Genomic DNA, 115,343 nt, shown 5'->3' with positions numbered 1-115,343 from the left:
GGAGAAGATATCTTCGATACCGCTTGGAAAAGTGCTCAATACATGGATGGCAAATATTATGGCGTGCCCACATCAGCCCAAACCTTTGCTTTGTTTATCCGTAAAGATTGGCGTGAAAAGCTCGGTTTAGCACAACCGAAAAGCTGGGAAGACATCAGCACCTTGGCGAAAGCGATGACCTTTAATGACCCTGATGGCAATGGCAAAAATGACACTTATGGCTTTATTTTGCCCGCCTCGACCACACGTGGTTATGCCAGCTGGTTTATCAGCTCCTATCTCTGGCAAGCCGGTGGTGACTTTATTCGCCCCGCCGGTGAAGGCAAATTCAAAGCGTCATTGGAAGAACCCGCAGCCACTGAAACGCTGAGCTTTATGCGCGGCATGGTGTGTGACAAAACAGTTCAACCGGGGGCGATTAATGCCACCACGGCAGATGCCATCCCATCATTCCGTTCCGGTCAAAGCGGCATGTTCTTCTCCGGCCCTTATCACATTGCCTTGTTTGATAAAGATCCCGGCAAAGAGGCATTTGAAGTGATCCCACCACCGGCGGGGCCAAAAGGGCAGGCAACACTGGCCGAAGGCACCACCGTGTTTATGATGAAAAGTAGCCAGAAAAAAGCCGCTGCACAGCAATTCATCGAATTCATGATTTCACCAGAAGGGCAACAAATCGGCATGGGCATGGGCAGTAACAATATGCCCGTCGTGCGTTTATCGATTAACAAACAGGTCGATACCAAAGCCGTCTATAACGATCCTCGCTGGGCAATGTTTGCTGATTTATACGCCGAGCATGGCCGCTATATCCCTCAAGTGCCTAACTGGACGCCAATTCGTCAGGTCACTGCTGAAGGTTTCAACCGTATCTTAGCCAACTGTGACAGTGATATTCCTGCTGAATTAAAAGTGGTGAATCAGAAAGTAAATGATGAGTTGGCCAAACAGAATGTCTTAGGGCAGTGAGTAAATCATGATAACGCTAACCCCCCGACTGAAACGTAATCTGGTTCCGTGGCTGTTTCTGGCCCCGGCACTGGTCATCTTCACCTGGTTTAAATTCATCCCGATGCTGCAAGGCTTAGTGATGAGTTTTTACAAGGTTAACTTTAACCAGCCAAATGAGTGGGTCGGGTTTGATAACTTCTCCCGTGCCATGGGTGATGAAGCACTGCATTCTGCGGTTTTCAACACCCTGCTCTATGTGGTGGTCACCATGGTGGTGGCCGCTTTTATCGCCTTCTTTTTAGCCATGCTATTAGAAGGACCAGCGCGGCATTTGCGTTTTATCCGAACGGCCATCTTCTTGCCCGCCGTCACCAGTGCCGCGATCGTCGCCGAAATGTGGCGGATTCTGTTTAACCCAACCAGTAACGGCGTGGTGAACCACATTTTGTCGTGGTTCAGTATTGAAGCGCAGGGTTTTCTGGCGGATACCGACCAAGCGCTGTGGACGGTGATGCTGCTGCATATCTGGAAAGCCGTGCCTTACAACATGGTGATCTTTATTGCAGGGCTGGTTGGGATTAGTCGCGACTTATATGACGCCTCTAACGTGGACGGAGCTAACTGGTGGAATCGCCTGCGTTACGTCACCTTGCCGGGAATGATCCCCGCGCTGTCAGTGGTGCTGATGCTGTCGTTTATCCGTGGTTTCCGCGTCTTCGCGGAAGTCTATGCCACCACGGGCGGCGGCCCATCGAATGCGACAGAAATGATCATGACTCATATCTACAAACTGGGCTTTGAGCAGTTTGACTATGGCTATGCATCAGCAGTGTCCTTCCTGCTATTCACCTTCACGGTGGTGCTGACGATTTGTCATCTCACCTTGAAAAAACGCATCGCCCAATACTAACCCGATCCGGAGACTGGCAATGAAAAGTAAAAGTTGGAACAGTATCGGCCGCTGGATCATTTATGGCCTGTTACTCGTCGTTTTTGTCGGCCCGTACTGGGGCATTATCGCCACCGCATTCAGTGGCGCACCGGTCAAACCAGGGGAATTGTTGGCTTGGCCAAATCAATTCTCATGGGAGAACTTCATCTTTGCGTGGATGGATATCGGTGTTTGGCAATACCTGCTGAACTCCATCATCGTGGTGTTCTTTGGCACCGTTTTACAAGTCTCGGTCAGCGCATTAGCGGCTTATGCACTGGCGCGTAAAAAGTTTGTTGGCGTCTCGCTGACCAGCTTGGTCATTCTCTCGACCATGATGCTGCCGGAAGAAGTGATCGCCATCCCGCTGTATATGATCATCAACTGGCAACTGCCGGTGATCGACGCCTCGCTGTACAACAGCTATCTGGGCATGATCTTGCCTGTCGTGGGCTGGGCCTTCTCGATCTTTGTCCTGACCGAGTTTATGGCCGCTATCCCTAAAGAGCTGGAGGAAGCGGCGCGGATTGATGGTGCCAGCGAATGGCAAATCTTCTTCCACGTCATTTTGCCTTTGGTCAAACCGGCGTTGGGTACGGTGGTCACCTTCGGCTTCATCATGATTTGGGATCAATACCTGTTGCCGCTGATCGTGGTGAATCAGGACAGCTTAAATACCATTCCGGTGATCCTCGGCACATTGCGTACCGATGAGAGCATCACACCAAACATCTTTATTGCCATCACTCTGCTGGCGATGTTGCCGAGCATCATCGTGTATCTGGGTCTGCAAAAACATTTCAATCGCGGGATCATGTCTGGCGCGGTTAAAGGCTAGGGAGAAATAAAATGGGATCGGTTGTACTTAAAAACGTCTGTAAATCTTACGGTGACACCCATGTGATCCGCGATGTCTCGCTGGAAATTCCTGACGGTGAGTTCTGCGTGTTAGTTGGCCCCAGTGGCTGCGGGAAATCGACCTTACTGCGCATGATTGCAGGGTTGGAGGAGATCTCTGGCGGCACCGTCGGTATCAATAATAAAGATGTGACGGATGTTGAACCCAAGATGCGTGACATTGCCATGGTGTTCCAAAGTTATGCCCTTTATCCGCAGATGACTGTGCGCGAAAACATGGGCTTTGCGTTGAAAATGGCCAAAATGTCCAAAGCCGACATTAACAAAAAAGTGGAGTCCACCGCTGAGTTATTAGGCTTACAAGCACTACTGGAACGCTTACCGAAAGATTTATCTGGTGGTCAGCGCCAGCGCGTGGCAATGGGGCGCGCGATTGTGCGCAGCCCACAGGTGTTCTTGTTCGATGAGCCATTATCGAATCTGGATGCCAAATTGCGTACGCAAGTGCGGGGCGAGATCCGCGAATTGCATCAGCGGCTAAAAACCACGTCAGTGTATGTCACCCATGATCAGATTGAAGCCATGACCATGGGGCAAATGATCGTCGTGCTACGCGAAGGGCGTATTGAGCAAGTCGGGTCGCCACTCGATCTCTACGATCGTCCAGCGAATCTGTTTGTGGCGGGCTTTATCGGCTCGCCAGAAATCAATCAATTGAAAGGCACGGTAAAGCAACAAGGCGAAGAGTTCTTGTTGCAACTGGAAGACGGTTCTTTGCTGACCCTGCCGGCGGGGTTGCAAGTCACTGACGGGCAAAATGTGGTGTATGCCATTCGTCCTGAACAGGTGAATGTCGTGGATGCCACCCACAGTGCTAGCGCACTGAAAGCGACTATTACGGCGATTGAAAATACTGGCTCGGATATGCAGCTATTTTGCAGTACGGGTGGTGGCCGTTTTACGTCGGTATTTAAACAGCGCTTGGCGGTGAATGAAGGCGAAACGGTTTATCTGCAACCTAAGCTTGCCGGTATTCATATTTTTGATGCCGCCACTGGCGTGCGGGTGGCCAGCCAAGCCGCATAAGGAAGCCATGCCCATGACGCCAATAAAAACGTCCGCGACACCCATGAAACTGTACACGCTCGATGTTGATTGCCTGATCAAGGCGAAAGCGGTCTTACAGCAGCCATTCTCACCCCTACAACCGGCATTGCGCCGGTTATTAAGTGAAGCAGATGCCCTGCGCGATCAACCGCCAGAGAGTGTGACTCACAAAACATTGCTGCCTGTCAGCGGTGACATTCACGATTACTACAGTTTTGGTACCTATTGGTGGCCAAATCCGCGTAAGCCTAACGGATTACCCTATGTGCGCCGCGATGGGCATACCAATCCACAAAGCCAAAATGACGATACAGATACCCAGCGAATTGTGCGGATGTGCGATCGTTGCCTGACCCTTGGGTTAGCCTACTATTTTACCGGTAATAGCCGTTATGCTCAGGTGGCAGCGGAACAGATTCGCTGCTGGTTTTTAGATGCTAAAACGCGCATGAATCCGCACCTGAATTATGGTCAGGCCATCCCCGGTATTGTGTCGGGGCGTGGGACGGGGTTAATCGATACACGGCTGATGTGGATGGTGATTGATACGATCGGGTTGATCCTACCGGCCAAACTGCTCGATACCGAAGACACGGCGGTATTACAACAATGGTTCCGCGACTTCAACCACTGGATGTTTCACAGCGAAGTGGGCCATTCTGAATATGTTTGGCATAACAACCACGGCACTTGGTATGACGTTCAACGTGCGGTTAACGCCATGTTTTACGGCGATCGCGGGTTGGTTTCGACCATTATTCAGCAAGGCATTACCCAGCGGTTAGCGGCGCAGATTGCACAAGACGGCAAGCAGTGGATGGAGCTGGAGCGTACAGTGCCATTCCACTATTCACTCTTCAATCTGGAGGCGCACCTGCTGCTGTGCCGTTACGGCGAGCATGTCGAAATTGATCGCTGGGAACGGGTACAAGATGGGCGCAATGTGCAGCAAGGCATTGATTATTTGCTGCCATTCATTGCCGAACCCGAACTGTGGCCTTACCGTGATTTACGCGGTATCGACTATGACAGCGCACTGCGATTGTTATTACAAGCGGCTCGGGGTTATCCGGACGATGCCAAACGCTATCAGGCTGTACTCGCGACTTTCCCAACAGACACCCTGACATCGCGTGATCGTCTGCTGTGGCAAAGTTGATCGTGGCAAAGTTAATCACAGCAAAGTGAATGCAAGCAAAGTTAATGTACACTCAAGGCAATTTTCAAGCTGAAGGTGTCGTGAACCATGAGTGCCGTGAACTCTCCTGATGACCTGTCGATGATTATTCGCTTCTTACGCCAGCAGCATGTGCTAACACTGTGTGCTGGCAGCGGTATCGATATGTGGTGCGCCAACTGCTTTTACGCGTTTGATGATAAGCAGATGGCGCTTTACCTGATGACCGAAAAGCACACACGTCATGCTGAGTTGATGCAAATAAACCCGCAAATTGTCGGGACGATTGCCAATCAGCCGCGCATGGTGGCCCTTATCAAAGGCATCCAGTATCGCGGTGAAATTGTCCTGCTCAGCGGCGATGCCGAACAAGCTGCCCGTCAACGTTACTGCCGCCGCTTTCCAATTGCGAAAGTGAGTGCCGCCCCGATTTGGCAACTCAATCTCCTCGAAATCAAAATGACCAATAACACCCTCGGTTTTGGCAAAAAACACCATTGGTGTGCTCCTTAATCTCGACCTTTCACTCGAATGAGTTAAGGTATAGTGTTTCTGATATGTACTATTCATAACAATTGATTACATGATTGCTTCCTGCGTTGGGGGGCATTAGCGTTTTTATCGGGAGGTCAGATGGCGAAGGTATTATTACTGGGCGCAAGTGGCCTGGTGGGCGGTGAATTACTGCGCCTGCTACGTTTGGACGCGAGGGTAACATCCATCATTGCACCGACCCGTCAGCCCTTGCCCAGCATGAATAAACTGATAAATCCGCAGGGCGAGAAGATTGGCGAATTACTGAAAACGCTGGATGAACCGGTTGATTTAGTTTTCTGTTGTCTCGGCACGACCCGCAAGCAAGCTGGCAGTCAGGCGGCATTTCGTCAGGTGGATTATCGGCTGGTGCTGGCAACCGGTGAAACCGGTCTGCGTTTAGGTGCACGGCATTTTCTACTGGTCAGCGCGATAGGCGCAAACCCTCGCTCATGGCTGTTCTACAATCGTACCAAAGGTGAAGCCGAGCGAGATTTACAGACGCAAGGCTGGCCGCAATTGACCTTCGCTCGTCCCTCAATGTTAGCCGGTCAACGCACGACACCACGGTTAATGGAGAGCCTCAGTGCGCCTTTGTTTGCCCTGTTGCCAGATAAGTGGCGGTTGATTAAAGGCAAAGATGTGGCGCAAGCCATGTTGGATCAGGCGTTTGCGCCGTTGGGGGAGGGGGTGTTTGTGTTGTCGTCCGCAGCTATGCAGGTTCCCCGTCGTCTTTGACGTCGCAGGGTTGTTAGCTGTACTCACTCACCCGAATCACTGACTTGAGTCAGCTCATCGGGATTCGTTCGTTTGCTGCCTACCTTCGACGCCAATGCCTTAGGGGAATCTAGGTATTCGAGGGGGGTGCTTACCTGAAACGCCACTGCCTTAGGGGAATCCACATATTCCTTGACGTGCAAAGGGCCGCCTACCTGCAACGTCAATCTCTTGGGGTGAGCTATTGGAGTGTGATGGTTTGGTTGTCATGGGCGGCGGTGATGCCGGTGGGGAGGCTGTTGTCCAGTAGCCAGCAATCGAGCTGGTGGCTGATATGTGTTAACAGCATCGCTTCTGGTTTTAATAAATCACCGATAGCCAATGCCATGGTCACGTCATTATGATTGCGTGGCGGGGGCATTTGCGGTGGATGGCTACAATCTATCACCACTAAATCGATATTTTTGCTGGCGAGAAACAGGGCGCTGTCTGCCGGTAGCCCGACAGTATCGGTGAGGTAAGCGATGGTTCGATTGTGGCTTTGCAGCAAATAACCAAAGGTGATCTTTGAGTGATTCAATGGCACGGGGGTTACTTGCAGATTGCCGAACTTAATCGGATGAAACTCCCGTAATGGCGGTTGAAAGGCCAGTATTCCTGGGTGCTTAAACAGATCGTCGCAACCGTCTGGGTCCGGTGGCCCATAGACTGGGATCGAATTTCCACATCCCCAACGTAAAGGAAATAGCCCCTGAACATGATCCATGTGGTAATGTGTAAGCAAAAAACGCTGAATTTCCCCCGCAGCAAACAGCTGATCCAACGTCGGCAAGCCCGCATCAATGAGTGTCGTTTCCCCCTGATATCGCAACATGGCACTGCATGATTTTCGCCTCAATGCAGGTTGTGCTCTGGCATGGCGACAAACAACGCAATCACAACCAAATACCGGCACCTGCTGAGCACAGCCTGTTCCTAACAAGGTGAGTTCCATTTTTACCCCTTAATATCGCGGTCTACCGTGGAATTCATGGCCAATAATCGCTGCAATTGCGCTAGCGTGTGGTGCAGTGCGCCATCGTTGCACAGTTGCAAGCAGTCAACCGGCAACTGCTGTTGATAGTGCTGTGCCCGATGTAAGCGCTCACTGATTTGTTCACTATTTTCGCGGCCACGCTGTTGTAATCGTTGGGCCAAAATAGCCGGTGAAACCGTCAGGCACACGGGCAGTAATTGGCCGTGATAGCGCAGCTCGGCCATAGGCAAGTAAGCTCTGGAGCCATTGACTATCACATCCAAACCGTATTGCAGCCAAAGATCAATCTCAATGCCTACCCCGTAGTACTGCTGATGGGCTTGCCAGTGCAGGGCGAATAAACCTTGTGCTGCCCGTTGCAGAAACTCTTGCTCACTCAGTGCGATATGATTTTCGGCGCCGGCATGGGCCTCGCGGGTGATGTAGCGATGAGCCACGATAATATGCGCCGGTTTTGCCGCCCGCAGTGCTGACAGCAGGCAATCTTTCCCCGCACCGGACGCGCCCATCAGATAAATTAAGCGTGCCATCAGAACACCTGTATTCCCTGACGCCAAACGTTTTGCACGTAGATGTGTTGATTCTTCGGCCCCTCATGGGTGCGAGCCAGAACCAAATCAGCGCGTTTGCCCTCAGCAATGACGCCTCGATCCGTCAGTCCCAAAGCGTTAGCGGGATTGCGGGTCACCAGATTAATGGCTTGCGACAAACTAAAGCCGTTGCTTTCATCCTGTGCGATGCGAAATGCAGCATCGAGTAGGCTGGCTGGATAATAATCAGAGGACAAAATATCCAAGACGCCCAGTGAGGCTAAGTGGTGTGCGGCGACATTACCGGAATGAGAACCGCCACGGACGATATTGGGTGCGCCCATTAAAACCTGCAAACCTTGCTGGTGAGAGGCGCTGGCGGCGACCTCGGTAGTGGGGAATTCGGCGATGACGCTACCCAGTGCTTGGGACTCAGCGACATGCTCGGCGGTAGCATCATCGTGGCTGGCAAGTGGAATACCCAACTGGCGACATTGTGCCGCAATAGCGTTGCGGTTTGGCGTGGACCATTTTGCCGATAGCGTGATTTGCTCTTCCTCGAAAGCGGCCATTTGTTGATCGTTAAGGTGATATTTGCCCTGATAATATTCGCGATACTTTTCTCGAGAGGCAAATTGCCGCTGGCCCGGTGAATGGTCCATTACTGAAACCAATGACAATTCAGGCTGCAACATCAATTTTTCAAACAAAGGTAGCGTGCTGTCGTGGGGCAACTCACAGCGTAAATGAAGCCGATGCTCAGCGCGGTTTAACCCCGCCCGCTGGCTATCCACCACGGCATTGATCATTTTTTGTAGATTATCCAGCCGATGGCCGCCATCACGCACGTCACCCACGGCGACGGCATCCAGTACGGTGGTGATCCCGCAAGCAATCATCAGTGCATCATGGCTGCTCATAGCGGAATGCGCGGGCCAATCGACATTGGGTCGTGGCGTGAAAAATTTGTCCAGATTGTCGGTATGCAGCTCGATCAACCCCGGTAGCAACCAACCATTTTGTCCATCTATTGCCGCCGAAAGTTGAGTCGGGCGATCACTGTAGCTTTGGATCACGCCATTTTTGATTTCCAGTGATCCTTTGACCACCTGATCTTCAAGAATAAGATTGATGTTGCTGAGGATCATGCTGAGGTCTCCGTGCTGGCAGTGGTGGGGGCCGGTGTCATCACCAGTATGCGATCGCTAACATGGTTGCGTACATTTTCATCGTGAAAGATCCCGACGATGGCCGCGCCTCGCTGCTTGGCTTCATCAATCAGGCTCACTACCGCCGCGCTGTTGGTGCTATCGAGTGAGGCTGTTGGCTCATCCAGCAGCAAAATAGGGTAATCGACGATAAAACCACGGGCGATATTGACCCGCTGTTGCTCACCGCCGGAAAAAGTTGAAGGTGCCAGATCCCATAACCGCGGTGGGACGTTGAGGCGCGTCAGCAGATCCTGCGCCCGTTGTTGGCATACCTCGCGTTCCACCCCTAACTCAAGCAGGGGTTGCATGACCACATTCAAGGCACTGATCCGTGGGATCACGCGCAAAAATTGACTGACCCAACCGACGGTGTGGCGACGCACCGCCATGATTTGTCGCGCGGGTGCGGTCACCATATCCAGCCATTCGCCTTGATGTTTGACCCAGATATGGCCGCTGTCAGGCAAATAATTGGCATAGAGAGAGCGTAGCAGAGTGGATTTACCGCTGCCGGAATGACCGTGTAGCACCACGCATTCACCGCCACTGACCTGAAGAGAGGTTTGATGTAGCACCGGCAAACGTATTCCGTGTTGGTGGTGTAACACGAAGGTTTTACTGAGATTTTCAACGTTGAGTTTTAGGGCGTTCATGGTGATTTCTCGTGTTGGGTCAGTTTTGCAGTACCGATGAAACGAGTAACTGGGTATAGGGGTGGTGAGGGTCGTCCAGTACTCGGTCAGTGAGGCCGCTTTCGATGACTTGGCCTTCTTTCATCACTAATAGACGGTTTGCCAGTAAGCGGGCGACGCCGAGGTCATGGGTGACAATCACCACGGCGAGTTGCATTTCCACCACCAGATTACGGAGCAAATCCAGTAACCGCGCTTGAACGGAAACGTCTAGCCCGCCAGTGGGTTCGTCCATAAAGACCAGCTTCGGGTGAGTCACGAGATTACGGGCGATTTGTAGCCTCTGCTGCATGCCACCGGAAAAGGTGGTGGGGAGGTCATCCAAACGAGACAGCGGGATTTCGACATCCTCTAGCCAGCGGCCGGCTTGTTGACGTATCTCGCCATAATGGCGTTGACCCACCGCCATTAACCGCTCGCCGATGTTGCCACCCGCCGACACTTGTGGTCGCAAACCGTCCATCGGGTGTTGATGCACGACGCCCCATTCGGTCCGCAATAAACGGCGGCGCTGGCTCTCTGCCATCTGATATAAATCAACGGATTGCTGCGCATCTGGGCGGTAGATGATCTGCCCTTGCTGCGGGGCCAGTCGCGCTGAAATGGATTTCAACAACGTGGTTTTCCCCGAGCCGGATTCACCGACAATCCCTAACACCTCACCCGGATACAGCTGGAAAGAAACGTCGCTGAACCCTTTGTTGGGGGCGTATAAATGGGTGAGATTCTCCACGGATAACAGTGGATGGACAGCGGGTGATGAAAGTGAATGTGCAGAAATCATCGGGTGTTTTCCTCGTGCTTCAGGTCATCTTGTGCGGCTATCTGCGCCAACTGCTGCTGGCAAAAATCGGTATCCGAGCAAACAAACATCCGGCTGCCCTGATCGTCTATCACGACTTCATCGAGATAACTGTGACGCGATCCGCACAGCTCGCAGGGGTGATCCCACTGCTGCACCGTAAACGGATGATCGTCGAAATCCAGACTTTCCACTTTGGTAAAGGGCGGCAAGGCATATAAGCGCTTCTCGCGGCCAGCACCAAACAGTTGCAGGGCGGGCATCATATGCATTTTGGGATTATCAAATTTCGGGATGGGCGAGGGGTCCATCACGTAGCGATCATTCACCTTCACCGGATAAGCATAGGTGGTGGCGATATGGCCGTAACGGGCGATATCTTCGTACAATTTCACCTGCATCACGCCGTACTCTTCCAATGCATGCATTTTGCGCGTCTCGGTTTCCCGTGGCTCGATAAAGCGTAATGGCTCAGGGATCGGCACTTGGTAGATCAGGATCTGATCTTCCGTCAATGGCGTTTCCGGAATGCGATGACGGGTCTGGATCAGCGTCGCGTCGATGGTTTTCTCTGTGGTCGCCACACCGCTCACCCGCTGAAAGAAGCGCCGGATCGAGACGGCATTGGTGGTGTCATCGGCCCCTTGATCAATCACTTTCAGCACGTCGAAGCGGCCAATCAAACAGGCGGTTAGCTGAATACCGCCAGTGCCCCAGCCATAAGGCATTGGCATTTCTCGCCCGCCGAAGGGCACCTGATAACCGGGGATCGCCACGGCTTTGAGCAACGCACGGCGTAAAGTGCGCTTGGTTTGCTCATCCAGATAACCCAGATTGTAACCGGTGAGAACCTCAGTCATGGTGCGGCTCCTGTGTTGGTAATGGTGACGATGAGGCAGACAAATACTCATGGCGCAGGCGTTTCAATAATGCCAATTCAGCTTGAAAATCGACGTAATGGGGCAGTTTGAGATGAGAGACAAAACCAGCGGCTTCAACGTTATCCGCATGCGCGAGCACGAACTCTTCATCTTGTGCGGGGCTGGTGACGTTTTCGTCGTATTCCCGACTTTGTAGGGCGCGATCCATCAGCGCCATCGACATCGCTTTGCGCTCGCCACGGCCAAAGACCAACCCGTAGCCACGGGTAAAGTGCGGCGGTTCATCGGCGGGATCGACAAAACCATTCACCATTTCGCACTCGGTCAGCAGGATTTCGCCGATGTCGATCGCAAATCCCAGCTCTTCTGGCACGATGGAGATAGTCAGGTCACCGGTGCGAATTTCAGCGGCAAAGGGGTGGGTACGACCATAACCACGTTGAGTGGAATAGCCCAGCGCCAGTAGAAAACCTTCGTCACCACGCACCAATTGTTGCAGTCGTGCCGAACGGTTGCAGGGGTAAACCGGTGGATGGCGGGTAATATCTTCTGGCGCAGTGCCATCATCTTGTTCAGTGTGCGCTAACTGTTCTTGAGCCAGTAAATCAAATACATGAGCGCAATGACTATGGGTTACATCATCGGATAATGCCGCGCGGCTATCAGGTGCGGTGGGGGCATCACCCGAGGCCAAAAGCGTAAAATCCAGTAGCCGATGGGTGTAATCATAGGTAGGGCCGAGGACTTGTCCCCCCGGCAAATCTTTGTAAATGGCTGAAATTCGCCGTTCGAGTCGCATGTGGTCAGTCGCCAGTGGCTGGCTAACCGCTAGACGGGGCAAAGTGGTGCGATAGGCCCGTAGCAAGAAAATGGCTTCCACCAAATCACCGCTGGCCTGCTTAATCGCCAGTGCAGCCAATTCGCGATCGTAAATACCCCCTTCGGTCATCACCCGATCAACGGCTAGCCCTAGCTGTTGTTCGATTTGTTCACAATCGATTGCGGGGATCTGTGTATTACCACGGCGCTGGTATTCCAGCAATTGATGGGCGGCTGCAATGGCTTTTTCGCCCCCTTTGACTGCAACGTACATCAGCACACCTCCACATGGGTGGTTCGTGGGATTGCCATCAGGTTTTCACCACAGGTCAACAGGAAATCAAGACCCGCCGGAAAGGCCACAGGGCGGTTAAGTAGATAATCGAGCACGGCGGCGGGCAGTTGCGGCGCGATGGTGCGGCTGTGTTCTATCCCTGGCCCGCGTAGGCGTAACGGCACGCCGTGGTGCAGGCTATCGGTTTGAATCATTACCGTAGCGGAGTGCTCTGGCGAGAGTTCATCCCCAGTTGGGCAGGTCGCCAACTGTTCTACTGTGACCGTTTCCCCAAACAGCGCAAAACTGGCAGTGGCGCTGCTGGTGGCCAGTGGTGCGCCAGTATGAAAACGCAGATTCTGTTGCAGGATGTCACTGTCACGATGGGTTGATATCTCTACATCGCTCGGTGACGCTAGGTAGATTGAGGCGTCCAGATAAAGCGGCGTATCTTGATCCGCCAGCGTCAATAGGATGCTGGTGGTGGCTGGATTCAGTGGCTGCCAGCCGGTGACCGCAGGCAGTGAAACCAGCACGCCAGGCTCACTTAATGCCTTCAGAATGCGGCGAAAACTGTGCTGAGCATCGTCCACTGGCTGGTCAAAATGGGTCAATAATCGCATTAGTCCTCTCCCCGCACTAAGGTGAAGAAATCCACTTTGCTGGTCGCGATGGCGCGGGCGCGTTGTTGTCGCCGTTCTTGCTGCGCCGCCGCCAGTGGGTGAATCACCGTGCTCAGCAGCAATTCGTTTAATCCGGCTGGTTTGCCTTGGGCAGTGGCTGGATGTCTATTGAGGGTCGACAGTTGCAGCAAAGCATCCAGCAGTGCGCAAAGTTCAGCATGCGCTTTGTTGCGCCCTGCAATGTAGCTGTAGCCGTAAATATCAGCACTGTCATTGAGCTTGATGACGGCGCGGGTGATGGTCATATCCCCGAGGATAAAACGGCGGCCAGTCCCCCCCATTCTGGCTTGCAGTTGGTTCAAGCCAATCTCTGGCGCGCGTATGACTTGATACGCGGGTGACAGATTTAAGGGCTGCCAGTGGGCGAGGAGTTCCGCGGGTTGGCTGTGTGCTAATACTGACATCCAGCCTTGCCGAGTGGTGGTGGTGCTGTCCATTCAGTGCTCCATCGTCAGTTCAATCATGTCCGCACGGGTCAGGCTGACGGAGTATTCCGCGACCTGCTGACTGCTCACGCAGATATTTAACGTCCGTACACACAGCAGCGGTGCGTGGGTAGCAATTTCCAGCAAGCGGCTCTCTTTGGCTTGAGCACGACGCGCGCTGATACGGGTTTGGCTACGGCTCAACGGCTGTTGTAGATGCTGGATGATGAATTGATGCAGTGAACCGGTATTGAATTGTTGCAAGGCAGGCCACCAACTCAAGTCCGGTAGGTAGTGATCGATAACACAGACCGGCACGCCATTGACCCGCCGCAAAGTCCGTAAATGAATGACTTGAGCGCCTTCCTCCAGTGAGAGTGCTTTGGCGACATGCTCTACGCAGGGGCGTAAGACAGCTAGTAAGCGCTCACTGGTGGGGTCACTGCCTTGGTCCAGTAAGTTTTGGCTAAAGCGGGCGTTGGCATGAAGTGGGTAGTCATAGGGGCGCATCAACACCAGAATGCCGATCCCTTGGCGGCGTTGTAGCCAACCACGTTCAACTAACTCGTCAACGGCACGGCGCAAGGTATGGCGGTTAACCTGATAACGGTCAGCCAATTGTTGCTCCGGTGGCAGGTAATCGCCGCAGCGATATTGACCGCGCAGCTCTTGTTCTAACTGCGCCGCAATTTGTTGATAGCGGGTGGGATAACTGGTCGGTGGTCTAGATAGGTGCATGGCAGATATTCCCTCTCTCAGTATCATTCTCCCTGACTGCCGGATATATCGAAGCAATGGTCAGTGTCAAACGGGCAGTCAGAAGTGTGATGGTCATAGCGATTACCGGTAAGTGATCTCACCGCTATGCTGGCGCGTAATCATGACAGTAGGGTTAAGCGGAGATGGCGGTAAGGTGAACTTTTGTCTGTGTCAGAAGGGTTTTTGATGCGAAAAAGTACGTTACTTAGACGAAAAAGTTTTATCACGTTATCAATCTGATACATCTTCATTCAATAAATTTTCATTTATAACAAAAAATAAACATTATGGAAACTTGAGTGAAACATAAGTGTCTCTTATAGTTAATTTACGCCACTGTGGCGGTCACGATGGGGGTTTCTACTATGTGCCCTAATAATTTCAGCCAACTGAGCAAAGTGACTTTGGCTATTTTGCTCGCGTTTTCTCTTACTGCCTGTAGTGGTAGCGGCGGTGGATCCATCAATGCAGCAAAGAGTAATCCAGGTCAAACAGCCGGTGGTGCGGGGACGGACGACGGTTCCGGTGGTGGTACAGGTGGCGGTACTGGCGGTGGCACAGGTGGCGGTACTGGCGGTGGCACAGGTGGCGGCACGGGCGGTGGTACAGGTGGCGGCACAGGTGGTGGAACGACAGCCAATAATTCGGCGGTTGGGAATGTGGTTACTGGCGTAGGCACCGCAGTGAATGGTGTCGGTAATACGGTCAGCGATGTGGTCAGTCAAACCCCTATTGGTAGCTTGCCTGTAGTGGGTACGGGTCTGGTCACCGTGGTCGATAGCACCGGTAATGCGGTCAGTGAGGTTGGGACCGGATTACAGGGCGGTTTAGGCCAATTGGGAAATAATCCTAATGCTTTAGGCACTACTGCGGCCAGTGTACCGAAAGCTGTCGCGGATGTTGGCACGGGTGTTTCAGGTTTAGGTGGCACAGTTTCAGGTATTGGGACCAATACCCCATTGGCGGGTGTCACTGGTACGGCAGGTGGGTTAGTCGATAAGACCGGTGGGGCCGTTAGCGCCATTGGCAATGGGTTGGCGCAAGACCTGCAAACAGGCACAACCAGTAAGTTAACGACCGCGGCGACGGGGGTCGTGACACCGGTGGTGGGCCAAGTACAAGACATTACTCAATCCGTGGGGGCAACCACCGGTATTGGGGCGCCAGTGAATAATTTAGTGAGTGCGGTGGGTAGCACCGTTGCCACCACAGGCACGCAACTGGGGACAAGTGCACCGGCATTAGCGGGTGTGGGCCAAGTGCTGCAAGGCACAGGACAGGCGGTGGCGAGCACGGGTGGCTTGGTGGCGGCACCGACCAGCACTGGGGGTTCTAATGGCTTATTGGCTGGGGTCACTAATACCGTCGGTGGTGTAACGGGTGGGGTGACGGCAGGCGTGTCTGCTAACGCCAATGCGAATGCCAGTACCGGCGGAGGTTTAGTGGGCGGTTTAGGGGGAATATTAAAACCCCAATCCCACTGAATCCTCGCCAGAGATATTCCCCCGTTTTTTATCGGGGGAATATCTGACTTAAAGATAATAAGAGATAGCTGACAAAGTGCCGATTGCACAGAAGACAAGCAGATCGTAAAGACGCCGTAAAATCATCCCTGATGGCTCGAGCCGCGCCATCCTTGGCGTGGACGCTTTACTCTTCTGCCTGTCCTCACCGTTCTTGGTCGAGACATCGGTGTTTGTCAGCAGTCTGATAAAAACAGATTTTTATAAAAATAATTATGTGAGCGCAGAAGGAAACATTCTATGAATAATAGAGCGTGGCTATTATTGTTTTTGGGATGGCAATACAGTGCATGGGCAAATACCGTGCCCATGCTCATTGACCAAAATAACCCCTCCCGAATTTCCCGTGATATTACTAAACCGCAACCGACGAGAACCGCGCCGCCTGTACTTCAAAAAACACCAACACCAGGCCCTAAATTGACCCTCGATACGTTAATTGATGTGCGGCATATTCAATTTATTGGCGGCACTCGTTATGACATTAAGCTGCTAAGCGAGCCATTTAACGGTTATATTGGTAAAAAAGTCCCGTTAAAAAGTTTGCTGGTGGCGACTCAATCTATTACTCAGCGTTATCAGCAAGACGGCTATGTTCTTTCTTATGCTTATTTACCCTCAGATAACTTCGCCGATGGCACATTAAAAATAGGTTTAGTCGAAGGCTATATCGCCAATACCCGCATCCAAAGTGATAATGCGATGATTGGCCGTTGGCTGACCAAACTGGCTCAGCACATCATGGCCGAGAAGCCGCTGACGAAGGATACTTTCGAGCGCTACAATATTTTGATGAGCCGCACACCTGATACGAAAGTGATCGCCACCGCGAAAAATCCGGACAATATATATGGTGCAACATTATTGGATGTAAAAGCGGACCATCCCCGGAATTGGAATGTCACTACCGCGTTAGATAGCCGCAAAGGCGTATACAGTGGGGTGCTGAATGCGACATTAAGTGGTTTTACGCCCTACGCGGAACAATTGGGTATCGCGACATTATTACCACTCAATAATAAAAATCGAGACCAATATTTGGGTTTAAACTACCAGCAATATTTAGGCAGCAATGGGCTGCTGCTGCAAACCCGCGGCAGTTATTATAAGCAGAGCCCGAAAGATTATACGGATCTCATCACTTTCTATCCGCAAGATATTACGTTAGCGGGTCGCACCGAGCAGACACAATATACTGGCGGCGTCGTATTAAGCTACCCACTGGAATTAACTCGTCAGCGCCAATGGACCCTTAGCGGTGGACTCGATTATCTAGAGAAAAGTTATAGCCTCAAACAGCGTGCGCGATTAAATAGCCAAAATAATCGATTGGTCGATCTGGAAGAGCAAAATCAGCGCATGCGTTATCCTGCAGCAGAATTCGCTCTGGCGGGCTATCGTGAATATACCCAAGCCTATTGGAGTACCCGTGCGAGTGTCCGCCAAGGCATTAACGGGGCGCTTGCCTCCAGTTCGGTGCCTTGGGGCGATCTGGGCTTCACACGGTGGAAAATCACGGGCGACGGGGCCTATTTAATGGCCGAGAAATGGCGGTTAAGTGCGGCGGCAGAAGGTGATTGGTCTGATAATGACTTACCAGAAGCGGAGCATGTCACCTTCGGTGGGTTGCGGTTTGGTCGCGGTTATCCAGACAGTGAAGCCACGGGGGATTATGGTTACGGTGGTCAAATCGAAATGCGTTATATGCATAATCGGAAAAATGGTGTTTGGCTAAAATCAATCCAGCCTTATGTGGTACTGGATACGGCCCACACTTGGTATAACTCGCCGATTTTCCCTGCCAAGAAGTTGGCTTCATATGCGGTTGGGGTCACCTTTGGTGACAACAAACATTATTCACTTTCACTGGAAGGGGCAAGGCCGATTGGTGACCTGCCCAGTGATAGTAGCCGTCGGGATTGGCGGTTTAATGCGACGTTAACCTATAACTTCGCGAACTGATCAAGGTGGCCTAGCGCAGGTGATGAATCACTTGATTGCCGCTGCCGCGCCAGATAAGGGAGGGATCTTTCAGGTCTTGCACAAATTTGCCATCCACTAGCACATTAATTAAATCAACCACTTGTTGTTGCTCATCCGTCAGTTCAGCGAGGGTATAGCCGGTCCAGACCCAGATATCTTTGTTATCGCACTCGTGTCGCACCCGTTTGACCAGTTGCAAAATAGCGGACAAATTTTGTGGATGCAGCGGATCGCCACCCGAAAGAGACAGCCCCTGCCGTGAGATACGGGTATCGTTCAGGTCCGCGATGATCTGATCTTCCATTTCTCGGGTAAAGGGTTTGCCCGAGTTAAGCCGCCAAGTGCTTTTGTTATAGCAGCCAACGCATTCGTGCACGCAACCTGAGACAAACAGTGTGCAACGAGTGCCGGGGCCGTTGATGACGTCGACTGGATAGTATTGATGAAAGTTGATAGCGAGTGCCCCCCTCGTACTTGGCGTTGCAGGTGAGTTAACCGCCCGCAACGCCAATGACTTTGGGTCATAGAGTGAACTGTTTACTGTGCTGGGGCTCAGCCCAGTTGCCCGTTTGCCAAATGTTTCACACGGCGCTTCACTTCTTCCTGCTTGCCGGCATTGAATGGGCGTGCATCTGGGCTCCCCAGATAACCACACACTCGGCGGGTGACTGACACTTTCGACGGTTCATGATTACCGCATTTCGGGCAGGTAAAGCCTTTGCTGGTGCATGAGAATTCGCCGGTATAACCGCATTCGTAGCACTCATCAATCGGCGTGTTGGTGCCGTAATAAGGGACGCGGTTGTAGCTATAGTCCCAAACATCCTCCAACGCGCGCAGGTTATGCTGCAAGTTAGGGTATTCGCCGTAACAGATAAAGCCCCCGTTCGCCAAAGGGGGATAAGGTGCTTCGAAGTCCAACTTGTCGTAAGGATTAACTTTCTTTTCGACATCCAGATGGAAGCTGTTGGTGTAATAACCTTTGTCTGTCACGCCTTCTACAACACCAAATTCGGCGGTATCAAGGCGGCAGAAGCGGTCACACAGGTTTTCACTTGGTGTGCTGTACAGGCTAAAGGCATAGCCGGTTTCTTCTTTCCACGCATCGGTGGCTTGCCGCATGCGCTCAACAATGGCGACGGCTTTTTCACGCAAGGCTTCATCATCAAAGACATGAGTTTTATCGCCAAACAACGCGTTCACGGTTTCATGTATACCGATAAAGCCCAGTGAGATGGAGGCACGGCCATTTTTAAAGATTTCAGAGACATTATCGTCTGCCTGTAAGCGGACACCGCAAGCACCTTCCATATACAAAATAGGTGCCACCCGTGCTTTGACGCCATCTAAACGAGCAATTCGGGTCATCAGGGCTTTCTTGGCTAACAGCAAACGCTCATCCAGTAATTGCCAGAATTTAGCTTCATTACCCTTGGCTTCTAGCGCGATGCGCGGCAGGTTAAGGCTGATCACTCCAAGATTATTACGGCCGTCATGGATCTGTTCACCTGCTTCTTCATATACCCCCAAGAAACTGCGGCAACCCATCGGCGTTTTAAAGGAACCGGTCACCTTGACCACTTGATCATAATTGAGAATATCGGGGTACATCCGCTTGGTGGCGCACTCGAGAGCGAGTTGTTTGATATCGTAATTAGGGTCGCTGAACTTGTGATTCAAGCCATCGCGAATCGCAAACACCAGTTTTGGGAAGACTGCGGTTTTACGGTTTTTACCCAAGCCTGCAATGCGGTTACGCAAAATGGCTTGCTGGATCATACGCGATTGCCAGGTGGTGCCTAACCCGAAACCGAAGGTGACAAATGGAGTCTGTCCATTCGCGGTATGCAACGTATTCACTTCATATTCCAGTGATTGGAATGCGTCGTAACACTCTTTCTCGGTGCGCGACATGGCATAGCCAGCAGCATCAGGGATCTGCCATTCCTGAGCGATAGCTTTATGCTTATTAAAACTTTCAGTGACGAAGGGCGCGAGAATTTCATCAATGCGATTGATCGTCGTCCCACCATAAATATGGCTCGCGACCTGCGCAATGATTTGTGCTGTGACAGCAGTCGCCGTCGAGATGGATTTTGGCGGTTCTATCTCCGCATTACCCATTTTGAAGCCTTGGGTCAGCATGCCGTTGAGGTCAATCAACATACAGTTGAACATGGGGAAGAAGGGCGCGTAATCGAGGTCGTGATAATGGATTTCACCACGTTCGTGGGCCAGTACCACATCGCGTGGCAAGATATGCTGTTTGGCATAATGTTTGGCGACGATACCGGCTAGCAGGTCGCGCTGGGTGGGGATGACTTTACTGTCTTTGTTGGCATTTTCGTTCAGCAGCGCTTTGTTGCTTTGCTCTACCAAACCCCGAATTTCTTGGTTCAGGCGACCGCGCAGTTCCCGCGAGATATCCCTGTCATGGCGATACTCGATATAAGCTCGGGCTAACTGTTTGTATTGACCGGCCATCAGCTGGTTTTCGACCGCATTTTGGATATCGCGGATATCAACCTTCGGCTGGTTCTCCATCGTCTGAGCGACCACACGGGCAACAGTTGCACAATAATCTGCATCGACAACGTTAACAGCTAAAGCTGCGCGTTCGACGGCTTCCTTGATCCGCACCTCATCAAAAGGTACCTGACAACCGTCCCGTTTAATCACTACTGTTTTCACAATGTCGCTCCTGTATCCTGCCGCGTAGGGTTATCCACAAGACGATCCGCAGCACATCAGGGCTGCGGGGGGGTGTGGATGATTTTGTGGATAACTACTACATATAGGTGTCTTTGTTCCTATAAGCACTATATATAGGTGTGGGCAAACAAAATTGACGTAGAGCAAAGAATTCGGTGTTAAGCGTGTTTGCTGCGCAGTCGCTCATTGGATGGAGGATTTCTTGTACATGAGTGCGTGTACAAATTTAGTATAAATTTGATATTTATTTGAGCTGATGATAGCGTGCTTGAAGCATGAGCAGTCATCAACGGAGAAATTACTATGACCACGACAATGTCACAAAAAGCCGCAAGAGAAGGGCTTGGATCACCTGATCTTTTTGATGGCGGGGTTTTTGTGACAAAAAATGGTGTCGCCGAGCTGTTTGTCCAGCCAGCCGCAGAAAGGGAAGCCGAAATCAGGGAGCGTAATCTTGAGCGCCAATCAAATGCCCTTTTGAAGCTCACCATGTTGGCCAAGCAGGATATTAAAAATCAGCAGGGTATGACGCCCGAAGAAACGCTAAGGAAACTGCGTGAAGCACGCAAGTAAGATTGAGGTTAGGAATGCCCCAAATCATCATAGCACCAGCAGCAGAATGGACTCTTAAAGATATCGAATCCTTTAAAAGTGGGACGATGGGACCGGTTAAAGCCGCAGCATTCGTCGATAATTTATTGATATCGTCAATCACGGCGATCAGTGAAGATCCGACCCGCTATCGTTTTAACTCAATATTGTCAGATAGCGGGGTCCAGTTTCGTGAACGGCTGGACCCTGATAGTGAGTATCGCGTTATCTATGACTATGACGGCCAAACTGTGGAAATACTGGTTTTTATCAGTATGAAACAAGATTTGGAACGGACTCTTTACCGATACCTGATGTTTCGGTAGCGCTCAACATTCCGTGTTGTAGGTCGCAGTTGTGAAGTGAGAAGTTGAAAGAATGCCCCTTGGTTTATCTCCCTTACACTGAGGGGGCATTGAAAAAGCTTAAGCCACAAAGTGTTACCCCATAAAGTGCGCCGCTTGCGCCAAATCCTGCCGTGCAAACTCCCTCACTATCTTGCCACTTTCCATCATTGCGGCGCGCTCAGACATATGGGCCACAACATCACTGTCATGGCTGACCAACAAATAGGTCATGCCGTGTTCGCGTTTTAAATGATTGAGTAAATTGAGGATCTCTGCCTGAACAGACATATCTAATGCCGAGGTGGGTTCATCGAGTAACAACAGTTTGGGCCGTAAAAGTAAGGCGCGGGCGATGGCAATGCGTTGGCGTTGACCACCGGAGAATTGATGGGGATAGCGCTGCGCCGCAGAAGCAGGGAGGCCCACTTGCGCGAGAGCCTGATCAATTCGCTGCTGGATATTGCGCTCACCGTGAATCTTTAACGGCTCACCCAGTGTGCGCTGAATATTATGCTGTGGATGTAAAGAGGCATAGGGGTCTTGAAATACCATCTGCACATCTTTGCGCAGTTGACCGGTGAAACGTTGCCCTGCTTGCAACGGCTTGCCCAGCAAGCTAATTTCACCTTGCCACTCCCGCTGCAAACCGGCTAGTGTCCGCAATACGGTGGATTTACCACAGCCAGATGCGCCAATCAGGCTGAACGTTTCGCCTTCTTCAACCGCAAAGCTGACCGACTCAACCGCCGTTTTGACTTGATTCTTCAGGGCAAAACTGACCCGCAGATTATTGACTTCAATCAGTGCCACGGGTACCTCCAGAAAAATCTACGCTGCGATCCAATACCGGCAAGTCAGTGCCGTAAGTGGTGGCATTGGGGCGACAAGCCCACAAGGTATGGGTATAAGGATGGGTCGAGTGCGGCAATTCAGCGGCCAGCCCTTGATCCACCAGTTTGCCTTGATACATCACCAATACGCGGTGGCAATGCTCCGACACTAATGGCAGGTCATGGCTAATCAGCAGCAAACTCATCTTACGCTGCTCGGTTTGTTCGACGATCAACTCAAGGATTTGGTTACGCAATTTGGCATCCAAAGCTGAGGTAGGTTCATCAGCAATTAAGACGCGCGGATTATTGACTAATGCGATGGCTAACATTGCTCGTTGCCCCATCCCCCCCGACAACTGGCCGGGATATTGATGGTAAGCACTCTCATTTAATCCCACCGAGGCCAATGCATTTAAGACTCGCTCATGTGTGTCAGCGCTGGAAAGTGCATTGTGCAACAGCAGCGACTCTTCAACTTGTTTTCCCACGGTTCGCACTGGATTCAATGCATAGCGAGGGTCTTGCAGCACCATGGCTATCTCTTTACCGCGCAGTGCACCCCATTGTTTGGGTTTGAGCGCCGTCAAGTCGTGTTCGATAACAGGGGCAAGTTCCCCCTGCTGATAGGGGTTATCGGCGTAATAACTCAGTTTTTTGGCGCTGACTTTACCCGGCGAGCGGACTAACCCCATCAGCGCTCTGGCAGTAATCGATTTACCAGAACCGGATTCACCCACCAACGCGACGCGTTCTTGGCCGAGGTGGAACGAAATATTATCGACCACCCGTTGTTGCTGAAAATCGACACACAGATTCTCTACGGCGAAAATTTTATCAGTCATGGTGAGGGTCCAAAATATCGCGCAGGCCATCGCCTAACAGATTAAATGCCATGCTGCTGAGCAAAATCGCGCAGCCCGGGATGGCGGCAATCCACCATTGGTCGAAGATAACCTGCATGCCGTCCGCGACCATTGAACCCCATTCGGACATCGGGGGGCGTGCGCCTAATCCGAGGAAACCTAACCCCGCAGCCGCAAGGATGATGCCAGCCAGATCCAGCGCTAAGCGCACCACCGCCGAAGGAAGGCACATCGGTAAAATATGGCCCCACAGCAGACGTAACCCTTTGATACCCATCATTTCGGCTGCTGCCAGATAATCGCTTTTACGTAATAATTGGATTTCGGCCCGCGCCTGACGGGCGTAAGCGGGCCATGTGGTCAGTGCTAACGCCAATGCGCCATTAATCAAACCGGGGCCGAGCATCGCCACAAAGGCAAAAGCCAATATCAGCCGTGGCATCGACATCACCACATCCGTCACGCGCATCAGCACACGTTCAAGCCAGCCACCGTAATAACCGGACAGCACACCGACTAATAACCCCAGTGGCAGAGTGATCACAGTGACCAACAGCACCAAGCCCAATGTTGGGCGAGTGCCATAAATTAAGCGCGACAGCATATCGCGGCCATAGCTGTCAGTGCCCAGCCAATGCCCAGCAGAGCCCGGTGGCAGCAGCCGGTCAGCGGCGTTTTGCCAGTTAGGATCTTGAGGCGCAAGCCATGGCGCGAAAATCGCAATGAAAACCAGCAAGGAGATAATCAATAGCCCAATGCTGGTGGCAGGGGAACGCTTTAGCGTGTGGCAGACTTTTGCTATTTGCATTTCAGTATCATCAACATATCAGCGCGTTCTCGGATCCAGCAACCGGACCAGCAGATCCGTCACGTTATTAATCAAAATAAAGCACATACCGAGCAACAGCGTTCCCCCCATAATCGCGGTGGTATCCCCCGCAAACAGGGCACTGGTCAGGTAGCGGCCAATCCCCGGCCACGCAAAAACAGTCTCGGTTAACACCGCACCTTCCAACATGCTGGTATAGGCCAGCGCAATCACGGTGAGTAACGTGCCGCGAATATTCGGCAACACATGCATCAGTAGGATGCGCATTTCACCGGCCCCTTTGGCTCTGGCTAGCGTGATGTACTCTTTATTCAATTCACTCAGGCAAGCCGAGCGTGTCAGGCGGGTGATACTGGCCAGTGCGTAATAAGAGAGCAGGGCGACAGGCAAGATTAAGTGAGCGATGGCATTGCCAAAGGCACCAGCATCACCAGAGCGCCAAGTGTCGATCAGGGCAAAACCGGTTGTTGCTTCCACAGTGTATTGATAAATATCATCGAGGCGGCCAGGACCGGGGCTCCATTGCAGGCGTGCATAAAACAGCAAGAGCATCAGTAAACCCAACCAGAAGATGGGCACTGAGTTACCGAGCAAAGTGATAAAGCGAATTGTCGCATCCAACTTACTACCGGCCCAGCGGGCGCAGAGTAAACCTAGGATAACCCCGAGCGTGGCACCAATGATCAGTGACAAGGTGGCCAGCTCTAATGTGGCAGGGAAAACGGTGAGTAAATCTTGTAATACCGGCTGACCACTGGCACTGGCAAGACCCAAATCACCGTGGGCCAAGCGCACCAAATAGTGCCAGAACTGGACGGCTAATGGCTGATCTAGTCCGAGCTGGTGCTTGACCTGCTGGTAAGTCGCCTCACTGGCGTGGTCGCCCACAATTTGTAACACCCGATCCACTGGCGACATTGCCGAGAGGAAAAAAGTGATCACCAGTAGACCGAATAACGTCAGGGCCAGGGTGAGTAATCCCTGTAAAAACCCCCAAAGACGACGCCGGGATAAGATTCCCGGCGTTTGATTTAGTGCGACAGACATCGACTATCAACCTACTTATATTTCATAAAACGGGGTCAATCAGCAGGGCTATTTCTGGCGTCATTGGCATTGCATGTAGGCAGGAAGCCCCCTGCAACGCCAAATTAGGCAAAAATAAGTTACTTGCTGACACGGTCATAATAGACCATATCGGCATTCAGGCCCTGTTGGTAGCCCTTCACATTATCTCGCAGCACAACTTGCGCTTTGGCTTGGTCGATAAAGATGTAAGGCGAATTCTGCTGCAACTCTTGTTGCAACTGGGTATAGAGCGCGGTGCGCTCAGCCGGATCAGCTTCTGCCACGGCGGCCAATGTTTGTTTATTCAGCTCAGGGATCACCCAACCGTTTAAACCGGCCACAGTACTACTTTTACCATCGTTATAGGCGAAGGCGCTTGCGTTAGAGTGGGCATCGAAGTAATCCGGTATCCACAAACGAATCGCAGACTGGTGTTGCTTAGCCCGTACCCGACCATAGACTTGGCTACCTGCTGCTGGCAGTAACACCAATTTCACGCCACCTTGGGCGAAGCTGGCCTGTAACGACTGAGCGATGGTGATAAACGGCGGTTTGTTCTCAACATCCAGCGTCAACGTTGGGTCTTTAATGCCCGCTTTTGCCAGTATTTCTTTGGCTTTATCCGGATCAAAAGTGAACGGATTGCTTTCCAGCGCGCCCGGTAAACCGACAGGCAGGAAGCTTTGGTGCACGAAATATTGGTCTTTCAGTAAGTCTTTGGTAATGCCCTGATAATCAACCAGATAACGTGCAGCCTGCCAGAACTCGGGTTTACTCAACAGCGGGTTGGCTGGGTTGGCCGTGTTAAAGACCAAATAGTTTTGTTCCGCTGATGGGATTTCAACCACTTTGACGCCCGCTTGTGTTTTCAAGGCGGCAGTCTGGTCTGGCCCTAATTCGCGGGCGATATCGGCATCCCCTTGCTGAATCAGTAAGCGGCGAGCACTCGGGTCAGGCACGTTTTTAATAATAATATTTTTAATCAGTGGCTTGTCACCCGGTGATGTCGGGTTGGCATCTAATACGATGGCTTGATGCGGTTGATATACACGCATTTTGAATGGGCCGCTACCGGCTGAATGCATTTTTAACCAAGCATTGCCGTAGTCATTATCTTTCACATTGGCGGTGACGGCTTTTTTATCAACAATTGAGGCGATCGGTGTTGATAAAATATTCAGGGCAACCGCTGGGCTGACATCTGCACTCCAACTCAGTCGCACGGTGTTGTTATCGATCTTTTTCAAGTGTTGTTCGATGTTGGTCGCATCCCAACCCAGCACGTTAAGAATAAAAGCGGGAGAGCGGTTCATCTTGATTGCGCGAGTGAAGGAGTAAATCACATCATCGGCTTGCACCGGATTGCCTGATGCAAATACCGCATCTGGGCGCAATTTGACGGTCAGGGTTTTGGCTGCGGCGTCACCTTCCCAGCTTTCAGCCAGTACGGGTTTAATCTCTGCCGGGTTATCACGATCGGCTTGGATCAAACGCTGGTAGAGGCTGGGTACGGTTTGAATACTCGACAGTTCATTACTTTCTGCCGGATCCAAGCTGACGATATCATCCAGGGATTGTACGACCACCAATGTATCTGGTGGTGTTGCAGCCAATACACTGCTTGATAGTGCTGTCAAAATCAATAATGACAGAATTTTAGTTTTCATTGCGACTCCCTGAATAGGATTCAACCACCGAAACTTGTTACATTGAGCGCAACAAGCATCATTAGCATAACGAGGAAATTATTGTTTTTTCGACTATTTCATCGCAGTTTCCCACGATAGTAACTTTGCAGTCTGTGGTCAAAGTCTCAACTGTTATTTGTTATAACAATAAGTGATAAACGAATATTGCATAGAAGTAATGATTCTGCGATGAGTTAGGTATCGAACGAAACTGAATAAAAATCGGATAAATAAATGTTAGAGACTTCCCAATAAATGAGATATGAACTGGTTATAATGGAACATTATTTCATTTTAATTTTACAAAAGGGAAAGTCATGATCACCGGAAACATTCATCATTTGGAATTAGTACCTTATCTACCTGCGCAATTAAAAGACGCGATTGAATATGTGAAAAGCCATATCACAGCAGAAACCCCTCTGGGTAAGCATGATATTGATGGTAATAACCTGTTTGTGCTGATTTCTAACGACAGCACCGATTATCTGGAAAATCGCCGCGCGGAATATCATGCCAAGTATCTGGATATCCAGATTGTACTGGCGGGTGTCGAGGGGATGACCTTCAGTAATCTGCCCGCAGGGAAGCCAGATACCGACTGGTTAGCCGATAAAGATATTGCTTTCTTACCGGCAGGCGTCGATGAAAAGCAATTCGTTATGCAAGCCGGTGATTTCGTGGTGTTCTATCCGGGCGAAGTGCATAAGCCACTGTGTGCAGTGGGTGAGCCGGCTAAGGTACGTAAAGCCGTCGTTAAACTCGCGGTAAAATAAACTTTTTAGCTTAACTGCCTGCGTTTTGGGCAGCGCTTGCCACCGCCGATGACTCAGCCTAAAAGTGATCAATGAGTTTATAAAATGGGTGATGGATTTATAAAATTAGTCATGGGTTTATAAAAAAAGGGCCGCTCAGTTAACTGAATCGGCCCTTTTTATGTAAGCAGTTGAATATTTTTATGCTTGGCTGAGGGTGGCGACCATCACGGCTTTAATGGTGTGTAGGCGGTTTTCGGCCTGATCAAACACGATGCTGTGCGTGGATTCAAAGACTTCATCGGTCACTTCCATCCCTTCCGGTAAGTCATAAAGCTCAGCCATTTGCTTGCCGACAGTGGTTTGATCGTCGTGGAAAGCGGGCAGGCAGTGCAGGAACTTGACCTGCGGATTACCGGTGAGCTTCACCACGTTCATATTGATCTGATAGGGTTTCAGTAGCGCAACCCGTTCATGCCACACTTCTTTTGGTTCACCCATTGAAACCCACACATCGGTATATAAGAAGTCAGCGCCTTTCACCCCTTCGGCAATATCTTCTGTCAGCGTGATTTTTCCGCCGGTTTTTTGCGCCTGTGCCTGACATGCCGCCACCAGTTGTGCCTCCGGCCAGCATGCTTTTGGCGCGACCAGACGTAAATCCATCCCGACCAGTGCAGCAGCTTCCAGCATGGTGTTCCCCATGTTGTTACGTGCATCGCCAAGATAGGCAAATTTCATCTCACTCAACGGCTTACCGGGCAGATGCTCTTGCATGGTCAATAAATCAGCCAGAAGCTGTGTCGGGTGGAATTCATTCGTCAGGCCATTCCACACCGGGACACCCGCATATTCGGCCAATGTTTCAACCACTTGTTGGCCATGACCACGATACTGAATACCGTCATACATACGGCCTAGCACACGGGCGGTATCCTTAATTGATTCTTTATGCCCAATCTGACTCCCGCCTGGGCCGAGGTAGGTCACACGCGCACCTTGATCATATGCGGCAACTTCGAAAGAGCATCGAGTACGAGTCGAGTCTTTTTCGAAGATGAGCGCGATATTCTTACCAGCCAATTTTTGCTGCTCATTGCCGGATTTCTTGGCTTGCTTTAGCTCAGCGGCTAAATCTAACAGCGCGGTAATTTCGGCGGGAGTAAAATCCAGTAACCTTAAAAAGTGACGTTTGTAGAACTGACTCATAGTGCTCATGGTTTGCATCCTGAATAGTCTAGTTGAATTTAAATTCAATTTATACGTATAAATATTCAATTACAACCCCAATGAATAAATCTTTATCGTTTATAGTGGAGGCAACTGCGTGGGTGTGGGAAAATAGCGCAATACTAAGCCCATTGACTGAGGATAAAGGCATGGCAAACCGCGAAATGCTGGACGAACAACGTGATGAGACTCGCCTGATCATCGAAGAACTGCTAGACGATGGCAGCGATCCTGATGCGCTGTACACGATTGAGCACCATCTTTCTGCTGAAAAATTCGAAGTGCTGGAAAAGGCCGCCGTTGAAGCCTTTAAGCTGGGTTATGAAGTGACAGATGCCGAAGAACTGGAAGTGGAAGATGGTTCAGTGGTGATGTGCTGTGATGTGATTAGCGAAGTCGCGTTGAATGCAGAAATTATCGATACACAAGTTGAGCAGCTCATCGCACTGGCCGAGAAATGCGGCGTAAATTACGACGGTTGGGGGACATATTACGAAGACCCTAACGGCGAAGAGGGTGAAGACGGCGAGTTTGACGACGAAGAGTTGGTTGATGAGGATGATGACGGGAAGCGTCACTAAACCCGATTCCCCGTTGTCCTTGGCGTTGCAGGGTTGTTAGCGGCACTTACTCGCCCGAATCGCTGACTTGAGTCAGCTCATCGGGACTCGTTCGTTTGCTGCCTACCTGCAACGGCAATGACTTAGGGGAATCTTTGGTGGATTTGGTACTGCAGGGTTGTTAGCGGCACTTACTCACCCGAATCACTGACTTGGGTCAGCTCATCGGGATTTGCTCGTTTGCTGCCTACCTGCAACGGCAATGACTTAGGGGAATCTTTGGTGGATTTGCCTATAACAACGGGTGGGTTTGGCGCTGTCGGATGATTAACTGTTAATCTCAGGGCGTCTTGTGCGCCCTGAATTTTTACAATGCTTTTAGCATCGTGACTTCGCAATCGACATGGCCGGTGTTTCCCATTGGCCCATCGATATGCTCAAATCCTAATCTTTCATATAAACCTACAGCGCTCGTCAGGCTGGCTGTGGTTTCTAGATAGCAACGGCCAAAGCCTTGTTGACGGGCAAATGCCAACGCTTGCAACGCTAATTGCTTCGCTAAACCTTTCCCACGCAAAATAGGCAGGAAGTACATTTTCTGCAATTCACACAGATCCACTTCGCCACCCGATAAAGGTGCGATACCACCGCCACCGGCAATATTACCATCCACTTCAATCACCCAATAAGCACTGCGTGGCTGGCTATACAGCTCGTATAAATGATCCAAATTCGGATCAGACACCGTATAGCCTTTATCAGCGGTCAAGCCAAATTCAGCCGAAACATCGCGAATAACATTGGCGATGGCAAAATTGTCTGCTGCTGTGATGGGGCGCACCAGCAGGCGAATGGGGGTAACTGTGGTCATGGTGTATTACTCTATAAATCGAATGGTAATAACTTAGTCATAAACTGTAATACCATTGAATGGCGCAATGTGGCAATCATAAAAGAGTAGGGGGCCATGATAGTGAATAATTATCATGGCCCCCTAACACAGTGATTGGATGCTACCTATCAAAGTACTGACGATTACAGCGCAGCGATAGTTGCCTGCTGTTCAATCAACTTCTGTTTAGCGTCGGCGCAAGCGGCCATTCTCTCACGCTCTTTGGCAACGACCGCTTCTGGCGCACGCGCCACAAAACCTTCGTTGCTCAATTTACTTTCGATGCGCTCAATCTCCGCTTCCAACTTCGCGACTTCCTTCGCTAAACGATCCAACTCGGTGGCTTTATCGATCAGACCCGCCATTGGGATCAGCACTTCAGCGCCTTCAACCAGCTTAGTCACCGATACTGGGCCTTTTTCTCCCTCTGGTAACAAGGTGAGTGAGGACAAACGCGCGAGTGACTGAATGAAGCTCTGGTTTTCCACAACACGGCGCTGCGCTTCAGCACTGGCACCACGCAACATTACGTCTAGCGGTTTACTCGGTGCGATGTTCATTTCCGCGCGAATATTACGCACAGCAATAATGGTCTGCTTGATCCATTCCAAATCGCTCAGGGCTTTCTCATCGACTTGGCTAGCATCGTATTCAGGGAAAGGTTGCAACATGATGGTGTCAGCCGTAATCCCCTTCAGAACCTTCACCCGCTGCCAGATAGTTTCAGTGATGTAAGGAATGATAGGATGCGCCAAACGCAGCAGCGCTTCGAGCACCTCAATCAGGGTATGACGAGTACCGCGTAACTCAGCTTCAGAACCGCTGTTCATCACCGGCTTAGTCAGCTCCAGATACCAGTCACAGAACTGATTCCAAGTGAATTCATACAGAATGCCCGCCGCCAGATCGAAGCGGTAAGTGTCCATCGCTTCGCGGTAGGCTTTGATGGTCTGATTAAATTCAGCCAGAATCCAACGGTCCGCTAATGACAGCACCATTTCACCGCCATTCTGCCCGCAATCCTGACCTTCAGTGTTCATCAAGACGAAACGGCTCGCGTTCCACAACTTGTTACAGAAGTTGCGATAACCTTCCAAGCGCTTCATGTCCCAGTTGATATCACGGCCGGTGGAAGCGAGTGCCGCCAGCGTAAAGCGCAGGGCGTCAGTGCCATGTGGCTCAATGCCGTTCGGGAATTGCTTCTCGGTACGCTTGCGGATTTTCTCAGCCAACTGCGGCTGCATCATATTCCCCGTACGTTTTTCCAGTAATTCTTCCAGCGAGATACCGTCAACCATATCCAGCGGATCGATAACGTTACCTTTTGATTTGGACATCTTCTGCCCTTCGTCATCGCGGATCAGACCCGTCATGTACACGGTTTTAAATGGAACTTGCGGCTTGCCATTTTCATCTTTCATAAAGTGCATGGTCAGCATGATCATGCGGGCAATCCAGAAGAAAATAATGTCAAAGCCACTAACGACCACGCTGGTCGGGTGGAAAGTTTTCAGCGCATCAGTCTGCTCAGGCCAGCCCAACGTGGAGAAAGTCCACAGGCCAGATGAGAACCAAGTGTCCAGTACGTCTTCATCTTGGCGTAAGGCAATTTCAGGGCCGAGATTGTTTTCGCGGCGCACTTCGGCTTCATCGCGGCCAACGTACACTTTGCCTTGCTCGTCATACCAAGCAGGAATGCGGTGACCCCACCACAGCTGGCGGGAGATACACCAGTCTTGGATATCGCGCATCCACGAGTAATACATGTTTTCGTACTGTTTAGGCACGAATTGGATCTCGCCGTTTTCCACCGCTTCAATGGCCACTTTGGCCAGTGGCGCTGTGCGGACATACCATTGGTCAGTCAGCATCGGCTCGATGACCACGCCACCACGGTCGCCATAAGGCACCGTCAGATCGTGGGGTTTGATTTCTTCCAACAAACCGAGTTTATCAAACTCAGCCACCACGGCTTTGCGGGCGGCGAAACGCTCCAGACCTTGGAACTGCTCTGGAATGGCACTGCTGCATGCATCGCTCGCTTCGCCATTGGTATCAAACACTTCTGCTTCTGCGCGGATATCACCGTCAAAAGTCAAAATGTTGATCATCGGCAGAGCATGGCGTTTACCCACTTCATAGTCATTGAAGTCATGAGCAGGGGTGATTTTCACGCAGCCTGTGCCTTTTTCCATATCGGCGTGTTCGTCACCGAGGATAGGAATGCGGCGGCCAACCAGCGGCAAGATCACTTCTTTGCCGATCAGATCTTTATAACGTGGATCTTCTGGATTCACGGCGACACCGGTATCGCCCAAGACAGTTTCTGGGCGAGTGGTGGCGACGACCAGGTAATCTTTGCCTTCAGCGGTTTTCGCACCATCGGCCAGCGGATAACGCAGATGCCACATCGATCCTTTGGATTCGCGGTTTTCCACTTCCAGATCGGAGATGGCGGTACGCAGTTTCGGATCCCAGTTCACCAGACGCTTGCCACGGTAAATCAGATCTTCTTTGTGCAGACGGACAAACACTTCTTTAACGGCGTTGGACAGGCCATCGTCCATGGTGAAACGCTCGCGTTCCCAGTCCACGGAGTTACCTAAGCGGCGCATCTGGCGAGTGATGGTGCCACCGGATTCGCCTTTCCACTGCCAAATTTTGTCGATAAAGGCGTCACGGCCGTAATCGTGGCGAGTCTTGCCTTCTTCGGCGGCAATCTTGCGCTCAACCACCATTTGGGTGGCGATACCGGCGTGGTCAGTCCCCGCTTGCCACAGGGTATTTTTCCCCTGCATACGCTGGTAGCGAATCAAGGTATCCATGATGGTCTGCTGGAATGCATGACCCATGTGCAGGCTGCCGGTGACATTCGGCGGCGGGATCATAATGCAGTAGCTTTCTTTGCTGGTATCGCCGTTCGGCTTGAAATAACCCTGCTTTTCCCAATGCTCATACAGCGGCTGCTCGATTTCTTGCGGGCTGTAAGTCTTATCGAGGGAAGGCTCAGTTTTGTCGATGCTAGAAGGTGTGTTATCCATTTTCTTTTTTATTTCAGTTGGTTGGCGGCGTCGCCGTAGTCAGATGGAAGCCGACGCTGCGATAAGACTTATATCGGTCGCGCGCCAACTGTTTCAAATTTTCTTCGTAAGGAACGAAGTCTACCACTTCATGGAAAGCGGTGGCAAAACCTGCGAACTCGGGGAGCAGGCTGATCAGCAGGTCGCGAGGGGAGTTCCCACGTCGTTCCGGCCAGGCCAGTTCAACCGGCGCGCCATATTTTGGCCCTTCACCAGCTAAATTATGCGGCACAAATTGGTCAGGCGCACGTTGCCACAGGGCTTCATCTAGCCGCTGGGCTTGCTCTTCACTTTCACAAGCGATCAACACCCGCTTGCCCGCCCGCCAACGTTCAGCCGCAATGTCGCAGGCCAACGCTTCATGAGCACGCAGCTCACCGGCAGGCGTGTCGTGTTCGAGCAGGTAGAAGGTGGCGTTTTTCATAGGTTCTCTGCACTCTTCGTCCTTGAAGCCGCAGGGTTGTTAGCTGCTCTCACTCACCCGAATCACTTACTGATGTAAGTTCATCGGGATGAGTTCGTTTGCTGCCTACCTGCAACTCCAATGACTTTGAATGTATATCCGATGGAAATAGAGTAAACGATTAATCGTCGCCGTTTTGCCCTGCGCGGTTCAGCAAGAACTGAGACAGCAGTGCGACCGGACGGCCTGTTGCGCCTTTGTTCTTACCTGAACGCCATGCAGTACCGGCGATATCCAGATGCGCCCAGCTGTATTTGCGAGTAAAGCGCGACAGGAAGCAGCCGGCGGTAATCGCGCCACCTGCGCGGCCACCAATATTGGCCATATCCGCAAAATTGGAATCCAGTTGCTCAGCGTATTCATCACCCAACGGCAAGCGCCATGCTCGGTCACCGGCTTGCTCTGATGCACCAATCAGCTCATGCGCCAATGGGTTGTGGTTCGACATCAAACCAGTGATGTGATGACCTAATGCCACGACACACGCACCGGTCAGGGTCGCGATATCGATGACCAACTCTGGCTCGAAACGCTCAACGTAAGTCAGCGCATCACACAGCACCAAGCGGCCTTCTGCATCGGTATTCAGCACTTCAACGGTTTGGCCGGACATGGTGGTCAGAACGTCACCCGGACGATAAGCGCGGCCACCAGGCATGTTTTCACAGCCCGCGAGCACACCAATCACGTTCAATGGCAATTGTAGCTCTGCTACAACGCGCATTACGCCATAGACGGTTGCTGCGCCGCACATGTCGTATTTCATCTCATCCATGCCCTCGGCAGGTTTGATAGAAATACCACCGGAATCGAAGGTCAACCCCTTACCGACTAGCACAATTGGCTTAGCATCAGGATTTGGATTACCTTTATATTCTATCACCGACATTAATGATTCATTCTGCGAACCATGGCCGACAGCTAAATAAGAGTGCATACCCAACTCTTTCATCTGCTGTTCACCGATAACGCGAGTGATGATATTGGTGCTGAACGCATCCGCCAGTTGGCGAGCCTGAGACGCCAGATATGCGGCGTTACAGATGTTTGGCGGCATATTGCCTAAGTCTTTGGCGGCCTTGATGCCAGATGCGATGGCCAGACCGTGCTGGATGGCACGCTCACCGCTGGTCAGTTCGCGGCGAGTCGGCACGTTGAATACCATTTTACGCAGCGGGCGACGAGGCTCGGTTTTGTTGCTTTTAAGCTGATCGAAGGTGTAAAGCGTTTCTTTGGCTGTTTCGACTGCCTGACGCACCTTCCAGTAAGTATTACGGCCTTTGACATGCAGCTCGGTCAAGAAGCAAACCGCTTCCATTGAGCCGGTATCATTAAGGGTATTGATGGTCTTTTGGATCACTTGCTTGTACTGGCGTTCATCAAGCTCGCGCTCTTTGCCACAACCAATTAACAAGATGCGCTCGGAGAGAATATTCGGCACATGGTGCAGTAACAGCGTCTGCCCGACTTTGCCTTCAAGTTCACCACGGCGCAATAAAGCGCTGATGTAGCCATCACTAATTTTGTCGAGTTGTTCGGCAATTGGAGATAGACGACGGGGTTCGAAAACGCCGACGACAATACAGGCACTGCGCTGTTTTTCCGGGCTGCCGCTCTTTACACTGAACTCCATGTACTCTCCTGAATCTTAAAGACAAAGGCGGACGCTATCGCTAGAATGTAGCGCTCCGCAACGATCTCTACTCCGTTGTGTTAACCACTTGTGTTAACCTTAACGGCATAAGTTGTTTTGTTTTGGCGACTATAAGCATGTTCCTATAGGACACCTAAACGCTAGATGCTGTAATACTATTTTAGCCGTGAAGGTTGCCATATGATGAGAATAAATGGCGGATTAACGATGAAACTATCGATTTTCCTGCAAAAAGACAAGTTTTCACAGGCGTATTAGCGTGATCATCATTAGATATCTGGTACGGGAAACACTTAAGAGCCAAATTGCGATTCTGTTCATCCTGCTATTAATCTTCTTTAGTCAGAAGTTAGTACGGATATTAGGCGCTGCGGTCGACGGTGAAATCCCAACTAATTTGGTTTTATCCCTTTTAGGGCTCGGTGTGCCGGAAATGGCACAACTCATCTTGCCATTAAGCCTATTCCTTGGCTTGTTGATGACGTTAGGCAAATTGTATACGGAGAGTGAGATCACCGTGATGCATGCCTGCGGCATGGGCAAAAAATCCCTTATCGTCGCAGCGTTGATTTTGGCGCTGGGTACCTCTGCGCTGGCGGCAGTCAACACAATCTGGCTTGGCCCTTGGTCATCCAAACATCAAGATGTTGTGTTGAATGACGCGAGAGCGAATCCCAGTATCGCGGCATTGGCGGGTGGGCAGTTTAAGTCTTCTACCGACGGTAATTCAGCTTTATTTATCGGCAATGTCTCGGGTAAAGAGTTCAACCGCGTGTTTTTGGCACAATTGCGGCCAAAAGGTAATCAGCGCCCCTCTGTGGTGGTGGCGGATAGCGGCCATATGACCGAACGCCCTGATGGCTCACAAGTGGTTATCCTTAATAAAGGGACTCGCTATGAAGGCACGGCGTTGCTGCGTGATTTCCGCATCACCGATTTTGTCGATTATCAGGCCATTATTGGTCATCAAGAAGTACAGCAAAATAATAATGCGGCTGATCAGATGACGATGACGCAGCTATGGCACTCGAATGAACCCGATGCTCGTGCAGAGTTTCATTGGCGTTTAACACTGATTGTCTCGGTGATTGTGATGGCACTGTTGGTCGTACCGCTCAGTGTGGTCAACCCACGTCAAGGCCGCGTCCTCAGTATGCTGCCTGCGATGTTGCTGTATTTGATCTTCTTCCTACTGCAAAGCTCCCTGCGCTCGAATGCAGGCAACGGTAAGCTGGACCCACTTATCTGGATGTGGGCCGTAAACGGCGCTTATCTGGCGATTGCGGTGATATTGAACCTGTGGGATGGCCTACCGGCTCGTAAGTTACGTGCTCGACTGAGAGGTGCTGCCTGATGTTTGGTGTATTAGACCGTTATATCGGGCGGACTATCCTCAATACCATCCTGATGACCTTATTTATGCTGGTCTCGTTGTCCGGCATCATTAAGTTTGTCGATCAGTTGCGTAAAGTCGGCCAAGGTGATTACTCGGCGGTGTCCGCGGGCATGTACACGTTGCTCAGTATCCCGAAAGATATCGAGATATTCTTCCCGATGGCCGCTTTGCTCGGGGCATTGCTGGGGTTAGGTTCGTTAGCGACTCGCAGTGAGCTGGTGGTGATGCAAGCCTCAGGGTTCACCCGTATGCAAATTGCTGCGGCGGTCATGAAAACAGCTATTCCACTCGTGCTGTTAACCATGGCTATTGGCGAATGGGTCGCTCCACAGGGTGAACAGATGGCGCGTAATTTCCGCGCACAACAGATGTACGGTGGTTCGCTGCTATCAACACAAGCTGGTTTGTGGGCAAAAGACGGCTCTGACTTTATCTATATTCAGCGAGTATCGGGTGACAACGAGCTGACGGGCGTCAATATTTATCACTTTGATCAGCAAGATCGCCTGATGTCAGTTCGTTACGCAGCGACAGCCACTTATGAAGATAATGTGTGGCGTTTATCGCAGGTCGATGAATCTGATTTAAGTAATCCTAAGCAGGTGACAGGTTCGCAGACGCTAACCGGTGAGTGGAAGACCAACCTCACGCCCGAGAAGCTTGGTGTGGTTGCCATGAATCCAGATTCGCTCTCCATCAGCGGGCTACATGATTACAGTAAATACCTGAAGCAAAGTGGTCAGGAATCCAGTCGTTACGAGTTGAACATGTGGGGCAAGATATTTGCGCCATTCTCGGTCGCGGTCATGATGCTGATGGCACTGTCATTTATTTTCGGTCCATTACGAAGCGTGCCAATGGGTGTCCGAGTGGTTACCGGTATCTTCTTTGGCTTTGTTTTCTACGTACTGGATCAAATATTTGGCCCACTAAGCTTGGTATACAGTATCCCGCCAGTCATTGGCGCGCTGCTACCGAGTATACTTTTCCTCCTAATCAGTGTTTATTTGCTGCTAAAACGCCGCTGATGGCGGTTTTTTCAGCACTTAGACTAAACTTGGTGGGATAACAGTTGCATGCGGATCATTGGTAGGTATAATTCACCTCGTTCTCCGCATACTACTTCAGTGCCGAAGTGGCGAAATCGGTAGACGCAGTTGATTCAAAATCAACCGCCGCGAGGTGTGCCGGTTCGAGTCCGGCCTTCGGCACCATTAACTAGTTCGAGAATGTCCGTAACAGTCCATAAGTTACTGAAGAAAAAGCCGAAAGGCTTTTTTTTTGATCCAAATTCGTCCGAGAACATCCGTTGACATCCCGATCTTTTGGGGGTCACAATGGGGGTCAGCTTGGTTCGATAAAGGATTGACCCCCAATTTATGGCTATCACCGACATAGCAGCCCGCACAGCAAAGCCCCGCGAAAAAGAATATAAACTCACAGATGCTTATGGACTCTACCTATTAGTCAAACCTAATGGTTCTAAGCGCTGGTATCTAAAGTATCGTTACGAAGGTAAAGAAAGCAGAATTGCTTTTGGTGCCTACCCGATTGTGACACTGGCTAAAGCACGTGAAAAACGTGACGACGCAAGAGCGCTACTTGCCGATGGGATTAACCCTAGCACCCAGCGAGAAATCGATAAGGTCGAGGCATTAGCTGAAACCTTGACCTTTGAAAAGGTTGCCCGAGACTGGCATGCGATGAATAAGCGTTGGTCTGAAGGCCACGCATTGAGAGTGATGCGGGATTTAGAGAGGAATATTTTCCCGGTGATTGGGAAGCGTAATATTGCCGACCTTGAAACCAGAGACCTCTTAGTCCCTCTGAGAGAGGTTGAGTTAAGTGGCCGTTTGGATGTCGCTTCTCGGTTGCAGCAGCGAATTACCGGCATTATGCGTTTTGCGGTGCAAAGTGGGCTTATTCCTCGTAATCCTGCCCAAGATTTAGCAGGAGCGATTACAACTCGGAAGGCCATACATCGACCAGCTTTACCGCTTGAGCGTCTCCCTGAATTCCTTCAGCGCCTTAATACTCACAAAGGCAGAATACTGACCGGATTAGCGGTTAGGTTAACACTCAGTATTTTCATTCGTTCCAGTGAATTACGTTTTGCTCGCTGGGGTGAGATTGATTTTAAAAAGGCACTTTGGACAATACCTGCTGAGCGTGAAGCTATTGCGGGGGTCAAGCATTCGCACCGAGGATCTAAGATGCGGACTATCCACCTCGTGCCACTATCCAAACAAGCGATCCAATTGCTTGAACAAATACGCGAACTTTCAGCAGGTAATGATCTGGTTTTTCCCGGGGATCACCACCCACATAAACCAATGAGTGAAAATACAGTAAACAAGGCGTTACGCTCTATTGGTTATGACACGCAGGTTGAAGTTTGCGGTCATGGTTTTAGGGCCATGGCATGCAGTGCGTTGGTCGAGTCAGGCCTATGGTCGAGGGATGGGGTTGAACGCCAGATGAGCCATCAAGAGCGCAACGGCGTGAGAGCAGCATATATTCACAAGGCTGAGCATATGGAAGAACGCCGATTGATGGTGCAATGGTGGGCTGATTACTTGGATATGAACAGTGAGCGCCACATTACACCGTATGAATTTGCAAAAATGACAAAGCAAGCTCGGTGAGCTGAGCCAGAAAAAAAGATTTATAGAAAAACTGTTCACACTGTTCACTTTTGAATTTAATCATTTAAATACAATAGATTAAGTGGTGATGAGTTAGTGACGAGTTTATCCTAACTAGTCACTTGCTGTGAACAGTCAGCCATTGAATACAAAAACACCGGCCTAGGCCGGTGTGATTATTTTTGAGGCGCCAAGAGTTGTGGGACAGAATTGGGGATAAAAGAAAGGCCTGCAAGCAGGCCCGAGTACACACTGATACATTGCTCCCCGGTGTTGGATGTATGAGGTTTGTACAACGCAACTATAAGCGTCGTAACTGATAGCGTCCAATGGGTTAGGCAGATCAATAACAGCATATTGATCGGTAGAAACGATCGTGATGCTGTTTATTCAATATGCCTCACATTTAGGCAACCAGTCGGCCTCACAGTCCTCACTTAATATCAGATTGGTTTGCATCCCCTGATTGGTCTTGCGCTTCAACAAGGCTATTTCATATTCGCTCAAGGTTTGTGGCACCGCGCGCCCGAATGCGGTCAGGCTCATTGGCCGTTGATGGCCGCGCGCCTCCATAAATGACAGGTAAGCGTGATACAGGTATTTACGCGGGTTGGCCGGGATAATATTAGCATTCCCCATATACAGACCATTGGGCGCATTAACCGCCAGCAGATAACCACAAAAATCAACCAGCGGGTCAGCACCGCGTTTAATCTCCAACGCTTCATCCGAGTTCTGCTGTGCTTCAAGCAATGCGCGGGCATCATTGGGAACGGTAAAACGCTGCATCAGGTGGCGCACAATCACCGCCAGCTCACCGGTAATTTTCGCCAGTAATAGCGGGTCGCGCTCATTGGTCGGGATGACTTCCGGGAACGGCAGGATAACCCGGCGACGGGATACGCCGCCGCTGCGGTCACTGAACTGCATTGGGTTATTATTGACAGCCAGAATCACCGCCGGAATATGAGTGGAATAGGCATCACGATATTTCGGGTCTATGGCAACGGCATCGCCGCCAGTGATGGCTTTAATACCGGCTCCGTCACCGCTCCAGCGCTCTTGGTCTGGCAGGATAATCAGTGAAAAACCCACCACAGAAGCACGTTCCCGCGATGACTCCAGCGTATCGATAGTAGCCGAGGTCGTATTGTCTTTACCGGCCAGCAAGCTGGCAATGGAAGCCATCACGCTTTTGCCACTGCCGCCCGGCCCAGTTACTTCGAGGAACAGTTGCCAGTCATAGCGGTTCGCTAACACCATATAAAGCGCCGCGAGAATACGCGCCTGTTTCTCATGCTGTTGCCCGGCGGCCCGCGTTAACCAGCGCCAAAAGTGCGGGGCATGGTCGGACAGATTTTCCCCGGCTTTGGGCGGGGTGTAATCGACACTGTTCACTGTGCGTAGCCAGTGAGTTTTCTGGTGGGCGCTAAACTGGCCGGTAGTGGTATCAAATACCCCGTTACGAAAACCTATCAAGTGCCGGGCGGGTGTTCCCATTTGTGGCACCATCAGCTTGAGCGTATCGAGTACGCTGTTTATCCCTGATGCTGAGAACGGGGCGCGGATTTTATGGAACAAGGCGGCAATCTCCCGGCTGAGTACCCGATACGGCAGCACCTGCCACGCCCCGTTCTCATAACGGCACAGGTCTTCACCGACCTGTGGCACGGCCAACAAGTGTTGATAGTGCTCTGCTAATAGTTCGGCCTTTTCACTGGCGCTCATGGCTTTCAGGTCGGCATCACTGAGCGTATCGAACGGGCTAGGCTGTTGCGGCTGATTGAATGCCTGTAACTGGGTCAGGGTAGCCAGTTTGCCTTGCTGCTGATAAACGTCGTTCCAGTCACCGACAACCGACGGCAACGCCAGCTTACCGCCGCTCAATTGGGCGGCCTCCGTTGCGCGGGTCTGGCCGGTGCCGTTCTCGTCATTATCAGCGGCCAGCAATAGCAGTGCATCCGGGTAGTGAGTCCGCAACTGTTGCGCCAGCGCAGACAGATTGTTAGCACTGAGCGCAACACAAACACTTTCCCCGGTCAGGTGATGCACCGTTAGGCCAGTAGCATAGCCCTCGGTCAGCCAGATAACGGTATTATCCTGTCCGGCTAAGAAATGACAGGCGGCTTTCACCTGTCCCCCGGCCAGTGTGCGCTTGTCACCGTTGGCGTTAATCAACTGAACGTTAACCACCTCACCAGCACTGTCAGTCAGGGGGAATAACAGGTCGCCGGGTTGATAGGCAACCCCCCCAACTCGCAACGCTTTACCGTGTAATGTCAGCGTCTCCAGCTCCGACCAACCTTTGGCGGCCAGATAAGTATTCCCGACCTGTGGTTTGGCGAAAGTCAGCAGTTGTTTAGCCTGTTCTGCGGCCCGCTGCCGTGCTTGCGCTTTCTCCTGCGCGTCCTGCCCGGCATTGTGTGCCGGTAATGGCGGGGATGAGGGTTCCCCTAACACCTCGGCCACTTTGCAGGCGGCTTCCTTGGGCGTGACCGCCAGCGCCTTTTCAACCAGATTCAGGCCATCACCGCCGCCGCACTGGTTACAAAACCATGTGCCACGCCCTTGCAGGTTATCAAAGCGAAAACGGTCTTTACCGCCACACATTGGGCAGGGCTGCGCCCGACCGCCGGCGGTGATGTGAATACCGAGAGCCGGGAGCAATACCGGCCACTGACCGGTGGCTGCACGTGAGGTTTTTGAAACGTTTAATGTTGTCATTCTCTGTTTCTCCTCAGTGCAGGGTGGTTTGACTGGTTGTGGTTATCTGCGTTTGGCAAAGTTCATCCATCATTTTTTGCCCTAATACTGTCAGGCGCGGCGGAGCCAGCAAAATATCCGGCTGAACCATGTCACTGAGCATGGTACAGGCCATATCCATACCGGCTTCTGGCCCGTGCTGGCGCACAAAGTAGCCCTCAATATCCATAGCAATCGTCATTTGCAATTCATCCAGCGAGTAACCAAGGCGTACCCCGTGAGACACGCAGGTATCCAGATAGGCATGGGCTAACGCACGGCGATAAACAGCGGTACGGACTTCAACGGGCAGACAGGATTGATTCAGGGTATTCATACGATAGGTGCCTCCATGCGGGATAAGATTTGTGATTCGCAGGTGTTCATCACCTGTCCGAGCTGGTCAGTCAATAACGCCACCATTGAGGCGAACGATTCAGGTGATGGTGGGGTAATGCCGTGCAACAGGCTGCTTTGCGTTTCCAGCATATCGAGGAACGTCACACCGACATTGTGTGCATGCTGGAGGCGTAAGAAATCAGCGTGAGGGATGTTGTACTGCGTATCACAGTCATAACGGGCGGCAAGGGTATTCATGCGACCTCCCCCAGTGGCAGGCGGCTAGCAAACGACAGGATGTAGTCACGGGTTAAACGCAGGCGGGCATTCTTCTCACTGCTGGCGATGGTACGCAACATGCAGGGACGTGCCGTTAATTCAGTACGGCGAACGGCAGCAAACAGATAGATAAATTGCGGGTATAACGGGGTGAGGGATGTAGCCATAGTGGCAGCCTCCAATAAGTATTGGTTATTGCTACCACCGAAGTTCCTACACTTATGGGTGGTAGCCCAGACGGGGGTAGGAATACCGGCCTTATTGGAAACCGGCCAGCCCGAAGGCTGCCCCGCCTGGGCCACCATTGCTTGATAACGACAGCGGTATAGAAACCACTGCGTAAAAAACTGGTAGGCCGAGGCCACGACATAAAAAAACACGCATGGCGCGTGTTGAGTCGCCAATAAGTAACACGGGTTCCTACGCCCGACTGCCGATTTTACGACAGCACGGCGACTATAACGCAAGGCCTGCAAAAAATGCAAGCCAGAGAAAAGCCCTTTTTGCGGGATGAGCGTCATCGGTTTAACAATCAGTCTGAATATCAGGCTTGGGCTGAGCAGGAGCACGGGAGTAGAAATTGGCCTGTGCTGGTGTACTCGACGCATTGCCTGACATCACTTGCACCACGCCGTTTAGCTGGCTGCGGTACTTGGGTAAAGCAAGACCGGGTTGTTGCTGCGCAATCTGGAACGCCTCAGTGATGTACTGCACGTCGCCATCATTCAGAGTGAAGAATTGCTCACCGATTTTTAGGGTGATCATGCTGATACCCCCTGACGCTTAGCAATACACTCTGCCATCCAGCCCTCAATCTCAGAGGCCAGCCACGCGACGTTCTTACCGCCGAGGGAAATCTGTGCGGGGAAGTGGTCACGGCTAATCAGTTCATAAATGGTCGAGCGGGATAATGCGGTGGTGTTAATCACTTCCGGCAGACGCATAAAGCGGTCACGCGGGTAGTGTGTTGCCATGGGTGGTGGCGTATTGGATAAAGCCTGTTGTGTCATTGCAAGCATGAAAAGCTACCTTATTGGTTGTCCGGCCATATACCGCCGGGTTTGCTGGGATTCAGTTGGGTAGCCCCCTATTGTGAGAATATTTTTACCTGATGCAACAAGCCGTTGTTGTGTGATTTACCACAACAAACACGCGTAAAAATGACGGTATTTGACTCTCTGGGTCTATGTGGGTGTATTCGGGTATATGTGTGGAAGGGGTGTTTTTTTGTACTGAACAGTTAAAGCTAAAATGAATTAAAAGACATTGATTGATATTAAAATGCTCTAAAAAGAGTGGTGGTGGTTGAGCACAACAGTGAGGATTTTGCCTGCTTTTTAAGCTAGCCAGAGAAAAAGCTCTTTTTAACCCAGTGAACAGTAGTGAACACTTGGTGAATAGTTTTAAATGAACTGCTCACCCTTTTATTTATTGATTATTAATACTTTTTCCCTGAAGTGAAGAGTAGTGAACAGTTTTTATAAAACTATTATTTTTATAGCCCTTTTAGTTTGATTTGAGAGTGTGTTGTATGGGAAATGGCACAACGGGCATTGATTGAGGCGTTGTGTGAGAGCTTGCAAAATGACTCCACATTGACTGAGACGGAGTTATAACGAGATGAGCCAAACAACCCCACACCCAGTAACACCCGCCCTTGAAAATTTTAAAGCGGCGAAAGCGCAACACCTGAAGAATGAAGAAACCTACGAAGAAATTATTGCGTCCATTGACCGCAGCCAGCAAAAGCAGCGCGACGCCGAAAACCAGAGCCAACAGGCTGACGGCAGTTGGCGCAAATTGTTTCGCAGTCTGCGCGGTGAAATGACGGATGAGCTGCAAACCGAACATATCCGCCGGATTTCACAGCGAGAGCTGGCACAAGAATTCGGGCATTTGATTGAAGAGCTGGAGTTGGATAAAGATTACACGTCACTGCAATTATGTGCTTCTGCGAAACCCTATAAAGACACACATAAAGTAGCGTTGATGGAATATGCGAGGCTGGAAATGTCTGCTGCGATGAAAACTCTGTCACCCGAACTCATCCGGGCAGCGAAAATCATGGTAACTGCGAACGAACTCTACACTGACTCATCACCGGCGAAGGCACTGGGTACACTGACAGCGACTCTTCTTTCATTAGCGGGGCTTTATTCGTTTGATATGGAGAAAGAATCGATATTAGCCGAACTCACACTACAACAACCACAACCGGGTTATGTTGACTCTGCTCTGAACAATAGTCCGATAAAATGTGCGCGGTTATTTGAAGCAATAAAGGTAAAACGGGAAAAACTAAACCCAGCCGGGGAGCAATAATTATGATGCGTTGTCCTGTGTGTAAACATGCGTCTCATACGCGTGCCAGCCGCTATTTATCTGAGCAGACAAAAGAAGCCTATTATCAGTGCCAGAATATAGAATGTTCTTGTACTTTTAAATCGATTGAGAGTGTGGATAAAATAATTACCCGCCCACCGGTTAAAGAGCCAGAAATAATACCTGATGTTATTCTACCAGAGCGGAAAATATTAAATCGCTACGGCTCTAACGCGCGAATTCATTAATAATCTAACTCCGCCTATAACCTTTCAAAGCGGGGACTTTTCTCCGACTCTCACCACTTCGCCCTTGCCGTTTAAGGGCTTTTTCTCTGGCTAGCCTGCCAAAATGAGCACTGCATGCATATAGTGCATGATTTTGCATGCAACGCTCCGGCATCAAAACACCTAAAATACCGCGCCACAAGGGCTTGTAGGCTCTCTATGTCATGCATGAAAAGTGCATGATAAAGTCAGAGCGCGTAGGCGGGGGAGTATTGCGCGCGCAGAGGTTTGACCGACTTTTCGTCTAATGCAGCACTAAGTTGCTGAGGCGTCTATTATAGTTATAGCGATTTAAATTAGCAGAGGGTTGGTACTATCGTGCCGTGTGAGATTGCTGGATGTATCTTTGGGTTATGTATCAATGAGGCTGCGGCAAGATGTCCAACATGCGAATTTATAGCTAAAATCATATGTCTTCAATGAGCCTATTCATCACGTTATGGTTGTGGAACTGATCACTACAGCTCCAGCTATTTTCTATATAATCAATCAGGTAAGGTATGATTTTGATGTCAGTAACAAAAAGGAATAATAGAAATGACAACTAATCCAGACGGAAATATTGCATTTTTAAAGCCAGGAAGTAATGAGTGGATACCTTTAAATAATGCTTCATTTATTTTTTGGAGGGATAGGAATACTAATATTGGGCTTGATTTGGCTGGAATTGATTTTAGTACTGTGCCTGTAAATCCAATGGAAGAGTCAGATATTGAAAGTGTTAAGGAAAATAGAAGTATTTTTAATGATATTTTATTGCGTTCTCTACAGTTCCCTAATCTTTCTTTTTTTGCAGGTAGTGGAACATCCTTGGGTGAGGTGGGTGGTCCCAGTATGTGGGACTTGTGGAAGAGTGCAATGTGGGAAAAACCAGATGAAGTAGACGAAAAATTTGTATTAAAGCCTGTCGCAATTAGCGTATGTAAAAAAGTAAGATATTCCGAGACTAAGTATCCCAATATTGAGCATTTTTTATCGCAGTGTGATGCATATTTATCTTTCCATGAAGATGAAGAGGTTTTTGGTTTTTTAAATGAAGTTAAATCTATTATATTAGACAGGTGTCAATCTTTTATTACTTCAGGTAAAAGCGATTTGACATCTTACAAAATGTTATTGCAAAAAATGGCTAGGAGGAGGGTAAGAGATCCCCGATTGAAAGTGTTCACTACTAACTATGATATGACATTTGAATCCTCAGCCTCTGAGCTTGGAATGATGGTAGTAGATGGACTTTCATACACAGGAAAAAGGAGGTTTGATGGAAAGTATTTTAATTATGATGTTATAAAAAGAGATGAGAATGAACATGAATTTATTGAGGGTGTGTTTCAATTATTTAAACTACATGGTTCCGTGAGTTGGGCAAGAGATGATGGGCAAATATATGAAGATAACAATCCAACTGCCTCATCAGCATGTTTAATTTATCCGGCAAAAGGTAAGTATCAGCAAGCATTTATTCAGCCTCACTTAGAGTTATTGTCTAGGTTTTTAGACTCATTGAGAAAGAAAAACAGTTGTTTGGTGATTTCTGGCTTCGGCTTTAATGATGATCACCTGTCCGAACCAATATACTCAGCTATCAAGTCAAATCCCAGTATGAAGTTGATTGTAGCTGATTATAAATGTGCAGCTCATATCGAAAATAATGGTGGAGATGGTTCTAGTAAATACTGGTCATTGCTTAAGAAATTATCAGGTGACGGATATGATATTTACTTTGTGAATGCTTCATTTAAGGACTTTGTTGGTTTAATTCCTAATTTGAGGGCGCTAACACCAGCTGATCAGCTTGCAAAAGTAATAAAGCAAGTTGGAGGGGAGTGATTATGTCTAATCAAAATTTTTCATCTGTAGGTGTTTTGCGAGGTGAGTTAAAGGTTGGTGTGGTCTCTTCTGTTTCTGCGCAGGGTGTAAAAATTAATCTTACTCATGCGGGTGAGATAAGCGGAAGCTATATGTCAGGAGGTAGATATGGAAAGGGTGAGGTTGGGGAGATATTATTAATAGAGGGCCAGCAGTCAATAATCCTTGGTCGATTAATTGAGGTCAAGTTACCAGAGAGGGATAGGAATGAGGTATCTGAAGATTCTCAAGGAAAGTATAAAGTTGATGCGATAGGTTACATCCAACTCCTTGGCTCAATTAACACTTCTGATTTAAAAGTGGAGTCTGGGATAAAGTCATACCCTCGATTAGGTGATCGTGTTTTCTCTGCACCTTTAGAGTTTGTCTCATTAATCCCTGAGCTTATAAATAAAGGGGTGAGTGAAAGTGATATTGAACGGGTTACGATTAACTTAGGGGCTGTTTCTGGCGGCTCTGATAGTTATGTCCGTGTGACCCCAGAGAAATTGTTTGGTAGGCATTGTGCAGTTTTGGGGGCGACCGGTGGGGGTAAAAGTTGGACTACTTCAAAAATTATAGAAGAATGCTCACAATATAATGGCGCTAAAATAATTATCGTCGATGCAACTAGTGAATATAGATCATTTGATTCAGAACATATTGTTCACTATCATCTCGGAACACCTTTAAATATACATAAAGACTCTAGTGAGTTCAGAATACCACCAACAGACTTTATGGAATCAGATTTCATTGCCATGTTCGACCCATCGGGAAAAGTACAAGGGCCAAAACTAAAAGAGGCAATTAAAAGTTTACGGTTAGTAGCGTTGGATCCAACTATTGCAACTAACGGTATTTTGATGAAAATAAAAAGGCTCAAAACAGATTATCGTAGGGCAATGAATACCGGAGGTAACTCTAAATTAGTTGATAACCCATCTCAACCATTCGATGTCACAAAAATAATACCTCAAATAGTTCAAGAATGTTGCTGGGATGAACAAGACTCATGGGGAAATCCGACGGCGGATCTAGGTTATTGCTCTTCGTTACTGACCAGAATTCAGGCTGTTATTTATTCAAACTCTTTAAAATCAGTTTTTCATGGCTCTGATGCTCTAAATAGTTTGGGGGGGGTGTTGGAAGATTTTTTAAACGGAGATAAAAGAGTTTTACGAGTATGCTTAAGTGATGTTAGCTATGAGTTTTATGCTCGAGAGATATTAGCTAATGTAATAGGAAGAAAATTACTCATACTGGCTAGAGCTGAAAGATTCAGGGAAAAACCATTGCTTGTTATTGTTGATGAGGCTCATAATTTTTTAGGTAAGAGGGTTGGTGCTGAAGATCATTCAGTAAAGTTAGATGCATTTGAAATGATCGCTAAAGAAGGTAGGAAATATGGCCTAAATATTTGTCTGACTACGCAACGGCCAAGAGATATTACGGAGGGGGTTTTAAGCCAAATAGGAACCCTTTTAGTACATAGATTAACCAATGACAGAGACCGGGAGGTGGTTGAAAGAGCTTGTGGAGAAATTGATAAATCAGCGGCGGCCTTTTTACCAAGCCTAAAACAGGGGGAAGTAGCACTTGTTGGGGTTGATTTCCCTATTCCTATGACAATACAAATTGGGAAACCTATGTATCCGCCTGAATCTGACTCCCCTAGTTTTCAGGACATTTGGAAGAAATAATTCGTTTTGTGAATACAATGTCGAGTTAATGGGGTCAATTTGGTGGTCTTTATTTTATCTTTCTATATTTAATTGTTTAAATTCAATTGGTTGAGATTGTTTTACGAGTCCGGCCTTCGCACCGTTAGTATGAAAATCAAGTCACCGAAAGGTGGCTTTTTTTTGCCTGAAATCGAGTCCCCGCAAGGCTTTGCCCCGCTTTTCAGTCAACTGACGTCAATCTGATTCAATCTACATCAACTTATTGCTAGTAAAAACAGCCACTACTTTAGGGCTCAGAAGGTGTTCCACATCCTCATAACGTATAAATAAGCCCCCTATTTACTGCAAAATTTTCAACGCAAGCAGAATTAAAAAGCGGTGAATACCTGCATCAAGAAATATATCTATACCGTGATCACGAGCCTTCCCTACACAAATAAATCATTGCGATCCTGCTCGCATAGTGGACAATACTTAACCATTAGTAATGTTTATATCAACTAAATCAATAATTTTAGTTAAAGCAAGGGATGGGCTATGGACAGGAATACTCAGGGATTTGCATCATACTGGCGTAATACCTTAGCAGATGCTGAGTCCGGCAAAGGTGCGTTTGAACGTAAAGACGAAGACTCATTCACCCGATGGATAGACACCACTAAGGGGCGGCTGAATGAGGAGACTGTTCACGCGTTCTTCAAGGATGAAGATGATGCGGTTAATACAGTTGAAGTGATGCTACGCCCACAAGCCTGGATCCGCCGATTAAAGCATGGCAAAGAGCGGACTGCCGGCGCACCAGGTATCGTGACGCCGTTGGTGACTTCCGCTCTCTTAAACCGCGACGGTTTTTTGTTCCCAATGACACCTGCTACTATCCCTCGCGATCTGCTCGAACCGCTTCTCCATTGGCGAGATGACGCAGTACGACAAATATAAGACAACGCATAGTTCATTCACTTTTGGTGATGATGACGAACAAGATCGTCGGGACGAGACTGACGAGCAACGTGTAGAGCGTGCTGAAAAGTATCGGAATCAGTGGCAAAAGCACCTAAAAGACCTCAACGATCTTTTAGAACATGTTGCCGGGCAGTGGGTTGCAACCTATGAGCAATACGAACCGGCCGGATACGGCTATGTTATCAAAGCGAACCAACCCGGCGGGGCTAGCATCCATATCCGTCCTCTGTACGATCATCTGCTGAAGTGCAAAAAAGAGGTCCCGTTACTGGCGAGCTTTGCTTCAACGGAAATGCCGCCTGTTGCACCTCTGCTTGCCGCCAATGCAATGCTTAGCGAGCGTCTGGGGCATTCCGGGGATGAGTTCCCGCTGGCTGCGGCACAGCGCGATGCCCTGAGTCATTATCTCACTCAGCAGCAGGGTGAGATCCTCGCTGTCAATGGCCCGCCGGGAACCGGAAAAACCACTCTGGTTCTCTCGATCATTGCCACTGAATGGGCAAGAGCGGCTCTCAATAAAACCGAGCCGCCGGTGGTGATTGCCACATCAACCAACAATCAGGCTGTGACCAACATTATTGAAGCGTTCGGTAAAGATTTTTCCACTGGCACTGGAGCAATGGCTGGTCGTTGGCTACCTGAACTGAAAAGCTATGGCGCTTACCTCCCGTCTTCGGGCCGTAAGGCTGATGCCGCGAAAAAATACCAGACGGATGATTTTTTTTACCGTGTTGAATCTCTGGAATATGTTGAAGATGCGTTGGTTTTCTATCTTGAGAAGGTAAGGGCGGCGTTCCCATCGGCGGATTGTAGCTCTCCCGAACGCGTCGTGGATCTTCTGCATGCGTGTTTAACCAAGTAGTCCGCGCAGCTTAAGCAAATCGAGCCTGCATGGGACAAACTGAACTGCATCCGTCAGAAGCGAAATGCCATAAGTGAAGATATCGACCAGTATATTCAGGACAAAAGTACGTTACTGCTTGGCTGCACAGATGAAATCGCCTTTTTAACCCAGAGCAAAAAGCAGTGGCAGCAATATCGCGCCGGTGAGTCGATGATGTATGCGTTCTTCACTTGGATTCCTGCCATTCGCACTAAGCGCCACTATCAGATTAATCTCTTCCTCGTTGAGACGCTTGGCACAAGAATGGCCGCATTTCAGGGCACCGCTCCTGACGGTATCGACGCGTATATCGACGGCCTGATTGTTCAAGCGCAAAAAGAACAGCGAGAGTATCAGCAGCAAATCGCTCGTGCTCAGGACGTTTCCCGACGCGAAAGTGAGGCTATTCAAGATTGGCAGGGTCTGAACCGATCACTGGGGTATAACGGTGACGAGGAGCTGAGTCTGGCCGGAGCCGACGAGCTTGCCGATACACAGCTCCGTTTCCCCGCGTTTCTGATAGCGACCCACTGCTGGGAAGGTCGCTGGCTAATGGACATGGCCACTATTGATGACCTTCAAAAAGAAAAAGGTCTTAAAGGGGCGAGGGCGATCACGGCCCGCTGGCAGCGCAGGATGAAGCTCACCCCCTGTGTGGTGATGACCTGCTATATGCTTCCTCATCATTTGACCATCAGGGAACATGTTGGTGGGAAGAAGTTTGATGATAGTTATTTATATAATTTTGCCGATCTGCTGATCGTCGATGAAGCAGGGCAGGTGCTTCCTGAAGTTGCAGCAGCCTCCTTTGCATTGGCGAAGAAAGCGTTAGTGATTGGCGATACAGAACAAATTGCCCCTATCTGGAACAGTCTACCTAGTATTGATATCGGCAATATGGTGGAGGAGAACATCCTTCCAGGTGGTACTCAAGAAGAACTCACAGATGCTTATGCAAGGGTGTGTAATTCAGGGAAAAGTGCTGCATCGGGTAGCGTCATGAAGGTTGCCCAGTTTAATTCTCGCTATCACTATGATTCGGATCTGGCTCGTGGGATGTACCTGTACGAACACCGCCGCTGCTTTGATAACATCATCGGCTACTGTAATGCGCTCTGCTATCACGGTAAGTTGCAGCCTAAACGAGGGGTGGAAAAAGGGACATTTCCTCCGGCAATGGGCTATTTACATATCGATGGTCTGGGTCAGCAGACAAACGGCGGGAGCCGTTACAACACCTTTGAGGCAGAGACGATAGCAGGCTGGCTTGTGGCGCACAAAGAGGAGCTAGAGCGCCATTATGACAAACCACTGCATAAAGTCGTGGGGGTTGTTACGCCATTTTCAGCACAGGTCAACGCCATTAAGACGTCATTGCGTAAGCTCGGGATTGACTGTAGTGGCGATGAAGATTCGCTCACGGTCGGTACAGTTCACTCCCTGCAGGGAGCCGAAAGATCAATAATCCTCTTCTCCCCAGTCTATTCCAAACATGAGGATGGAGGGTTTATCGACAGCGACAGTAGCATGCTGAACGTTGCCATTTCCCGTGCAAAAGATAGCTTTCTGGTCTTTGGTGATATGGATTTGTTTGAGATTCAGCCTGCATCTTCGCCGCGTGGATTGCTGGCAAAATACTTGTTTGCCTCGGATAGCAACGCATTGCAGTTTGAGCGCCAAGAACGTAAGGATTTAAGCGCAGTACAAACGCAGATCTCAACCCTACATGGCGTGGAGCAGCATGATGCGTTTCTGAACCAGACCTTTAACACTATCGGAAAGAACATCACTATCGTTTCCCCTTGGCTGACATGGCAAAAGTTAGAACAAACTGGCTTCCTAACATCAATGGTCCAGGCACGGTCGCGCGGGATTGAAATCACTGTGGTAACAGACAGAAATTTTAATATCGAGCATACCGATTATGAAAAGCGTAAAGAGAAACAGCAGCGCCTTAATGATGCTGTGGAAGAGCTGAAAGAAATGGGCATCACGACGAAGCTGGTCAAGCGCGTTCACAGTAAAATTGTGATTGGGGACGAAGAGGTGCTGTGTATAGGATCGTTTAATTGGTTTAGCGCTGCACGGGAAGAGAAGTATCAACGGTACGATACGTCGATGGTGTACCGTGGCGAAAGCCTAAAAGGCGAAATTAAAACAATTAATACCAGTTTGGAACAACGTGAATTGTAGTTCTGAAGCGAGTTGTCGTTCTGGAGCTTAGTTTTGCAGATTATATTTCCGTGTTAACTCTCTGGCAGCATCACATTTATTGGTGTTGCCAGTCATCATGTTGTGGTGAGAAATAAAACTGTTTCTCGGAGCACTCGCTGATAACTTCCCGTATCCCTTTGTCATTATCTTGCTGACTTTCGATTAGCACACCTCTTAAATAACATTTCATCTCTATAGGTTAACTTATATAAACATCCCCCATTCAATAATGATAAGTTAGATTTCAAAGATGATATTTATAACATAAGCAAGATGATTTTTTTGAACTATACTTAGCGTTAGAGTGTTGTCATTGGGATTGTTTAAGCAGTTCTTATAGCTGCCACTTCAAACAGTTAGCCACAAGGAGAGGTGAAAATATGGATGTTCTGGTATTTAGTAAATGTCAGTTACTGTCATTCTCATTTGAATATATATTCAATCATGTATTTAATGCCAATAATCTTAAAAAAGTCATGGTGAAAACCTATGAGGAAACGGATTCATTTGTTAGTGCGATAGACCAGAATACTCAGTTAGTCTTAGTCGATATAACATTAACCGGCTATATAGATGTATATATCATGCTAAGTAAAATAAAAAAGAAATCAAGAGTCATTATATTATGTGATGAAAAAACTGACTTGCGTGTGATACCTAACGTCTATAATGCGATTTTGTATAAAACTAGCAGTATATTGAATATTATCACGACAATAGAAAGAGTGTGTGATGATAAATATAGTAATATGGTTGTTGACTTGGAAAGAGATACTGTTGAAATCCCGCAACTCACTAAAAATGAAAAGAAAACATTAAAACTCATTGTTGCTGGGTTGAATAATCACCAAATAGCACAATTACTAGCGATTCCTTATAAGAAAGTCATTGATTACAGATTTAGCATATGTCAGAAATATAACGTTAATAGTTTGGATATCAGTTATCACAAACATGGGTTACCAGTGAGTATATGAGTACAGTTATAATAAAATCCCTCTTAGGGAAATAGTGTGAATATTGCGATTAATCTGTAATTTCGTACCCTATAGGGTGCCATATTCTAGCGTTTTTGAGAAAATTTGATGGTGTGATAAATGGTTTAGTCTATACCCGATTTTTGGTTATCAAAAGTTTGAGTGCAGTGGAATACCACGTTATGACACCATAGGTATTTAGTATCTAAAGTAAACGTTAGCGTTTCGCTTGTAGCCATATTTATCACGTATATTTGACATGTAGTGGCTCACTGTTTTTCTCGTAATATTTAGATGTTCTGCAATGCTTTGATAATCCATACCCATAGTCGCTAAATGCAAAACCTCTTTTTCTCGCTTTGATAGCATGGGTTGTGATTGGGCACTTAAATCCAATGGGATATTATCATCTCTATTTTTGCTCACCCAAATTAATAGCTTATTAAATAATGATGTAATCTCTGTGACGGGTGCTGTCTTACTGACGACAGAACGCGTTACTTCAGATAAAGTGTGGTAATAAAGTGAATCTTCCTCATATTGGCAAAAAACGAGGAGGTGAATGTTTCTAATTTGATGCTTAATTTTATCAAAAATAATATTTTGCTTTTCTTTTGAAATGCCATCGATATCGAAGATGACAATATTTATTTTATTATTATCTAACTGATTGTTAAATTCCTCAAAAGAATTAAAGAGTTTGGTGTTTATTTTGTTTTTATCTACACTCATATTATTATGAATAATGATTTGTAGTGAAAAAATAAACAATGAGCTTTTGCTGAAAATGATAACGTCGATCATTTCCCCTCCTGTAATTAGGGTTTTTATATAAAAATTAATGATTGATGAAAAATAAAATATAATGATCTAATTTTATAGATATAAGGAATCCAGCCATTTCTTTTAAGGGAAATAGTTCATATTTAATAAACCTATGTGTTTATGTTGGATTCGATTATATGCGATATTTAAAATCGTCAAAGAAATTTGATTTAGATCAAAGTATCTTGGCATGGAGCCATTTGCGGGGCATTATGCTAATTTTATGGTTTTTTGTGGATTTTTATTCTTTTGATTTTAATAAGGTAGTTGGAATGAATAATTTTTTTATATATATTAGTGAAAGATACTTTCTCAGGGGGAGTTATTTTAAGTATCTCCCTACGGCAGACGTTAAGGATGCCTACAGGTGCTGTCATCCTTCGCCCATAAAATAGATGTTTAACTCTCTTGCGCAGATATTAATGCGGCTTTCTGTCGCATTACTTCTGTCTGTATCGCGTCTTGTTGGATCATTTGGACAGCAAAATAGAGGTCTGGTACTAATACAAGCTCTTGTGTGTAATGAGACATATTGTTTCTTGCCAGCCAGCGGGTGAGCTCTGTGCTTCGGCCAGCAAGAATGAGTGTTACGCCTTTTTCTTTCAGGATGGGGACCAGCTCTCTGAGCATCGCGAACACACTGGCATCATTATAAGTAAAGCTCGCCGTCGCATCGACAACGAACCATTGAGGGGGTGTGGTCGCGCTGTTAACCAGTAGAGTCACGCGTTTTTTAAAATAAGTGGCATTAAAATAGGTCAAGATAGAATTGAAGCGATACATGATGAGGCCATCAATTGGCTTGATGTTATCGGCTGCATTGACTGAATGAATGATGCCTTGGCTGTCAACGCCAAGTAATTGATCTGTCGGTTTGAATACCGTGCGAAGGAATTGCAATAACCCAAGAATAATGGCAAATCCGATACCATCAATCAGCCCGACGACTAACACTGCGATTAAAGTAAAGACGGTCAGAACATAGGCCGAACGATTGTGCGCTCGCATAGAGGTGATGGCTTTAAAACTGAACATCGACCATGCGGCGTAAATCAGTACCGCACCGAGTGTCCCCAGCGGAATGAAACTCAGGGTTTGAGTCAGGAAGATAAGCACCAGCGCAATCATTAAGGCAGCGACCACTGATACCATTTGAGACTTGCCACCGTTATCGTCATTGACCGCTGTACGACTGGTTGCCGCACTGACCGCAAATCCTTGTGATGCACCCGCGACAATATTGATATACCCCAGTGCATAGAGCTCTTTATCAATATCGACTTCATAGCCATTTTTACTGGCAAAACTTTGCACTGTCATCATAAAGCTTACAATACTGATGACGGCGAGATTGAGTGATGGGACGACAAGTTCACGCAATAAATTAGGGTCGAAATGAGGCATGGTGATATGGGGTAAGCCTTCGCCTAAACTACCAATAATGGCAATCCCCTTCGCGTTGAAATCCAGATACCAGCTTAATAGCGTTGCAATTGTCATCACAATAAGAGGGCCGGGCCATTTGGGCCGCAGTACTTTTAGAATAAATAGGGTAAAGAGACTCGTCACGGAAAGTAATAATGTTAATTTATGGGTATCAGATAATCTTTCGGGCAGAGCAATCAGGCATTTAATTAAATCGGATGGAAGAGAATTTATCCCTAGAATATTGCCAAACTGCCCGATGATAATAGTAATGGCGACCCCATTTAACAGCCCTTGTAATATCGGCTGAGAAAGGAAGTCGGCAAAGATAGCGAGGCGAAAACGGGCGGCAAGGACGCACCAGAAGCCGGTCATTATTGTCATGACAATGGACATTTGCCACAGCGTATTAGGATCGCCAAGGGCAAGCGGTGCAATAGCGGCGGTAATGACGGCACATGTCGCAGCATCAGGGCCGACAATTAATTGCCTTGATGTCCCAAACAGCGCATAAACAATCATCGGTAAAATGCAGGCATACAAACCAACAATGGCATTGATGCCCATTAACTCGGCGTAAGCAATGGCAACAGGTAATGCAACGGCAGCAACCGAAAGTCCCGAACGAATATCAGGTTTTAAATTGGCTTTATCATAATGAATAAAAGTCGTTAGTCCGGGAACCCACTGAGTTATCCATTTTTGTTGCATTATTTTGCTGCCTTTATTCTGATGTCCTCAAGAATAATACTTTAGGCTGCTTTGCTTATGATGTCACTCAGGACTCGGCTGTCTTTAAAAATCATATTGCCGAAGTTCATCCAGCGCGATGCTGGCAACCGCGAGCGCAGTTGCTGGATTGCTATCACTTTCAAGATGCCATGACGCGGAGAGTCCGGACCATGCGACCACCCACGAAAGAAGACGATGTCTATCAAGGGCCGCCGTTTCAGCCACGATATCGATTTGCCTGCTCAACCTATTCGGCGAGGTCGCGGTAGTGAAATTAGGGTTGCAAAAGAGATTAGCAAAATCAAAACCACGTTCACCGATCAAGCCTTTAGGATCGATGGCGAGCCAACCCCGAATACCGGCATCAAGAATATTCCCATGATGGATATCGCCATGAAGAACCGTAAGGTCTTGTGGGGCAGCGAGGAGTTTTGCGGCGATAGACGCCGCATTGGCATAAATACCGCCTTGGGTTTTAGCGGCAGCCTCGAGTGCGTCGAACTGAGTTGGTAACTCTGGGAGTTCGGGACGAAGGGGTTTGTTTTGCCCATGCAGGCGGGCAGCAACATGGCATATTATTCGGCTAGCGGCATCATCCTGCCCGTTTTGGACCATGGTTAACAGCGATCTTTGCCCAGAGATCCGCTCAAGGAGGATGGCTTCCTCCTCCAGCGCCAGAACGCGGGCGGCACCCTCGCCAGCCCACCACTGCATTAGCTGTGCGCCGAGACACTCATCATGAGTCATCGCAATTTTCAACATCGCCGGTTGAACGCCATACCGCACCGGTTGCAGCCAGCTTGATGGCGTGTGAAATGCCTCACCTTCGGCGACTAATTGCCAACGCTCGATATACTGATGTAATTTCGCCAGACATGCTGCTTGCGCGTGTTGTTCCATCAATGCCTCCATTTTATCCCTTGTAGCGGATATTTATTTTTTATCCCTTATAGAGGATAAAAATTGATTTATCCCTTGCAGGGGATATACTAAAAATATCCGCTTGGGAGGATATTATGAAAATTACCTCTGCTGCAATGTTGGCAAATACACTACGGAATGAACGCAAAAAAAGTAAGCTGACTCAGCGAAAAACAGCCGAGACAGTCGGTTTGAAGCAATCAACAGTATCAGAGTTTGAAAACCATCCTGATGGTACCAAATTAGACACGCTGTTTAAGTTATTGGCAGCACTGGATTTAGAGCTACAGGTTAGGCCAAGGAACCGCAATATTAAGGATAATACAACCTGGGATCAGGAGTGGTAATGTATGGAAAAGTTAACCCTTGCATTAAACGGCATCGTAGTTGGTACCTTGGAGAAGGCTGCCGGTGGTGAAATCTCTTTTTTCTATCATGATAGCTGGCTTGAACGCAGTGGAGCACGTGCGATTTCTCTGTCGTTACCCCTACAAACGGTGAAATTCCGTGGGGAGGTTGTTTATAATTTTTTTGATAACCTTCTGCCTGACAGTGAATCTATTCGCAGCCGTATTCAAGCGCGTTTTCAAACACCAACAAAGCAACCTTTTGATTTACTCTCCCAAATAGGGAGTGATTGCGTAGGGGCAATTCAATTATACCCAGAAGGCCGGCAAATAAATTCTGTCACCGAGATCCATGCAACGCCTTTAAATGACAATGAGATAGAAAAATTACTCTTAGGGTATAAGGAGGCGCCTTTGGGCATGGAGGCCGATATTGATGATTTCCGTATTTCTTTGGCTGGGGCACAAGAGAAAACAGCCTTACTGTGGTATCAGAATCAATGGCATCGGCCAGAAGGGAGTACACCAACGAGTCATATTCTTAAATTGCCTATAGGCTATATAGCCGCTAATGGTATTGATTTAAGTGAAAGTGTCGAGAATGAATGGTTGTGCTTAAAGATTGCTGAAGAATTTGGTCTACCTGTCGCGTATTCAGAAATAAAATATTTTGGTAAGCAAAAGGCATTAGTTGTTGAGCGGTTCGATCGCCGCTGGAGCCCTAATAATAGTTGGTTGATGCGTTTACCGCAGGAGGATTTTTGTCAGGTCTTAGGTGTAGCACCTGCACTCAAATATGAATCTGATGGTGGTCCTGGGATTGCAGATGCGATGAAACTATTACTCGGTTCTCAGCAAGCGATTCAGGATCGGGATATTTTTTTTAAAAGTCAGATACTTTTCTGGATGTTAGCCGCGATTGACGGGCACGCGAAGAATTTTAGTGTGTTTATTGAATTGGATAGCGCATTTCGTATGACACCCATTTACGATGTGATGTCTGCATTTCCACTCATGCACCCACGAGGAATACCGGCTAAAAAAGCAAAAATGGCCATGGCATTACTTGGACGTAATCGGCATTTTCACTGGAGTACTATTTTACCTCGGCACTTCATTTCAACCGCGAAACAGGTGAATTATCCCGAAGATAATGTTGTGCAATTAATGGCTGAAATGAAAGAAAAAACCGAACAAGTGATAGCTGCGGTGAAGGCGGTTCTACCACAGGGCTTTCCCGAAAAAATCAGTGAGCCTATTTTCTCTGGTTTAAGGCGGCAGTCGGCGAAACTGCCCTAAGAGGACAGGTAGAAGAGTAAAGCGTCCGCGCCAAGGATGGCGCGGCTCGAGCCATCAGGGATGATTTCACGGCGACTTTACGATCTGCCTGTTCTCTGGGCGACGGGCACTTTGTCGATACATTCAGCACCGCTCAAGCCCCGCCTTGTCATTATCCAAATGATTATTTCAGCAAGTAAGACTGACCTTGTTTCAACACCAAATCACAAGCTTTGGTTTTGATCTTTTCAGTGATTTGCTCGCTGCCCAGATCATTGAGATTCAGGCTTTTGCCCTCGCCGGTTTTCAATAAGCCACCCAAACCTTCCTGATAATCTTGGCTCTTGGCATTCTCGGTGCTGGTGATGCCCAATTTACTCATCAATTGGTCTTTAACCGCCGTGGTGCCATTGGCAGACAGCACGTTATTTTTTACGCAATATTGCAAGATACCCGCCGCATTGGTCATCGTGCTGGCGCTCAAACCTTTATCGCCCCCGTTGAGCAAACCTGTCAGTGACGATATTGACGCGCTGCTATCGCCTGATTTGCTGTACTGGTCTGCGGCACTTTTGACTGAATCCAGTAAGCTATTCGCGCTTGCTGCACCGGCCAGTAATGAGGTGGAACAGGCCAAAGCCAATACCCAGCGATGAGTGGTATTCATAGAAACTCCTATTTGACGGTGTATGTCACAGCAGGTGAAGCGCGAGACAGCCAGAAAGGCTGCCTATCATTATTTTAAGTGCACAGGATACTGCATAACATGCATTTTACTGATAGGTGATATCTGATAATGGGGGATAGGGGAAGGGCAAAATGATCGAATCAGCCAGCACAGTGGTGGTTGGCTGTTGGCGGAGAAAAGGGAAACGGGCAGCGACACGATATCGGCTGCCCGCATCGGCTAAGGCATCAAGCCGATAAAGACGGTTTTCTTGCGTGGTCCGGTCATCAACCCCTCCAATTGCTCAACGCACGCGAGGTAGTGGGGCGTCTTTTTATGGGCCGCTACCGCCTCTTCATCGGTATAAGCCTCATAGATGTAAAAGCGGGTCGGCAAGGTTTCATCCCTCAAAACATCAAAACGCAAATTACCGGCCTCACGGATAGAGCCGAGGTGATTGGCGCGAAAAACCTCAATGAATTGCTCAACTTTGTCATCTTTCACATTAATTTCGACGAGAGTAACGTGCATACTTTCCTCCTTGTCACTGCTCAACCTTTTTCATGTAGGAACAACTGGTACGCTGTTTCTGCATTCTCATTCTTATGCACCACGGCATGAACCGCTTTCAGCATGGCAATCGGTGCCTCAGACTGGAAGATATTACGGCCCATATCCACGCCAGATGCACCCTGATCAATGGCTTGATAACACATTTCCAGCGCATCACGTTCCGGCAGTTTTTTACCCCCAGCAATCACGATAGGTACTGGGCAACCGGCGGCAATACGTTCAAAACCACTATCCACATAATAGGTCTTAATGATCTGCGCGCCCATCTCAGCGGCGATACGCGTTGCCAGAGAGAAGTAACGTTGATCACGGGCCATATCTTTGCCAACGCCCGTTACCGCCATGGTTGGCATGCCATAGCGCATCCCTTGGTCAACCAATTGAATGATGTTTTTAATCGATTGGTGCTCATGCTCAGTACCGATATACACCTGTGCTGCGACGGCACAGGAATTGAGCCGTAAAGCATCCTCCATGGCTACGGCGACTGCCTCGTTAGATAAATCAGTCAAAATCGAGTTAGCACCAGACGCACGCAATACCACTGGGCGATTAGCGGCGGCGGGCACGATACTGCGCAAAATACCACGGGTACACATCAGAACATCGGCATAGTCAAAGAGCGGGGCGATATTGATATCAATACGCTCTAAACCGGTGGTTGGCCCCTGAAAATAGCCATGGTCAAATGCCAGCATCACCGTGCGATTGGTTTTCGGATTAAAAATCCGCGCCAAACGAGATTGCATCCCCCAATCCAGCGAACCAGACCCTTTCAGCGTAAAAGCAGGATTCTGTTGCGGTACGCCAATACCGAAATCTTTACCGTCTTTGATATCGTCTAAATCAGCCATCTGTAATCACTCCAATACTATGGGTATTGGCCCGCCCCTAGGACGGGCCGCGAGATCAGAAATCGTATTTATCGATGTTTTCTTTAGTGAAAACGACGCGTTGTGGCAGCAAGACAATGCCGTTGCCCTTCGCTTCATACTCATAGCCCTGAACGCTGTTCGGGACTACTTCAACCACGCCAATGTTCGGGATATCCAGCTTATCGCCGACATTCAGCTCGCCTTTTTTCAGCATTTCATTGGCGACATAAACCGAGATTTTGCCTTGGTTAACCACATCCCACAGACCAAATTCTTTCACTGTGCCGCGCTCAACATAAGGGCGCATCACGTTCGGGGTACTGAAACCGACGATAGCGACGTTATCGCGCTTCAGGTTCTCTGCGGCTTGCGCGGCAGCAGGCAAGGCATTGGCATCAGGGGCGATAATCGCGTCCAAATCGCTGTAGGCTTTTAAGATGCCCTCGGCGGTTTGCAGGGATTTAGTCGCATCGTTATAGCCAAATTGGGTGGTCACCACTTCCCAGCCGGGGTGCTCTTGCTGGATTTTTTTCTTCGCTTCATTAACCCATTGGTTCTGGTCGGTCACCGTCGGGCTGGAATAGAAGAACGCCACTTTAGCTTTGTCCTTTTTCACCTGATTCGCTGCCATATCGACCAGCATCGAGCCCAATTGATTCGGGGTGCCTTGGTTGATATAAACGGAACGGCACTCAGGTTTGGTATCGGAGTCCCACGTTAAGATTTTGACCCCTCGTTGCATGGCGCGTTTTAACGCAGGGCATAAACCATCAGGCGAAACAGCGGAAACGACAATGGCGTTGTAGCCCTGATTAACGAAGTTATTGATCAACTGAACTTGGCCGGAAACACTAGGCTCTGTTGGGCCATCATAGGTGACGTCCACACCCAACTCTTTACCGGCATCGACGGCACCTTTACCGCCACTGGTGAAGAAACCTACCCCGACCAGTTTCGGGATAAATGCGATGCGTTCTGCCGCTTGCGCGGTGGTGATACAGGCAAATCCGAGGGCACAAACCAGTGCCAGCTTTTTTAATCTTTGTGTTTTCATTGCTATCTCCGAATCACTGTCTTTGTTAGGGGTCGAGGTGTTGGCATTTCGTGAGCAAAAAACGCGTTCAAAAATCGGTATTAACTTAGGGTGCTACGGCTACGACGACGTTGTAGCCATTCTTGAATCAGATGTCGGTGTAGGCTGATGGAACGCCCGACCACCACTAAAATCAGTAATGCGCCAGACAATGCGCTGGATATTTGGTTAGGGGTGCCGATCATTTGCAGACCTTGCTGCAAATAACCCACCAGCAATATCGCCAGTGCTGTCCCGAGGATGGAACCGGAACCGCCATAAATATTGGCTCCACCAAGCACCACCGCCGTGATGGCTGGCATGAGGAAAGATGCGCCTAAATCAGAGCGGGCAGAGCCGAAGTACGACACCAAAAGCACCGCGGCAATGGCTGATGCCAAGCCGGTCAGGGCATAGAGAATACACAAAGTGCGTGCAACGGGCAGGGCGCTGTAACGGGCGACTCGACTGTTTTGCCCAATCAAGAAAACATTGCGGCCGCTGTGGGTGCGGTGCATCAGCAGCCAGAACAGAAACACGCAGACCATAAAAATCACCAGCGGGACGGGCAGGCCGAACAGCGTTTGGTTAGCAAAATCTGTGAATGTAGTCGGGAAACCGCCAATACCTTCGTAGCCAGTCGCACCGGACATACCGGATAACAGCAGGGCGCTACCGCCGAACAGATACATAGTGCCGAGGGTGATCACCAACGGGTTCACGCCGGTATAGAGAATCAAGCCAGCATTAATTAAGCCGCACAACGCACCGACCATGAGGGTCAGTGGGATGGCGATGCTCATCGGTACGCCCGCTTGGAATATCACGCCAAGGAAGATGGAGCACAGCCCAATGGTCGAACCAAATGAGATGTCGATACCGCCACTGACAATCACCATGGTCAGCGGCAGGGCCACGATCCCGATACAGATAAAATCACTGGTACTGAACAGCAGCACATTGATATCCAACATGCGCGAATTCGATAAGCCAAACAGCAGGATCTCCAGTACCAGCAAGGCTGCTAGCGCCAATTCCCATCCGTAACGGCGGTATGTATTCATCGTGCCACCTCTTTTTTAGTGATACCCATCATCTTTCAAACCGCAGGTGTGTTGGCTGCTCTAAGCACCCGAATCATCTATTGATGCAGCTCATCGGGATGAGCTCGTTTGCCGCCGCCCTGTATCGTGAAATCTATTGGGTACGGTATTGGCCTTTTTTTTATCTTTTTCTTTATCCTTTTCCTTCACGGCTGGCCGAGCATTAAAACGAGCGTATTTTTGTTGCCGAATATTGCGCTCCACCGCGCAGCGCAAGCGGCCATCGAAGACCAGCACACCGAGCAACACCAAACCGGCGATAAAGTCATTCCACCAAGCGGGCAGGCGCAGCAGCACGAGCACACTATCAATTTGGGTTAAGAGATAAGCCCCGAGAATGGCCCCGATGATGCTACCGGTACCGCCGAGCAAGCTGATCCCACCCAGTACGCAGGCCGCGATGGCTTTCATTTCCAGCCCGTTACCGGTTTGATTGGGGATAAAGCCAATTTGTGAGGCGAAAACGATCCCGGCTAATGCGGCCATGACGCCATTCATGGAGAACGCAAGAATGCGGATACTGTCGGTGCGAATCCCCAGTTGGCGTGCGCCTTGTAAGTTGTCGCCAGTGGCATAGAAGCTGCGGCCAAACGCTGTTTTACCCAGCAGCCAAGCCATGGCAAGGATCAGCAACATAATGAGCCAACCAATAGGGGAGATCGAAAACAGGATAGGCGTGGATAAACTTTTGAGATCCGCCGGCAGCCCTTCAATCCATTTACCACCGGTGAGTAGCAGCATCAGGCCGCGATAGAGCCCCAACGTCCCCAATGTGGCGACGATGGCGGGAATGCGCAGCCAAGTGACCAGAATCCCGTTAAAGAAGCCCGCCCCCATACCGACCAGCAGAGCAAACAAGCAAGAGAGTGCCAACCCGAAACCGGCGTTAAGTGCCATACCGACCGTTACCGCACACAGGCCAGTGATGGAGCCAACGGACACATCAATATTGCGGGTGAGCATCACCATAGTGGCCCCGATCGCCAGCAAGATCAGAATTTGCGCACTACTGAAAATCATGGTGAAGGTTTGCATGCTGAAGTAATTACTATCAATCACACCGAGTAACGCGAATAAGGCAAGGATGGCCAGTAACGCGGTGGCTTCACGGTTATTTTGGATAAATTTCAACATGATGCACCCTCATTTTCATCGACAGCGTTTTCTTCATCGGCAGAACCATGTTCACCAAAGGCCAGATGCATAATGGTGTCGACATTCATCGCGGGCCCCTCTAGCGCACCGCTGATTTCCCCCTGATGCATCACCAAGACGCGATCCACCATTTGCACCACTTCCTCTAGATCGGAAGAGATAAAAATGATCGCCACATGTTGTTCAGCAATGCTGCGGATTAACTGATAAATATCACTGCGGGCAGCGACATCCACCCCACGAGTTGGCTCATCAATAATCAATAGCAAGGGGTTAGCTTCTAGGCATTTGGCAATCAGCAGTTTTTGCTGGTTACCGCCCGATAAGGTGCGCACGGGTTGTTCCAGATGGTTGAATTTAATGTTTAGCGCACGGCGATAACGCTCCAAAATGGCGGCTTCCTGCGCCGGATGCGTCCATATTCCCTGGCCGCTTTGGGTGAGCGAGCAGACATTCCAGCTCAGCGGAGCATCCAAATAGAGGCCAGAGGCTTGCCGGTCTTCTGGCAGATAAACCAACCCTGCTGCTAAGCGATCGATAGTTTTCATGGTGGTGATATCAACATCTTCCAGCCAGACACTGCCGCCGCTGGCGGGGCGCAAGCCATACAGCGTTTCAGCCAGCTCAGTTCTTCCGGCACCCACCACCCCAGCTAGCCCGAGAATTTCACCGGCGTGCACCTCAAAAGAGAGGTGGGCAAAGCCTTCGCCACTGAGGTCGGTGACTTGGATAACCGGCAGATCCGATTGCGCGCGGGCTTGAGAACGCCGATTACCCGGTAATTCCAGCCAAAGTTTTTGGGTATCGGATAACTCGCTATTTTTGGCTTGCGGTGTAATGGCCTGAATAATCGTATCGGTTGAGAAATCCGCCGTTGCTCCGCTCAGTGCAATGCCGCCATCGCGCATCACGCTGACCCAATCGGCCAGTTGGCGAATTTCAGGCAGTTTGTGAGAGATAAAAACGACGCCGACGCCTTGTTGTAATAACGTTCTGATTTGGCTAAATAGCCGGTGAGTTTCCGCTGGTGTTAGCGAAGCAGTCGGTTCATCCAGAATTAAAATCCGCGAGTCACGCATCAAGCCGCGCATGATCTCAACTAACTGTTGGTCGGCCACATCCAGCGAACCGGCGCTGACCGAAAGATCTAAATGACAGCCTAAATCATTCAGTAACTGCACCATTTTCTTTTTATCTGCTTGGTGCTTAGGTAAACGGAACAGAATATTTTCCTGCACCGATAGATTGGCGAACAGCATCGGTTCTTGTGGAACCAGATAAATGCCTAATTGATGTGCTTTGGCTGGCGTGAGATTGAGGCAAGGCTCACCATTGATTTCTAACGTGCCACTATCGGGTGGAAGCACGCCTGCGATGATCTTCATCAACGTTGACTTACCCGCGCCATTCCCTCCCAGCAGAGCATGTACCTGACCCGGTTGCAGGGTAAAATCGATACTTTTCAATACCACAACGCCGGAAAACTGCTTACTGATACCCCGTACTTGGAGCAGCGGTGGCGGAGGGGTGATAGTGTGCGGCATGAGCAGCTCCCGGATGAACAAAAATAATTTAAAATTAAAAGTGTTCAAAAAAGATAGCCGCATATTCCCTTTTATGGCGTAATCAAGATCACATTTCCGTGAATAAAAAAATTTAAATTAAAATATGTTCAAATGTGTTGGCTAAGCTGTTAGCGTAGTTATCAATCCAGATTTAACATTCATGACGTCGTTATCTGAGTCGAAATCGCAAAGAGCAATGATGAAAGAGAAAGCACTAGTGGCCGTAAAAGAAAAACCCATGTCGTCCAACGATGAATACAAATATCCGGGTAATAGCATGAGTGAAGAGGAACTGCTCGCTCGCATTGCGTGGTTTTATTATCACGATGGCTTAACACAAGGGGATATAGGCGAACTGCTGGGGCTGACCCGATTGAAGGTGTCCAGATTGCTGGAGAAAGGCCGTCAATCAGGCGTTATCCGCGTCCAAATCAATTCACGCTACGAAGGGTGTTTGGAGTTGGAAAACCAACTACAACAGCATTTTGGCCTTAAACATATCCGCATCTTGCCTTCTTTGGCTGATCTCAGCATCAGTAGCCGGTTGGGAATTGGTGCTGCGCATTTATTGATGGCACTGATACAACCCCAACAACTACTGGCGGTCGGCTTTGGCGAAACCACCATGTGCGCCTTGCAGCACCTGAGTGGTTTTATTGCCTCACAGCAGGTTCGACTGGTGACACTTTCAGGCGGTGTTGGCTCTTATATGACCGGCATTGGCCAGTTAGATGCTGCCTGTCAGGTTAGCATCATTCCCGCGCCATTACGGGCATCCAGCGCCAAAGTCGCGGATACCTTCCGCCAAGAAAGCAGTGTCCGCGATGTGATGTTGGCAGCCTGTGCGGCCGATGTCGCGGTGGTTGGGATTGGCTCAGTGAATCAGCAAAGAGAAGCCACCATTTTACGCTCTGGTTATATCAGTGAAGGTGAACAACTGATGTTCAGCCGTAAAGGCGCAGTTGGCGATATCCTCGGCTACTTTATGCAAGCCGATGGTGCGTTAGCGGCAGAGATGCAGATACATCAAGAATTGATCGGTATTTCATTGGCTGACTTAGCCAACATCCCGACAGTGATTGGTGTCGCCGGTGGAGTCGAGAAATCTGACGCTATTGTTGCGGCGCTGAAAGGGAAATATGTCAATGCCCTCGTGACGGATGAGCAGACAGCTCGGGCGATCATCAAATTGATTTAATGGGCGATGAATGTGCCGTTTGAGATGTCGCCGCACGTTATCTGGCGGCGACCATGGCAATAATAACGGCAAACACGCCACAGGCTTTTCAGCCATTTTTACACGATTTTTTTATGGCAGTAGAGGACAGTTTTATTCATAAATTCATATAAAACAGGGGATCGCGCAAATGAGTCAATTCTCTACGACCACGCCATCGAGTGAGTATCTCATGGCGCTGGATGCGGGCACCGGCAGTGTTCGGGCGGTGATATTTGATCTTAACGGTAATCAAATTGCCGCCGGACAGGCTGAGTGGCTGCATTTACCTGTGCCTGATGTACCGGGGTCGATGGAGTTTGATTTAACCACCAACTGGAAACTGACGTGCCAGTGTATCCGTCAGGCACTGCACCAAGCGGGATTACCCGCCAGCGCGATCCGTGCCGTTGCGGCCTGCTCCATGCGCGAAGGTATCGTGCTTTATGACCGCAGCGGCAAACCTATTTGGGCTTGTGCCAATGTGGACGCCCGCGCCAGTCATGAAGTCAGCGAGTTAAAAGAGCTGCATGATAACGGTTTTGAATTTGAGGTTTATCAGTGCTCCGGCCAAACACTGGCGTTGAGTGCGATGCCGCGTTTGCTGTGGTTGGCACATAACCGCCCCGATATTTATCGTCAGGCAGGCACACTGACCATGATAAGTGACTGGCTAGCCAATATGCTCAGCGGCGAGTTAGCGGTCGATCCCTCCAATGCAGGCACCACCGGCATGCTGGATTTAGTCACCCGCGACTGGCAACCCAGTTTGCTGGATATGGCAGGGTTACGCGCCGACATCTTATCGCCTGTGAAAGAGACTGGAACGCTGCTCGGCCACGTCACCGCGCAAGCCGCCGAAGAGTGTGGCTTGCTGGTGGGGACACCGGTTGTTATGGGCGGTGGCGATGTACAGCTGGGCTGCTTAGGGCTAGGGGTGGTGCAACCGGGGCAGACGGCGGTCTTGGGCGGCACTTTCTGGCAGCAAGTGGTCAATTTGCCGCAACCGATTATCGACCCCAATATGAACACGCGGATAAACCCCCATGTCATTCCCGGTATGGTGCAAGCGGAATCCATTAGCTTCTTCACCGGCCTGACCATGCGTTGGTTCCGTGATGCATTTTGTGCGGAAGAAAAACTGTTGGCGCAGCGGCTGGGTATTGATACCTACAGTTTATTGGAAGACATGGCCGCTCGCGTACCGGCAGGGGCTTATGGCGTCATGCCTATCTTCTCCGATGTGATGCGCTTTAAATCTTGGTATCACGCCGCACCTTCCTTTATCAACCTCTCCCTCGACCCAGAGAAATGCAACAAAGCAACCTTATTCCGTGCATTGGAAGAAAATGCCGCAATAGTATCCGCCTGTAATCTGGCACAAATTGCTGCGTTTTCTGGGGTTAAAATTGACTCAGTGGTCTTTGCTGGTGGCGGTTCAAAAGGCAAACTATGGAGCCAGATTCTGGCCGATGTCACCGGCATTCCCGTCCGTGTCCCCGTAGTGAAAGAAGCCACCGCCCTAGGTTGTGCCATCGCCGCAGGTGTCGGGGTCGGTCTCTACGACGCACTAGATACCACCGGTGAAAAACTGGTCCGTTGGGAGCGTGAATACACCCCAAATCTAGAACATAAAGCCCTCTATCAAGCCGCCAAAACCAACTGGCAAGCGGTGTACACTGATCAGCTGTCGCTGGTGGATAGTGGGTTGACGACGTCGTTGTGGAAGGCCCCCGGGCTCTAAAATTGGCTATCTTACTGGCCAGCTTGAGCTTCGGGGCAGTGCTCATCACAGTCACGTACTACGTGTACGCTCCGGTTCTTGCGCGCTGTCCGCACTCAATCTGACTGCGCCGATAACGCCAATTTCCTCTTGTTTGGCTATCTTACTGGCCAGCTCGAGCTTCGGGGCAGTGCTCATCACCGTCACGTACTGGGTTATGTCGACAGTTAACGCGATTCAGAGCGGTGAGGGTAGACAAAAGAGTAAAGCGTCCGCGCTAGGGATGGCGCGGCTCGAGCCTACAGGGAGGTATTGACGGCGTCTTTACGATCTGTTTGTCCTCACCGCGGGTTACACTCGATCTTACAAAGATAGCTATCACTCATGGTGATGAGTGGATGCTAAAACGTTTGCTATCTAACAAATCCTTGATATAGCATTATTGCCCCCTTTCGTTGCCGATGATGGCGCATCCCATGATGAATACATCAAATATGACTCAATCACCTACTGGGCAACCCGCTCCGACACCTGCACAAGAGCACAATATCTTGCCAGCAGCTTTGCGGGAGAAAGGCAATATTCAGCGCATTTTGGTCATTAAATTACGCCACTTCGGCGATGTTCTCTTAACCACGCCACTGTTGAGCACGTTGAAAGCCAATTACCCGCAGGCAAAAATAGACGTACTGCTCTACGGCGGAACGCAGGAAATGCTGCGTGAGAACACCACTGTCAATCATGCGTTCATTGTGGATCGTGGCCTCAAACATGCAGGCTTAGCAGCACAAATCAGCGGCGAAAAAGCCCTGTTTAACGCATTAAAAGCCCAGCATTACGACCTGATCCTCAATTTATCCGATCAATGGCGAGCTGCGGCTTATTGCCGGTTGCTAAAACCGAGCTTCAGTATCGGTTTTCATTACCCGAAACGAGACACTTGGCTATGGCGCTATTGTCACTCCACCCTCGTCGACATCCCCCATGCCGCTGAACGGCATACGGTACTCAATAACCTCGACATCCTCGAGCCATTACAACTGACTGACATCATCACTGATGTCACCATGTCCTATGGCCCGCAGGATATTGAACGAGTAAAACAGCTATGCCAGCAACGCAACATCAGCGATTACATCTTGATTCAACCTTCTGCCCGCTGGAAATTCAAAACTTGGGCCAGTGAATCATTTAGTCAACTGATAAACCATCTCACTGAGCAAGGTGAAACAGTGTTGCTGACCGGCGGCAAAGATCAGGCTGAACTAGACTATATTGCTGAAATCATTGCCGGATGCGCGCAGCCTGAACAAGTCATTAATCTATCTGGCCTATTGGCACTACCCGAACTGGCGGTTTTGATCGACAACGCGAAGCTATTTATTGGTGTCGACTCAGTCGCAATGCACATGGCCGCAGCCTTACAAACTCCCGCAGTGGTGCTATTTGGCCCCAGCAACCTTAACCAATGGCATCCATGGCAGGCGCCACACACCCTATTATGGGCCGGGCATTTCCGTACATTGCCGCATCCCAACGAGATAGACACCGACACGACGGATCGTTACTTGAACGCTATTCCGGTTAATGAGGTGATAGAGGCAGTTGATGCTTGGCGAGTCGCTAAAGGTCACTAATCCTTCAATTACTTTGTTTTCCCCAACCAGCCTGAGTTGAGAGAATTATGACAACGTTAATACCGGAAATGCCGGTCAATCGCCGCAGTGAAAAGCTGAGCAGTGTTGCAGCCGTCCTGCTAGGTATTGGTATCGCAACGAACAACCAACTGATGAACATTTCATTGGTGTTGATTATTATCTGTTTGGTTATCAACAGAAAAACCATTGATATCAAGTCATTCCTAACCAGCCCACTGGTATATCTCCCCGCCGCCATGTTTGCATTGCTGGCATTATCGCTGCTATTCCATGACAACAGTTATGGTCCTGATATGGTTGGGAAATATAAGAAACTTCTTTATATCCTGCCACTGGCGCTGTTCTTTGTGAATCAGCCGCGGTTGATCAAACTATTTTGTACCGGTTTCTTAATTGCCAATGCGGTGATATTGGCTGGCACGCTAATGGTAGGCGTTTTGCATATTCCGTTGAGTGGCATCGATCCCACCAACCCGACCATCTTTAAACTGCAAATCACCCAAAACTTCTTTATGGCATTGGCGGCCTTACTCTGGTTAGCGTTGGCATTCAACAGTCAAGGCTGGAAACGCTGGGGGTATGGCCTGTTGGTGGTGGCTGCCAGCTACAGTATCTTGTTCCTGATACTGGGGAGAACCGGTTATGTGGCGCTGGTGGTGGGGCTAGGCGTATGGCTATTCTTCTCACTGGGTAATCGTCAACGGATCGTTTTAGTGGTGCTAGGGATACTGGCGTTCGCGGCTTTAATCGTTATTCCGAATAAGGCCACTGACCGTATGATGCTGGGTGTCAATGAAATCAACGTCTGTATCGACGCACCATCAGACGATGTTTACAAGGCGTGCAGCTCTTCTATGGGGCAGCGTATGGCTTTTGCTATTGAGGCAAGCCGCCTGATTAAGGAAGCCCCGATTTTAGGCCATGGCGCGGGCGGTTTTTATTATGGAAATCCAGCGACTAATTATTCCATTAATAACCCACACAATGAGTATCTGATCGAAACAGTTCATTCAGGTGTGGTGGGTTTGTTGATCTTCTTGGCATGGATTGCCTGTTGTTACCGTGTTATTTGGCAACAAACACCGCTGTTACGCAATGTATTACTGGCAGTATTGACCAGCTATATGGCCTGCAATTTCTTTAACTCATTCTTGTTGGATTCATCTGAAGGTCATCTATTTATGATCTTCGTCGCAATTTTAGCGGGCTATTCAGTGACTGGCCGCCGACCACTTTTGAATAAGCGCTTAAACGAATAGTTCGAATATTGATTGTAAAGAGAACGGACGAAGCAACGGCCCCTAATCGGGGCCGTTTTTTATGGCGTGTATGTGTAATACAAATCGCGATATTAAAACTAAGCCCCCTCGTTACTTTCACTATTAAATGCCAACAAATTGGAAGCTATGATTATTCAAAGGATTTATTGAGGGCAAGAACACAGAGATCATCTCATTCCCTTAATGTATTAGATAAATAAATAGACAAGAATTGTCTTAAAATTTTACCTTTAAGAAAACAGACAGATAGGTAATAGGAATCGCCTTAATGTAGAGAATTAGGCCCATCAGCGGTTTAGTGAATACATAAAGCGGTGAATTTGGTCACTATTAAGTACTGCTAAAGTATGGGGTAATTTTTTGTAATAATTTACATTTTATCTACTTTGGTCTATTTTTCCGCCACTACGCAAATAGTCATAAAGGTAGCTATGATAAATATGTATTTATATCGATAAGTGGGACTGGGCGAATCTGTTTGTAGGGTAAACAGAATTTACACTTAACGTAATTTATCCAACGTCACTGAGAACATCATGGCCAATTCATCAGCGAATAAATTATCTTTACCGGCCCTAACCTCATTAGTGGTCGGGTCAATGATCGGGGCAGGTATATTTTCATTACCGGCAACCTTCGGGCGAGCAACAGGTGGGTTTGGCGCACTCATTGCCTGGTGTATCGCTGGGGGCGGTATGTTAATGCTCGCGTTTGTTTTCCAAACATTAGCGCAGCGTAAACCTAACCTTGATTCCGGTGTTTTCATTTACGCAAAGGAAGGCTTCGGCGATTATCTTGGTTTTGCCTCGGCATTAGGTTTTTGGGCGGGGACCTGTATTGGTAACGTCTCTTACTTTGTGCTTATCAAATCAACATTAGGGGCATTCTTCCCTATATTTGGTGACGGTAACACGATCCCAGCGGTATTAGTGGCCTCCGTGATTTTATGGGGATTCCATATTCTGATATTGCGAGGTGTAAAAGAAGCAGCAGCGATTAATACCATTGCCACCTTCGCAAAAATCATTCCTATTTTCATTTTTGTCATCGTTCTGATCTTTGCCTTTAAAGGTGATGTGTTTGCACTGAACTTCTGGGGCACACCCGATGTGGTGAAGAGCGTTGATTTATCCCACCTGAATGATTACGGCTATGTCGGTCATGCTGCCGCGGTGATGGCACCGGTTGTCGAGCCTGAATCTTTATTCTCTCAAGTCCGTAGCACCATGCTGGTCACCGTCTTTGTCTTCTTAGGGATTGAAGGGGCGAGTGTTTATTCGCGTTACGCCAAAGAGCGTAGCCATGTCGGTATTGCCACTGTTCTGGGCTTCATTGGTGTGCTGTGCTTGTTAGTGCTGATCACCATGTTGTCTTACGGCGTGTTGTTGCGTCCTGATTTAGCGGCATTACGTCAACCATCAATGGCTGGAGTGCTTGAAGCGATAGTTGGCCGTTGGGGTGCGATCTTCATCAGTATTGGTCTGATTATCTCGGTATTAGGCGCTTACTTATCATGGTCACTGTTAGCCGCAGAAGTCTTGTTCTCTGCCGCTAAGAGTAAAAGCATGCCTAAAGTGTTTGGGACGGAAAATAGCAATGCGGTTCCTTCCGCTGCCGTTTGGCTGACCAACATCTTTATCCAAGTGTTCTTAATTCTGACATTGTTTACCGATTATGCTTTCCAACTGGCATTGGAATTAACCAGTTCACTGACCTTGATTCCCTATCTATTAGTGGGCGCTTATGGGTTGAAACTGGCATGGACCGGTGAGAGTTATGAAACAGATAAACGTGGTCATAGAAAAGATTTAATTTTCGCCCTGATCGCGACTTTCTACTCTGCACTCATGATTTACGCAGGTGGCATGAAGTACTTGTTGCTATCGGCCATTATTTACGGCCCAGGCACCATTTTGTATCTGATTGCCAAACGTGAACAGCATCAAAAAGCCTTTAATAACTACGAAAGAATCCTGTTTATCGTTCTGATTGTGGCTGCGGTTGCTGCGATTTATAGCATTGCCACCGGAATTATCACCATATAATTTATTGGAGTTCTTATGTCAGATAAAGCTAAGAAAGCTCACGCCAAAACCAAGTTTGGTGTTCACTCTGAAGTGGGGCAATTACATAAAGTGATGGTTTGCGCCCCTGGTCGCGCCCATAACCGCCTGACCCCGAGTAATTGTGATGAATTATTATTTGATGATGTGCTGTGGGTCGAAAGAGCGAAGCGCGACCACTTCGACTTTATGACCAAAATGCGTGAACGCGGCGTAGATGTGGTTGAAATGCATAATCTGCTGGCGGAGACGGTGGCGATACCGGCGGCGAAAAAGTGGATTTTGGATCAGCAAATTGTTCCCAATGAAGTGTCACTGGGTATCTTGCAAGAAACCCGTAGCTATCTGGAAAGTTTGGAACCGCGTCTCTTAGCGGAAGTGCTGATTGGTGGCCTCTCAACCACTGAACTGCATAAAGACGGCAAATGCGACAAAGAAGAGCTGAAACTCATCCGCGAAGCAGTTGGCATCACTGAATACTTGTTGCCGCCACTGCCTAATACACTCTATACCCGTGATACCACTTGCTGGATCTACGGTGGTGTCACACTGAACCCACTGTATTGGCCTGCTCGCCATGAAGAAACCATCCTGACCACGGCCATCTATAAATTCCACCCTGATTTTGGCGATGCGAATGTCAAAGTGTGGTGGGGGGACCCAACACAGCACCACGGCACCGCCACGCTGGAAGGCGGCGATGTGATGCCAATCGGCAATAAAACGGTGTTAATTGGCATGAGTGAGCGAACCTCTCACCAAGCGATCACCCAGTTAGCGCAATCACTGTTTAAAAATAGCGCAGGGCAGGTCGAGCGCGTCATGATTGCGGCGATGCCGAAACTGCGTGCCGCGATGCACTTAGATACCGTCTTCACTTTCTGCGATCGTGATGTCGTGACGCTGTATCCAGCGATTGTAAACCAGATTCAAACCTTCTCACTGCGCCCAGACAATGGCCCGACCGGCATTAAATTAAGCCGCGATAAAGGCACCTTTGTTGAAGCGGTCGCGGGTGCATTGAACCTGAAGAAACTGCGTGTGGTTGAGACGGAAGGCAATGATTACGATACCGAACGTCAGCAGTGGGACAGCGGTAATAATATGGTCGCTCTCTCACCGGGTGTCGTACTGGCTTATGACCGGAATACCAAAACGAACACCCAGTTACGTAAAGAAGGGGTGGAAGTGATTGAGATTGTCGGGAGTGAGTTAGGTCGTGGACGCGGGGGCGGCCACTGTATGACTTGCCCGATTATTCGGGATGCCGTCGATTATTAATGCCCTTGCCCTGGCAGCCGTAGGAGAGTTTTACTGGCCGAGCTAGGGCATCGATAGGCTTGATTAACGGCATTGCTCTTAAAAAAATAGCCGATAGTGAGTAGCAAAAGAACGCTATTTCGCTATTGGCTATTTATTCGTTAATTTATCTCAATTTTTACACAAATAACGCTACCCATTTTGGTACTAATTGTGCTGATCTACTTTCAGGGAATTTTACCGGGGGATTATTAATCACACTGAGAGACCTTTTTACCCACACGCCCATTTCTTTGGGAATAAGAATGTCGGTAGGTCCTTAATCTAGCCCAGAAAACAGATAAAAAAGTGTGAGATAACTAATCTGCAATAATATTTAAAATCTGACTCAACGAGAGCTTATAGTGAAGATAAACACAGTAGTCACTCTGCTATTAACGTTCCTGCTCGCGGCTTGCGACAGAACTCCCCCTGAAGTTGTCGAAAGTGTGCGCCCGGTGAAAATATTTACCGTTGAAGATGGTGGCCAAAATGGGACGCGTTATTTCCCTGCTCGGCTACAAGCTGGCGATGAAACCCAACTCTCCTTCAAACGCAGTGGGCAGCTGCAACAACTATTGGTGCGTGAAGGTGAGCGAGTGAAAAAAGGCCAGACGATCGCTCAATTGAACGACACTGATCTGAATTTACGGGTTCGCGATCGCCAATCAACCTTTAACTTAGCCCGCGATCAATTCAACCGTTTCAATACATTGCAAGGCCAGCGAGCGGTTTCTCGTGCCGAACTCGATGTCCGCCGTGCTGAAATGGAATCTGCCCGTGCCGCGCTAGAAATTGCGCGCAAAGAGCTGAGTGATGCAACCATCACGGCACCTTTTGATGGCATCATCGCCAATGTGACTGCGCGTAACCATCAGGTGATGGCCCCCGGTCAGGCGGTGGCGACATTGAGTGCGCTGGATACCTTAGATGTGGTGTTCAGTGTGCCAGAACGCCTCTTTACTACGCTGGACATCAGCAACCGTAACTATAAGCCAACCGTGATACTCAACCATTTACCGGGGCGTGAATTTACGGCTGAATATAAAGAACACACCACCACAACCACCTCTGCCTCACAAACCTTCCAAGTTACCTTGACGATGGAGCGCCCTGCGGATATGCCATTGCTTTCGGGTATCAGTGGTCGGGTGAGAATCAACTCCGGCAACTTGTCAGGGACTGATCATCCGACAATTGTGGTGCCTGTCGAAGCGGTCTTTAACCCTGATAGCACTCAGTTAAATGATGCGCGGGTCTGGGTGATTAAAAATGAAGATGGTCAGATGCACGTTGAAGAACGCAAAGTTCAAGTGGGTCAGTTGACCGAGAACGGCATTCAAGTGACCTCAGGACTGGCTGATGGCGAACATATCGTCGCGGCCGGTACGGGTGAGCTTCGTCCAAATCAAGTAGTACGGGCTTGGGTACGTGAGCGAGGTCTCTAATGAAGCTGCTCGATAACTTTATCAGTAATAATACCCGTATCTGGCTAACGATTCTGTTGCTAGGTATTGGCGGTATTATTGCCTATCTCAATATAGGCAGGTTAGAAGACCCCGCTTTTACCATTAAAACGGCAGTGGTGGTCACTCGCTATGATGGTGCATCGGCGCAACAAGTCGAGGAAGAAGTCACATTACCGCTGGAAAATGCCATCCAAGAGCTGTCTTATGTGGATGATGTGACCTCTATTTCCAGTGCGGGCTTATCCCAAATTACCATTAACATCCGTGCGCAATACGGTGCCAATGAATTACCGCAAATCTGGGATGAATTACGTCGGAAGATCGGCGATAACAGTGTCCGGTTACCGCCGGGAGCCGGCATACCCATGGTCAACGATGACTTTGGTGATGTTTACGGTTTCTTCTTCTCGCTGACGGGCGATGGCTACAGCAATCAGGATTTGCGTAATTTTGCTGAACAGCTGCGCCGTGAATTGGTTCTTGTTCCGGGTGTCGGCAAAGTGGGTATCGTGGGGATTTTACCGGAAGAAGTTCAGGTAGAAATTTCGCGCGCCCAAATGACTGCCGCCGGTATTACGCCTCAGCAGCTCTCCGATCTACTGGCTCGCCAGAACGTCGTGTCTGATGCAGGCCAACTGCTGGTGGGGAGTGAGTCGATCCGACTGCACCCAACCGGTGAATTCCAAAGTGTACAAGAGCTCGGCAACCTATTAGTGAGCCAGCCGGGTAGCCCGAAGAGTGTCTATCTGCGTGATATCGCGACGGTGACACAAGGCTTTGGCCATTCGCCGACCAATATCTATCGCGCTAACGGCAAGCCTGCACTGGCGCTTGGGATCTCATTTGCCCCGAACGTGAACGTGGTCAATGTCGGTAATGCGATCAAAGCCCGATTGGCGCAGCTCGAAGGTGAGCGCCCGTCAGGCATGCATATCAATGTGTTCTATGACCAATCTCATGAAGTGGAAGGGGCAGTAAACGGCTTCATCCTCAACTTCCTGTTGGCATTGTTGATTGTTATCGTCACCCTGCTGATTTTCATGGGGGTACGCAGCGGTGTAGTGATTGCCATCTCGCTGGCGCTTAACGTACTCGGCACACTGCTGATTATGTGGCTACTCAACATCGAGCTACAGCGCGTGTCGCTTGGGGCGCTAATTATCGCGCTCAGTATGTTAGTGGATAACGCCATCGTGGTGGTGGAAGGGGTCGTGGTGGGTCGCCAGCGGGGGGAAAGCCTCTCGACGGCGATCGGCAATGTCGTGAAGCGTTCCATGATGCCGCTGCTAGGCGCAACGATCATCGCCATTCTTGCCTTCGCGCCCATTGGTCTATCCAATGATGCGACGGGCGAATATTGTAAATCGTTGTTCCAAGTGCTGTTGATCTCCTTGATGTTGAGCTGGATTACGGCGCTGACCCTGACACCAGTGTTCTCCAAATGGGCGTTCCAAGGCCAGAAACCCGCGAAGCAAGACGCCGACAAACCCGCCAAGCAACCTTACGATGGCTGGTTATTCCGTTACTACCGTGTGGTGCTGAATAAATTGCTGCAACATCGCAGCATTACTTTGGTATTGCTGGCTGCGCTCCTTGTGGCTTCGGTGATTGGTTTTGGCAACGTTCGACAAAGCTTCTTCCCACCGTCGAACACGCCAATTTTCTTCGTGGATATTTGGCTACCGAATGGCACTGATATCGGCTATACGGAAGGTATCGCCAATAAAGTTGAGCAATATATCAAGCAGCAAAAAGGCGTAGAAGACACCATGGCGACCATTGGTCAGGGTGCGATGCGTTTTATGCTGACCTATAACGCCCAGCGGCACTATCCGAACTACGCGCAGATAATGGTTCGTACCGAGCAGCTAGACCAAATACCGGGCTTGGTGAATGAAATCGAGTCCTACATGCATGATGAATACCCGCAGGTAGACGCGCAGATCAAACGCATCATGTTTGGGCCATCCAACAACAGTTCTATCGAAGCGCGTTTCATTGGGCCCGATCCTGATGTCTTGCGAACCTTAGCGGCACAAGCGGAGAAGGTCGTCATTGCTGATCCGATGGCGGATGGGGCAAGGCATGACTGGCAGGATCGTAGCAAGATGATCCGGCCGCAATTCTCCGACTATCTGGGCCGTGAACTCGGTGTCGATAAACGCGAGGTTGATGGCACATTACGCATGAGTTTTGGCGGCTTACCGGTGGGGCTATACCGTGATGGAACCCGCCTGATGCCGATTGTCCTGCGTACACCTGATGCAGAGCGGCTCAACGCCGAGCGACTCAATGATGTGATGGTATGGAGTCAGGCGCGGCAAGCCTTTATCCCGATCGACAACGTGGTCACCAGCTTTGAAACCGAGTGGGAAGATCCGCTGATTATGCGTTTAGATCGTAAGCGCACACTGACAGTACAGACGGATCCGACGCAACAAGGCGGCGAAACATCTTCCGAGCTATTACAGCGTATCAAACCGGGGATCGAAGCCATTCAACTGCCACGAGGCTATGAGCTTGATTGGGGCGGTGACTTCGAAAGTACTCGAGAAGCGCAGCGCGGCATTTTCATCAGTTTGCCTATCGCGTTCCTGATTATGTTTGTGGTGACGGTCTTGATGTTCAGCTCAGTACGTAACGCGCTGGCGATTTGGTTGACCGTTCCTCTGGCATTAATCGGTGTGACCTTCGGCTTCTTGCTGACGGGCATTCCGTTTGGCTTTATGGCCTTGCTGGGGCTGCTCAGTCTAAGTGGGATGCTGATCCGTAACGGTATCGTGCTGGTGGAAGAGATTGGCCTACAGCGCAAAGAAAAACCGCTGCGCGAGGCGATTATCGATGCCTCTACCGCACGTTTGCGGCCGATCATGTTAACCGCATTCACCACCGTGCTGGGGTTAGCACCGCTGCTGAGCGATGCTTTCTTCCAAAGTATGGCGGTGGTCATCATGTTCGGTCTGGGCTTCGCCACCGTGCTGACCTTACTGGTTCTGCCCGTCATTTACAGCGCGATGAATCCTGAGCCGAAAGAAAAAAAGCATGACGAGCCGGCCACTGAATAATCATTAGCCGCGAGTCAAAAAACAAAAAGCTGCCCCCTGATCAGGGCAGCTTTCACACTGCTGACAAACACCGATGACTCGACCTAAAACGGTGAGGACAGGCAGAAGAGTAAAGCGTCCGCGCCAAGGATGGCGCGGCTCGAGCCATCAGGGATGATTTTACGGCGTTTTTACGATATGCTTGTCCTCGCCGCAATCGGCACTTTGTCAGCTATCTCCTTTTTTGTGGTGGCCTTTTGAAGCACCGTTTTTAAGTCCGCTTTCTTGTCTACAATTATCCCATGCTGTTCGGGATGGGATATCAGCCCCATTTGAATTGTGTGCGCGACTTCTCTTCTTGCCGTTGTTTAGCGGTATCCATGTTCCAAATTGAAACATCATTTCTCTCATAACGTTCCATAATGGAACGTTTTTACGCATGGTTTTCAGCTTGTTTTTTGCGCTTATAGTAATGGCAGATTTATCATTTAACCCAAAAAATGAATCATTATTGCCTTATCACTTACGCTACAGGAGCAAGATATGCTGAAAGTCATTCAATCTCCGTCTAAATATATTCAAGGCGCTAATGCGCTGCAGTCTATTGGTGAGTTTGCTAAGTTATTGGCGAATAACTATTTTATTATCGCCGATGATTTTGTCATGAAGTTGACGGCTGATACGGTAAGCACTAGCCTGCATGGGAGTGAGTTAGAAAATCACTTTAGCCGCTTTAATGGTGAATGCTCTCGTCAAGAAATTGAACGCCTGACGACTGAACTTAAAAAACATCACTGTAATGGGGTGATTGGTATCGGTGGTGGGAAAACTCTCGATACAGCTAAAGCGATTGCTCACTATCAGCATATCCCGGTCATTGTGGTGCCGACCATTGCATCTACCGATGCCCCGACCAGTGCACTGTCAGTGATTTATACCGAGCAGGGCGAATTTGCCGAATATCTGATTTACCCGAAAAACCCGGATATCGTCCTGATGGATTCCGCCATTATTGCTAAAGCGCCAGTACGTTTGTTGATTGCAGGGATGGGGGATGCGCTATCCACCTATTTTGAAGCGCAAGCCTGTTTTGATGCCAAAGCTATCAGCATGGCAGGGGGCGCATCCACATTGGCGGCGGTGACACTAGCGCGCTTATGTTACGAAACCCTGCTAGCGGAAGGCTATAAAGCCAAACTGGCGGTCGAGGCTGGCGTGGTCACTGAAGCCGTCGAACGTATCATTGAAGCCAATACTTACCTGAGTGGGATTGGTTTTGAAAGTAGTGGCTTGGCCGCAGCCCATGCGATCCACAACGGTTTCACCGTACTTGAAGAGTGCCACCATCTGTACCACGGTGAGAAAGTAGCTTTCGGTACATTGACACAATTAGTGTTGCAAAACAGCAGCATGGAAGAGATTGAAACCGTGCTCTCATTCTGCCAACAACTGGGTCTACCTATCACCTTGGCTGAAATGGGCGTCACACAGGATATCGAACGTAAAATTCGCGCCGTCGCACAGGCCAGTTGTGCCGAGGGTGAAACGATCCACAACATGCCGTTTGCCGTCACTCCTGACAGCGTTTATGCCGCGATCCTCGTGGCTGACCAATTGGGCCAAGCATTCCTTAACTGATTAGCAACGGATTGATCGACGAGAAAACTGACTGAGTTTGCCGGTGGCCTTCATCATCGGCAACTCTGTTCTCCAGCCATTCCCCTTCGCGGAGCATTAAATGAAAAAATTAATTAATAGCGTAGAGAGTGTGTTACAGGAACAAATTCAGGGGCTGGTTGAAGCCCATCCTGAGCTGAAATTACATCAGGAACCGCTTTTTATTACTCGGGCAGATGCCCCCGTTAAAGGCAAAGTCGCTTTGATGTCCGGTGGCGGCAGCGGTCATGAGCCGATGCATTGTGGCTTTATCGGCGAAGGGATGTTAGACGGTGCTTGCCCCGGTGAGATTTTCACCTCGCCGACACCTGATCAGATGTTCGAGTGCGGCCAAGCCATTGATGGCGGAGAGGGGGTACTCATGCTGATTAAGAACTACACCGGCGATATCCTTAACTTTGAAACTGCCGCAGAACTGCTGCATGCCGAAGGGACAGCCGTCGCAACATTGGTGATTGACGACGATGTGGCGGTTAAAGATAGCCTCTACACCGCAGGGCGGCGTGGGGTGGCGAATACGGTCATTATCGAGAAATTACTCGGTGCAGCGGCGGCCCGTGGTGATTCGCTGGACGATTGTGCTGCCCTCGGTGAGAAAATCAATAATCAGGGGCATTCTATCGGGATAGCACTGGGGGCTTGCACGGTACCCGCAGCAGGAAAACCTTCATTCACGTTGGCTGAAAATGAGATGGAATTTGGCGTGGGGATTCATGGCGAACCTGGGATTGAGCGGCGGCCATTCACCTCGTTAAATGACACTGTTGATGCCATGTTCCACACCCTGATTGAGCACGGGAGCTATCAGCGCACATTACGTCACTGGGATAGACAAGCCGGTGATTGGAGTGAAACACGTCAAGCCAAGCAGCCATTGGCGAAAGGCGATCGGGTCATTGTTCTGGTGAATAACTTAGGGTCCACCCCGCTATCAGAGTTGTACGGTGTTTGGCATCGCTTATCAGCCTGTTGTGCCGATTTTGGTTTGACCATTGAACGCAAACTGATTGGCAGCTATTGCACGTCGCTGGATATGCAGGGGATATCGATCACGATGCTCAAAGTTGACGATGAGCTGTTATCACTGTGGGATGCACCGGTGAATACACCCGCTTTTAGCCATTGATAGCCAAGGCTAGAGAGAATCAGTTGGCCTGTTTTAGAGATAAAACGTACAGATAAAACGTATTGGTAACACAACCCTGTGCCTGGAGAAAATCATGGGACTCACCAAACAACAAATTGTCAGTTGGTTACAGCTTTGTGCTGAGGTTTTTAGCGAACAACGCGATTTTCTGACGCAGTTGGATACCGATATCGGTGACGGCGACCACGGTCTGAATATGAATCGTGGCTTTAATAAAGTGGTCGAGAAATTGCCCACTTTTGCCGATAAAGACATCGGTTTCATTCTGAAAAATACCGGCATGACCCTGCTTTCTAGTGTTGGCGGGGCCAGTGGCCCGTTGTTCGGCACCTTCTTTATTCGCGCGGCACAAAGCACCAATGCCAAGCAGAGTTTGGATCTCCCCGCCGTATGCCAGATGTTCAAAGATGGCGTTGACGGGGTCGTGATGCGCGGTAAAGCAGAACCGGGCGATAAAACCATGTGCGATGTTTGGTGGGCGGTGGTCGCGCAATTGGAGCAAGCAAATCAGCAAGGTGTGCCGCTGGTGGAAGCTTTGCAGCAAACGGTTGAGCGTGCCCAGCAAGCATTGGCGAGCACGATCACCATGCAAGCGCGTAAGGGACGCGCCAGCTATCTTGGCGAACGCAGTATTGGTCATCAGGATCCAGGGGCGACTTCAGCCATGCTGATGATGCAGGCGCTATGGCAGGTTGCCAGCCACTAATGTGGTCCAACCGAATTTTTATCAGGAGGAAAGATGGTCAATCTGGTGGTAGTTTCTCATAGCGCGCTGCTGGCTCAGGGAGTCGCTGAACTGGCACAGCAAATGACACAAGGAGGTTGCCAATTAGCGGTGGCCGCTGGTGTAGACGACCCGGATCATCCGATTGGCACGGATGCCATTAAAGTGATGGAAGCCATTGAGTCAGTTTATACGCCTTCAGGCGTGCTGGTGTTGATGGATTTAGGCAGTGCATTACTCAGTGCAGAAACCGCATTGGACCTTTTGGATCCGAGTATCGCGCATCTTGTGCAACTCTGTGCCGCGCCTCTGGTTGAAGGCACCTTGGCTGCCGTCGTCGCGGCTTCATCAGGCGCTTCACTGGCTGATGTCAAAGCTGAGGCTATGGGAGCATTGGCGGCTAAAGCGGCTCAGTTAGGGGAGAGTGTTGTAGAACCTATCAGTAGCGCAGTCATTAAATCACCGCCTGACGCCCAAAGTGTCAGTTGGGTTGTGCGTAATCCCAATGGTTTACATGTGCGGCCAGCGGCGAAATTGGTGGAGGTGCTAGCTCCGTTCGCGGCGGATTTATTGCTGGAAAAGAACGGCCAATGTGTCAATCCGCGCAGCTTGAATCAGTTGGCGATTTTGCAAATTCGCAAGGGTGATACCATTCGTCTGATTGCCAGTGGTCCGCAAGCGGGCGAGGCGCTGGATGCCTTTATGCAATTGGCTCAGCAACACTTTGGTGAGTCGGTGACCACGGCCAGTGACAGTGGATTTACGGGGGTGATGGTGCCACGACGTACCGTAAGCGCACCACTATTCCAATGGTTACCTGCGAAACCGGTTTATTTACCTCGAACCATCAACCCTGAGCAAGTGACCCATGAGCAACAACGTCTACGTCAGGCATTGGCGCAAACAACGAAAGACTTGCAGCAATTGATGCAACAGGCTGATCAACAGATAGGGGCTGGAGCCGCAGCAATTTTCAGTGCTCACGAGATGTTGATTAACGATGAAGAGTTACATCGGGAGATGGAAGCTCGGATTGCGCATCAATTCGTCTGTGCTGAATCTGCTTTGCAAGACGAACTGATGAACATGGTGGCCGATTATCTGGCATTAGATGATGACTACTTGCGTGTCCGCGAGCTGGATATTCGCGACATTCTAAATCGTACATTGGGGCATTTGACCGGGCTACCGCCGGTATCACTCCCCGTGAATAGCGACATCATATTGCTAGCCGACGAGTTGCTGCCCTCTCAGATGGTTGGGCTAACCTACCAGCAGGTAAAAGGCATCTGTTTAAGCAAAGGGCATATTATGTCCCACAGCGCTATTTTGGCCGAAATGCTGGATATTCCCATGTTAGTAGGAGCGATGGGGTGTCTTGAAGCCAGCCGTAATGGGCAAAATGCGTCATTGGATACTGCACTCGGCATATTGGCGCTCCAGTAAAAATAACCGCCGCCATCATCAGTGTGAAACGCAGCCCTGTATTAGTGAAGGGTTGCGATTTCAGGGATCAAACTGGCCAAAGATGCCATGATTTGATTTTTCCACTGATAACGCGCTTTGATTAATGCCGCGCCCGCTTGACGAATATGGCTTATTTCTACGTCAGATAATGTGCAAATCTGCTGTATCACACAGGCAAGATTTTCTGCATCTCCCGCGATATGCCGGAATCCATCAATACCCGGAGTGACTTGCTCACTTAACCCACCAGAGTCGGCAACCACTAGCAAAGCTCCCTGTTTTCTGGCTAGCCAACGTGCTTCCATTGGTATTAAACCATTCGGTTCGTTTTCGGCAGAGAGGACGCAAACACGTGTGTTGTGCCATTGAATCAAGCAGGCCATAAGCTCTCGATCGAATGAGTGAATTATGGTGGGTGGGCTCGCGAGCTGGCTGGCTAATTGTGTTGATTGTGCTAATTGTATTAATTCGGGTAAAACAGGGTCACTGACAATCACGGGATGGATATCATTATTCAGCAAGCAGCTCGCTTTGAGTAATAAATCGTGGCGCTTGTACTGTACTCCCCTTCCCAGAGTAATGGCCAAAGGGCGGTCTAGCGGTATGCCATATTTTAACAGTGTATGGCTTATCACCTGATCACTGCGCAGCCGAAACCAAGGATCGTCAATATCTATCCCCGCCAGTACCGGAATAAAACCCTGTGGATCAGCGCCATATTGAGCCACTAAGTGAGTCGCCATAAATTGGCTGATAAAACCGAGTTTGATATTTGTGTCAATTTTGGCCCAATGGACGGGTAAGGATTCCGCCATTAAACGCTCAGGGTTGGGCAATGGCATTTCATGGTTAAATGCCGTGCCATGAGAAACAAAAATAACTTTTAAGTTCACCCCTTCGATGGCGGCTTGCAGACGTGCAATTAACGGCGTCAATGAGAAGGGCAACTCATGACAAAAAGCCAAGGTAATATCGTAATTTGCGCAGATATCGATGATTTTTGCTGCGCCAGCGGCAGAGGATATTTGCCAGTTCTGCAAATTACCCAGAAACGCATCACCATAGGACCAAGAACAATTCGCGCCGTTTCCCATTGTCATATTGGGAACGGTGGAGAAAGATCCACCCATCGCGTGAATGTGGCGAATATAATGGGCACGACGCTCATCATTAAAAGAACAATGATATCGGCTACAGGCAATCTCAATAAAATGAGGCTGCAAAATAATGTGGTGAGCAGCCAATAGCTCAATAACCTCAGGCAAGGCTTCAATCTGCCCTCGAATAAAAGATCCCACCCCACCGACAAAGAGTTGAATACCTTCAGTGGCTAGATGAATAACGCCCACTTTCAGTGTTTTGGGTTCGTCGTTTGATAGCCTGTTCCTTGGCATATAACCTCCTGATATTGAGAATAATGTTATTTATAGCGAGATAATTTCCAGCAATATGATTTCTCGTAATACAATTAATTGCGGCATGACTTATATCGATACTCTCTCAACGTGATTAAGCGGTGCTTTTTTGGTTATCCTATAGTGATTGATAAACAAAAGATCTAATCCGCAGCTTAAAAATAGCTTGATGGCATCGCTAGGTGTTTCAACTATTGGCATTCCTTTGATATTCAATGAGGTATTAAGCAGAATTGGCATCTTCGTTTGTTCAAAAAAGGATGTTAACAAGCGATGGAATTTAGTATTCATTTCTTTTTTAACGGTTTGCACGCGTGCACTGCCATCAACATGGACAATGGCGGGTAAGTCTGCACGATATTGTTCTTTGACCTGCGCAATAAAAAGCATGTAGTCGCTGTCATGATCTATCTCGAAATAGTCACGCGCTTTTTCGTGTAAAACCGCAGGGGCAAAAGGCCGAAAATCCTCTCGATACTTCACATCGGCATTAATATGATCTCTCATGGCGGGATGACGTGGGTCAGCCAAAATGCTTCTGTTACCTAAAGCCCGAGGCCCAAATTCTGCCCCTCCTTGAAACCAGCCAATAACATTGCCTGATGCGATGGATTTTGCCGCGAGGGTTTCAACGTCATCATAGTAACTGTACTCAATGCTCTCGGTGTATTGCTCAAGTTCTTGGGCTATCTGGGCGTCATCATAATGTTGACCAAAATAGGTTGAACCTGAATGCTTGACGCGCTCTTTCTTCAGTACCTCTAACCAGCCGTAATAGCAACAACCAATAGAAAGACCATTGTCCCCTGCCGCAGGTTGAATATAGAGATTTTCAAACTCGCATCCGTGAATCAGTTTCTCATTAGCTGTGGCATTTAAGGCAACACCGCCGGCATAGGCAAAGTTTTTCATCGGATGAAGCTGATAATAATAATTAAACAGATATGACAATGCCTCCTCAAGCTTGGATTGCGCCCAATAGGCGATATCGGAATAATATTGGAAGTTATCTTTAAAGTGCCTCGGATTAGTATTGAGCAGCGGATCAATACTTGCCCACCATTCATTACGAAGTACCACTTTACCGGCATCGAAATAGAACGGATCCCAATCAATCACATCAGGCCGCCCATAAGGCGCCAGCCCCATCAATTTACCCGCGCAATCGAGTTCACCAAAAATATACAGCGCGATACCTTCATAAAACTCGCCCAGAGAGTTCTCTATTTCCCACGTCGACACGGGAAAGTTACGCCTATTCTTCCTATTTACCCAGCGGGAGAAGTCTTTGAATATGGGCTTCATGCTGCCATTTTGGTAAACATAGTAGCTACAGGTTTCCCAGTAACGGTAGCGCTGATGAATATTAATCTTGTTTGCACCGTCGATATTATCAACAAGGTCATTGCAGCTATCCAAGCTACCACCATGCCCATCGATAACCACGACGCCCATATTATCAAAAGGTGATGTTCCCACCGCACTGTAGGCATGGGCCAAATGATGTGAAATGCTCACAACAGGGACCATGGGGGGTAAGACTCTATTTTTCCGCTGTGTTAATTGTTCACTGAATAATGGGCTAAATGAGTTCTGTTCGACGATCAGTGAGAGATCTTGGTACCCAATACCTGCCGCATCTAAACAGTATTGAATAGTGTCATTATCATTAAATCCGTCATGTTTTATTCTGGATAATCTTTCTTTTTCAATGGCGACAATAATCTCACCGTCTTTCATTAAGCAGGTTGAACCATCATGGGATAAAGCAGTACCAAGAATGTAGATAGATTTGCACATAATGAATATCCTTATTTATTATTGCATTAACTTAAAATGGCAGCGAGTCGACGTGAAAGTGCGAGTGTGGTTAACGACGGGTTCGCCGCACCGGGGCGCGGGAATGCACTCGGGCCAACAGCATAGAGATTATTGATATCATTGAATTGGTGTTGTTCATCCAGAATTTCCCCTAAAGGCAGCGTGCTACTTTCATGGTTTTCTGTCCCTAATGGGCTTATCCATGTCACCGGGACATGATAGTTAACGGTTCTTGAAGGAGAATGAAATTCATAATACACATCGCCCATGGTTCGGGCATGGACACTGAATCCGCCATCAAAGGCTAAAGGTGAGAAGGGGATTTTTATTTGTTGGCATAATTTATACCAAAATAAGTTAAGTTCATCTTGCTCTCTGTGGATTAACTCATTGTCTTCATGACTCAAAGTGCACGAAATGAGTAATGGAGCAACATCATCATATTCTACTACCTTGATATAGCCTTTTTCCGAAGGAACCTGTTCACCCATTGTCCACACTTCTAATTCAACACCGAATCTTGATTGGCTAAGGGTAAAGAATAAGTTGAATCGTTCACCTGATCGGCTAGGGCTATAGAAGATGGAATCTGGATGATTTTCCAGTAATCCTTTGAGCATGACAGGGACTTTTTGGAACTCAAGTGTCACATTAAAACCCTGAACGATATGGTCCACAAGACCCGTCATTTTTTTCTCTATCAAATGCCCCGTATTATAAAGTTCCTGAGCGGCTAACCGTGTATTTTCAATTGTGCCTAATGCGAGAACGCACTTATTGGCAAACACATGATGTATTTCATTCGATGTTACATTTCTTAATTTCGCGCCAGTGCAGTGACCATTTTGAGTTATCAACGAGATAGCTTCATAGCCAGAAATGATGGGGGGAAGATGTTTAGTTTGTTCTGCTTCATGCCAAAAAGATAAGGGCGAATAGGCTTCCCAACGGCCAAGCGAATCAACATTGCGTGTTGCCTGAGGCGTGATTTTAAATTCAAAGCCAGCAAATTTGAATACGGTATTTGTGTCATGATACTTTCCGGCCCAAGCTAATATTTCAGATTGCACCTGCGAATAAAGTGGGGGGCCACCTTGCCAAGTTTCGGTGAGATCACTCACAATCTGTGAAGGCCAAAATTTGAGAGCAGCAGCCTCTATTGGGAGAATGACCCCATGCCAATAGAGTGATCGGCCGCCGACTCTTCGCCGTAGGCAGCTTCCTTTTGAAAAATGAGGTTCACTTAACGAATGCCACGGCCGATAAGCATATCGATCGTATTCTTCATTCTTCCAAAATTTATCAGCATACTGAAATTCCTCTCCTGCATTGATATGACAGCAGTCATCAGTTGGCCCCACGTCAATTACAACAACGTTCTTAGCGTCTCGTTGGCTTAAATTTTTGGCAAGTTCTAAACCAGACATTCCAGCACCTAGAATAAGAATATTAATATCAGTGGGGATATGGTCTTGATGATATGTTGTATTAGCAACAGTAATATTCATTTTATATCCTTTAATAGCAAAAACTCATTATTGTTAAGTGAGTGTTGTTTTTTTAATTAAGTGTCAAAGTATTATTGCAATCGGCTGATAAATTTCTCCCAAGGAGTTTGAGGGAATCTTTTTTGCACTAATAGCTTATTATTCGCTAATAATGTTTTGAGATTTTCATCACCCACAGCATGGCAACACATCGACTCAAATAATTGTTGTGCTGCGTCCCGCGGGTGATCTTGTAGCACTTTTATATGATGGTATTCATGGCCATAAAACTCAGTAAAGGCAGAATAGGGTGTCACGGCGCAAGGAACACCGGCAATAGCGGCAAGGGCTGGGCCTAAACCGACACTTTCGACATTGTCGACATTGGGGGTGAATAAAATGGCACCCGATAAAGCATGACAAATAATGAGTAAATCAATCTCATCTAAATGCCATCTGTTCTCTTCGTCCTGATAGGTTTGCAGCGGAACTTCATCTAAAAAAATAAGGTCATCATGTAACTTAAGAAACTCTACTTGTTCCATCAATTCAGATGCATATTCAGGATCTTCATTCATATTACCAAATATCAATAATTTCGGTTTGCATAATGATTTCTCGCTATAAATATTTAATAATTCATTGAATACACTTATTGATATTTCGATACCTTTGACTCTGAATACTCTAACAGGAACAAGAATAACCGTTGAGCCTGTTGGTATATGATGCTGGCTTAAGAATGCAGCATGTCTCTCTCTGAAATCAGGACGCTCAATTTCAGGCAAAATATTGGGGATAACAAGCGGATTACTTTTTGTTGGGTAGTCTTTGCATTCATCAGCCAGCGCTTCGGAAGCCACTATCCATTGAGTATAGGGATTATCCTGTGGTATCGGGGTTAAGGAATTTGGTGATTGAGGATATAACCTATCTTCATTTTCATAAATGGCATAACTTCCAAAGAGGTCATGATCCCAAAAAATGACGCCTCCGCTCTCCTTACTCCCCCAATATTTTTTTGCAGCACGGTGAAGGGCGAGCGTGACTGGTGTTGCATCAGATAAGGTTAGATTTAAGCAAAAAACCCAATCAATCGCATTTTGCTCAAACCAATTAATGAAATATGTTTCATACTCATCAGCGATTGACGCTATCTCTGCTTCTATTTCATTCACTTCAGTATCGGTTAATGAATCATATTGTGAAACTTGATGTCGAATATTTAAAAGTTTGTCTGCATAAATATCACTACAGGTTGATGGTCGCTGGATGGTGCTGACTTTCATCCAGATGGGATAGTGTGATTTTTGGCTGCCAGCGGGAAAAAAGTATTTCTTGTCCGGCCGCCAAGAAAATCCAAGATCGGCAGGTATCTCATTCACAATGGTATTTTTTTTCATGGCAATTTCTACCACATTTCTAAAAATAGTGAGCAGTCCACTGGTTGGGAGACCATCTCCTGATATAACAGCCCATTTCATCTTCTTCATTTTATCTCCTGAGATTAACGCTCTAGCTGAATTAACTTTTTCGATAGGATATTAATGAGTAATAAAATAAATAAGCAGCCAATAAATATCGTGATAAAGGCGATTCTTAATGATGTCATATCGGCCAACATACCGAGTAATGGCGGGGTGAGCAGTAAGCCAACTCTTGATGTCCATGTGGCGAAGGTAATTCCATTTGTGGCATTGATATTAGGGAGTTGGCCAATAAATGATATCGTTAATGGAAATACAACAGATATGCCGAGACCGATTAATGCAAACCCTAACACTGTTAATATCGGTGAGTTAATACTCATTATAACAAATACACCCATTGCTGCAGTTATCGCTCCGCATCTTAGCGTAGTGATGCGCCCGAAATTATTAGTGAAATGATCACCAAAAATCCGCCCAACTACCATGAATATTTGACAGCTTAAATAGGGTAAGCCAGAAAGTACCGGTGACACATCATAATAGTCTGTCATATATATGGCTCCCCAAATACTGGCTGTTTCTTCAATGCCACAGGTGAAAGTCAGTAAAATTAATGCGATCAAATAAAGTTGATTTTCTGAGTAATGCTGACTTGGTTTGTTTTTCTCACAGGTGAATATTTTTCGCTGTCTATTTTTATCTCTAAAAATGACAATGAATAGCATTAGCAAAAATAAATTCCCGCAGAATACAGTAAGACTAAATTGCTTAATCGATAGGCCAATACTAATAGCAAATACGGCGATTCCTCCTCCGAAGATTGTGCCTATACTGCCAATGCCATGAAATCGATTAATTAAGCTTCTGCCACATGAGTTTTGCACACGGATAGCTTGTACATTGATACAGGTATCCCCCCATGAGTCAAATATACCAAATAGGAAGAGTGCGAGTGTTATACCATGCCATGATGATGAGAACGGTACTATTGAAATGCATGTAATGAGCAGCAAGAAGGTGATATTTGTCGCCCAATACAAGCCAATGAAATCGATAAATCTTTTGGAGAGTAGTCCAAATGTTATTGATCCTGCAGGTATCGCAGACACCATGATTCCCACCCTATAATTACTCAGCTCGAAATCCGATTTTATTTCTGGAAACCAAGGTACTATACTGGCGTATGCCATCCCATGGATGAAAAATAGAAATGATAATATAATACCTTTCTTTTTTTTCGACCTTTTAATATCCATTAAATTTATTTCGCTTAAGGTTATCATCAAGAAATATAGTTGAAATCAAAACCAAGTATGTTCCGGTAACCTGTTCCGATTAAGGGGTCTTTTAATTTTATTGGTGTGACTTTGTGCCAAATAGTTGAGTTTCTATCAACATGAAATAGTCCTTCACCGGGTTCTAATGTATGAGACTTAATAAAATCCTCTTTTTCAGTACAGTAAAGTTGACTTGTCCCACCTTCAATATTGTGCTTATCAACCACTAATGCTGAAACAATATAGTCACTGCCATCCTGATGTAAGCCCTCTGGGGAGTTAGAGACTGAATGGCTGGTATTATCAATCAGCAAGGACATCTGATGGCAAGTGACGCCTATTTTGGTTAGGTTTCTTTGTGGTTCACATTCACACAATATTTCGACAAAGTGCCTAATCAGGTTTTTCAGTATAGGTGAATCACTGATAGCCCGATCCATTGAGGGGAATCTTCGTGCTAATTGCCGTAAATCTAATGGGTGGTCAGCTTGTTGAGTGAATCCTATTGACCGGGGGATTTCAATATTTCTGATAACCCATTGATTATTAATATTCTCAGCAATGAACTGACTCACGCTTCTTTTTCTAAATGGCTTAAAAGCATGAAAAGTATGTTTAGCATGAGCAGGAAGCATCGAGATCAGATTTTTAATTTTTTCAGGGGTAATATCCTGATCAAGATAATGCTGCGCCTCTTGTAAAATTAAATCGTTGTCGTTAGGGTTCTGACTTATTAAAAGCTCTAACTGCGCTATCTTTATATCGTTATCATCCCAAGATAACTTATCGAATGGTAACTCTTTTTTCATTTCATGTATATTAATGCCAAATTCTTTAATGTTGAATCCAATTATTTTATATTTTAAATTCATAGGTTATATATCCTGTTGAATAGGGTGTTATTTATAATTGGTATTAATTAAAACTAAATATGATATCTTTATGTGGTAATTAATTCGCTTATCGTTACTAATTTGGGTTGTTATTTTATTTGTTTCGCTTTTTTATATCTCAAAGATTTCTTTTCAGCAAGCATTTAAAATTCAAAAATGAATTGATATATTAAGCTCGCTATTCTTACTGGAGGCGAATTATTGACTTCCCCCCCTTAATTTGGGGTGGAAAGATAATAATGTGTAAAAGGAACGCGTTAGACTAAAGAGTCAATGAGTCATTGCCTTTAAATTGTTGGATATCCATTTTGTGTTGTTTTATTTTTCGCCATAATGTTGTACGGCCAATACCCAATAAGGTGGCCATTTCATTGAGTTGGCCTTGGCAAACTAATGCTGCACGAATAATGGCCTGCCTTTCTAATTCTTGCAGTGATAGTACGGGTTGGGGTTGTGGCATATCTGGCTCTAATACGAGTTTTTCCCCTAATAAGTGTTCGGGTAAATCATTAAGGTTAATGCGATTGTTATGACAGGCCATGGCCGCTCGTTCTACTACACTTTTGAATTCCTGATCATTGCCAGGCCACGGATACTGGCATAGTTGGCGGATAACACTATCGTCTAGTTGATAATGGCAGTGGAAATGTTGACCAAGGCTTACCAGCGTGTGTTGGGCCAGCAGTGGGATATCTTGTTGACGTTGGCGCAGGGGAGGGATGTGCAGCTCGAAAGCTTGCAGGGTGTAGAACAATTGACGACGAAAACGCCCTTGCTTCACGAGCAAAGGGAGATCGGCACCGGTGGCGGTAATGATTCGGACATTGACCGGTATGACGCGATTGGAGTTTATTCGCATGACCATACCGGTTTTAATAATTTGCAGCAGCGCAGATTGCATCTCGGGTGACAAATATTCGACTTGTTCCAGATACAACGTGCCGCCATTCGCGAGTTCAAACTTACTCGGTTGCCCAGATTCACCTTCACTGGCATCACAGCCCAAAAACTCTCGAGCCATCAAGTTTTGTGGCAATGCTTGGCAATTTAATACGATATAAGGTCCATCGGCTTGGTCGCCGGCATTATGAATGGCCTGGCCTAATTGTTGTTTGCCGACACCTTCTTCCCCGTGTAGCAATATCGGGTGATGGCCCTTGGCCGCTTGCTTGCCATAACGCACTAAGCGGCGCATTTCTAGTGATGCGATGGGCATGTCGTCAAACGTATAACTAGCTCGACCTAATTGGCTGGAAACCATTCTTCGCAGCAATTCTTGAGGATGCAGCAAGGCAATATAACCGCAACGATCCCCATCAGGAATGGGTTTGAGCGTTAAGAGTGCCGGAATAAAATGCTGCTGATTTTCGAAAGTTACTTCCACATGGCTAAGGGGCGTTCGGTGCAAAATAGCCTGACTCAGCAACGCGGGGAGTGTTAATAGATCGGTGACCGGTTTACCAAGGCTGCTGGTTTCATCGAGCTGCAAAATAGCGGCTGCGCGGCGGTTAAGGTAGAGCAGACAGCCACGTTGGTCCCATGCCATCACGCCATCTTCAACCCCATCAAGCAGGGCATTTAATTCATTTAGATGGCGGTTAGTTTCAGCCAGTAAAGTATCGGCATGGAGATAGTTACCTATTTCTCGGGCGATCGCCAACGTCAGTGGTAAATCACTCGCAGCATGATCAGCCAGCAAGCTACCTAAAACAATCACCGCACGTTGGCGGCCACTATTGTCATACACGGGGGTGGCGCAGAAACGCCACGGGTGCAGCGCTTGCTTAAAATGTTGCTGGCCACTGACTTGAACCGGATACCCTTCGGCGATGGCTAACGCAGGCGCATTGGTACCAATCAATCCTTCGGTCCAATAACTGCCACAATCAATGCCGAGCGCCTGAAGTTGATGGATAGTTTGCGGATGGCCACATTGCCACAGAGTACAGCCGCTTTCATCAAGAATAAGTAACACGCAATGGCGCGACTCCATGTACTCATAGGCGTCTTCCAATGCGGCTTGACCTAATACTAATAAGTCATTTTTACGCTGACATATTGACTGAAATGTCGCGCCCACAGCGCGGTGTGGCACACGCCATTGATGGGCTTGCATCAGTTTTTGGCAACGTTGCCAAGAGCCAATCAGCGCAGGTGTATCAAGTGGGTCGATGATGGTAATGCGCGTCTCTTCCTCAAGCAATGTGTTATTTAACGGGTATCGTTTATCACCGGCTATCGTTCTTCACAAAAAGACGTTCGTGCCAAGTGAATCAGTGCTCATGAAAGATAGCCCATTCTCGCTATCCTTTGTTTGATGAAAGTAGTGTATGGCACCACTAATCATAAATTTATCACTCATAGCAGGTAGCTATCCAACATTTAAAGGATATTGATTATCATTATCATGCTTGTTCCCTAAACATGAATTTCATTCAAGATCTGATTTGGCGGTAGAAGAATGAAATTTCTGAGGGAAAGAGTGGTATTGAAATGGGATTAATAGATTCACTATTATTAGAGAGCGAATTATCTGGGGTGTAAGATTAGTATGATTCTCTTAAATAAGTGTTAACTGCCAACAGATAAACCAATAATTTATTTTCTGTCCATGTTATGTCACAGCTTAATAATTACATCAAAGTGAAAGATAAAATCTCAGTATTAATCTCAGTATTAATCTCAGTGATTGGCGGTAAGAAATAACTGAGCATGAAGCTCAGTTATTTTATCAGGGTGAGGACTCAGCATTTGAGAATTCTTTGCCCGCAAATTCGACTTTGTTGCGACCATCTTTCTTAGCGCGGTAAAGTGCTTCATCCGCTGCTTTAAGTGAAGAGGCTAAATCATAGGCTTGCAGTGGGGATATTCCCGCACTTAATGTGACAGTTGTAGACACTTTATGGTTAAAAACATGTGGAATATCAAGTCCTAAAACCCGTTGTCTCACACGCTCGGCCAGTTGACTGGCATACTCTTCACTGACATGTGTCAGCAATACTAAAAATTCTTCACCGCCATAGCGCACCACGATATCCCGTGAACGTACGGCGTCACGAATCGCCGCCGCAACCCGCACTAACGCTTGATCGCCCATGGTGTGACCATAGTTATCGTTATAGGCCTTAAAATGATCGATATCGAGCAACAGCACATAGTGATTCCCCGGCGATTGTGCGAGCAGTGTTTCAAGTTTATTCTCCAACCCACGGCGATTATATAAACTGGTAAGAGGGTCTATCATGCTCAAATCACTGAATTTTTCTCTTTCATTGTAAAGATGCGCAACGAGTTTTCGCGTAAAATCATCGCTGCGGCGTGACATCAAATGATGAAGAGAAAAGCCAATCAGTGGCAGCATAATAGTGAATAGAATGCGGAAGATATTGTGAAAATCATCTAAGAAAATAACAGCCAACGTCGCTGGTGCGGTATGCAGGCAAAAGGCGATAAAATTATCGGAGAGTGCAATGGTGCTGATAAAGAAAATGGTAAATAAACTGATTAATAAGTAATTATTTTCATTAGTACCCAGATATTCATATTTTAGAATGATTTGCCAAGCCCATAACACACCAAGAACAATTGAAAAATAATTCAATTTATCAGCATATTTTTTCGAAATTAAAATCAAATAAGCGATGGTGCCCAGACTGATCGCCGTGATCATCACTATTGGTAATGTCATTGCCGGTGTTTTGGGTGACGGTAATATCATACTAAAAATAGCTGACGATGCATTCAGAAATAGAAAAAGCAGTAAAGAGAGGCGATGCTTACTTTTCAGAAGCTGATCGTAGGAGTGGCTATTCATAATCAATTCACTCTGCATAATGTCTTACTGTCGGTAGACAAATAAACAATATCCTCATGAAGCCTTATTATTTAGGCATCACGATAAATAGTTTTTCTAGGTAATTATTTTTTATTGAATCTTTTTGTGTCGATTTAGGAATAATCTTAGTCAAAATTACCATTTTTGTTTCCACCTGTCATCATGATGTTTCTTTGAAAAGCCTCCATTACGCTAGCTGAAGACAACTTCATGGTGCAGGATGCGAAAGAGTGATATATGATATTGGTTATCATTATCACTTGAGTGAGCCGTTACTATGATTACAGCCAGATTAGCCGCTTACCGTTCGTGGGGAATTCGTGGTTTTTTGAGCCGTGGCATGTCCAGTGGTTGGGGGATATTGCTGCCCTTCGTGTTATTACCGTTGCTGGCGTGGGCAGATATCACCATAGGTCAATTACGAATAGTGATAGTGCTGGCGATGCTAGCGACGGTCAGTATGTTGTATCACACTCGGTTGCGGCATTTTCTGTTACTGCCCTCTTGCTTGGCGCTCTTGGGAGGGATAGCCGCAATATTGATGCACAATGGCATACATTAAATATCCACGTGTATTCACTATCCGCGCACATTCACAACCTGCATGCGCTAACGACTAATAAGATGTTGGTTTTTGGCGATAGAGAATTCAAGAGTAGGGTGTATCTGGGGAGAGGCATTATCGAGGTTTTGAAATCATCGTGGTGCGAAGGGAGGGACTTGAACCCTCACGTCCGTAAGAACACTAACACCTGAAGCTAGCGCGTCTACCAATTCCGCCACCATCGCCCAAATGATTTCTTACTGCTTATCCGCTAACGTTAAGTCGCAAGATATTGTCGATTTATATCACCAGCTTGGTGCGAAGGGAGGGACTTGAACCCTCACGTCCGTAAGAACACTAACACCTGAAGCTAGCGCGTCTACCAATTCCGCCACCATCGCATGTGCTGTGCAATATAAATCTGTACTGCGGGTTGTCGGGAACAATCTAATTGAAACCAACATGGCTGAAGAAAAGTCTGTTTGGTGCGAAGGGAGGGACTTGAACCCTCACGTCCGTAAGAACACTAACACCTGAAGCTAGCGCGTCTACCAATTCCGCCACCATCGCGTACCGGAAACATGACTTTTTGATGCAACCACGGGGGCGAATTCTAGAGCTTTTCACGTACAGGTCAATACTTATTTCCCCGGAGCTAGACGTTTGCTGTAAAAAGCATCACATGCTGTTCAATTGATTTGATTTGTGACGTGTTTTTTATTTTGTCCCTAATGCCGCGCCGGTTAAGACGGCTCCTTTGGCGGGGGAGGATAATGGGCAAATAGCGCAATCAGCCAATCGATAAGCACTCTTACTCGAGGTGCTAGAAAGCGCCCCTGCGGGAACATAATAAACAGTGGCATTGCAGGAGGAGGGCAATGAGGTAGCACTTCAATCAACTCCCCTTTAGCTAAATGGCTCAGGATACCCGGCGTCGGCGCTTGGATCAGCCCTAAACCTGCCACGCCAGCGGCGATATACGCATCTGCGCCATTGACGCTCAAGATGCTGGGCAATACTCGCGTTTCCACTTTCCCTTGCTGGGTAAACTCCAGCGGATAATCACGCTGAGTCTGCGGTGAAAAATACCCCACTGCCTGATGACGAGTTAAATCGTCCAGTGAAGTCGGTACACCGAACTTTTCCAGATAAGCCGGCGAAGCGCAGGTTATTTGCGGCTGCTGACCGATATTGCGTGCCGCCAGTTGTTCGTCATGGGGTAACCACGCGCGCAAAACACAATCTACGCCTTCGCGCATCAAATCAATGGTGCTGTCATTGGCCCCCAACACCAGTGTGATATGGGGATAATGCTGATAAAAGTCACTCAATGCTGGAATCACAACATTGCGCGCCAGCGAATGGGGCATATCAATGCGCACTTTCCCTTCAGGCTGTAATCTCTGATGACTAAAAAGGGAATCTGCTTCCTCAAACGCCGACAGCAATTGTTGGCAGCGTTGGTAATACAGCGTGCCTTCGGCAGTGATATTGACTTGGCGGGTGGTGCGGACCAGCAGCCGCACGCCGAGACGTTGTTCTAAGCGCCTCAATGTGTTGCTGACCGTGGCGCGCGGTAATTGCAGCTTTTCCGCTGCACGGCTAAAACTGCCCAATTCAACGATACGCACAAAAATCCGCATGGCTTGTATTTGGTCCAAGATGAGCCGCCTATTGTTGGTGTTTTTGGAACAGTGCTGAGTGATCTGCATTATTTATCTTTCTCTGCGAAACAACCACACTTTCTTCCGACATCACCAATTGCAGCATCATTCAATTGCGGCAACACTAACGGGGAATATCACAATGCAACAACGTCAATTAGGTTCGAATGGCCCGGCTGTCTCTGCACTCGGCCTTGGCTGCATGGGAATGAGTGACTTTTACTCCACCAATCAGGATGTTACCGAGTCTATTGCTACCTTGCATCGGGCGCTGGAGTTGGGCGTGACGATGCTTGATACCGCTGATATGTATGGCCCGTTCACCAATGAAGAGCTTGTTGGGCGGGCAATCAAAGGCAAGCGAGATCAGGTCTTTTTAGCCACCAAGTTCGGTATTGTACGTGACCCTAACGATCCCACCGTACGGGGCGTGAGCAGTCGCCCTGACTATATTCGCCAGTCTGTTGATGGCAGCTTGAAACGTTTGGGTGTTGAGGTGATTGACCTTTATTACCAGCATCGCGGTGATCCTACGGTACCGGTTGAAGAGGTGATTGGCACATTGGCTGATTTAGTCACTGCCGGTAAAATCCGTTACATCGGTTTGAGTGAAGTGTCGGCAGCCACACTGGAGAAAGCCCATCAAGTGCACCCGATTACCGCTGTCCAGAGTGAATATTCACTGTGGACACGAGATGCTGAAGCATCGGTCTTAGCAACTTGTGAGCGTTTAGGTGTGGGCTTTGTGGCCTACAGCCCATTAGGACGCGGTTTCCTTACTGGCGCCATCCGCAGCCCAGATGATTTGGCTACTGATGATTTTCGCCGTCATAACCCACGTTTCCAGGGCGATAACTTTGCACTGAATCTGGCATTGGTCGATACCGTGACAACCATGGCGCGTGATAAGGGCGTTAAGCCGTCGCAATTAGCCTTGGCGTGGGTCTTGGCACAAGGGGAGCATATCGTGCCGATTCCGGGTACCAAACGCCGCACCTATTTGGAAGAAAATTTAGCGGCATTAGAGGTTGTGCTCAGCCCGCAAGAGTTAGCGGCGCTGAAGGCGGTCTTCCCGTTCCATGCCGCAGCCGGTGAACGCTACGGCGTGGAAGGGATGGCGCATCTTAACGCTTAAATTTAACGTTTTTTCTTTGCGTCTCGTGGCGGGCGACCCACGGTTGCTTGATACACTTTAAAGCGACCATTCTGCGCCAGCACTTCATGGCTGCCAAAAGCGGCATCCAGTAGCGCAGGATAAGGCAGGAAGGCGTTCGCCACGATACGTAATTTACCGCCCATATGCAGGTGAGCGGTGGCACCACGAATCAGCATTTCAGCTGCCGTTAAGCTGGTTTGAATACCATCATGGAACGGCGGATTCGAAATAATCATCTCGAAACGGCCTTTAATGTCAGAGTAGACATTACTGGCGATGACTTGCGCTTCGATATGATTTGCCGCCAGTGTTGCTCGGCTCGCCTCAATCGCAGCAGCAGAGACGTCACTCAGCGTCCATTTAATTTTGGGTGATTGTTGCGCCAACACAGAGGCCAACACACCTGCACCACAACCGACATCCAGCACGCTGCCTTTAAATGGCTCACTGAATGTGGACAGTAGCAAGTGACTACCTGAATCCAATGAATCACGGCTGAACACGCCCGGTAAGGTTTTCACCGTCACGTCATCGACCTGATAGCTTTCCCACCAGTCATCGGCATTAAATTCTGGCTGGGTATCTAAGCGACCATGGTACAACCCACAACGGCGCGCACTATCAATTTTGGTCAACTGCGCAAAATCTGACAGCATTTCTTCTGCGCTGCGCACACCACTGCGGTTTTCACCGACGACAAAAATATCGGTACCCACAGGTAATAAGGAAAGCAGATTGGCCAGTTGGAATTGCGCTTCCTGTTTGCTCTTGGGCCAGTAATAAACCAGCGTGTCACAGGTTGCAACGAGTTCAGGTGTCGCCAAAAGCCCGAATTGCACATTCTCTTCCAGCGTATTGCTCAGTAATTGCCAGTGGTGATATTGATTGGAGTGAACCCGTACGCCAGCGGCTTCAAACTGCGCAGGCAGCGCATCTTGCAAATCACCGGCAAACAACACGTGGCGGGCTAAAAATTCATCACTATGGCGCAGTATCACTTCACTGGCTGGGGTTAATGCTGACATCAGTCTTTGGCTCCTCAATAATATGATCGGGGATTATAGAGGTTTGTTGGCGCATGTTCGATGGGTTTGCTAGCATAGCGTCGAAATTCGGGTCGTTCTGACAGGAAATGGCATGGCATCAAGACGAGACTTGTTGTTACAACAGCTTGGCATTACGCAGTGGACATTGCGCCGCCCGGCCGTCTTGCAGGGTGAAATTGCTGTTCGTCTCCCCGAGGGGATTCGTCTGTTGGTTGTGGCGCAGACGCTCCCTGAGCAGGATGATCCATTGTTATGTGATGTGTTGCGCAGCTTAGGGCTGACTCCCCTTCAGGCTTATGCCTTGACGCCGGATCAGGTCGCCATGTTGCCAGCAGATACGCAGTGCAATAGTTGGCGATTGGGCATCAGTGAACCCCTCGCGGTCGCAGGCGCACAGTTACACAGTCCACCATTGGCTGGACTTTATCAAGACGCAAGCGCGAAACGCGCACTTTGGCAGCAGATTTGTCATCATGAAGCAGATTTCTATCCTGACGCCAGCCGATCTGGCCACAGCGTACCAAATTGAGCAAGCCAGCCATGCTTTCCCGTGGTCGGAAAAAACCTTAGCCAGCAATCAGGGTGAGCGTTACCTCAATTTTAAATTGAGTGTTGAGCAGCAAATGGTAGGCTTCGCGATTACCCAAACGGTATTGGATGAAGCCACATTATTTAATATTGCTATTGACCCACAGCATCAGCGTCGGGGCTATGGTCGTTTACTGCTTGAACATCTGATTGCGCAGTTGGAATCACGTGGAATAGTGACGCTTTGGCTCGAAGTTCGAGCTTCAAACGCGGGAGCAATTGCCCTGTACGAGAGCTTAGGCTTTAACGAGGTTTCGGTACGTCGTAACTATTACCCCAGCGCCAACGGGCGTGAAGATGCCATCATGATGGCGTTACCACTGGGGTAGCTCAGTTTTACCGATAATCTCCCCTGAAAAAATTGTCTATCGGGCATAAATCAGGGAAAATACCGCGCTATAACCTTTATACCCCCAGTAAGCAGGGTATAGCGCCCTAATCAATGCCTTGCTTTGCCTGACCGTGACACCAATTAGGATGCACGGCCCAGAGCAGGGCGGCCTAAAAGTAGAAATTTCAAACTATGTCTCCAAGTGAATACGCACTGGAAGTCGCGAAAAGACGTACCTTCGCGATCATTTCCCACCCCGATGCCGGTAAAACGACCATTACTGAAAAAGTGTTGCTGTTCGGACACGCAATCCAGACTGCCGGTACGGTAAAAGGCCGTGGTTCCAGCCATCATGCCAAATCTGACTGGATGGAAATGGAAAAGCAGCGCGGTATCTCTATCACGACTTCTGTGATGCAGTTTCCGTACGGCAATTGTCTGGTTAACCTGCTTGATACCCCAGGGCATGAAGACTTCTCCGAAGATACCTATCGCACATTGACCGCTGTCGACTGTTGTTTGATGGTGATTGATGCGGCGAAAGGGGTAGAAGACCGGACGCGTAAATTGATGGAAGTCACCCGTTTACGTGATACGCCGATTCTGACGTTCATGAACAAATTGGACCGTGATATTCGTGATCCAATGGAAGTGCTGGATGAAGTGGAACGTGAGCTGAAAATTGCCTGTTCACCTATCACTTGGCCAATCAGCTGCGGTAAATCGTTTAAAGGTGTTTACCATCTTTATAAAGATGAGACTTACCTGTATCAGACCGGTAAAGGCCACACCATTCAAGAAGTGCGCATCATTAAAGGTCTGAATAACCCCGATCTGGATGTGGCAGTCGGTGAAGACTTAGCTAAACAGTTCCGCCAAGAGCTGGAACTGGTTCAAGGCGCTTCCCATGAATTTGACCATGAAGCTTTCTTGTCGGGCGACCTGACTCCGGTGTTCTTTGGTACGGCGCTGGGTAACTTTGGTGTCGACCACATGCTGGATGGTTTAGTTGAATGGGCGCCCGCCCCGATGCCACGTAAAACGGATACCCGTGAAGTGGTCGCGGCTGAAGAGAAATTCACCGGTTTCGTGTTCAAGATTCAAGCTAACATGGATCCCAAACACCGTGACCGTGTTGCCTTTATGCGTGTTGTTTCAGGCCGCTATGAGAAAGGCATGAAATTGCGTCAGGTACGCACCAAGAAAGATGTGGTCATTTCCGATGCGCTGACCTTTATGGCCGGTGACCGCTCTCACATCGAAGAAGCCTATGCCGGTGACATTATCGGCTTGCACAACCATGGCACGATTCAAATTGGCGATACCTTCACCCAAGGTGAAGATATGAAGTTCACCGGTATTCCGAACTTTGCCCCTGAATTGTTCCGCCGTATTCGTCTGCGTGATCCATTGAAGCAAAAGCAGCTGCTAAAAGGGTTGGTTCAGTTGTCAGAAGAGGGCGCAGTGCAGGTGTTCCGTCCGTTAATCAACAACGATTTGATTGTGGGTGCGGTCGGTATTCTGCAGTTTGAAGTGGTGTCATCAAGGCTGAAAAGTGAATACAACGTGGAAGCGGTGTATGAGTCTGTTAACGTCTCAACCGCACGTTGGGTTGAATGTGACGATGTGAAGAAATTTGAAGAATTTAAGCGTAAGAATGAAGTGAACCTCGCCTTAGATGGCGGTGATAATTTGAGCTATATCGCCCCAACGATGGTCAATCTCAATATTACGCAAGAACGTTATCCAGAAGTGCGTTTCCGTAAAACACGCGAGCATTAATCACGCCGCAAGCCGCATTCCATCGGGGTACACCGTACCCCGATTCATTAATTTCCCTCACAATTCTTTCCTTAAGATAACTCTGACTTAATCATAAAAATCTTCCTTTAGGCCGATTCCGACTGTGTTTCTTCTGAGATGCTCTATCTTTATAACTACGCGCAGGATTGAATCGCATTATCTTTGGGGCGTTCAACCTGCAGTAATCGTAAAGTATTCACCAAATGGCTACCCATTTGAGGTGGCATTAGAATCTGTGAATTGGGGTACTTATCCAGTTTGGGATTCAAAACAAGAAAGGAAGAAATCGATGAAAAACACAAAATTTGCCCGTTCAGTGATGGCTGTTGTTTTAGGTTCTGCACTTATCAGCGGTAGTGTGTTAGCTGAAGACACGATGCTAAATAAAACTTCCAACGCTGTGGACAGTGCCGGTGCCAAAATCGATAGCTCCATGAAAAAAGTCGATAATTACATGGGGGATAGCGCGGCCACGGCAAAAGTGAAAAGTGCTTTGCTGGAAGAGAAATCCCTCAAAAGCACGGATATCTCAGTCGAAACTAACCATGGTGTCGTGACACTAAGTGGGTTCGTCAATTCCCAAGCAGAAGCAGAGACCGCTGTTGATATTGCCAAAAACGTCGAAGGCGTTAAATCCGTCAGCGATAAGCTGCATGTAAAGGATCAGAAATCACAATCAGTCAGTGAATATGCTGGCGATGCAGCAACGACCAGCTCCATTAAGGCCAAATTACTGGCAGATGACATTGTCCCGTCACGTAACGTCAGTGTCGAAACAACCGATGGCGTCGTGTTACTGACCGGTAATGTTGAGAATAAAGCCCAGTCCGAACGTGCTGAGAGTATTGCTAAAGCCGTTGATGGCGTAAAAAGCGTCAAAAATGATCTGAGCATCAAGCCTTAATTGTTATCCGATTGACGGGTATTTCGTGGGCTATCAATAAACCCACGGAATATTTTTTTAAAACGGTAAGGAGAAGCTTATGTTTCGCTGGGGAATTATCTTTCTGGTTATAGCGTTAATCGCTGCGGCATTAGGTTTTGGTGGGCTAGCCGGTACGGCAGCTTGGGCCGCGAAAGTCGTCTTTGTCGTCGGTATTGTCCTCTTCCTCATCAGTTTGTTTACAGGACGTAAGCGCCTTTAGTATGGCGAGAGGGTTACAGCAAAGGTGAAGAAGGGGTATCCTCGACGCCTGTTGTAGCCTAATTAAGGACGGATGGTGGGATACAGAATACCTATCACGCTCGGTAATATTGAGCCACTCGCCTATAAACCATACCAACCCGGAAAAATGGCGTTGGTCTGTGAAGGGGGCGGGCAGCGGGGAATTTTTACAGCCGGTGTGCTGGATGAGTTTCAACGTGCCCGCTTTAACCCTTTTGACCTAATGATCGGCACCTCTGCTGGCGCACAGAATCTCTCCGCTTTTATTTGTGGTCAACCCGGTTACGCTCGTCGTGTGATTACCCGTTACACCACTACTGCAGATTTCTTTAATCCGCTACGCTTTGTACGTGGCGGGCATTTAATTGATCTCGACTGGCTGGTGGATATCACTGCGCAACAATTACCTTTGGCCATGGACCACGCGGAACAGCATCTTATTAATGGCCGCGAATTCTTAATGTGTGCCTGTCGCAGCGATGATTTCGAACCGACTTATATCTCCCCAACCCGCGAAAGCTGGTTACCCGCATTAAAAGCCTCCAGTGCCATACCCGGCTTATATCGACAGGGTGTTGATTTAGATGGAATAAGTTATCTGGATGGCGGTATCAGTGATGCGATTCCGGTGGAAGAGGCTTATCGACGTGGGGCGGATACGATTGTGGTCATCCGTACTGTTCCTTCGCAGGCGTACTATACGCCGCAATGGATGAAGCGAATGGAACACCTGCTCAGTGAAAGTAGCTTGCAGCAACTGGTGCGAATTATGCAGCAGCATGAACAGAGCTATCATCGTATCCAGCAATTTATTGAAAAACCGCCGGGCGACTTGCGTGTTTTCGAGATATATCCACCTAAACCCCTTGCCAGTAATGCACTGGGCAGCCGTGTTGCGGCGTTAAATCAAGATTATCATTTAGGTCGCCGTTGTGGCCGCTACTTCTTGGCGACAGTTGGGCATTGGCTGTTGCCGCGTGATACGGAGAATTCAGCTGAATCGGCGAATGATAAAACCGCGATCCCCCTTTCTCGTCGCATGATTCAGCCACAAGACATGAATCAGCCAAAAGATCTTAACCTGCTTGATGACGTGGCCGAATGGTTGGATGGCGATGATGCATCATTTGATATTACTCAAACACCCGACATGATTAGGCCAGTTGACGCAGTTGCTGGGGCAAATCAACCACTTCCGGCTCAAATGGCCGTGACAGACAGTGGCCTAATTGTGCCAACCACCGCGTCCAGTAAAGGCAAAAAAACGCCATTGGCAGGTGAGATTATTTTGCCGTCGGATGTGGATAATACCAAAGGGGGGACAGCATAATGGCGCCGATCCCCACCGCTCTCGAGATTCCCTATTTTGTTGACACTCATTGTCACTTTGACTTTCCGCCATTCAGTGGCGAGGAAGCGACTAGCTTAGTGAGTGCCGCCCAAGCCAATGTCAGGCAACTCATTGTGCCTGCTGTGAGCGCGGCTTATTTCCCCCGTATTTTGGCGTTGGCTGAGCGTTATCCCCCGCTATTCGCCGCACTCGGTATGCACCCACTCTATATTGCAGATCATCAGGACGCTGATTTGGCGACGCTCGCCTCGCTGCTGGCGAGTCAACCTGAAAAGCTGGTAGCGGTGGGGGAAATTGGTTTGGATCTCTATATGGATGAGCCACAGTTGCCACGCCAATTGGCACTATTACAGGCTCAACTTAAGCTAGCGAAACAGCATGATCTTCCGGTAATTTTACACTCTCGTCGTTCCCATGATCAGTTGGCAGCCGCGTTGCGTAAAGTTGCCTTGCCGCGTACTGGGGTGGTGCATGGTTTTGCGGGCAGTTTGGCGCAAGCACAAGCATTCGTTCGCTTGGGTTATGCTATTGGCGTAGGGGGAACAATCACCTATGAGCGAGCGCAGAAAACGCGTCGCGTGATGGCGGCATTGCCCCTTTCTGCGTTACTGCTAGAAACCGATGCACCCGATATGCCCCTCGCCGGTTTTCAGGGACAGCCTAATCGACCCGAACGTGCAGCGCAGGTGTTTGCTGCATTGTGTGAATTGCGTTCAGAAGCGCCGCAAGAAATAGCCGCTCATTTGCTGGCGAATAGCCAGCGCTTATTTCAGTTACCTCCCGCCTAAACTCGCGTGATAACACATTGAACGATCTCGGTAAGCTGCGGGAATAGTTAGCGTGTTATTCTTTTATTGAGTTACTTTCCGTGACAGTCATCACATTTACAGTCTTACCGTTGCTTTTAGTTGTGTTTATTTGTGACAGGGATTGTTTGATGACTGGCCCATGTCGGTATAATCCGCCCATATAATTTCAATACAAATCATTAACAGGATTATCTGCATGCTTATGAGTTTGGTGGGAATGGCAGTACTGATATTAATAGCCGTACTTCTTTCAAGTAATTTTAGGGCGATTAATATCCGCACTGTGATAGGGGCATTTATTCTTCAGGTAGGAATAGGCGCGTTGGTATTATATGTACCGGTAGGGCGCAGTATCTTAGGGGGAATGTCCGAAGGGGTCGCGAATGTTATCGCTTACGGTAATGACGGGATTTCATTTATGTTTGGCGGTTTAGTTTCCGACAAAATGTTTGAAGTCTTTGGCGGGGGCGGGTTTGTCTTTGCCCTGCGTGTACTGCCAGTGATTGTCTTCTTCTCCTCATTGATCGCTGTTTTGTATTATCTCGGTGTGATGCAACTGGTGATCAAGGTGCTAGGCGGCGGCTTACAAAAGCTGCTTGGCACTTCTCGTACTGAATCTCTTTCCGCGACGGCCAATATCTTTGTCGGGCAAACGGAAGCCCCTCTGGTCGTGCGCCCTTATATTGCCACGATGACGCAATCCGAACTGTTTGCAGTGATGTGTGGCGGTTTAGCCTCCGTTGCCGGCTCTGTTTTGGCGGGTTACGCGCAAATGGGGGTGCCATTGGAGTACCTGATTGCCGCCTCCTTTATGGCCGCGCCTGGCGGGTTGCTATTTGCTAAGTTGATGGTGCCGGAAACGGAAAAGACCCATGACAAAGTTGATGCCACCACTTTAATTGCAGAAGATGACCGCCCCGCAAACGTGATTGATGCTGCGGCATCCGGCGCCGCTTCCGGTCTACAACTGGCATTGAATGTCGGCGCAATGTTGCTGGCATTTATCGCTTTGATTGCATTGCTCAATGGTATTTTGGGCGGAATTGGCGGTTGGTTTGACTATCCGCAACTCTCGCTAGAGCTGATTCTAGGCTGGGTGTTCTCTCCAATTGCTTATCTGATAGGCATTCCTTGGAGTGAAGCGATGGTGGCTGGCTCGTTTATTGGTCAGAAAATTATCGTCAACGAATTCGTGGCATTTATGAATTTCGGCCAATATCTTCAGTCAGAGGAATTAGTTAAAGCCGCTGGTTTACAGGTTATTTCTGAACACACAAAAGCGATTATCTCTTTCGCCCTTTGTGGTTTTGCCAACTTATCGTCGGTCGCCATTTTACTGGGTGGTTTAGGCAGCATGGCACCTAATCGTCGCCATGATATCGCGCGGTTCGGTTTGAAAGCCGTGGCAGCAGGTACATTGTCTAATCTGATGAGTGCCACTATTGCTGGCTTCTTCCTCGCACTCTAATTTTTCGCAGTCATTCTCATTTAGGGGTTTGTTGTTTAGACACAAGCCCCTAGCGCGGGTGCGCATTTTGCACTCAAACCCGCTATACCTTTGACGCTGCGCTGCACCGTTTTTCAGGCGTATTCCTACCCATAAGCTATTCTTGAAGCGAGTGGGCATAATACTGTCGAAACCTTATAAATGAGGTTATTTTGTGATTCTAATCACATATAATGTCGGCGCGTTACAATTTTCTGTTAATTAATGTGAGTTGTGGCGCATCTCATGTGTCGACAATGTGTTCAAATAGCATGATGTATTTTTGACTGAAAACGCGGTTTCCGCGCACATTTCAAGTCAGGTAAGTATTGCGGTGAGATGGATCTCAATTGCAACCAAGGGCTTACCCGTGGGGCTATCTTCAAGGAACCAAGTCCGCTCGCCAACGTGTTGAGCTAGAACGGTCTCATTAGCGCTATTTCTGCATGGTCTGTGTTCGCACTGACGGTCGTAATATCGCTTTCTGTAGCGCGTTTTTAATCACCAGAGAAACAGACATCGTTTCTTGGCTCGCTCATAAATAAATGCTCAGTGACGGCAAGGTGCCGAGGCTGAAATAGTGTTGGAGAGTTTTATGACCGATTTAACCGCCTGCGCGAATCTCAATGATTATGCCAAACGCGCGCTGAGTTTGATGGATTTAACCACTCTGAATGATGATGACACCGATGATAAAGTGATCGCGTTGTGTCATCAGGCAAAAAGTCCTGCCGGTAATACTGCGGCAATCTGTATTTATCCTCGCTTTATTCCTATTGCGCGTAAAACATTGCGTGAACAAGGTACGCCTGACATTCGTATCGCGACGGTAACCAACTTCCCTCATGGTCATGACGATATCGCCATTGCGCTGGCCGAAACCCGTGCTGCTATCGCGTATGGTGCTGATGAAGTGGATGTGGTTTTCCCTTATCGCGCCTTAATGGCGGGGAACGATAAGATCGGTTTCGAATTAGTAAAACAGTGCAAAGAAGCCTGTGCTGCCGCGAATGTTTTATTGAAAGTTATCATTGAAACGGGTGAGTTAAAGCAAGAGCATTTAATTCGCCAAGCCTCTGAAATTGCGATCAAAGCGGGTGCTGATTTTATCAAAACCTCCACCGGTAAAGTCCCGGTGAATGCCACACTGGAAAGTGCCGACATCATGATACGCGTCATTCGCGATTTAGGTGTGGGCAAAACCGTGGGATTCAAACCAGCAGGTGGGGTACGTACTGCTGAAGATGCCGCTCAATTCCTCCAATTGGCTGATCAATTGATGGGAGAAGGCTGGGCCGATGCTCGCCACTTCCGCTTTGGTGCATCCAGTTTGCTCGCCAGCTTGCTCACCACGTTGGGTCATCAGAGCGACAACAAAAGCAGCGGCTACTAACTGCCGCGCAGATTTGTATTTAGCGGTTAATCGAACGCCGTCGATGCACTGCGGGCTAATTTGCGCGCAGTGCGGCTTTTATTCTATAAACAGGGGGATGCCTTGTTTCTCGCACAAGAAATTATTCGTAAAAAACGCGATGGTCAGCCACTGAGCGAAGAAGAAATTCGCTTTTTCATCAATGGGATCCGCGATAACGTGGTTTCCGAAGGGCAGATTGCAGCTTTGGCAATGACCATTTATTTCCATGATATGAGCATGCCTGAGCGTGTGGCGCTCACTATGGCAATGCGTGATTCTGGCACTGTGCTGGACTGGAAGAGCCTGAATCTCAATGGCCCAATTGTGGATAAACACTCCACCGGTGGTGTCGGCGATGTGACATCATTGATGCTCGGCCCGATGGTGGCCGCGTGTGGCGGCTATGTGCCGATGATTTCCGGCCGTGGCTTAGGGCATACTGGCGGGACGTTGGATAAACTGGAAGCCATTCCCGGTTTTGATATTTTCCCCGATGATAGTGCTTTTCGTAAAATCATTCAGGATGTTGGTGTGGCGATTATTGGCCAAACCAGCTCGTTGGCACCGGCGGATAAACGCTTCTATGCCACCCGTGATATCACCGCAACGGTTGACTCTATCCCATTGATTACCGCTTCTATTCTCGCCAAGAAACTGGCGGAAGGTTTAGATGCGCTGGTGATGGATGTCAAAGTCGGTTCGGGCGCTTTTATGCCAACTTATCAGTTATCTGCTGATTTGGCGCAGGCGATAGTCGGTGTCGCGAACGGCGCTGGCTGCAAAACCACTGCGCTATTAACCGACATGAATCAGGTATTGGCTTCCAGCGCCGGTAATGGCGTTGAAGTGCGCGAAGCCGTGCGATTCCTCACCGGCGAATATCGTAACCCGCGCTTGTTGGAAGTCACTATGGCACTCTGTGTTGAAATGCTGCTATCCGGTGGCTTGGCACAAGATGAAGCGGATGCTCGAGCCAAGTTGCAAGCCGTACTGGATAACGGGAAGGCGGCAGAGGTCTTTGGTCGCATGGTCGCGGCGCAAAAAGGCCCGAGTGATTTCGTCGAACGCTACGACAGCTACTTACCGGTTGCCATGTTGAGTAAGCCGGTCTTCGCTGAACGGTCTGGCATTATCACTGCGATGGATACACGCGCATTAGGCATGTCCGTGGTTGCCCTTGGCGGTGGTCGCCGTCGTGCAACCGATCCGATTGATTACAGTGTTGGTTTAACCGATATGATCCGTTTGGGCACCCATGTTGACGGTCAACTTCCCTTAGCCGTGATTCATGCCAATAACGAAGACGATTGGCAGCAGGCAGCAGATGCTGTGCGCAAGGCCATCACGTTGGGTGACAAAGCGCCGGAAGAAACACCCGTTATCTATCGCCGTATCACGGAATAAACGCCCCATTTTGACTCACCCGCCAAGCGGGTGAATCGCTGTAGGAGAGAAGCATGAAACGTACATTTATTATGGTATTAGACTCATTTGGTATTGGTGCGAGCGCTGATGCTAAAAAGTTTGGTGACGAAGGAGCGGATACACTGGGCCACATCGCCGAGGCTTGCGCCCGTGGTGAAGCCAATGTTGGCCGCAGTGGCCCACTGACCTTGCCGAACCTGAGCCGTTTAGGATTGGGAAAAGCTGCTGAAGAGTCGACCGGAAAATTCCCTGTCGGGTTAGATAAAAACGCTGACATCATTGGTGCTTATGGCTACGCCAGCGAGTTATCCTCGGGTAAAGACACGCCATCAGGCCACTGGGAAATTGCCGGTGTACCCGTACTGTTCGATTGGGGCTACTTCAGTGATGTAGAAAACAGCTTCCCACCGGAATTACTGGATAAACTGGTCAAACGCGCCAACTTACCCGGCTATCTGGGGAACTGCCATTCAAGTGGCACCGTTATCCTCGATCAACTGGGTGAAGAACACATGAAAACCGGAAAACCGATTTTCTACACTTCTGCTGACTCGGTGTTCCAGATTGCTTGCCATGAAGAAACATTTGGCCTTGATCGCCTGTACGAACTATGCGAAATCGCACGCGAAGAACTGACCGAAGGTGGCTACAATATTGGCCGCGTGATTGCGCGTCCGTTTATTGGCGATAAGCCGGGCCACTTCCAACGCACCGGTAACCGCCATGATCTGGCTGTTGAGCCGCCTGCACCGACCATGCTGAAAAAGCTGGTGGACGAGAAAAGTGGCGAAGTGGTTTCTATCGGTAAAATCGCTGATATTTACGCCCATGTTGGCATCACACATAAAGTGAAGGCCACTGGTCTCGATGCACTGTTTGATGCGACCATTGAAGAGATGAAAAAAGCGGGTGATAACACCATCGTGTTCACCAACTTTGTTGATTTTGACTCATCTTATGGTCACCGTCGTGATGTGGCAGGTTATGCCGCCGCGTTGGAACTGTTTGACCGCCGCTTGCCAGAACTGATGGCACTGGTGAAAGAAGATGACATTCTTATCCTGACCGCTGACCATGGTTGTGACCCTACTTGGCCGGGCACCGATCATACTCGTGAGCACATTCCGGTCTTGGTCTATGGCCCGAAAGTAAAACCGGGATCATTGGGGCACCGTGAAACCTTTGCCGATATTGGGCAGACAGTGGCGAGTTACTTTGATTTGTCGCCAATGGATTACGGTAAGAACATGCTCTAAGCAGGACGTTAAGCCGAGCGCGCAATGCTGAAATGAGGCCGTGCTCGGCTTCTGATGGACTGTATTTTTCACTGAGAGTTTTTGGCTGAATTGCCTTGTCGGAATAACAGGGGAGTTCGGTGATAATAATTTTATTTATCTGATTTTTAAGGAAAGAAATTATGGCAACGCCACATATTAATGCTGAAATGGGTGATTTCGCTGACGTTGTATTGATGCCAGGGGATCCGCTGCGTGCGAAGTTTATCGCAGAAACCTTCCTACAGGATGTGAAGCAAGTCAACGACGTGCGCGGCATGTTAGGTTTTACCGGTACCTATAAAGGCCGCAAAATTTCAGTGATGGGCCATGGTATGGGTATCCCATCTTGCTCCATTTACGCGAAAGAGTTGATCACCGATTTCGGCGTGAAGAAAATTATCCGTGTCGGTTCCTGTGGTGCGGTACGTGCTGACGTTAAACTGCGTGACGTGGTTATCGGCATGGGCGCGTGCACCGACTCTAAAGTTAACCGTATGCGTTTTAAAGATCATGATTATGCGGCGATTGCTGATTTCGAAATGACCCGCAATGCTGTTGATGCCGCCAAAGCGAAAGGTATCGATGTGCGTGTCGGTAATATCTTCTCTGCGGATCTGTTCTATACGCCAGACCCACAGATGTTTGATGTTATGGAGAAATACGGCATTCTCGGTGTGGAAATGGAAGCCGCAGGTATCTATGGTGTGGCGGCTGAATTCGGTGCAAAAGCCCTGACTATCTGTACCGTTTCTGACCATATTCGTACCGGCGAGCAAACCACTGCCGCTGAGCGTCAAACCACCTTCAATGACATGATTGAGATTGCATTAGAGTCAGTGTTGTTAGGTGACAGAGTCTAATATTCATTCCTCGCTTACTATTCAGCAGCAGTCTAATCTGCTGCTGAATCTATTCATAAAAATCGTTTTAAAAGTTAAATGTTTTTATTTATCATAATGTTAGAATGGTATGATCTCTGTTTTTTCTATTCACCTTTCTATTCATTGTCTCTTAGTCCGCGCGGCTTACAACTTGTTAGTCTCTTCATTTACTGCACAATTATGATTGCCAAATCTCTATGTAGAGACCTAAAATAGGAGCTGAAATATGGTCTTTTTTGAGGTCTTAAATATGGCTACTACCATTCTTGCCGATCGCTCTGCGTCTATTAGCGAACTAAAAAGAAATCCAACAGCCACAATGCAATCTGCTGGCGGCCGTCCTGTTGCGATACTAAATCACAGTAAGCCCGCATTTTACTGCGTACCTGCTGAGTTATATGCAGCAATGCTTGATCTTATTGAAGATCGAGAACTAGCACTCCTTGTTAAGAACCGTCTCAATGAGGAAGAAGTCGAGGTTAAGTGGGAGGATCTGTAATTGTCAGGGAATGATTTCAAGCCGCAGCTAAAATTTAAGAAAAGCGCCAAAAAAGAGTGGGATGCTCTTGACGCTAAAGTCAGAGATAGTTTTAAGAAAAAGTTGAAAAAACGAGCTCAGTCTCTTGAGGCGCTTAAACCACAGAAACATAAGTTATCTGGGATTGAGCGGTGCTACAAAATCAAGTTACGCAGTGATGGCTATCGATTAATCTATCAGGTTACCGAAACCCCAAACGGTGAATTCAGTATTGTTATCACTGTTATTACTGTCGATCGACGCGAAGATGTTTATGACACACTGAAAATTAAAATAAATAAAGCTGATGCAGATATTTTAAGCTCATTACGTATTATTGAGTCGCGAAGCGATGACGATGAATAGCCATTATCTTGTCACATCA

The 115,343-nt window shown here is 48.5% G+C and carries 100 protein-coding genes, 4 tRNA genes and 1 pseudogene (1 of these 105 running past the window's edge); 53 read left to right on the top strand and 52 right to left on the bottom strand.

From position 1 onward, the window contains the following. From DA391_RS19720 to DA391_RS19690, 7 genes are all read left to right on the top strand, one after another. Positions 1 to 969 carry the 3' portion of an ABC transporter substrate-binding protein gene (locus tag DA391_RS19720; RefSeq protein WP_050286634.1) on the top strand. Its footprint begins 345 nt before the window's first position, so 969 of the gene's 1,314 nt are visible here — the last part of the coding sequence; its start codon lies beyond the left edge, outside the window; the stop codon is at positions 967 to 969. 7 nt (positions 970 to 976) lie between these two features. After that, positions 977 to 1,861 carry a carbohydrate ABC transporter permease gene (locus tag DA391_RS19715; RefSeq protein ID WP_050080872.1) on the top strand — a complete coding sequence of 295 codons (885 nt, stop codon included), beginning with the start codon at positions 977 to 979 and terminating at the stop codon, positions 1,859 to 1,861. A gap of 19 nt (positions 1,862 to 1,880) precedes the next feature. Next, positions 1,881 to 2,720 (top strand): carbohydrate ABC transporter permease, encoded by an 840-nt coding sequence (locus DA391_RS19710; RefSeq protein WP_019211278.1) that lies wholly within the window; start codon positions 1,881 to 1,883, stop codon positions 2,718 to 2,720. An 11-nt stretch (positions 2,721 to 2,731) separates the two neighbouring features. Further along, entirely contained in the window at positions 2,732 to 3,826 is a 1,095-nt protein-coding gene (locus DA391_RS19705) for an ABC transporter ATP-binding protein (RefSeq protein WP_019211277.1), read from the top strand. Positions 3,827 to 3,839: 13 nt separating this feature from the next. Further along, positions 3,840 to 5,006, top strand: coding sequence for an alginate lyase family protein (locus tag DA391_RS19700; protein ID WP_019211276.1), 1,167 nt, complete (start codon positions 3,840 to 3,842; stop codon positions 5,004 to 5,006). A gap of 96 nt (positions 5,007 to 5,102) precedes the next feature. Continuing rightward, positions 5,103 to 5,537 (top strand): YhbP family protein, encoded by a 435-nt coding sequence (locus DA391_RS19695; protein ID WP_050286656.1) that lies wholly within the window; start codon positions 5,103 to 5,105, stop codon positions 5,535 to 5,537. 120 nt (positions 5,538 to 5,657) lie between these two features. After that, entirely contained in the window at positions 5,658 to 6,296 is a 639-nt protein-coding gene (locus tag DA391_RS19690; RefSeq protein WP_050080871.1) for a hypothetical protein, read from the top strand. Positions 6,297 to 6,516: 220 nt separating this feature from the next. Here DA391_RS19690 and phnP read toward each other — a convergent pair whose 3' ends face one another. The 10 genes from phnP to phnF are packed head-to-tail and all read right to left on the bottom strand — an operon-like array spanning position 6,517 to position 14,366. Then, positions 6,517 to 7,269 (bottom strand): phosphonate metabolism protein PhnP, encoded by a 753-nt coding sequence (gene phnP / locus DA391_RS19685; RefSeq protein ID WP_108088097.1) that lies wholly within the window; start codon positions 7,267 to 7,269, stop codon positions 6,517 to 6,519. Positions 7,270 to 7,271: 2 nt separating this feature from the next. Further along, positions 7,272 to 7,841, bottom strand: coding sequence for a ribose 1,5-bisphosphokinase (phnN, locus tag DA391_RS19680; RefSeq protein WP_050080869.1), 570 nt, complete (start codon positions 7,839 to 7,841; stop codon positions 7,272 to 7,274). After that, positions 7,841 to 8,989: an alpha-D-ribose 1-methylphosphonate 5-triphosphate diphosphatase gene (phnM, locus tag DA391_RS19675; protein ID WP_050080868.1), complete on the bottom strand. Its 1,149-nt coding sequence runs from the start codon at positions 8,987 to 8,989 to the stop codon at positions 7,841 to 7,843. The genes phnN and phnM overlap by 1 nt, the downstream gene beginning before the upstream one ends. Continuing rightward, a complete protein-coding gene (phnL, locus tag DA391_RS19670) occupies positions 8,986 to 9,705 on the bottom strand; it encodes a phosphonate C-P lyase system protein PhnL (protein ID WP_049604937.1) in 720 nt (239 codons plus the stop codon). Before phnL ends, phnM begins: the two co-directional genes overlap by 4 nt. A gap of 19 nt (positions 9,706 to 9,724) precedes the next feature. Beyond that, positions 9,725 to 10,528 carry a phosphonate C-P lyase system protein PhnK gene (gene phnK / locus DA391_RS19665; protein WP_050080867.1) on the bottom strand — a complete coding sequence of 268 codons (804 nt, stop codon included), beginning with the start codon at positions 10,526 to 10,528 and terminating at the stop codon, positions 9,725 to 9,727. Further along, positions 10,525 to 11,406 (bottom strand): alpha-D-ribose 1-methylphosphonate 5-phosphate C-P-lyase PhnJ, encoded by an 882-nt coding sequence (locus DA391_RS19660; protein WP_108088096.1) that lies wholly within the window; start codon positions 11,404 to 11,406, stop codon positions 10,525 to 10,527. The genes phnK and DA391_RS19660 overlap by 4 nt, the downstream gene beginning before the upstream one ends. Further along, the gene (locus tag DA391_RS19655; protein ID WP_050080865.1) at positions 11,399 to 12,520 is read right to left on the bottom strand and encodes a carbon-phosphorus lyase complex subunit PhnI; all 1,122 of its coding nucleotides are present in this window, start codon (positions 12,518 to 12,520) and stop codon (positions 11,399 to 11,401) included. The genes DA391_RS19660 and DA391_RS19655 overlap by 8 nt, the downstream gene beginning before the upstream one ends. Next, positions 12,520 to 13,143 carry a phosphonate C-P lyase system protein PhnH gene (phnH, locus tag DA391_RS19650; RefSeq protein ID WP_050080864.1) on the bottom strand — a complete coding sequence of 208 codons (624 nt, stop codon included), beginning with the start codon at positions 13,141 to 13,143 and terminating at the stop codon, positions 12,520 to 12,522. Before phnH ends, DA391_RS19655 begins: the two co-directional genes overlap by 1 nt. Beyond that, positions 13,143 to 13,640, bottom strand: a complete 498-nt coding sequence (gene phnG, locus DA391_RS19645; RefSeq protein WP_049604932.1) for a phosphonate C-P lyase system protein PhnG — start codon at positions 13,638 to 13,640, stop codon at positions 13,143 to 13,145. The genes phnH and phnG overlap by 1 nt, the downstream gene beginning before the upstream one ends. Continuing rightward, on the bottom strand, positions 13,641 to 14,366 hold the full coding sequence (phnF, locus tag DA391_RS19640) for a phosphonate metabolism transcriptional regulator PhnF (protein WP_050080862.1): 726 nt from the start codon (positions 14,364 to 14,366) through the stop codon (positions 13,641 to 13,643). Positions 14,367 to 14,752: 386 nt separating this feature from the next. Here phnF and DA391_RS19635 point away from each other — a divergent pair, with 386 nt between their 5' ends. Together DA391_RS19635 and DA391_RS19630 are read left to right on the top strand one after the other, a co-directional pair. Then, positions 14,753 to 15,871: a collagen-like triple helix repeat-containing protein gene (locus DA391_RS19635; RefSeq protein WP_108088095.1), complete on the top strand. Its 1,119-nt coding sequence runs from the start codon at positions 14,753 to 14,755 to the stop codon at positions 15,869 to 15,871. Between the two features lie 279 nt (positions 15,872 to 16,150). After that, the gene (locus DA391_RS19630; RefSeq protein ID WP_057642613.1) at positions 16,151 to 17,872 is read left to right on the top strand and encodes a ShlB/FhaC/HecB family hemolysin secretion/activation protein; all 1,722 of its coding nucleotides are present in this window, start codon (positions 16,151 to 16,153) and stop codon (positions 17,870 to 17,872) included. 10 nt (positions 17,873 to 17,882) lie between these two features. Here the strand turns inward: DA391_RS19630 and nrdG are convergent, their stop codons facing one another. Next, a complete protein-coding gene (gene nrdG / locus DA391_RS19625; protein ID WP_050081023.1) occupies positions 17,883 to 18,347 on the bottom strand; it encodes an anaerobic ribonucleoside-triphosphate reductase-activating protein in 465 nt (154 codons plus the stop codon). 98 nt (positions 18,348 to 18,445) lie between these two features. Continuing rightward, positions 18,446 to 20,584 (bottom strand): anaerobic ribonucleoside-triphosphate reductase, encoded by a 2,139-nt coding sequence (gene nrdD, locus DA391_RS19620; protein WP_050080859.1) that lies wholly within the window; start codon positions 20,582 to 20,584, stop codon positions 18,446 to 18,448. Positions 20,585 to 20,908: 324 nt separating this feature from the next. Here nrdD and DA391_RS19615 point away from each other — a divergent pair, with 324 nt between their 5' ends. Together DA391_RS19615 and DA391_RS19610 are read left to right on the top strand one after the other, a co-directional pair. Beyond that, positions 20,909 to 21,178 carry a hypothetical protein gene (locus DA391_RS19615; protein ID WP_049604927.1) on the top strand — a complete coding sequence of 90 codons (270 nt, stop codon included), beginning with the start codon at positions 20,909 to 20,911 and terminating at the stop codon, positions 21,176 to 21,178. Between the two features lie 14 nt (positions 21,179 to 21,192). Beyond that, positions 21,193 to 21,522 carry a type II toxin-antitoxin system RelE/ParE family toxin gene (locus DA391_RS19610; protein ID WP_049604926.1) on the top strand — a complete coding sequence of 110 codons (330 nt, stop codon included), beginning with the start codon at positions 21,193 to 21,195 and terminating at the stop codon, positions 21,520 to 21,522. 114 nt (positions 21,523 to 21,636) lie between these two features. On the opposite strand, the gene DA391_RS19605 is transcribed toward DA391_RS19610, so the two are convergent. The 5 genes from DA391_RS19605 to DA391_RS19585 all read right to left on the bottom strand — a co-directional run bounded on the left by DA391_RS19605 (position 21,637) and on the right by DA391_RS19585 (position 26,803). Then, positions 21,637 to 22,353 (bottom strand): ABC transporter ATP-binding protein, encoded by a 717-nt coding sequence (locus DA391_RS19605; protein ID WP_057642610.1) that lies wholly within the window; start codon positions 22,351 to 22,353, stop codon positions 21,637 to 21,639. Further along, the gene (locus tag DA391_RS19600; RefSeq protein WP_050080855.1) at positions 22,340 to 23,218 is read right to left on the bottom strand and encodes an ABC transporter ATP-binding protein; all 879 of its coding nucleotides are present in this window, start codon (positions 23,216 to 23,218) and stop codon (positions 22,340 to 22,342) included. The genes DA391_RS19605 and DA391_RS19600 overlap by 14 nt, the downstream gene beginning before the upstream one ends. After that, positions 23,211 to 24,047, bottom strand: a complete 837-nt coding sequence (locus tag DA391_RS19595; protein WP_049604924.1) for an ABC transporter permease — start codon at positions 24,045 to 24,047, stop codon at positions 23,211 to 23,213. Before DA391_RS19595 ends, DA391_RS19600 begins: the two co-directional genes overlap by 8 nt. 18 nt (positions 24,048 to 24,065) lie before the next feature. Beyond that, positions 24,066 to 25,115 carry an ABC transporter permease gene (locus tag DA391_RS19590; RefSeq protein ID WP_050286650.1) on the bottom strand — a complete coding sequence of 350 codons (1,050 nt, stop codon included), beginning with the start codon at positions 25,113 to 25,115 and terminating at the stop codon, positions 24,066 to 24,068. A gap of 119 nt (positions 25,116 to 25,234) precedes the next feature. Then, complete coding sequence (locus tag DA391_RS19585; RefSeq protein WP_108088094.1) at positions 25,235 to 26,803, bottom strand: ABC transporter substrate-binding protein; 1,569 nt, start codon at positions 26,801 to 26,803, stop codon at positions 25,235 to 25,237. A gap of 338 nt (positions 26,804 to 27,141) precedes the next feature. Here DA391_RS19585 and DA391_RS19580 point away from each other — a divergent pair, with 338 nt between their 5' ends. Then, complete coding sequence (locus tag DA391_RS19580; protein WP_019211252.1) at positions 27,142 to 27,600, top strand: YhcH/YjgK/YiaL family protein; 459 nt, start codon at positions 27,142 to 27,144, stop codon at positions 27,598 to 27,600. A gap of 180 nt (positions 27,601 to 27,780) precedes the next feature. Here the strand turns inward: DA391_RS19580 and argF are convergent, their stop codons facing one another. Next, entirely contained in the window at positions 27,781 to 28,788 is a 1,008-nt protein-coding gene (argF, locus tag DA391_RS19575) for an ornithine carbamoyltransferase (RefSeq protein ID WP_050081022.1), read from the bottom strand. Positions 28,789 to 28,958: 170 nt separating this feature from the next. Here argF and rraB point away from each other — a divergent pair, with 170 nt between their 5' ends. Further along, on the top strand, positions 28,959 to 29,390 hold the full coding sequence (gene rraB, locus DA391_RS19570) for a ribonuclease E inhibitor RraB (protein ID WP_042806645.1): 432 nt from the start codon (positions 28,959 to 28,961) through the stop codon (positions 29,388 to 29,390). A gap of 346 nt (positions 29,391 to 29,736) precedes the next feature. On the opposite strand, the gene DA391_RS19560 is transcribed toward rraB, so the two are convergent. From DA391_RS19560 to pepA, 4 genes are all read right to left on the bottom strand, one after another. After that, on the bottom strand, positions 29,737 to 30,240 hold the full coding sequence (locus DA391_RS19560; protein ID WP_050080852.1) for a GNAT family N-acetyltransferase: 504 nt from the start codon (positions 30,238 to 30,240) through the stop codon (positions 29,737 to 29,739). 164 nt (positions 30,241 to 30,404) lie between these two features. Further along, a complete protein-coding gene (locus DA391_RS19555; RefSeq protein ID WP_050080851.1) occupies positions 30,405 to 33,302 on the bottom strand; it encodes a valine--tRNA ligase in 2,898 nt (965 codons plus the stop codon). 13 nt (positions 33,303 to 33,315) lie between these two features. Continuing rightward, complete coding sequence (locus tag DA391_RS19550) at positions 33,316 to 33,765, bottom strand: DNA polymerase III subunit chi (RefSeq protein ID WP_019211247.1); 450 nt, start codon at positions 33,763 to 33,765, stop codon at positions 33,316 to 33,318. A 160-nt stretch (positions 33,766 to 33,925) separates the two neighbouring features. Beyond that, the gene (gene pepA, locus DA391_RS19545) at positions 33,926 to 35,437 is read right to left on the bottom strand and encodes a leucyl aminopeptidase (protein WP_050080850.1); all 1,512 of its coding nucleotides are present in this window, start codon (positions 35,435 to 35,437) and stop codon (positions 33,926 to 33,928) included. A 280-nt stretch (positions 35,438 to 35,717) separates the two neighbouring features. Here pepA and lptF point away from each other — a divergent pair, with 280 nt between their 5' ends. The 4 genes from lptF to DA391_RS19525 all read left to right on the top strand — a co-directional run bounded on the left by lptF (position 35,718) and on the right by DA391_RS19525 (position 39,499). Then, positions 35,718 to 36,812 carry an LPS export ABC transporter permease LptF gene (gene lptF, locus DA391_RS19540; RefSeq protein ID WP_050080849.1) on the top strand — a complete coding sequence of 365 codons (1,095 nt, stop codon included), beginning with the start codon at positions 35,718 to 35,720 and terminating at the stop codon, positions 36,810 to 36,812. After that, positions 36,812 to 37,882, top strand: coding sequence for an LPS export ABC transporter permease LptG (lptG, locus tag DA391_RS19535; protein ID WP_019211244.1), 1,071 nt, complete (start codon positions 36,812 to 36,814; stop codon positions 37,880 to 37,882). The genes lptF and lptG overlap by 1 nt, the downstream gene beginning before the upstream one ends. 101 nt (positions 37,883 to 37,983) lie before the next feature. Next, positions 37,984 to 38,068: transfer RNA gene (locus DA391_RS19530), tRNA-Leu, on the top strand. Positions 38,069 to 38,233: 165 nt separating this feature from the next. After that, positions 38,234 to 39,499, top strand: a complete 1,266-nt coding sequence (locus DA391_RS19525; RefSeq protein ID WP_108088093.1) for a tyrosine-type recombinase/integrase — start codon at positions 38,234 to 38,236, stop codon at positions 39,497 to 39,499. Positions 39,500 to 39,889: 390 nt separating this feature from the next. Here DA391_RS19525 and DA391_RS19520 read toward each other — a convergent pair whose 3' ends face one another. The 6 genes from DA391_RS19520 to DA391_RS19495 are packed head-to-tail and all read right to left on the bottom strand — an operon-like array spanning position 39,890 to position 43,878. Then, on the bottom strand, positions 39,890 to 42,223 hold the full coding sequence (locus DA391_RS19520; RefSeq protein WP_108088092.1) for a primase-helicase zinc-binding domain-containing protein: 2,334 nt from the start codon (positions 42,221 to 42,223) through the stop codon (positions 39,890 to 39,892). Positions 42,224 to 42,236: 13 nt separating this feature from the next. Further along, positions 42,237 to 42,578, bottom strand: coding sequence for a DUF5375 family protein (locus DA391_RS19515; RefSeq protein WP_108088091.1), 342 nt, complete (start codon positions 42,576 to 42,578; stop codon positions 42,237 to 42,239). After that, positions 42,575 to 42,838 carry a hypothetical protein gene (locus DA391_RS19510; protein ID WP_049603320.1) on the bottom strand — a complete coding sequence of 88 codons (264 nt, stop codon included), beginning with the start codon at positions 42,836 to 42,838 and terminating at the stop codon, positions 42,575 to 42,577. The genes DA391_RS19515 and DA391_RS19510 overlap by 4 nt, the downstream gene beginning before the upstream one ends. Then, on the bottom strand, positions 42,835 to 43,380 hold the full coding sequence (locus tag DA391_RS19505) for a host cell division inhibitor Icd-like protein (protein ID WP_108088090.1): 546 nt from the start codon (positions 43,378 to 43,380) through the stop codon (positions 42,835 to 42,837). Before DA391_RS19505 ends, DA391_RS19510 begins: the two co-directional genes overlap by 4 nt. A gap of 4 nt (positions 43,381 to 43,384) precedes the next feature. Next, on the bottom strand, positions 43,385 to 43,624 hold the full coding sequence (locus tag DA391_RS19500) for a hypothetical protein (RefSeq protein ID WP_240624760.1): 240 nt from the start codon (positions 43,622 to 43,624) through the stop codon (positions 43,385 to 43,387). After that, positions 43,621 to 43,878: a helix-turn-helix transcriptional regulator gene (locus DA391_RS19495; RefSeq protein ID WP_108088089.1), complete on the bottom strand. Its 258-nt coding sequence runs from the start codon at positions 43,876 to 43,878 to the stop codon at positions 43,621 to 43,623. Before DA391_RS19495 ends, DA391_RS19500 begins: the two co-directional genes overlap by 4 nt. Before the next feature lie 601 nt (positions 43,879 to 44,479). On the opposite strand from DA391_RS19495, the gene DA391_RS19490 reads away from it, so the two are divergent. From DA391_RS19490 to DA391_RS19465, 6 genes and pseudogenes are all read left to right on the top strand, one after another. Continuing rightward, complete coding sequence (locus DA391_RS19490; protein WP_108088088.1) at positions 44,480 to 45,181, top strand: aldehyde dehydrogenase; 702 nt, start codon at positions 44,480 to 44,482, stop codon at positions 45,179 to 45,181. A gap of 2 nt (positions 45,182 to 45,183) precedes the next feature. After that, positions 45,184 to 45,429, top strand: coding sequence for an ogr/Delta-like zinc finger family protein (locus DA391_RS19485; RefSeq protein ID WP_057630488.1), 246 nt, complete (start codon positions 45,184 to 45,186; stop codon positions 45,427 to 45,429). 576 nt (positions 45,430 to 46,005) lie between these two features. Further along, a complete protein-coding gene (locus DA391_RS19480) occupies positions 46,006 to 47,298 on the top strand; it encodes an SIR2 family protein (RefSeq protein WP_108088087.1) in 1,293 nt (430 codons plus the stop codon). Between the two features lie 2 nt (positions 47,299 to 47,300). Further along, positions 47,301 to 49,019: an ATP-binding protein gene (locus DA391_RS19475; protein WP_108088086.1), complete on the top strand. Its 1,719-nt coding sequence runs from the start codon at positions 47,301 to 47,303 to the stop codon at positions 49,017 to 49,019. Between the two features lie 519 nt (positions 49,020 to 49,538). Continuing rightward, a pseudogene (locus tag DA391_RS19470) lies at positions 49,539 to 53,040 on the top strand (AAA domain-containing protein). Between the two features lie 401 nt (positions 53,041 to 53,441). Continuing rightward, complete coding sequence (locus DA391_RS19465; RefSeq protein WP_050080822.1) at positions 53,442 to 54,038, top strand: helix-turn-helix transcriptional regulator; 597 nt, start codon at positions 53,442 to 53,444, stop codon at positions 54,036 to 54,038. Between the two features lie 198 nt (positions 54,039 to 54,236). Here DA391_RS19465 and DA391_RS19460 read toward each other — a convergent pair whose 3' ends face one another. The 3 genes from DA391_RS19460 to DA391_RS19450 all read right to left on the bottom strand — a co-directional run bounded on the left by DA391_RS19460 (position 54,237) and on the right by DA391_RS19450 (position 57,920). Continuing rightward, complete coding sequence (locus tag DA391_RS19460) at positions 54,237 to 54,842, bottom strand: helix-turn-helix transcriptional regulator (protein WP_050872449.1); 606 nt, start codon at positions 54,840 to 54,842, stop codon at positions 54,237 to 54,239. Positions 54,843 to 55,262: 420 nt separating this feature from the next. Beyond that, a complete protein-coding gene (locus DA391_RS19455) occupies positions 55,263 to 56,999 on the bottom strand; it encodes a SulP family inorganic anion transporter (protein ID WP_050080819.1) in 1,737 nt (578 codons plus the stop codon). Between the two features lie 84 nt (positions 57,000 to 57,083). Beyond that, complete coding sequence (locus DA391_RS19450) at positions 57,084 to 57,920, bottom strand: aminoglycoside phosphotransferase family protein (RefSeq protein WP_050286206.1); 837 nt, start codon at positions 57,918 to 57,920, stop codon at positions 57,084 to 57,086. 116 nt (positions 57,921 to 58,036) lie between these two features. Between DA391_RS19450 and DA391_RS19445 the strand changes: the two genes are divergently transcribed. Both DA391_RS19445 and DA391_RS19440 read left to right on the top strand, forming a co-directional pair. Next, positions 58,037 to 58,288: a helix-turn-helix domain-containing protein gene (locus tag DA391_RS19445; RefSeq protein ID WP_050080817.1), complete on the top strand. Its 252-nt coding sequence runs from the start codon at positions 58,037 to 58,039 to the stop codon at positions 58,286 to 58,288. 3 nt (positions 58,289 to 58,291) lie between these two features. Continuing rightward, positions 58,292 to 59,587, top strand: a complete 1,296-nt coding sequence (locus DA391_RS19440) for a type II toxin-antitoxin system HipA family toxin (RefSeq protein ID WP_050080816.1) — start codon at positions 58,292 to 58,294, stop codon at positions 59,585 to 59,587. 163 nt (positions 59,588 to 59,750) lie between these two features. Here DA391_RS19440 and DA391_RS19435 read toward each other — a convergent pair whose 3' ends face one another. From DA391_RS19435 to lsrA, 7 genes are all read right to left on the bottom strand, one after another. Then, on the bottom strand, positions 59,751 to 60,233 hold the full coding sequence (locus DA391_RS19435) for a DUF2501 domain-containing protein (protein WP_050080815.1): 483 nt from the start codon (positions 60,231 to 60,233) through the stop codon (positions 59,751 to 59,753). A gap of 240 nt (positions 60,234 to 60,473) precedes the next feature. After that, a complete protein-coding gene (lsrG, locus tag DA391_RS19430; RefSeq protein WP_019211216.1) occupies positions 60,474 to 60,764 on the bottom strand; it encodes a (4S)-4-hydroxy-5-phosphonooxypentane-2,3-dione isomerase in 291 nt (96 codons plus the stop codon). Between the two features lie 20 nt (positions 60,765 to 60,784). Beyond that, complete coding sequence (lsrF, locus tag DA391_RS19425; RefSeq protein WP_019211215.1) at positions 60,785 to 61,660, bottom strand: 3-hydroxy-5-phosphonooxypentane-2,4-dione thiolase; 876 nt, start codon at positions 61,658 to 61,660, stop codon at positions 60,785 to 60,787. Between the two features lie 55 nt (positions 61,661 to 61,715). Continuing rightward, positions 61,716 to 62,735 carry an autoinducer 2 ABC transporter substrate-binding protein LsrB gene (gene lsrB / locus DA391_RS19420; RefSeq protein WP_019211214.1) on the bottom strand — a complete coding sequence of 340 codons (1,020 nt, stop codon included), beginning with the start codon at positions 62,733 to 62,735 and terminating at the stop codon, positions 61,716 to 61,718. Between the two features lie 80 nt (positions 62,736 to 62,815). Further along, positions 62,816 to 63,817: an autoinducer 2 ABC transporter permease LsrD gene (lsrD, locus tag DA391_RS19415; RefSeq protein ID WP_108088085.1), complete on the bottom strand. Its 1,002-nt coding sequence runs from the start codon at positions 63,815 to 63,817 to the stop codon at positions 62,816 to 62,818. Between the two features lie 90 nt (positions 63,818 to 63,907). Continuing rightward, positions 63,908 to 64,990, bottom strand: coding sequence for an autoinducer 2 ABC transporter permease LsrC (gene lsrC, locus DA391_RS19410; RefSeq protein WP_050080812.1), 1,083 nt, complete (start codon positions 64,988 to 64,990; stop codon positions 63,908 to 63,910). Next, positions 64,984 to 66,555 carry an autoinducer 2 ABC transporter ATP-binding protein LsrA gene (gene lsrA, locus DA391_RS19405; RefSeq protein WP_050286221.1) on the bottom strand — a complete coding sequence of 524 codons (1,572 nt, stop codon included), beginning with the start codon at positions 66,553 to 66,555 and terminating at the stop codon, positions 64,984 to 64,986. Before lsrA ends, lsrC begins: the two co-directional genes overlap by 7 nt. Before the next feature lie 217 nt (positions 66,556 to 66,772). On the opposite strand from lsrA, the gene lsrR reads away from it, so the two are divergent. Further along, complete coding sequence (lsrR, locus tag DA391_RS19400; RefSeq protein WP_167398186.1) at positions 66,773 to 67,774, top strand: transcriptional regulator LsrR; 1,002 nt, start codon at positions 66,773 to 66,775, stop codon at positions 67,772 to 67,774. 169 nt (positions 67,775 to 67,943) lie between these two features. After that, a complete protein-coding gene (gene lsrK / locus DA391_RS19395; protein ID WP_019211209.1) occupies positions 67,944 to 69,536 on the top strand; it encodes an autoinducer-2 kinase in 1,593 nt (530 codons plus the stop codon). Positions 69,537 to 69,587: 51 nt separating this feature from the next. Here the strand turns inward: lsrK and DA391_RS24620 are convergent, their stop codons facing one another. Beyond that, entirely contained in the window at positions 69,588 to 69,713 is a 126-nt protein-coding gene (locus tag DA391_RS24620) for a hypothetical protein (protein WP_261370729.1), read from the bottom strand. Between the two features lie 278 nt (positions 69,714 to 69,991). On the opposite strand from DA391_RS24620, the gene rfaQ reads away from it, so the two are divergent. The 10 genes from rfaQ to dhaM all read left to right on the top strand — a co-directional run bounded on the left by rfaQ (position 69,992) and on the right by dhaM (position 85,322). Then, positions 69,992 to 71,152: a putative lipopolysaccharide heptosyltransferase III gene (gene rfaQ / locus DA391_RS19390; RefSeq protein WP_108088083.1), complete on the top strand. Its 1,161-nt coding sequence runs from the start codon at positions 69,992 to 69,994 to the stop codon at positions 71,150 to 71,152. Positions 71,153 to 71,199: 47 nt separating this feature from the next. Next, positions 71,200 to 72,432, top strand: a complete 1,233-nt coding sequence (locus tag DA391_RS19385) for an O-antigen ligase family protein (protein WP_050080809.1) — start codon at positions 71,200 to 71,202, stop codon at positions 72,430 to 72,432. A gap of 557 nt (positions 72,433 to 72,989) precedes the next feature. After that, on the top strand, positions 72,990 to 74,498 hold the full coding sequence (locus DA391_RS19380; protein WP_019211206.1) for an amino acid permease: 1,509 nt from the start codon (positions 72,990 to 72,992) through the stop codon (positions 74,496 to 74,498). Positions 74,499 to 74,513: 15 nt separating this feature from the next. Further along, positions 74,514 to 75,797, top strand: coding sequence for an arginine deiminase (gene arcA, locus DA391_RS19375; RefSeq protein WP_019211205.1), 1,284 nt, complete (start codon positions 74,514 to 74,516; stop codon positions 75,795 to 75,797). Positions 75,798 to 76,180: 383 nt separating this feature from the next. Next, entirely contained in the window at positions 76,181 to 77,263 is a 1,083-nt protein-coding gene (locus DA391_RS19370) for an efflux RND transporter periplasmic adaptor subunit (RefSeq protein WP_050080808.1), read from the top strand. Next, positions 77,263 to 80,349: an efflux RND transporter permease subunit gene (locus DA391_RS19365; protein ID WP_050080807.1), complete on the top strand. Its 3,087-nt coding sequence runs from the start codon at positions 77,263 to 77,265 to the stop codon at positions 80,347 to 80,349. The genes DA391_RS19370 and DA391_RS19365 overlap by 1 nt, the downstream gene beginning before the upstream one ends. Before the next feature lie 522 nt (positions 80,350 to 80,871). Next, a complete protein-coding gene (locus DA391_RS19360) occupies positions 80,872 to 81,966 on the top strand; it encodes a glycerol dehydrogenase (RefSeq protein WP_019211202.1) in 1,095 nt (364 codons plus the stop codon). A gap of 100 nt (positions 81,967 to 82,066) precedes the next feature. Next, entirely contained in the window at positions 82,067 to 83,131 is a 1,065-nt protein-coding gene (gene dhaK / locus DA391_RS19355) for a dihydroxyacetone kinase subunit DhaK (RefSeq protein WP_050285809.1), read from the top strand. Between the two features lie 94 nt (positions 83,132 to 83,225). Continuing rightward, a complete protein-coding gene (gene dhaL, locus DA391_RS19350; RefSeq protein WP_049604887.1) occupies positions 83,226 to 83,858 on the top strand; it encodes a dihydroxyacetone kinase subunit DhaL in 633 nt (210 codons plus the stop codon). 33 nt (positions 83,859 to 83,891) lie between these two features. Next, positions 83,892 to 85,322: a dihydroxyacetone kinase phosphoryl donor subunit DhaM gene (gene dhaM / locus DA391_RS19345; RefSeq protein ID WP_057642573.1), complete on the top strand. Its 1,431-nt coding sequence runs from the start codon at positions 83,892 to 83,894 to the stop codon at positions 85,320 to 85,322. 41 nt (positions 85,323 to 85,363) lie between these two features. On the opposite strand, the gene DA391_RS19340 is transcribed toward dhaM, so the two are convergent. The 8 genes from DA391_RS19340 to DA391_RS19305 all read right to left on the bottom strand — a co-directional run bounded on the left by DA391_RS19340 (position 85,364) and on the right by DA391_RS19305 (position 97,498). Next, a complete protein-coding gene (locus tag DA391_RS19340; protein ID WP_108088082.1) occupies positions 85,364 to 86,737 on the bottom strand; it encodes a glycosyltransferase family 4 protein in 1,374 nt (457 codons plus the stop codon). A gap of 90 nt (positions 86,738 to 86,827) precedes the next feature. Beyond that, entirely contained in the window at positions 86,828 to 88,558 is a 1,731-nt protein-coding gene (locus tag DA391_RS19335) for a carbamoyltransferase family protein (protein WP_108088081.1), read from the bottom strand. 26 nt (positions 88,559 to 88,584) lie between these two features. Then, complete coding sequence (locus tag DA391_RS19330) at positions 88,585 to 90,087, bottom strand: GMC oxidoreductase (RefSeq protein WP_108088080.1); 1,503 nt, start codon at positions 90,085 to 90,087, stop codon at positions 88,585 to 88,587. A 71-nt stretch (positions 90,088 to 90,158) separates the two neighbouring features. Continuing rightward, positions 90,159 to 91,559, bottom strand: coding sequence for a glycosyltransferase family 4 protein (locus DA391_RS19325; protein ID WP_108088079.1), 1,401 nt, complete (start codon positions 91,557 to 91,559; stop codon positions 90,159 to 90,161). A gap of 14 nt (positions 91,560 to 91,573) precedes the next feature. Continuing rightward, positions 91,574 to 92,752, bottom strand: a complete 1,179-nt coding sequence (locus tag DA391_RS19320; RefSeq protein ID WP_108088307.1) for an MFS transporter — start codon at positions 92,750 to 92,752, stop codon at positions 91,574 to 91,576. Between the two features lie 26 nt (positions 92,753 to 92,778). Beyond that, positions 92,779 to 93,645: a 2OG-Fe dioxygenase family protein gene (locus DA391_RS19315; RefSeq protein ID WP_108088078.1), complete on the bottom strand. Its 867-nt coding sequence runs from the start codon at positions 93,643 to 93,645 to the stop codon at positions 92,779 to 92,781. A gap of 283 nt (positions 93,646 to 93,928) precedes the next feature. Further along, a complete protein-coding gene (gene dhaR / locus DA391_RS19310) occupies positions 93,929 to 95,782 on the bottom strand; it encodes a dihydroxyacetone kinase operon transcriptional regulator DhaR (RefSeq protein WP_413470603.1) in 1,854 nt (617 codons plus the stop codon). A 615-nt stretch (positions 95,783 to 96,397) separates the two neighbouring features. Continuing rightward, a complete protein-coding gene (locus DA391_RS19305; RefSeq protein ID WP_050080799.1) occupies positions 96,398 to 97,498 on the bottom strand; it encodes a GGDEF domain-containing protein in 1,101 nt (366 codons plus the stop codon). 280 nt (positions 97,499 to 97,778) lie between these two features. On the opposite strand from DA391_RS19305, the gene DA391_RS19300 reads away from it, so the two are divergent. After that, the gene (locus DA391_RS19300; RefSeq protein ID WP_050080798.1) at positions 97,779 to 98,063 is read left to right on the top strand and encodes a DUF1435 family protein; all 285 of its coding nucleotides are present in this window, start codon (positions 97,779 to 97,781) and stop codon (positions 98,061 to 98,063) included. A 140-nt stretch (positions 98,064 to 98,203) separates the two neighbouring features. Here the strand turns inward: DA391_RS19300 and DA391_RS19295 are convergent. The 4 genes from DA391_RS19295 to DA391_RS19280 all read right to left on the bottom strand — a co-directional run bounded on the left by DA391_RS19295 (position 98,204) and on the right by DA391_RS19280 (position 99,706). Then, a tRNA-Leu gene (locus DA391_RS19295) sits at positions 98,204 to 98,290 on the bottom strand. 69 nt (positions 98,291 to 98,359) lie between these two features. Beyond that, a tRNA-Leu gene (locus DA391_RS19290) sits at positions 98,360 to 98,446 on the bottom strand. An 82-nt stretch (positions 98,447 to 98,528) separates the two neighbouring features. Next, a tRNA-Leu gene (locus DA391_RS19285) sits at positions 98,529 to 98,615 on the bottom strand. Between the two features lie 173 nt (positions 98,616 to 98,788). Beyond that, complete coding sequence (locus tag DA391_RS19280) at positions 98,789 to 99,706, bottom strand: LysR family transcriptional regulator (RefSeq protein WP_050081012.1); 918 nt, start codon at positions 99,704 to 99,706, stop codon at positions 98,789 to 98,791. Positions 99,707 to 99,851: 145 nt separating this feature from the next. Here DA391_RS19280 and DA391_RS19275 point away from each other — a divergent pair, with 145 nt between their 5' ends. Then, the gene (locus DA391_RS19275) at positions 99,852 to 100,844 is read left to right on the top strand and encodes an aldo/keto reductase (protein WP_050080797.1); all 993 of its coding nucleotides are present in this window, start codon (positions 99,852 to 99,854) and stop codon (positions 100,842 to 100,844) included. 2 nt (positions 100,845 to 100,846) lie between these two features. Here DA391_RS19275 and rsmC read toward each other — a convergent pair whose 3' ends face one another. Continuing rightward, positions 100,847 to 101,890, bottom strand: a complete 1,044-nt coding sequence (gene rsmC, locus DA391_RS19270) for a 16S rRNA (guanine(1207)-N(2))-methyltransferase RsmC (protein ID WP_050080796.1) — start codon at positions 101,888 to 101,890, stop codon at positions 100,847 to 100,849. Between the two features lie 112 nt (positions 101,891 to 102,002). Between rsmC and DA391_RS19265 the strand changes: the two genes are divergently transcribed. The 14 genes from DA391_RS19265 (at position 102,003) to DA391_RS19200 (ending at position 115,324) form a co-directional block, all read left to right on the top strand. Then, positions 102,003 to 102,440, top strand: coding sequence for a DNA polymerase III subunit psi (locus DA391_RS19265; protein ID WP_050080795.1), 438 nt, complete (start codon positions 102,003 to 102,005; stop codon positions 102,438 to 102,440). Beyond that, entirely contained in the window at positions 102,385 to 102,828 is a 444-nt protein-coding gene (gene rimI, locus DA391_RS19260; protein ID WP_050080794.1) for a ribosomal protein S18-alanine N-acetyltransferase, read from the top strand. Before DA391_RS19265 ends, rimI begins: the two co-directional genes overlap by 56 nt. A 194-nt stretch (positions 102,829 to 103,022) precedes the next feature. Next, entirely contained in the window at positions 103,023 to 104,612 is a 1,590-nt protein-coding gene (gene prfC / locus DA391_RS19255; RefSeq protein ID WP_019211183.1) for a peptide chain release factor 3, read from the top strand. A gap of 310 nt (positions 104,613 to 104,922) precedes the next feature. Further along, entirely contained in the window at positions 104,923 to 105,537 is a 615-nt protein-coding gene (gene osmY, locus DA391_RS19250) for a molecular chaperone OsmY (protein ID WP_050080793.1), read from the top strand. 79 nt (positions 105,538 to 105,616) lie between these two features. Continuing rightward, complete coding sequence (locus DA391_RS19245; RefSeq protein WP_004701908.1) at positions 105,617 to 105,778, top strand: DUF1328 domain-containing protein; 162 nt, start codon at positions 105,617 to 105,619, stop codon at positions 105,776 to 105,778. Positions 105,779 to 105,850: 72 nt separating this feature from the next. Then, positions 105,851 to 107,128 (top strand): patatin-like phospholipase family protein, encoded by a 1,278-nt coding sequence (locus tag DA391_RS19240; protein ID WP_108088077.1) that lies wholly within the window; start codon positions 105,851 to 105,853, stop codon positions 107,126 to 107,128. Beyond that, entirely contained in the window at positions 107,128 to 107,937 is an 810-nt protein-coding gene (locus DA391_RS19235; protein ID WP_167398185.1) for a TatD family hydrolase, read from the top strand. Before DA391_RS19240 ends, DA391_RS19235 begins: the two co-directional genes overlap by 1 nt. 217 nt (positions 107,938 to 108,154) lie before the next feature. After that, a complete protein-coding gene (locus tag DA391_RS19230; RefSeq protein ID WP_072084658.1) occupies positions 108,155 to 109,426 on the top strand; it encodes a NupC/NupG family nucleoside CNT transporter in 1,272 nt (423 codons plus the stop codon). Positions 109,427 to 110,039: 613 nt separating this feature from the next. Then, positions 110,040 to 110,837: a deoxyribose-phosphate aldolase gene (deoC, locus tag DA391_RS19225; protein WP_050080789.1), complete on the top strand. Its 798-nt coding sequence runs from the start codon at positions 110,040 to 110,042 to the stop codon at positions 110,835 to 110,837. Positions 110,838 to 110,939: 102 nt separating this feature from the next. Beyond that, positions 110,940 to 112,262, top strand: coding sequence for a thymidine phosphorylase (deoA, locus tag DA391_RS19220; RefSeq protein WP_050285817.1), 1,323 nt, complete (start codon positions 110,940 to 110,942; stop codon positions 112,260 to 112,262). Between the two features lie 53 nt (positions 112,263 to 112,315). Then, the gene (gene deoB, locus DA391_RS19215; protein ID WP_019211176.1) at positions 112,316 to 113,539 is read left to right on the top strand and encodes a phosphopentomutase; all 1,224 of its coding nucleotides are present in this window, start codon (positions 112,316 to 112,318) and stop codon (positions 113,537 to 113,539) included. Between the two features lie 161 nt (positions 113,540 to 113,700). Continuing rightward, positions 113,701 to 114,420 (top strand): purine-nucleoside phosphorylase, encoded by a 720-nt coding sequence (deoD, locus tag DA391_RS19210; RefSeq protein WP_050080787.1) that lies wholly within the window; start codon positions 113,701 to 113,703, stop codon positions 114,418 to 114,420. A 271-nt stretch (positions 114,421 to 114,691) separates the two neighbouring features. Continuing rightward, positions 114,692 to 114,940 carry a type II toxin-antitoxin system Phd/YefM family antitoxin gene (locus DA391_RS19205; RefSeq protein WP_042806703.1) on the top strand — a complete coding sequence of 83 codons (249 nt, stop codon included), beginning with the start codon at positions 114,692 to 114,694 and terminating at the stop codon, positions 114,938 to 114,940. Next, positions 114,941 to 115,324, top strand: a complete 384-nt coding sequence (locus DA391_RS19200) for a type II toxin-antitoxin system RelE family toxin (protein ID WP_050285819.1) — start codon at positions 114,941 to 114,943, stop codon at positions 115,322 to 115,324. It begins immediately after the preceding gene. Positions 115,325 to 115,343: the final 19 nt, after the last annotated feature.

It is taken from the genome of Yersinia massiliensis, from assembly GCF_003048255.1.
GTDB classification, from domain to species: domain Bacteria; phylum Pseudomonadota; class Gammaproteobacteria; order Enterobacterales; family Enterobacteriaceae; genus Yersinia; species Yersinia massiliensis_A.
This window is presented reverse-complemented; position numbering and strand designations above follow the sequence as displayed.

Coding starts and splice junctions, on each gene's coding strand:
- lptG (WP_019211244.1), top strand. CDS start 36,812: ATGTTTGGTGTATTAGACCGTTATATCGGGCGGACTATCCTCAATACC.
- DA391_RS19205 (WP_042806703.1), top strand. CDS start 114,692: ATGGCTACTACCATTCTTGCCGATCGCTCTGCGTCTATTAGCGAACTA.
- DA391_RS19275 (WP_050080797.1), top strand. CDS start 99,852: ATGCAACAACGTCAATTAGGTTCGAATGGCCCGGCTGTCTCTGCACTC.
- DA391_RS19335 (WP_108088081.1), bottom strand. CDS start 88,558: ATGTGCAAATCTATCTACATTCTTGGTACTGCTTTATCCCATGATGGT.
- deoC (WP_050080789.1), top strand. CDS start 110,040: ATGACCGATTTAACCGCCTGCGCGAATCTCAATGATTATGCCAAACGC.
- phnF (WP_050080862.1), bottom strand. CDS start 14,366: ATGCACCTATCTAGACCACCGACCAGTTATCCCACCCGCTATCAACAA.
- phnM (WP_050080868.1), bottom strand. CDS start 8,989: ATGATCCTCAGCAACATCAATCTTATTCTTGAAGATCAGGTGGTCAAA.
- DA391_RS19500 (WP_240624760.1), bottom strand. CDS start 43,624: ATGATCACCCTAAAAATCGGTGAGCAATTCTTCACTCTGAATGATGGC.
- DA391_RS19710 (WP_019211278.1), top strand. CDS start 1,881: ATGAAAAGTAAAAGTTGGAACAGTATCGGCCGCTGGATCATTTATGGC.
- DA391_RS19385 (WP_050080809.1), top strand. CDS start 71,200: ATGACAACGTTAATACCGGAAATGCCGGTCAATCGCCGCAGTGAAAAG.
- DA391_RS19715 (WP_050080872.1), top strand. CDS start 977: ATGATAACGCTAACCCCCCGACTGAAACGTAATCTGGTTCCGTGGCTG.
- DA391_RS19365 (WP_050080807.1), top strand. CDS start 77,263: ATGAAGCTGCTCGATAACTTTATCAGTAATAATACCCGTATCTGGCTA.
- DA391_RS19655 (WP_050080865.1), bottom strand. CDS start 12,520: ATGTACGTTGCAGTCAAAGGGGGCGAAAAAGCCATTGCAGCCGCCCAT.
- DA391_RS19705 (WP_019211277.1), top strand. CDS start 2,732: ATGGGATCGGTTGTACTTAAAAACGTCTGTAAATCTTACGGTGACACC.
- lsrD (WP_108088085.1), bottom strand. CDS start 63,817: ATGAATACATACCGCCGTTACGGATGGGAATTGGCGCTAGCAGCCTTG.
- DA391_RS19505 (WP_108088090.1), bottom strand. CDS start 43,380: ATGACGCTCATCCCGCAAAAAGGGCTTTTCTCTGGCTTGCATTTTTTG.
- phnP (WP_108088097.1), bottom strand. CDS start 7,269: ATGGAACTCACCTTGTTAGGAACAGGCTGTGCTCAGCAGGTGCCGGTA.
- DA391_RS19360 (WP_019211202.1), top strand. CDS start 80,872: ATGCTGAAAGTCATTCAATCTCCGTCTAAATATATTCAAGGCGCTAAT.
- DA391_RS19700 (WP_019211276.1), top strand. CDS start 3,840: ATGACGCCAATAAAAACGTCCGCGACACCCATGAAACTGTACACGCTC.
- DA391_RS19550 (WP_019211247.1), bottom strand. CDS start 33,765: ATGAAAAACGCCACCTTCTACCTGCTCGAACACGACACGCCTGCCGGT.
- DA391_RS19245 (WP_004701908.1), top strand. CDS start 105,617: ATGTTTCGCTGGGGAATTATCTTTCTGGTTATAGCGTTAATCGCTGCG.
- DA391_RS19585 (WP_108088094.1), bottom strand. CDS start 26,803: ATGAAAACTAAAATTCTGTCATTATTGATTTTGACAGCACTATCAAGC.
- rsmC (WP_050080796.1), bottom strand. CDS start 101,890: ATGTCAGCATTAACCCCAGCCAGTGAAGTGATACTGCGCCATAGTGAT.
- DA391_RS19230 (WP_072084658.1), top strand. CDS start 108,155: ATGCTTATGAGTTTGGTGGGAATGGCAGTACTGATATTAATAGCCGTA.
- rraB (WP_042806645.1), top strand. CDS start 28,959: ATGGCAAACCGCGAAATGCTGGACGAACAACGTGATGAGACTCGCCTG.
- DA391_RS19265 (WP_050080795.1), top strand. CDS start 102,003: ATGGCATCAAGACGAGACTTGTTGTTACAACAGCTTGGCATTACGCAG.
- argF (WP_050081022.1), bottom strand. CDS start 28,788: ATGAGTCAGTTCTACAAACGTCACTTTTTAAGGTTACTGGATTTTACT.
- DA391_RS19635 (WP_108088095.1), top strand. CDS start 14,753: ATGTGCCCTAATAATTTCAGCCAACTGAGCAAAGTGACTTTGGCTATT.
- DA391_RS19490 (WP_108088088.1), top strand. CDS start 44,480: ATGAGCCAAACAACCCCACACCCAGTAACACCCGCCCTTGAAAATTTT.
- DA391_RS19660 (WP_108088096.1), bottom strand. CDS start 11,406: ATGACTGAGGTTCTCACCGGTTACAATCTGGGTTATCTGGATGAGCAA.
- DA391_RS19445 (WP_050080817.1), top strand. CDS start 58,037: ATGAAAATTACCTCTGCTGCAATGTTGGCAAATACACTACGGAATGAA.
- DA391_RS19495 (WP_108088089.1), bottom strand. CDS start 43,878: ATGCTTGCAATGACACAACAGGCTTTATCCAATACGCCACCACCCATG.
- DA391_RS24620 (WP_261370729.1), bottom strand. CDS start 69,713: ATGAGCACTGCCCCGAAGCTCGAGCTGGCCAGTAAGATAGCCAAACAA.
- DA391_RS19580 (WP_019211252.1), top strand. CDS start 27,142: ATGATCACCGGAAACATTCATCATTTGGAATTAGTACCTTATCTACCT.
- DA391_RS19520 (WP_108088092.1), bottom strand. CDS start 42,223: ATGACAACATTAAACGTTTCAAAAACCTCACGTGCAGCCACCGGTCAG.
- DA391_RS19380 (WP_019211206.1), top strand. CDS start 72,990: ATGGCCAATTCATCAGCGAATAAATTATCTTTACCGGCCCTAACCTCA.
- lsrC (WP_050080812.1), bottom strand. CDS start 64,990: ATGTTGAAATTTATCCAAAATAACCGTGAAGCCACCGCGTTACTGGCC.
- arcA (WP_019211205.1), top strand. CDS start 74,514: ATGTCAGATAAAGCTAAGAAAGCTCACGCCAAAACCAAGTTTGGTGTT.
- prfC (WP_019211183.1), top strand. CDS start 103,023: ATGTCTCCAAGTGAATACGCACTGGAAGTCGCGAAAAGACGTACCTTC.
- DA391_RS19615 (WP_049604927.1), top strand. CDS start 20,909: ATGACCACGACAATGTCACAAAAAGCCGCAAGAGAAGGGCTTGGATCA.
- lsrF (WP_019211215.1), bottom strand. CDS start 61,660: ATGGCTGATTTAGACGATATCAAAGACGGTAAAGATTTCGGTATTGGC.
- lsrK (WP_019211209.1), top strand. CDS start 67,944: ATGAGTCAATTCTCTACGACCACGCCATCGAGTGAGTATCTCATGGCG.
- dhaK (WP_050285809.1), top strand. CDS start 82,067: ATGAAAAAATTAATTAATAGCGTAGAGAGTGTGTTACAGGAACAAATT.
- DA391_RS19515 (WP_108088091.1), bottom strand. CDS start 42,578: ATGAATACCCTGAATCAATCCTGTCTGCCCGTTGAAGTCCGTACCGCT.
- DA391_RS19320 (WP_108088307.1), bottom strand. CDS start 92,752: ATGGATATTAAAAGGTCGAAAAAAAAGAAAGGTATTATATTATCATTT.
- DA391_RS19485 (WP_057630488.1), top strand. CDS start 45,184: ATGATGCGTTGTCCTGTGTGTAAACATGCGTCTCATACGCGTGCCAGC.
- DA391_RS19325 (WP_108088079.1), bottom strand. CDS start 91,559: ATGAAGAAGATGAAATGGGCTGTTATATCAGGAGATGGTCTCCCAACC.
- lsrR (WP_167398186.1), top strand. CDS start 66,773: ATGATGAAAGAGAAAGCACTAGTGGCCGTAAAAGAAAAACCCATGTCG.
- dhaR (WP_413470603.1), bottom strand. CDS start 95,782: ATGCAAGCCCATCAATGGCGTGTGCCACACCGCGCTGTGGGCGCGACA.
- phnN (WP_050080869.1), bottom strand. CDS start 7,841: ATGGCACGCTTAATTTATCTGATGGGCGCGTCCGGTGCGGGGAAAGAT.
- DA391_RS19440 (WP_050080816.1), top strand. CDS start 58,292: ATGGAAAAGTTAACCCTTGCATTAAACGGCATCGTAGTTGGTACCTTG.
- rfaQ (WP_108088083.1), top strand. CDS start 69,992: ATGATGAATACATCAAATATGACTCAATCACCTACTGGGCAACCCGCT.
- dhaL (WP_049604887.1), top strand. CDS start 83,226: ATGGGACTCACCAAACAACAAATTGTCAGTTGGTTACAGCTTTGTGCT.
- deoB (WP_019211176.1), top strand. CDS start 112,316: ATGAAACGTACATTTATTATGGTATTAGACTCATTTGGTATTGGTGCG.
- phnG (WP_049604932.1), bottom strand. CDS start 13,640: ATGGACAGCACCACCACCACTCGGCAAGGCTGGATGTCAGTATTAGCA.
- DA391_RS19305 (WP_050080799.1), bottom strand. CDS start 97,498: ATGCAGAGTGAATTGATTATGAATAGCCACTCCTACGATCAGCTTCTG.
- phnH (WP_050080864.1), bottom strand. CDS start 13,143: ATGCGATTATTGACCCATTTTGACCAGCCAGTGGACGATGCTCAGCAC.
- DA391_RS19340 (WP_108088082.1), bottom strand. CDS start 86,737: ATGCCAAGGAACAGGCTATCAAACGACGAACCCAAAACACTGAAAGTG.
- DA391_RS19510 (WP_049603320.1), bottom strand. CDS start 42,838: ATGAATACCCTTGCCGCCCGTTATGACTGTGATACGCAGTACAACATC.
- DA391_RS19610 (WP_049604926.1), top strand. CDS start 21,193: ATGCCCCAAATCATCATAGCACCAGCAGCAGAATGGACTCTTAAAGAT.
- DA391_RS19300 (WP_050080798.1), top strand. CDS start 97,779: ATGATTACAGCCAGATTAGCCGCTTACCGTTCGTGGGGAATTCGTGGT.
- osmY (WP_050080793.1), top strand. CDS start 104,923: ATGAAAAACACAAAATTTGCCCGTTCAGTGATGGCTGTTGTTTTAGGT.
- dhaM (WP_057642573.1), top strand. CDS start 83,892: ATGGTCAATCTGGTGGTAGTTTCTCATAGCGCGCTGCTGGCTCAGGGA.
- pepA (WP_050080850.1), bottom strand. CDS start 35,437: ATGGAGTTCAGTGTAAAGAGCGGCAGCCCGGAAAAACAGCGCAGTGCC.
- DA391_RS19525 (WP_108088093.1), top strand. CDS start 38,234: ATGGCTATCACCGACATAGCAGCCCGCACAGCAAAGCCCCGCGAAAAA.
- phnL (WP_049604937.1), bottom strand. CDS start 9,705: ATGAACGCCCTAAAACTCAACGTTGAAAATCTCAGTAAAACCTTCGTG.
- DA391_RS19450 (WP_050286206.1), bottom strand. CDS start 57,920: ATGGAACAACACGCGCAAGCAGCATGTCTGGCGAAATTACATCAGTAT.
- deoD (WP_050080787.1), top strand. CDS start 113,701: ATGGCAACGCCACATATTAATGCTGAAATGGGTGATTTCGCTGACGTT.
- DA391_RS19555 (WP_050080851.1), bottom strand. CDS start 33,302: ATGGATAACACACCTTCTAGCATCGACAAAACTGAGCCTTCCCTCGAT.
- lsrA (WP_050286221.1), bottom strand. CDS start 66,555: ATGCCGCACACTATCACCCCTCCGCCACCGCTGCTCCAAGTACGGGGT.
- DA391_RS19460 (WP_050872449.1), bottom strand. CDS start 54,842: ATGATCGACGTTATCATTTTCAGCAAAAGCTCATTGTTTATTTTTTCA.
- DA391_RS19315 (WP_108088078.1), bottom strand. CDS start 93,645: ATGAATTTAAAATATAAAATAATTGGATTCAACATTAAAGAATTTGGC.
- lsrG (WP_019211216.1), bottom strand. CDS start 60,764: ATGCACGTTACTCTCGTCGAAATTAATGTGAAAGATGACAAAGTTGAG.
- DA391_RS19690 (WP_050080871.1), top strand. CDS start 5,658: ATGGCGAAGGTATTATTACTGGGCGCAAGTGGCCTGGTGGGCGGTGAA.
- DA391_RS19240 (WP_108088077.1), top strand. CDS start 105,851: ATGGTGGGATACAGAATACCTATCACGCTCGGTAATATTGAGCCACTC.
- DA391_RS19235 (WP_167398185.1), top strand. CDS start 107,128: ATGGCGCCGATCCCCACCGCTCTCGAGATTCCCTATTTTGTTGACACT.
- DA391_RS19475 (WP_108088086.1), top strand. CDS start 47,301: ATGTCTAATCAAAATTTTTCATCTGTAGGTGTTTTGCGAGGTGAGTTA.
- DA391_RS19630 (WP_057642613.1), top strand. CDS start 16,151: ATGAATAATAGAGCGTGGCTATTATTGTTTTTGGGATGGCAATACAGT.
- DA391_RS19600 (WP_050080855.1), bottom strand. CDS start 23,218: ATGACTGATAAAATTTTCGCCGTAGAGAATCTGTGTGTCGATTTTCAG.
- DA391_RS19455 (WP_050080819.1), bottom strand. CDS start 56,999: ATGCAACAAAAATGGATAACTCAGTGGGTTCCCGGACTAACGACTTTT.
- DA391_RS19595 (WP_049604924.1), bottom strand. CDS start 24,047: ATGCAAATAGCAAAAGTCTGCCACACGCTAAAGCGTTCCCCTGCCACC.
- DA391_RS19330 (WP_108088080.1), bottom strand. CDS start 90,087: ATGAATATTACTGTTGCTAATACAACATATCATCAAGACCATATCCCC.
- DA391_RS19435 (WP_050080815.1), bottom strand. CDS start 60,233: ATGAATACCACTCATCGCTGGGTATTGGCTTTGGCCTGTTCCACCTCA.
- rimI (WP_050080794.1), top strand. CDS start 102,385: ATGAAGCAGATTTCTATCCTGACGCCAGCCGATCTGGCCACAGCGTAC.
- phnK (WP_050080867.1), bottom strand. CDS start 10,528: ATGATTTCTGCACATTCACTTTCATCACCCGCTGTCCATCCACTGTTA.
- DA391_RS19560 (WP_050080852.1), bottom strand. CDS start 30,240: ATGACCACAGTTACCCCCATTCGCCTGCTGGTGCGCCCCATCACAGCA.
- DA391_RS19465 (WP_050080822.1), top strand. CDS start 53,442: ATGGATGTTCTGGTATTTAGTAAATGTCAGTTACTGTCATTCTCATTT.
- DA391_RS19480 (WP_108088087.1), top strand. CDS start 46,006: ATGACAACTAATCCAGACGGAAATATTGCATTTTTAAAGCCAGGAAGT.
- DA391_RS19590 (WP_050286650.1), bottom strand. CDS start 25,115: ATGTCTGTCGCACTAAATCAAACGCCGGGAATCTTATCCCGGCGTCGT.
- lsrB (WP_019211214.1), bottom strand. CDS start 62,735: ATGAAAACACAAAGATTAAAAAAGCTGGCACTGGTTTGTGCCCTCGGA.